The organism is Vibrio phycocola, from assembly GCF_053850235.1.
In genome coordinates, this window is record NZ_JBSQDJ010000008.1 from 115,343 (window position 1) to 230,685 (window position 115,343).

At 41.2% G+C, this 115,343-nt stretch carries 110 protein-coding genes, 4 tRNA genes and 1 other annotated feature (2 of these 115 running past the window's edge); of the genes, 84 read left to right on the plus strand and 30 right to left on the minus strand.

From position 1 onward, the window contains the following. On the minus strand, positions 1 to 852 hold the 5' portion of the coding sequence (locus tag ACWU4D_RS13000; RefSeq protein WP_456051867.1) for a DEAD/DEAH box helicase. It extends 549 nt beyond the left edge of the window; only the first 852 of its 1,401 coding nucleotides appear in the window; its start codon is at positions 850 to 852; the stop codon falls past the left edge of the window. 226 nt (positions 853 to 1,078) lie between these two features. On the opposite strand from ACWU4D_RS13000, the gene ACWU4D_RS13005 reads away from it, so the two are divergent. The 19 genes from ACWU4D_RS13005 to ACWU4D_RS13095 all read left to right on the plus strand — a co-directional run bounded on the left by ACWU4D_RS13005 (position 1,079) and on the right by ACWU4D_RS13095 (position 19,179). Then, positions 1,079 to 1,900, plus strand: a complete 822-nt coding sequence (locus ACWU4D_RS13005) for a Cof-type HAD-IIB family hydrolase (RefSeq protein WP_456051868.1) — start codon at positions 1,079 to 1,081, stop codon at positions 1,898 to 1,900. Between the two features lie 230 nt (positions 1,901 to 2,130). After that, entirely contained in the window at positions 2,131 to 3,288 is a 1,158-nt protein-coding gene (locus ACWU4D_RS13010) for an HDOD domain-containing protein (protein WP_456051869.1), read from the plus strand. Between the two features lie 37 nt (positions 3,289 to 3,325). After that, on the plus strand, positions 3,326 to 4,627 hold the full coding sequence (locus ACWU4D_RS13015; RefSeq protein ID WP_456051870.1) for a sensor histidine kinase: 1,302 nt from the start codon (positions 3,326 to 3,328) through the stop codon (positions 4,625 to 4,627). 266 nt (positions 4,628 to 4,893) lie between these two features. Continuing rightward, entirely contained in the window at positions 4,894 to 5,556 is a 663-nt protein-coding gene (locus ACWU4D_RS13020) for a response regulator transcription factor (protein WP_456051871.1), read from the plus strand. Positions 5,557 to 5,569: 13 nt separating this feature from the next. Then, a complete protein-coding gene (locus ACWU4D_RS13025) occupies positions 5,570 to 6,841 on the plus strand; it encodes a histidine kinase dimerization/phospho-acceptor domain-containing protein (RefSeq protein ID WP_456051872.1) in 1,272 nt (423 codons plus the stop codon). Between the two features lie 300 nt (positions 6,842 to 7,141). Continuing rightward, positions 7,142 to 7,351: a Flp family type IVb pilin gene (locus ACWU4D_RS13030; protein ID WP_456051873.1), complete on the plus strand. Its 210-nt coding sequence runs from the start codon at positions 7,142 to 7,144 to the stop codon at positions 7,349 to 7,351. A gap of 589 nt (positions 7,352 to 7,940) precedes the next feature. Further along, on the plus strand, positions 7,941 to 8,153 hold the full coding sequence (locus ACWU4D_RS13035; protein ID WP_456051874.1) for a Flp family type IVb pilin: 213 nt from the start codon (positions 7,941 to 7,943) through the stop codon (positions 8,151 to 8,153). 250 nt (positions 8,154 to 8,403) lie between these two features. After that, positions 8,404 to 9,219 (plus strand): Flp pilus assembly protein CpaB, encoded by an 816-nt coding sequence (gene cpaB, locus ACWU4D_RS13040; protein ID WP_456051875.1) that lies wholly within the window; start codon positions 8,404 to 8,406, stop codon positions 9,217 to 9,219. Between the two features lie 12 nt (positions 9,220 to 9,231). Then, positions 9,232 to 10,557, plus strand: a complete 1,326-nt coding sequence (locus ACWU4D_RS13045; protein WP_456051876.1) for a type II and III secretion system protein family protein — start codon at positions 9,232 to 9,234, stop codon at positions 10,555 to 10,557. Next, on the plus strand, positions 10,554 to 11,066 hold the full coding sequence (locus ACWU4D_RS13050; protein ID WP_456051877.1) for a hypothetical protein: 513 nt from the start codon (positions 10,554 to 10,556) through the stop codon (positions 11,064 to 11,066). Before ACWU4D_RS13045 ends, ACWU4D_RS13050 begins: the two co-directional genes overlap by 4 nt. Positions 11,067 to 11,072: 6 nt before the next feature. Further along, positions 11,073 to 12,314 (plus strand): AAA family ATPase, encoded by a 1,242-nt coding sequence (locus ACWU4D_RS13055; protein ID WP_456051878.1) that lies wholly within the window; start codon positions 11,073 to 11,075, stop codon positions 12,312 to 12,314. Beyond that, positions 12,314 to 13,594, plus strand: a complete 1,281-nt coding sequence (locus ACWU4D_RS13060; protein ID WP_456051879.1) for a CpaF family protein — start codon at positions 12,314 to 12,316, stop codon at positions 13,592 to 13,594. The genes ACWU4D_RS13055 and ACWU4D_RS13060 overlap by 1 nt, the downstream gene beginning before the upstream one ends. Next, positions 13,594 to 14,514 (plus strand): type II secretion system F family protein, encoded by a 921-nt coding sequence (locus tag ACWU4D_RS13065; protein ID WP_456051880.1) that lies wholly within the window; start codon positions 13,594 to 13,596, stop codon positions 14,512 to 14,514. The genes ACWU4D_RS13060 and ACWU4D_RS13065 overlap by 1 nt, the downstream gene beginning before the upstream one ends. Before the next feature lie 2 nt (positions 14,515 to 14,516). Continuing rightward, positions 14,517 to 15,425: a type II secretion system F family protein gene (locus tag ACWU4D_RS13070; RefSeq protein ID WP_456051881.1), complete on the plus strand. Its 909-nt coding sequence runs from the start codon at positions 14,517 to 14,519 to the stop codon at positions 15,423 to 15,425. Continuing rightward, the gene (locus tag ACWU4D_RS13075) at positions 15,418 to 16,191 is read left to right on the plus strand and encodes a tetratricopeptide repeat protein (protein ID WP_456051882.1); all 774 of its coding nucleotides are present in this window, start codon (positions 15,418 to 15,420) and stop codon (positions 16,189 to 16,191) included. Before ACWU4D_RS13070 ends, ACWU4D_RS13075 begins: the two co-directional genes overlap by 8 nt. Before the next feature lie 14 nt (positions 16,192 to 16,205). Further along, on the plus strand, positions 16,206 to 16,709 hold the full coding sequence (locus tag ACWU4D_RS13080; protein ID WP_456051883.1) for a pilus assembly protein: 504 nt from the start codon (positions 16,206 to 16,208) through the stop codon (positions 16,707 to 16,709). Then, positions 16,690 to 17,238 (plus strand): tight adherence pilus pseudopilin TadF, encoded by a 549-nt coding sequence (gene tadF / locus ACWU4D_RS13085; RefSeq protein WP_456051884.1) that lies wholly within the window; start codon positions 16,690 to 16,692, stop codon positions 17,236 to 17,238. The genes ACWU4D_RS13080 and tadF overlap by 20 nt, the downstream gene beginning before the upstream one ends. Continuing rightward, entirely contained in the window at positions 17,239 to 18,552 is a 1,314-nt protein-coding gene (locus ACWU4D_RS13090) for a hypothetical protein (protein WP_456051885.1), read from the plus strand. It begins immediately after the preceding gene. Positions 18,553 to 18,576: 24 nt separating this feature from the next. Beyond that, positions 18,577 to 19,179: an OmpA family protein gene (locus ACWU4D_RS13095; protein ID WP_456051886.1), complete on the plus strand. Its 603-nt coding sequence runs from the start codon at positions 18,577 to 18,579 to the stop codon at positions 19,177 to 19,179. A 111-nt stretch (positions 19,180 to 19,290) separates the two neighbouring features. Here ACWU4D_RS13095 and pta read toward each other — a convergent pair whose 3' ends face one another. Both pta and ACWU4D_RS13105 read right to left on the minus strand, forming a co-directional pair. Next, positions 19,291 to 21,441 (minus strand): phosphate acetyltransferase, encoded by a 2,151-nt coding sequence (gene pta / locus ACWU4D_RS13100; protein WP_456051887.1) that lies wholly within the window; start codon positions 21,439 to 21,441, stop codon positions 19,291 to 19,293. Between the two features lie 118 nt (positions 21,442 to 21,559). Then, entirely contained in the window at positions 21,560 to 22,759 is a 1,200-nt protein-coding gene (locus ACWU4D_RS13105) for an acetate kinase (protein ID WP_456051888.1), read from the minus strand. A gap of 344 nt (positions 22,760 to 23,103) precedes the next feature. Here ACWU4D_RS13105 and yfbV point away from each other — a divergent pair, with 344 nt between their 5' ends. From yfbV to ACWU4D_RS13125, 4 genes are all read left to right on the plus strand, one after another. Beyond that, positions 23,104 to 23,556, plus strand: a complete 453-nt coding sequence (gene yfbV / locus ACWU4D_RS13110) for a terminus macrodomain insulation protein YfbV (RefSeq protein WP_456051889.1) — start codon at positions 23,104 to 23,106, stop codon at positions 23,554 to 23,556. Between the two features lie 258 nt (positions 23,557 to 23,814). Further along, positions 23,815 to 24,783: an ABC transporter substrate-binding protein gene (locus tag ACWU4D_RS13115; protein WP_456051890.1), complete on the plus strand. Its 969-nt coding sequence runs from the start codon at positions 23,815 to 23,817 to the stop codon at positions 24,781 to 24,783. Positions 24,784 to 24,840: 57 nt separating this feature from the next. Continuing rightward, positions 24,841 to 25,740 carry an ABC transporter permease gene (locus ACWU4D_RS13120; protein WP_456051891.1) on the plus strand — a complete coding sequence of 300 codons (900 nt, stop codon included), beginning with the start codon at positions 24,841 to 24,843 and terminating at the stop codon, positions 25,738 to 25,740. After that, on the plus strand, positions 25,737 to 26,531 hold the full coding sequence (locus ACWU4D_RS13125) for an ABC transporter ATP-binding protein (protein ID WP_456051892.1): 795 nt from the start codon (positions 25,737 to 25,739) through the stop codon (positions 26,529 to 26,531). The genes ACWU4D_RS13120 and ACWU4D_RS13125 overlap by 4 nt, the downstream gene beginning before the upstream one ends. 234 nt (positions 26,532 to 26,765) lie before the next feature. On the opposite strand, the gene dusC is transcribed toward ACWU4D_RS13125, so the two are convergent. After that, positions 26,766 to 27,722, minus strand: coding sequence for a tRNA dihydrouridine(16) synthase DusC (dusC, locus tag ACWU4D_RS13130; protein ID WP_456051975.1), 957 nt, complete (start codon positions 27,720 to 27,722; stop codon positions 26,766 to 26,768). 159 nt (positions 27,723 to 27,881) lie between these two features. Here dusC and ACWU4D_RS13135 point away from each other — a divergent pair, with 159 nt between their 5' ends. The 10 genes from ACWU4D_RS13135 to ACWU4D_RS13180 all read left to right on the plus strand — a co-directional run bounded on the left by ACWU4D_RS13135 (position 27,882) and on the right by ACWU4D_RS13180 (position 38,221). Then, positions 27,882 to 28,490 carry an SEC-C metal-binding domain-containing protein gene (locus ACWU4D_RS13135; protein WP_456051893.1) on the plus strand — a complete coding sequence of 203 codons (609 nt, stop codon included), beginning with the start codon at positions 27,882 to 27,884 and terminating at the stop codon, positions 28,488 to 28,490. Between the two features lie 96 nt (positions 28,491 to 28,586). Continuing rightward, on the plus strand, positions 28,587 to 29,183 hold the full coding sequence (lolA, locus tag ACWU4D_RS13140) for an outer membrane lipoprotein chaperone LolA (RefSeq protein WP_456051894.1): 597 nt from the start codon (positions 28,587 to 28,589) through the stop codon (positions 29,181 to 29,183). Between the two features lie 23 nt (positions 29,184 to 29,206). Next, on the plus strand, positions 29,207 to 30,556 hold the full coding sequence (locus tag ACWU4D_RS13145) for a replication-associated recombination protein A (RefSeq protein ID WP_456051895.1): 1,350 nt from the start codon (positions 29,207 to 29,209) through the stop codon (positions 30,554 to 30,556). 103 nt (positions 30,557 to 30,659) lie between these two features. After that, a complete protein-coding gene (gene serS / locus ACWU4D_RS13150) occupies positions 30,660 to 31,967 on the plus strand; it encodes a serine--tRNA ligase (protein WP_456051896.1) in 1,308 nt (435 codons plus the stop codon). A 126-nt stretch (positions 31,968 to 32,093) separates the two neighbouring features. Continuing rightward, positions 32,094 to 32,975 (plus strand): uroporphyrinogen-III C-methyltransferase, encoded by an 882-nt coding sequence (cobA, locus tag ACWU4D_RS13155; protein ID WP_456051897.1) that lies wholly within the window; start codon positions 32,094 to 32,096, stop codon positions 32,973 to 32,975. A 14-nt stretch (positions 32,976 to 32,989) separates the two neighbouring features. Further along, positions 32,990 to 33,940 (plus strand): glycosyl transferase family protein, encoded by a 951-nt coding sequence (locus ACWU4D_RS13160; RefSeq protein WP_456051898.1) that lies wholly within the window; start codon positions 32,990 to 32,992, stop codon positions 33,938 to 33,940. 94 nt (positions 33,941 to 34,034) lie between these two features. After that, positions 34,035 to 34,616, plus strand: coding sequence for an ANTAR domain-containing response regulator (locus ACWU4D_RS13165; RefSeq protein ID WP_456051899.1), 582 nt, complete (start codon positions 34,035 to 34,037; stop codon positions 34,614 to 34,616). Positions 34,617 to 34,953: 337 nt separating this feature from the next. Further along, positions 34,954 to 36,309, plus strand: a complete 1,356-nt coding sequence (locus tag ACWU4D_RS13170) for a CmpA/NrtA family ABC transporter substrate-binding protein (RefSeq protein ID WP_456051900.1) — start codon at positions 34,954 to 34,956, stop codon at positions 36,307 to 36,309. Positions 36,310 to 36,397: 88 nt separating this feature from the next. Further along, complete coding sequence (locus ACWU4D_RS13175; RefSeq protein ID WP_456051901.1) at positions 36,398 to 37,366, plus strand: ABC transporter permease; 969 nt, start codon at positions 36,398 to 36,400, stop codon at positions 37,364 to 37,366. Positions 37,367 to 37,381: 15 nt separating this feature from the next. Beyond that, positions 37,382 to 38,221, plus strand: a complete 840-nt coding sequence (locus ACWU4D_RS13180) for an ABC transporter ATP-binding protein (RefSeq protein WP_456051902.1) — start codon at positions 37,382 to 37,384, stop codon at positions 38,219 to 38,221. A 126-nt stretch (positions 38,222 to 38,347) separates the two neighbouring features. Here the strand turns inward: ACWU4D_RS13180 and bioA are convergent, their stop codons facing one another. Next, positions 38,348 to 39,628 (minus strand): adenosylmethionine--8-amino-7-oxononanoate transaminase, encoded by a 1,281-nt coding sequence (bioA, locus tag ACWU4D_RS13185; RefSeq protein WP_456051976.1) that lies wholly within the window; start codon positions 39,626 to 39,628, stop codon positions 38,348 to 38,350. A gap of 115 nt (positions 39,629 to 39,743) precedes the next feature. Here bioA and bioB point away from each other — a divergent pair, with 115 nt between their 5' ends. Genes bioB through bioD form a run of 4 tightly spaced genes read left to right on the plus strand, consistent with a single transcriptional unit; the run spans position 39,744 to position 43,420 of the window. Beyond that, positions 39,744 to 40,796, plus strand: a complete 1,053-nt coding sequence (gene bioB / locus ACWU4D_RS13190) for a biotin synthase BioB (protein ID WP_456051903.1) — start codon at positions 39,744 to 39,746, stop codon at positions 40,794 to 40,796. Next, a complete protein-coding gene (gene bioF, locus ACWU4D_RS13195; protein ID WP_456051904.1) occupies positions 40,783 to 41,940 on the plus strand; it encodes an 8-amino-7-oxononanoate synthase in 1,158 nt (385 codons plus the stop codon). Before bioB ends, bioF begins: the two co-directional genes overlap by 14 nt. Next, a complete protein-coding gene (gene bioC / locus ACWU4D_RS13200; protein ID WP_456051977.1) occupies positions 41,937 to 42,740 on the plus strand; it encodes a malonyl-ACP O-methyltransferase BioC in 804 nt (267 codons plus the stop codon). Before bioF ends, bioC begins: the two co-directional genes overlap by 4 nt. Further along, positions 42,737 to 43,420 carry a dethiobiotin synthase gene (gene bioD / locus ACWU4D_RS13205; RefSeq protein ID WP_456051905.1) on the plus strand — a complete coding sequence of 228 codons (684 nt, stop codon included), beginning with the start codon at positions 42,737 to 42,739 and terminating at the stop codon, positions 43,418 to 43,420. The genes bioC and bioD overlap by 4 nt, the downstream gene beginning before the upstream one ends. 107 nt (positions 43,421 to 43,527) lie before the next feature. Here bioD and ACWU4D_RS13210 read toward each other — a convergent pair whose 3' ends face one another. After that, entirely contained in the window at positions 43,528 to 43,659 is a 132-nt protein-coding gene (locus ACWU4D_RS13210) for a hypothetical protein (RefSeq protein ID WP_456051981.1), read from the minus strand. A gap of 243 nt (positions 43,660 to 43,902) precedes the next feature. Here ACWU4D_RS13210 and htpX point away from each other — a divergent pair, with 243 nt between their 5' ends. The 9 genes from htpX (at position 43,903) to ACWU4D_RS13255 (ending at position 50,988) form a co-directional block, all read left to right on the plus strand. Next, a complete protein-coding gene (htpX, locus tag ACWU4D_RS13215) occupies positions 43,903 to 44,766 on the plus strand; it encodes a protease HtpX (RefSeq protein WP_456051906.1) in 864 nt (287 codons plus the stop codon). 190 nt (positions 44,767 to 44,956) lie between these two features. Further along, positions 44,957 to 45,397, plus strand: a complete 441-nt coding sequence (locus ACWU4D_RS13220) for a nuclear transport factor 2 family protein (RefSeq protein WP_456051907.1) — start codon at positions 44,957 to 44,959, stop codon at positions 45,395 to 45,397. After that, the gene (locus tag ACWU4D_RS13225) at positions 45,394 to 46,140 is read left to right on the plus strand and encodes an SDR family NAD(P)-dependent oxidoreductase (protein ID WP_456051908.1); all 747 of its coding nucleotides are present in this window, start codon (positions 45,394 to 45,396) and stop codon (positions 46,138 to 46,140) included. The genes ACWU4D_RS13220 and ACWU4D_RS13225 overlap by 4 nt, the downstream gene beginning before the upstream one ends. A 1-nt stretch (position 46,141) precedes the next feature. Beyond that, the gene (locus tag ACWU4D_RS13230) at positions 46,142 to 47,419 is read left to right on the plus strand and encodes an NAD(P)/FAD-dependent oxidoreductase (RefSeq protein WP_456051909.1); all 1,278 of its coding nucleotides are present in this window, start codon (positions 46,142 to 46,144) and stop codon (positions 47,417 to 47,419) included. Beyond that, positions 47,420 to 48,184 (plus strand): DUF1365 domain-containing protein, encoded by a 765-nt coding sequence (locus ACWU4D_RS13235; protein ID WP_456051910.1) that lies wholly within the window; start codon positions 47,420 to 47,422, stop codon positions 48,182 to 48,184. A gap of 15 nt (positions 48,185 to 48,199) precedes the next feature. Continuing rightward, positions 48,200 to 49,435 (plus strand): class I SAM-dependent methyltransferase, encoded by a 1,236-nt coding sequence (locus tag ACWU4D_RS13240; RefSeq protein WP_456051911.1) that lies wholly within the window; start codon positions 48,200 to 48,202, stop codon positions 49,433 to 49,435. A gap of 8 nt (positions 49,436 to 49,443) precedes the next feature. Continuing rightward, entirely contained in the window at positions 49,444 to 49,959 is a 516-nt protein-coding gene (locus ACWU4D_RS13245) for a DUF2878 domain-containing protein (RefSeq protein WP_456051912.1), read from the plus strand. After that, positions 49,916 to 50,467, plus strand: coding sequence for a chalcone isomerase family protein (locus tag ACWU4D_RS13250; RefSeq protein ID WP_456051913.1), 552 nt, complete (start codon positions 49,916 to 49,918; stop codon positions 50,465 to 50,467). Before ACWU4D_RS13245 ends, ACWU4D_RS13250 begins: the two co-directional genes overlap by 44 nt. Beyond that, positions 50,464 to 50,988, plus strand: coding sequence for a DUF3833 domain-containing protein (locus ACWU4D_RS13255; RefSeq protein WP_456051914.1), 525 nt, complete (start codon positions 50,464 to 50,466; stop codon positions 50,986 to 50,988). Before ACWU4D_RS13250 ends, ACWU4D_RS13255 begins: the two co-directional genes overlap by 4 nt. A gap of 58 nt (positions 50,989 to 51,046) precedes the next feature. Here ACWU4D_RS13255 and purB read toward each other — a convergent pair whose 3' ends face one another. The 4 genes from purB to ACWU4D_RS13275 all read right to left on the minus strand — a co-directional run bounded on the left by purB (position 51,047) and on the right by ACWU4D_RS13275 (position 55,206). Next, positions 51,047 to 52,417: an adenylosuccinate lyase gene (gene purB / locus ACWU4D_RS13260; protein ID WP_456051915.1), complete on the minus strand. Its 1,371-nt coding sequence runs from the start codon at positions 52,415 to 52,417 to the stop codon at positions 51,047 to 51,049. A gap of 67 nt (positions 52,418 to 52,484) precedes the next feature. Then, complete coding sequence (hflD, locus tag ACWU4D_RS13265; protein WP_456051916.1) at positions 52,485 to 53,102, minus strand: high frequency lysogenization protein HflD; 618 nt, start codon at positions 53,100 to 53,102, stop codon at positions 52,485 to 52,487. Between the two features lie 11 nt (positions 53,103 to 53,113). Then, complete coding sequence (gene mnmA / locus ACWU4D_RS13270) at positions 53,114 to 54,241, minus strand: tRNA 2-thiouridine(34) synthase MnmA (RefSeq protein WP_456051917.1); 1,128 nt, start codon at positions 54,239 to 54,241, stop codon at positions 53,114 to 53,116. Between the two features lie 557 nt (positions 54,242 to 54,798). Further along, positions 54,799 to 55,206 carry an H-NS family histone-like protein gene (locus tag ACWU4D_RS13275; RefSeq protein WP_456051918.1) on the minus strand — a complete coding sequence of 136 codons (408 nt, stop codon included), beginning with the start codon at positions 55,204 to 55,206 and terminating at the stop codon, positions 54,799 to 54,801. 558 nt (positions 55,207 to 55,764) lie between these two features. Beyond that, positions 55,765 to 55,897, plus strand: a sequence feature (His leader region). Between the two features lie 64 nt (positions 55,898 to 55,961). Between ACWU4D_RS13275 and hisG the strand changes: the two genes are divergently transcribed. The 8 genes from hisG to hisIE all read left to right on the plus strand — a co-directional run bounded on the left by hisG (position 55,962) and on the right by hisIE (position 63,091). Then, positions 55,962 to 56,855, plus strand: a complete 894-nt coding sequence (gene hisG, locus ACWU4D_RS13280; protein ID WP_456051978.1) for an ATP phosphoribosyltransferase — start codon at positions 55,962 to 55,964, stop codon at positions 56,853 to 56,855. Positions 56,856 to 56,860: 5 nt separating this feature from the next. Next, the gene (gene hisD, locus ACWU4D_RS13285; RefSeq protein ID WP_456051919.1) at positions 56,861 to 58,156 is read left to right on the plus strand and encodes a histidinol dehydrogenase; all 1,296 of its coding nucleotides are present in this window, start codon (positions 56,861 to 56,863) and stop codon (positions 58,154 to 58,156) included. A gap of 2 nt (positions 58,157 to 58,158) precedes the next feature. Next, a complete protein-coding gene (hisC, locus tag ACWU4D_RS13290) occupies positions 58,159 to 59,199 on the plus strand; it encodes a histidinol-phosphate transaminase (protein WP_456051920.1) in 1,041 nt (346 codons plus the stop codon). 64 nt (positions 59,200 to 59,263) lie between these two features. After that, positions 59,264 to 60,337: a bifunctional histidinol-phosphatase/imidazoleglycerol-phosphate dehydratase HisB gene (gene hisB, locus ACWU4D_RS13295; RefSeq protein WP_456051921.1), complete on the plus strand. Its 1,074-nt coding sequence runs from the start codon at positions 59,264 to 59,266 to the stop codon at positions 60,335 to 60,337. Beyond that, on the plus strand, positions 60,337 to 60,951 hold the full coding sequence (gene hisH / locus ACWU4D_RS13300; protein WP_456051922.1) for an imidazole glycerol phosphate synthase subunit HisH: 615 nt from the start codon (positions 60,337 to 60,339) through the stop codon (positions 60,949 to 60,951). The genes hisB and hisH overlap by 1 nt, the downstream gene beginning before the upstream one ends. A gap of 15 nt (positions 60,952 to 60,966) precedes the next feature. After that, positions 60,967 to 61,704, plus strand: a complete 738-nt coding sequence (gene hisA, locus ACWU4D_RS13305) for a 1-(5-phosphoribosyl)-5-[(5-phosphoribosylamino)methylideneamino]imidazole-4-carboxamide isomerase (RefSeq protein ID WP_456051923.1) — start codon at positions 60,967 to 60,969, stop codon at positions 61,702 to 61,704. Continuing rightward, complete coding sequence (gene hisF / locus ACWU4D_RS13310) at positions 61,686 to 62,459, plus strand: imidazole glycerol phosphate synthase subunit HisF (RefSeq protein ID WP_456051924.1); 774 nt, start codon at positions 61,686 to 61,688, stop codon at positions 62,457 to 62,459. Before hisA ends, hisF begins: the two co-directional genes overlap by 19 nt. Next, a complete protein-coding gene (gene hisIE, locus ACWU4D_RS13315) occupies positions 62,456 to 63,091 on the plus strand; it encodes a bifunctional phosphoribosyl-AMP cyclohydrolase/phosphoribosyl-ATP diphosphatase HisIE (RefSeq protein ID WP_456051925.1) in 636 nt (211 codons plus the stop codon). Before hisF ends, hisIE begins: the two co-directional genes overlap by 4 nt. Here the strand turns inward: hisIE and ACWU4D_RS13320 are convergent. Beyond that, a complete protein-coding gene (locus tag ACWU4D_RS13320; RefSeq protein WP_456051926.1) occupies positions 63,088 to 63,819 on the minus strand; it encodes a pseudouridine synthase in 732 nt (243 codons plus the stop codon). The two genes, hisIE and ACWU4D_RS13320, sit on opposite strands and share 4 nt — an antisense overlap. Before the next feature lie 332 nt (positions 63,820 to 64,151). On the opposite strand from ACWU4D_RS13320, the gene ACWU4D_RS13325 reads away from it, so the two are divergent. Beyond that, complete coding sequence (locus ACWU4D_RS13325) at positions 64,152 to 66,374, plus strand: NADP-dependent isocitrate dehydrogenase (RefSeq protein ID WP_456051927.1); 2,223 nt, start codon at positions 64,152 to 64,154, stop codon at positions 66,372 to 66,374. A gap of 82 nt (positions 66,375 to 66,456) precedes the next feature. Here the strand turns inward: ACWU4D_RS13325 and cspD are convergent, their stop codons facing one another. After that, positions 66,457 to 66,678, minus strand: coding sequence for a cold shock domain-containing protein CspD (cspD, locus tag ACWU4D_RS13330; RefSeq protein WP_456051928.1), 222 nt, complete (start codon positions 66,676 to 66,678; stop codon positions 66,457 to 66,459). A gap of 471 nt (positions 66,679 to 67,149) precedes the next feature. Between cspD and clpS the strand changes: the two genes are divergently transcribed. Next, the gene (gene clpS / locus ACWU4D_RS13335) at positions 67,150 to 67,470 is read left to right on the plus strand and encodes an ATP-dependent Clp protease adapter ClpS (RefSeq protein WP_456051929.1); all 321 of its coding nucleotides are present in this window, start codon (positions 67,150 to 67,152) and stop codon (positions 67,468 to 67,470) included. Between the two features lie 42 nt (positions 67,471 to 67,512). Further along, the gene (gene clpA, locus ACWU4D_RS13340) at positions 67,513 to 69,780 is read left to right on the plus strand and encodes an ATP-dependent Clp protease ATP-binding subunit ClpA (RefSeq protein ID WP_456051930.1); all 2,268 of its coding nucleotides are present in this window, start codon (positions 67,513 to 67,515) and stop codon (positions 69,778 to 69,780) included. A gap of 107 nt (positions 69,781 to 69,887) precedes the next feature. Here the strand turns inward: clpA and infA are convergent, their stop codons facing one another. The 3 genes from infA to aat form a co-directional block, all read right to left on the minus strand. Beyond that, complete coding sequence (gene infA / locus ACWU4D_RS13345) at positions 69,888 to 70,106, minus strand: translation initiation factor IF-1 (protein ID WP_001040192.1); 219 nt, start codon at positions 70,104 to 70,106, stop codon at positions 69,888 to 69,890. 82 nt (positions 70,107 to 70,188) lie between these two features. Next, positions 70,189 to 70,875, minus strand: coding sequence for an arginyltransferase (locus tag ACWU4D_RS13350; protein WP_456051931.1), 687 nt, complete (start codon positions 70,873 to 70,875; stop codon positions 70,189 to 70,191). Between the two features lie 12 nt (positions 70,876 to 70,887). Continuing rightward, positions 70,888 to 71,595, minus strand: a complete 708-nt coding sequence (gene aat / locus ACWU4D_RS13355) for a leucyl/phenylalanyl-tRNA--protein transferase (RefSeq protein WP_456051932.1) — start codon at positions 71,593 to 71,595, stop codon at positions 70,888 to 70,890. A gap of 25 nt (positions 71,596 to 71,620) precedes the next feature. Between aat and ACWU4D_RS13360 the strand changes: the two genes are divergently transcribed. Together ACWU4D_RS13360 and aroA are read left to right on the plus strand one after the other, a co-directional pair. Next, positions 71,621 to 72,091 carry a glycine zipper 2TM domain-containing protein gene (locus ACWU4D_RS13360; protein WP_456051933.1) on the plus strand — a complete coding sequence of 157 codons (471 nt, stop codon included), beginning with the start codon at positions 71,621 to 71,623 and terminating at the stop codon, positions 72,089 to 72,091. 134 nt (positions 72,092 to 72,225) lie between these two features. Then, positions 72,226 to 73,512 (plus strand): 3-phosphoshikimate 1-carboxyvinyltransferase, encoded by a 1,287-nt coding sequence (gene aroA, locus ACWU4D_RS13365; protein WP_456051934.1) that lies wholly within the window; start codon positions 72,226 to 72,228, stop codon positions 73,510 to 73,512. Positions 73,513 to 73,569: 57 nt separating this feature from the next. Here the strand turns inward: aroA and ACWU4D_RS13370 are convergent, their stop codons facing one another. Next, complete coding sequence (locus tag ACWU4D_RS13370; RefSeq protein ID WP_456051935.1) at positions 73,570 to 73,818, minus strand: DUF2498 family protein; 249 nt, start codon at positions 73,816 to 73,818, stop codon at positions 73,570 to 73,572. 332 nt (positions 73,819 to 74,150) lie between these two features. Between ACWU4D_RS13370 and topA the strand changes: the two genes are divergently transcribed. From topA to ACWU4D_RS13390, 4 genes are all read left to right on the plus strand, one after another. Beyond that, positions 74,151 to 76,769, plus strand: a complete 2,619-nt coding sequence (topA, locus tag ACWU4D_RS13375) for a type I DNA topoisomerase (protein ID WP_456051936.1) — start codon at positions 74,151 to 74,153, stop codon at positions 76,767 to 76,769. 311 nt (positions 76,770 to 77,080) lie between these two features. Further along, entirely contained in the window at positions 77,081 to 78,298 is a 1,218-nt protein-coding gene (glgC, locus tag ACWU4D_RS13380) for a glucose-1-phosphate adenylyltransferase (RefSeq protein ID WP_456051937.1), read from the plus strand. After that, entirely contained in the window at positions 78,288 to 79,757 is a 1,470-nt protein-coding gene (glgA, locus tag ACWU4D_RS13385; protein ID WP_456051938.1) for a glycogen synthase GlgA, read from the plus strand. The genes glgC and glgA overlap by 11 nt, the downstream gene beginning before the upstream one ends. A gap of 70 nt (positions 79,758 to 79,827) precedes the next feature. Continuing rightward, complete coding sequence (locus ACWU4D_RS13390) at positions 79,828 to 80,637, plus strand: alpha/beta fold hydrolase (RefSeq protein WP_456051939.1); 810 nt, start codon at positions 79,828 to 79,830, stop codon at positions 80,635 to 80,637. 8 nt (positions 80,638 to 80,645) lie between these two features. On the opposite strand, the gene ACWU4D_RS13395 is transcribed toward ACWU4D_RS13390, so the two are convergent. The 3 genes from ACWU4D_RS13395 to elyC all read right to left on the minus strand — a co-directional run bounded on the left by ACWU4D_RS13395 (position 80,646) and on the right by elyC (position 83,343). After that, positions 80,646 to 81,236, minus strand: a complete 591-nt coding sequence (locus ACWU4D_RS13395; RefSeq protein WP_456051940.1) for a TfoX/Sxy family DNA transformation protein — start codon at positions 81,234 to 81,236, stop codon at positions 80,646 to 80,648. A gap of 180 nt (positions 81,237 to 81,416) precedes the next feature. Continuing rightward, positions 81,417 to 82,421 carry an HTH-type transcriptional repressor PurR gene (gene purR / locus ACWU4D_RS13400; protein WP_456051941.1) on the minus strand — a complete coding sequence of 335 codons (1,005 nt, stop codon included), beginning with the start codon at positions 82,419 to 82,421 and terminating at the stop codon, positions 81,417 to 81,419. Positions 82,422 to 82,536: 115 nt separating this feature from the next. Further along, positions 82,537 to 83,343 (minus strand): envelope biogenesis factor ElyC, encoded by an 807-nt coding sequence (gene elyC, locus ACWU4D_RS13405; protein ID WP_456051942.1) that lies wholly within the window; start codon positions 83,341 to 83,343, stop codon positions 82,537 to 82,539. A 115-nt stretch (positions 83,344 to 83,458) separates the two neighbouring features. On the opposite strand from elyC, the gene cmoM reads away from it, so the two are divergent. The 4 genes from cmoM to mukB are packed head-to-tail and all read left to right on the plus strand — an operon-like array spanning position 83,459 to position 90,760. Continuing rightward, positions 83,459 to 84,238 (plus strand): tRNA uridine 5-oxyacetic acid(34) methyltransferase CmoM, encoded by a 780-nt coding sequence (gene cmoM, locus ACWU4D_RS13410; RefSeq protein ID WP_456051943.1) that lies wholly within the window; start codon positions 83,459 to 83,461, stop codon positions 84,236 to 84,238. Between the two features lie 15 nt (positions 84,239 to 84,253). Beyond that, complete coding sequence (gene mukF, locus ACWU4D_RS13415) at positions 84,254 to 85,591, plus strand: chromosome partition protein MukF (RefSeq protein ID WP_456051944.1); 1,338 nt, start codon at positions 84,254 to 84,256, stop codon at positions 85,589 to 85,591. After that, the gene (gene mukE, locus ACWU4D_RS13420) at positions 85,572 to 86,312 is read left to right on the plus strand and encodes a chromosome partition protein MukE (protein ID WP_456051945.1); all 741 of its coding nucleotides are present in this window, start codon (positions 85,572 to 85,574) and stop codon (positions 86,310 to 86,312) included. The genes mukF and mukE overlap by 20 nt, the downstream gene beginning before the upstream one ends. Further along, complete coding sequence (gene mukB / locus ACWU4D_RS13425; protein ID WP_456051946.1) at positions 86,309 to 90,760, plus strand: chromosome partition protein MukB; 4,452 nt, start codon at positions 86,309 to 86,311, stop codon at positions 90,758 to 90,760. Before mukE ends, mukB begins: the two co-directional genes overlap by 4 nt. Positions 90,761 to 90,859: 99 nt before the next feature. Here the strand turns inward: mukB and cmoB are convergent, their stop codons facing one another. The 3 genes from cmoB to ACWU4D_RS13440 form a co-directional block, all read right to left on the minus strand. Continuing rightward, complete coding sequence (gene cmoB / locus ACWU4D_RS13430) at positions 90,860 to 91,834, minus strand: tRNA 5-methoxyuridine(34)/uridine 5-oxyacetic acid(34) synthase CmoB (RefSeq protein WP_456051947.1); 975 nt, start codon at positions 91,832 to 91,834, stop codon at positions 90,860 to 90,862. Between the two features lie 29 nt (positions 91,835 to 91,863). After that, entirely contained in the window at positions 91,864 to 92,592 is a 729-nt protein-coding gene (gene cmoA, locus ACWU4D_RS13435; protein ID WP_456051948.1) for a carboxy-S-adenosyl-L-methionine synthase CmoA, read from the minus strand. 127 nt (positions 92,593 to 92,719) lie between these two features. Continuing rightward, a complete protein-coding gene (locus tag ACWU4D_RS13440) occupies positions 92,720 to 93,634 on the minus strand; it encodes a DUF72 domain-containing protein (protein WP_456051949.1) in 915 nt (304 codons plus the stop codon). A 307-nt stretch (positions 93,635 to 93,941) separates the two neighbouring features. Here ACWU4D_RS13440 and aspS point away from each other — a divergent pair, with 307 nt between their 5' ends. Both aspS and ACWU4D_RS13450 read left to right on the plus strand, forming a co-directional pair. Then, positions 93,942 to 95,714: an aspartate--tRNA ligase gene (gene aspS / locus ACWU4D_RS13445; protein WP_456051950.1), complete on the plus strand. Its 1,773-nt coding sequence runs from the start codon at positions 93,942 to 93,944 to the stop codon at positions 95,712 to 95,714. Between the two features lie 86 nt (positions 95,715 to 95,800). After that, positions 95,801 to 96,379: a thymidine kinase gene (locus ACWU4D_RS13450; protein WP_456051951.1), complete on the plus strand. Its 579-nt coding sequence runs from the start codon at positions 95,801 to 95,803 to the stop codon at positions 96,377 to 96,379. On the opposite strand, the gene ACWU4D_RS13455 is transcribed toward ACWU4D_RS13450, so the two are convergent. Both ACWU4D_RS13455 and ACWU4D_RS13460 read right to left on the minus strand, forming a co-directional pair. Then, on the minus strand, positions 96,380 to 97,207 hold the full coding sequence (locus ACWU4D_RS13455) for an NAD(P)H-binding protein (protein ID WP_456051952.1): 828 nt from the start codon (positions 97,205 to 97,207) through the stop codon (positions 96,380 to 96,382). It lies immediately after the preceding gene. Positions 97,208 to 97,231: 24 nt separating this feature from the next. Next, positions 97,232 to 97,483 carry a TIGR02647 family protein gene (locus ACWU4D_RS13460; protein ID WP_456051953.1) on the minus strand — a complete coding sequence of 84 codons (252 nt, stop codon included), beginning with the start codon at positions 97,481 to 97,483 and terminating at the stop codon, positions 97,232 to 97,234. A gap of 260 nt (positions 97,484 to 97,743) precedes the next feature. Here ACWU4D_RS13460 and ACWU4D_RS13465 point away from each other — a divergent pair. From ACWU4D_RS13465 to ACWU4D_RS13480, 4 genes are all read left to right on the plus strand, one after another. Then, a tRNA-Cys gene (locus ACWU4D_RS13465) sits at positions 97,744 to 97,817 on the plus strand. A 2-nt stretch (positions 97,818 to 97,819) separates the two neighbouring features. After that, positions 97,820 to 97,895: transfer RNA gene (locus ACWU4D_RS13470), tRNA-Gly, on the plus strand. A gap of 124 nt (positions 97,896 to 98,019) precedes the next feature. Next, positions 98,020 to 98,106: transfer RNA gene (locus ACWU4D_RS13475), tRNA-Leu, on the plus strand. Positions 98,107 to 98,110: 4 nt separating this feature from the next. Next, a tRNA-Gly gene (locus tag ACWU4D_RS13480) sits at positions 98,111 to 98,186 on the plus strand. A gap of 319 nt (positions 98,187 to 98,505) precedes the next feature. Here the strand turns inward: ACWU4D_RS13480 and ACWU4D_RS13485 are convergent. Next, positions 98,506 to 99,642, minus strand: coding sequence for an amidohydrolase (locus tag ACWU4D_RS13485; protein WP_456051954.1), 1,137 nt, complete (start codon positions 99,640 to 99,642; stop codon positions 98,506 to 98,508). A gap of 294 nt (positions 99,643 to 99,936) precedes the next feature. Between ACWU4D_RS13485 and pheS the strand changes: the two genes are divergently transcribed. The 4 genes from pheS to ACWU4D_RS13505 all read left to right on the plus strand — a co-directional run bounded on the left by pheS (position 99,937) and on the right by ACWU4D_RS13505 (position 104,791). Next, positions 99,937 to 100,920, plus strand: coding sequence for a phenylalanine--tRNA ligase subunit alpha (pheS, locus tag ACWU4D_RS13490; RefSeq protein WP_456051955.1), 984 nt, complete (start codon positions 99,937 to 99,939; stop codon positions 100,918 to 100,920). A gap of 17 nt (positions 100,921 to 100,937) precedes the next feature. Next, positions 100,938 to 103,325 carry a phenylalanine--tRNA ligase subunit beta gene (gene pheT / locus ACWU4D_RS13495; RefSeq protein ID WP_456051956.1) on the plus strand — a complete coding sequence of 796 codons (2,388 nt, stop codon included), beginning with the start codon at positions 100,938 to 100,940 and terminating at the stop codon, positions 103,323 to 103,325. A 432-nt stretch (positions 103,326 to 103,757) separates the two neighbouring features. After that, positions 103,758 to 104,054 (plus strand): integration host factor subunit alpha, encoded by a 297-nt coding sequence (gene ihfA, locus ACWU4D_RS13500; RefSeq protein WP_456051957.1) that lies wholly within the window; start codon positions 103,758 to 103,760, stop codon positions 104,052 to 104,054. A gap of 110 nt (positions 104,055 to 104,164) precedes the next feature. Beyond that, the gene (locus ACWU4D_RS13505; RefSeq protein ID WP_456051979.1) at positions 104,165 to 104,791 is read left to right on the plus strand and encodes a thiopurine S-methyltransferase; all 627 of its coding nucleotides are present in this window, start codon (positions 104,165 to 104,167) and stop codon (positions 104,789 to 104,791) included. Between the two features lie 107 nt (positions 104,792 to 104,898). Here the strand turns inward: ACWU4D_RS13505 and purT are convergent, their stop codons facing one another. From purT to sbcB, 4 genes are all read right to left on the minus strand, one after another. Continuing rightward, a complete protein-coding gene (gene purT, locus ACWU4D_RS13510; RefSeq protein ID WP_456051958.1) occupies positions 104,899 to 106,077 on the minus strand; it encodes a formate-dependent phosphoribosylglycinamide formyltransferase in 1,179 nt (392 codons plus the stop codon). Between the two features lie 161 nt (positions 106,078 to 106,238). Further along, complete coding sequence (locus ACWU4D_RS13515) at positions 106,239 to 106,925, minus strand: LrgB family protein (protein WP_456051959.1); 687 nt, start codon at positions 106,923 to 106,925, stop codon at positions 106,239 to 106,241. Next, entirely contained in the window at positions 106,925 to 107,290 is a 366-nt protein-coding gene (locus ACWU4D_RS13520; protein ID WP_456051960.1) for a CidA/LrgA family protein, read from the minus strand. Before ACWU4D_RS13520 ends, ACWU4D_RS13515 begins: the two co-directional genes overlap by 1 nt. A gap of 22 nt (positions 107,291 to 107,312) precedes the next feature. Beyond that, positions 107,313 to 108,737: an exodeoxyribonuclease I gene (sbcB, locus tag ACWU4D_RS13525; RefSeq protein ID WP_456051961.1), complete on the minus strand. Its 1,425-nt coding sequence runs from the start codon at positions 108,735 to 108,737 to the stop codon at positions 107,313 to 107,315. A 244-nt stretch (positions 108,738 to 108,981) separates the two neighbouring features. Here sbcB and cobT point away from each other — a divergent pair, with 244 nt between their 5' ends. The 7 genes from cobT to btuD all read left to right on the plus strand — a co-directional run bounded on the left by cobT (position 108,982) and on the right by btuD (position 114,938). Further along, positions 108,982 to 110,010, plus strand: a complete 1,029-nt coding sequence (cobT, locus tag ACWU4D_RS13530) for a nicotinate-nucleotide--dimethylbenzimidazole phosphoribosyltransferase (protein ID WP_456051962.1) — start codon at positions 108,982 to 108,984, stop codon at positions 110,008 to 110,010. After that, positions 110,011 to 110,796: an adenosylcobinamide-GDP ribazoletransferase gene (locus ACWU4D_RS13535; protein ID WP_456051963.1), complete on the plus strand. Its 786-nt coding sequence runs from the start codon at positions 110,011 to 110,013 to the stop codon at positions 110,794 to 110,796. A gap of 9 nt (positions 110,797 to 110,805) precedes the next feature. Beyond that, a complete protein-coding gene (gene cobU / locus ACWU4D_RS13540; RefSeq protein WP_456051964.1) occupies positions 110,806 to 111,351 on the plus strand; it encodes a bifunctional adenosylcobinamide kinase/adenosylcobinamide-phosphate guanylyltransferase in 546 nt (181 codons plus the stop codon). After that, entirely contained in the window at positions 111,348 to 111,962 is a 615-nt protein-coding gene (locus ACWU4D_RS13545) for a histidine phosphatase family protein (RefSeq protein ID WP_456051965.1), read from the plus strand. Before cobU ends, ACWU4D_RS13545 begins: the two co-directional genes overlap by 4 nt. 112 nt (positions 111,963 to 112,074) lie before the next feature. Next, the gene (locus tag ACWU4D_RS13550; RefSeq protein ID WP_456051966.1) at positions 112,075 to 113,106 is read left to right on the plus strand and encodes a succinylglutamate desuccinylase; all 1,032 of its coding nucleotides are present in this window, start codon (positions 112,075 to 112,077) and stop codon (positions 113,104 to 113,106) included. A 94-nt stretch (positions 113,107 to 113,200) separates the two neighbouring features. Next, the gene (gene btuC, locus ACWU4D_RS13555) at positions 113,201 to 114,196 is read left to right on the plus strand and encodes a vitamin B12 ABC transporter permease BtuC (protein WP_456051967.1); all 996 of its coding nucleotides are present in this window, start codon (positions 113,201 to 113,203) and stop codon (positions 114,194 to 114,196) included. Next, complete coding sequence (btuD, locus tag ACWU4D_RS13560; RefSeq protein WP_456051968.1) at positions 114,183 to 114,938, plus strand: vitamin B12 ABC transporter ATP-binding protein BtuD; 756 nt, start codon at positions 114,183 to 114,185, stop codon at positions 114,936 to 114,938. The genes btuC and btuD overlap by 14 nt, the downstream gene beginning before the upstream one ends. Before the next feature lie 256 nt (positions 114,939 to 115,194). Here the strand turns inward: btuD and ACWU4D_RS13565 are convergent, their stop codons facing one another. Continuing rightward, on the minus strand, positions 115,195 to 115,343 hold the end of the coding sequence (locus ACWU4D_RS13565) for a nucleoside triphosphate pyrophosphohydrolase family protein (RefSeq protein WP_456051969.1). The gene runs 424 nt beyond the window's last position; 149 of the gene's 573 nt are visible here — the last part of the coding sequence; its start codon lies off the right edge, out of view; its stop codon occupies positions 115,195 to 115,197.

Below are 115,343 nucleotides of genomic sequence, written 5' to 3' on the forward strand. Positions count from 1 at the left end.
ACGTGTCCGAGCACCTTGACTCTTGTTCCCATGGATAGCAGCTGCGCTAATTTTTTCATCGTTCAAGAATGCCGCTAATCGGTTCGCACCATGTTTTGTTCTGGTAAAGACCAAGACTTGATGCCAATTTCCATCTTTTATGAGCTTTGCCAGCATTGGTGCTTTCTTTTTAGCGTCAGCGGGATAGATAGACTGTTCAACAGTTGGAGCAGTTGAATTTGCTGGGCTGACTGACACTTCGATTGGACTATTCACTAATCCCTTCGCAAGTTCGCGAATTTCGGGAGAGAAAGTGGCGGAGAACAGTAAATTTTGACGTTTTTTCGGTAACAGTTGAAGAATTTTACGAATATCACGGATAAAACCCATATCAAGCATTCTATCTGCTTCGTCTAAAACTAGAATTTCTAGTTGGTCAAACCGAACCGCATTTTGATTATGTAGGTCCATCAGACGACCGGGAGTCGCAACGAGGATATCGGCACCTTGACGTAGACGTAGCATTTGAGGGTTAATTTTTACTCCGCCAAATACAACGGCACTCGTGAGAGGTAAGTGACGACTGTAGGTCACCACACTCTCATGTACTTGAGCGGCAAGTTCACGAGTGGGTGTTAAAATTAATGCTCTAACTTGATTCCCTCGAACTTTCTTTCCTCGTGAGAGGCGTTGCAAAATCGGTAACGTAAATCCAGCGGTTTTACCGGTACCAGTCTGAGCCGCAGCCATGACATCTTTTCCATCGATCACGGCTGGGATAGCCTGTTCTTGGATTGGTGATGGAGTGTCATATCCTTTTTCTTGGATAGCTCTTAAGATTGGTTCAGAAAGACCCAGCTTGGTAAAACCCATAGTTGATTCTCGACTATTAATGAGGAGTAGCGCGTTTCTAGATGCGCGAAAAGTGCGTCATTCTGAGACTTTTGTCACGTAGTAGCAACAGTTAATTCAATTAACTTATATTTATGTCTTATCTAACTGCTGTAACAGAAAGCTATTTTAATTAACGGCTCTTATGAGATTTGAACGTAATTGAAGCCATGCTATTCTGAATTACCAATTTTGATCAGGAATCACGATGTATAAATTACTTGCATTAGACTTAGATGGGACTGTACTCGATAGTCAGCGGGGGATTCATCCAGATGTTAAGGCTTCTATTCTGGAGCTCAAACATCACTATCACGTAATGATTGTTACTGGACGTCACCATACTGCAGCAAGACCCTATCATGCTGAATTGGAATTAACGGCGCCGATTATATGTTGCAATGGTACATATGTGTATGATTTTCAGGAAAACAAAGTGCTTCAGCATACCGCTTTGAATAGAGAGGTGGCACTTAAGTTTCTTGAACTTGCTCATGAATCGAAAATGAAAGTTTTAATGTATGTAACAGACGCGATGCTCTATTCAAGATCAATCCCGGTGGAATTTATTAGCAGTATTCTTGAGTGGTCGAGTCAATATGATGATGATTTAAAACCGAATATATTGGAGGTTGAATCATTTACAGAACATGCGATGAGTGCTGAGTTTATCTGGAAATTTGTCGTAGAAGGAGAGCCATCTGTTATTGAAGCATTTAATTCGCTTTCCTGGATTAAAGAGAATTTTAATGGCGAGCAATCGTGGAGCAATCGATTTGATTTTGCGGCGATTGGAAATAGCAAAGGTAAGCGACTAGCGGAATATGCCGAAAGCTTGGGTATAAAATCGTCAGAAGTAGTAGCAGTAGGTGATAACCACAATGACATCTCGATGCTTGAATATGCTGGACTAGGTGTTGCGATGGGCAATGCAGAAGCAGAAGTTAAACGGTGCGCAAATCAGGTTTGTATAGGAGATAGTAATGGACCAGGTTTGAGTCACTTTATCCAAAACACATTTCTAGGTTAAATATTAATAAATTAGAGAGCGAGCTTTATCGCTAACTGCCTCACAATCGTTTAAATAGAGTGATGAAGTGGATGCTATTGAGACGGATAGTGGCAACTCAGTTTATTGAATGTGTATATTTTTTGCGATAATTGGATTAACTCCTCTCATCCTTACTCTTATCATGAACTACAATATATCTAATGTATTGAGAAATAAGAATTAACATCTGTAAGAATTAGGGATTAGTAATGGAAGAAATCAGCTTAAATATTATCTGTGTCGATGATGATGAACTGATGCTCAAGACCATCGGAAGTACGATCAATGATTTACGGCCACATTGGAAGGTGCTGTATTGTAATGACCCATTGGCGTGGCGTGATGAGTGGAGTTATTCAGATATTGAAGCACCCGCTGTCTTTATCTCTGATTTGCAGATGGCTCGAAAACGTGGTGACCAATTATTAGATGAAATAAAGAATATTTTTCCTGATGCTATTCGTGTGTTGTTAACAAGTGATAATGATGAATCGTTTTCGGGGCGAGCTCATAATTATGCGCATTTTGTGTTACCAAAACCGTTGGTTGAATCGGACTTTGAGCGTTTATTTCTCTGCGCCGAGCAATTGGACAAAATGCCGTTTAATGACGAATGTCGTCGGAATCTAGGAGCGTTTACAGACTTACCTGTGCTACCAGATAGTGTGATGAGATTGCAGAGAGTGTTAGGGTCACCCTCGTGTGACAACCATAAAGTTGCCGATGTAATCAGTCACGAGCCAGCATTAGTCGCACGTGTGTTCCAAACAGCAAACTCCCCCTATCTTGGTTTTCGAGTTTCGACGGAGTCATTGCCTGACGCAGTGGGTCGATTAGGGATGACATTGGTCGAAAGTTTAGCAATTGAACAGCTTCTCTCTATTTCTAATAAAAGGTTAAGCACAAATCGGCATATAGCCGTGACTGAGAATGCCCTAAAAATTGGCGAAGTATCTCGAGTATTGGCAAGAAAACTACACTTAAGTTTGAATGATCAGGATAAAGTGTTTATTGCTAGTTTATTGACGTCAATAGGTGCGTTAGTATTGCTCGAAGAAGGTGCCAACGAATCCGAATTAGACCATTATATCGGCTTACAAGAAGGTATGTCTGATAGCCACATTATCGCGGCATATGTGTTGATAATGTGGGGTTATGAAATTGATATTAGTGAGGCCATTCTCCATCAGCGCAAGGTAAACTTTGAGTCTGAAGATATTGGCGTTCTTCGCTCAAGTATTGTAGGTTTAGCGACTCAAATTGTATCGTTCAATACGAAACAGGAACTACTTGATTTAGCAGAGACGTTACCGAATACTGTAGCGGAAATTGTTGTCGAGCTTTCCACATTTCGTTTTGATAAATAGTATGGATTTTTACCAGTAGGGTTTAGTAGGAGTAATAATGAGTAATAGTCGACTAATATTATCTGATTTGTTTGATCATCTCTCCTTTGCCATATGTATCGTGCGAGCGGACTATATTATCGAAAAAGCAAACACGTATTTCCAAGCCCATGCGGTTCATACATTTGACTCAACAGAAGAACAGAACATTCTAGAGCTATTTCCCGCTGCCTCAAATTATCTAAAACCATTGATAGATAGTGTTTTTAAAAATCAATCGTCACATTTTGCTTCGTGGGAAAAGCTTCCTGATACCTTGCCATTTAAAAGAGATCGTACTGTATATGGTGAAGCAGACAAGATGCAGCAAGATTGGGAGTTTGTTCCAATCTATGAAAATGGAAATGTAACGCATGTAGGGTTATGTATTTACGATTCTACTGTGCAGGCCAGTCAAGAAAAGCAGCTCCATCTAATCTTAGAGCAACTTAATGCTGAACGTAAGCAACGGCAGAAATTGGAACAAAAACTGAGTGAAGTTCAAGGTCAACTGATTTACTCGGAAAAAATGGCATCGATTGGCCAAATCTCAACAGGAATAGCTCATGAAATTAATCACCCAATTGAGTCTATGACTGCGAATATGCATACCTTCAAAGATCACACTCAAAACATAGAAAGCGCCGTTTCTGATATTGAAAAATTGATAATGACGAATGCTGATCAAAGTTTGATAGAGCAATTTAAAACGTTGAAAGTAGCAAACAGACTTGACGCGATTTTTAATGATACAGATACGTTAATCAATGAATCACTTTTGGGATCCGATCGAGTTTTAGCAATTATCGAAAATTTAAAAGAGTTTTCTCAAGAAGATGCTTCAGAGTGGAGCTATGCAAGTCTAGTGGCATGTATTGAGTCGACATTAAAAATTATTAATAACGATATCAAATATGGAGTGTCAATAGAACGCGACTATGAAAATGAGGTGCCTGATATCTACTGTCAACCAATGCAAATTAATCAGGTATTGCTTAACCTTATTGTAAATGCTAGTCAAGCTATTGATAGTGAAGGAATTATAAAAATATCTCTTAGTAAAATAGATGCAAGCTCGGTAGAAATTCGAGTTAAAGATAATGGTACTGGTATTAAAACAGAGCTGCAACAACGTGTATTTGAGCCATCTTTTACCACCAAGGGAGGTGATTCAGGTACTGGGTTAGGTTTATCTGTATCGCATGATATTATCGAGCGCCATCACGGGAAAATACGGCTACAAAGTAAAGTAGGCGTTGGTACCGAGTTTATTGTTACTTTACCAATAATAAAGCAACCTACTGATGACGTTGGCGAGTAGCGACAATATTTGACTCACTATTAAAAAACTCAGATTCTTGAAATAGATGTGTCAACGAGTAAGTCAAACGCTTAAGGCTTGTCCTCTCTTGGACAGGCTTTTTTATTGATAGTAGCTTTTTAGTGCCCTATCGCATGAATACATGCAATGTAGCTGAAATCTCGAGGAATATTTGGTTTAACCTAATCTTAACCAGAGACAATTTATCATTGATCTCATTGTGGTAGCTATTACCAACCTTAGAACAGTGAATAAAGGCCAATTTAATGCTTAAAGTATTAGTTGTTGAAGATGATATCGATTTAGCAACGGCAATCATCGATTATATGGATTTAGAAGATATAAATGCTGATTATGCGGCTGATGGTGCTGTTGGGTATAATTTAATTACAACTCAGACTTACGATGTTGTCGTGCTTGATCTGAACTTACCTAAAATTGAAGGATTAGCCGTTTGTGAGCGGATCCGAAATTTAGGTATAGAAACACCCGTGCTGATTTTAACGGCAAAAGATACATTGGACGATAAGCTCATTGGCTTCTCAAAGGGCGCTGATGATTATTTGGTTAAACCATTTGAAATGGAAGAATTAATTGCACGAGTAAATGTTCTTTCGAAGCGCCGTAGTGGTCAAATGACTAAATTGACAATTAAAGATCTTGAATTTGATTTATCATCTAGAGAAGTAAAAAGAGAAGGACAGTTAGTTAAACTGTCGCCTATTGCCAGTAAAATTCTCGAAATGTTAATGCGAGAATCCCCAAATAGTGTATCAAGAGAGAAGATCATTCGTAATGTATGGGGAGAAGAACAGCCTGATAGCAACACGTTAAAGGTTCATATTTTTAATCTAAGAAAGCAAATCGATACTCCAGGTCGTGAGCACTTGATTCACACGATACCAAGTTTTGGTTTTGCGATTAAATAAAAACTGAGAGAGCATGCTAACCAACCGCAGCCTAAAAATTTACATTTTATTTGCCGTTATTTCCATGGGGGTCATAACGGTTCTAAGCTTCTCAACGTTGGCTGCCAACAATTTTGTACAAGGCTTAGACGCTTCTGTTCGAACGACCATGGAAAAAATTGGCAAAAATATTGATGAGTCAGGGGAACACCCAAGACAGATACTGGACTTTAGTATTGCAAATAGTTGGGAAGAATTGCCGGCGTTAGTACAACGTAAACTGTTACCTTTGGATAAACACCAAATGTTTGTGAAACAAGCTGAACGAGATCACTGGTGGGATAGACCTACAAATGTAACCTTTGTGCTGCGCTATGATCTTAAGAATAAGCAAACTATATACATTTCCAAGGTATTTTACGCTCCTGAAACATCAAAGACGTTAGAGAGGGCCGGTGATTCTCATATAACTAAGAATGTTTTATATGCCGTGATGGGCATCATCCTGTTTACGTCAATTATTCTTCTTTTATTACATAAGATCTCGAAACCGATGAAACGCCTGAGTTCATGGGCAGCAAGTCTAACACCAGAAGTGTTGCAGCAGCCGGTGCCTGATTTTTATTACTGCGAATTGAACAATTTGGCGAATATTGTGAAGTCTAGTTTACAGTCAGTTCAGACTACGTTAGATCGTGAAAAGCAATTTCTTAGCCATGCGAGTCATGAATTACGAACACCTATCGCCGTGGTGAGAAGCAATACTGAATTGATGCAGAAGCTCATCGAGAAACAAAACAGTGTCGATAAACAGCAGGCAGTGTTGGATCGTATTCTACGCGCTGGTCATTCTATGACTGAGTTGTGCGAAACGTTACTTTGGCTCAATCGCGGAGAGTACCGCAATCTGCCGACCACAAATGTAGAACTTTCCTTACAGTTAGAGCAATTGACGAACAATTTACATTACCTGATTAGAGATAAAGACGTCGAGGTACATACGCACTTTGAATCAGGTGAGTTTCCTATGAAATCGACACTAGTCACTATCGTGTTAGGTAATTTGATTCGCAATGCCTATCAACATACTCAATGCGGTACGGTTGACATAGAGCAGCATGGGCAGAAAGTAACCATCACCAATCGCGAGGCGGAGACTCAAGAGGACTACAATACCCTTGGATTTGGACTAGGCCTAGAATTAACTGAACGCATTATTCGCCATTATCGATGGACATATGATGTAGTATCACTACCAAATGGTCGGAGTGTTACAATTGAATTTTCCGAAAAAACAATGCTTTAATATGGTTTTTTGAAAATTGTATGCTTGTATTTGAATATTGCGGGTTTATGAATTTCGCATCATCGATTTAAAACAATGTGCTCACTTATTGTTCACTTCTCTAGTTGCAATTTATTCATTTCTAATTAGTTGCTAGAACTATTAATTACGACTATGTTTATAAAACTAGCTTAGTCTTTTGTGTAATAGTGGCACGTATATACCCTGCATTTTCAAGTTAAAATAGGATGCCTATGGATTAAATCTGTCGTAGGTGCATTTTTATGCGGAGTTTATGCTGCTTGTAAGGGAAAAAATACCATGGTAATTTCATCGTTTGTGAAAATAGCTTGTGCATTTAACCATCATAAGCAACGTGGCGTGACTGCGATTGAGTATGCGGTAATCGGCGTAGGTATTTCACTAATCGTGGTTACAGTATTTAGTACTGATGGGCAATTACAAAGTGCCTTTAGTGGTGCTATCACTGAAATTTCTTCAAATATTACGTCGGCGGGAGATAATGGCTGATTATTCTTTCACCATTACATATATCATCAATAGTGTCGGTTAACTTGATGATGTTAATTAATTGTTATTTGTTTTCTAAGGTTAATCTAATATAACTAATTAAGTAATTTCGCAGGAGGGTTTATTACAGAAAAAGTAAATTACAAATTAGGCTCTAAGTCTTCGTTATATGCTACACTTGTATTTTACCTTACTCTGACATTTGTTGTTTATATGCATTAACCGCTTATTAACGATGGATAGAAAGAGAGTATGGTATAAAGTTGAGAAGATTGAATTAGCTTTCGAGTATGTGTTGTATCTTTTTCATATCAAATTTAATAAGTAATATCATGTGGTTATTAAAAAGTATGGATTAGAAACAAATAACATTTACATGTAAGAAACTAATAAAAATCATATCATAATTGAAGCTGAATTAGTCTCGAAATTGAGATGCAGTATTAATTTAGTTACATATGATATTGATTTGTTTCTTATTAGTTGAGTTGGTTTATATTGAATGATATTTTGTATTTGACAGTCGCCTAACAGGCCGATTGAATCCATCATGCAAGAATTTTATTGTAATACTTAAAGGAAAAATGACATGTTAACTAAATTATTTGTAAAAGCGTCTTTAGCTCTAGAAGCAAAAAAACAACGTGGTGTTACAGCAATTGAATACGCAATCATTGGTGTTGCTGTTTCTGCGATCGTATTAGCAGTATTTAATAGTAATAATGGTTTGAAAGGTGCTTTAAGCGGTGCAATTTCTACTGTTTCTGGCAACATCGATTCAGCTAATACTACTGGTTCTTAATCTGCAGGTTTAGTGACAAGTAAATAGGACAAGTAAATAGGAGAGTATGGTGATTGATTCTCTCCTATTACTTTTTTATCTCCATTATATAGCTGAGTAGACGCATACTCATAATTATTGGTGAATGTAGTTTCGTTAGTATGATTGTCTAGCCGTCGATTCTTGGAGGTTTGATGATTTTTTTAGAAAAATTTTATTTTTTTCTTCTTTTCGATACATTCAGAGTTTGAACGTTATTCTAGGAAGCGACATGAGTTCAAAAATAATCATTTTAATCGCGGTAGTTGCCATTGGCTTAGGTCTTTGGGGCTTGAAGTTAGGTTTTGAACCCAAACAAGCACCTCAAGTCGTTCAACTTGTAAAAGAAGAAAAAGTTAAAATTTATATTGCGGGTAAAGACCTTGATAAGGGTGAACAAATCCAACGAGATAGCGTTAGTATTGAATATTTAGCCAAGAGTCAGGCAAATAAAAAAGGGATAGATAAAGATTCTGTCTTACCGTTTGACTCAATTTTACTTGCAAGAAAACCCATTCAAGAAGGGGATATTATCTACCCTGAATTCACCATCGACCCAACTGATAAAGAATATGTAGACTTTGTCACAAAACCCGGTTCGGTGCCATTTCCTCTCGAAGTCGAGCCAACTTCAGTTATTGGAGGTGTTATCCATGCAAATTCCGTTATTGATATTTTGGCTATGAGTTCGAAAAACCAGAATTTATCGGGAGATGCTGAGATATCAAATCGAGGCTTTACAGGGGTGACATTAACTCCAATTCTTATGGGGATTAAAGTCATTAAGGTTAACACGGTGGTTGAGCAGCCGAAAACGACCAAAAATAACAAATCTAAAGTAGCAGGCACCACACGAACTACCTTAATTTTGGAGCTTTTACCTAAGCAAGTTGCCACAATGACCGTAGCTAAAAAAATTGCTAAACTGGAAGTTCATAAATCTGTTGGTAATTTAGAGAGAAACGAGTTATCTGCGGACGCAGGGGATGTACTGGAAGATTATAAATCGATAAAAGAATTCCGTGCTAATGAAGCAAAACTAAATTAAGGAATAATAAAGATGAAGTTTAGATCATCATCAGTTGCGAAATGTTTGTTGGCTCTAGTTACTTTAGTTGTATCGATATCTGTCCGCGCTCAAGTTGTGCTAAATTTGGCAGAAGGTCAAGCGCAGGCGATATCAGTTAATAGCAATATTGGTTCGGTATTTATTGCAGATCCTAATGTTGCGGATTACCAGGTTATTGACCGGGAAAAAATTGTCGTTTTTGGTAAAACGGTTGGTTCCACCACAGTGATGGTGTTTGATGAAGAGGGGCAAACCCTTGTACAGAAGACGCTTGTGGTGAATACAAGCCTTGTTCATATCCAGCAGCAGATTCAATTACGTTATCCAAATGCCGATGTTGTTATTTATAACTTAGGTGCGCAAGCGGTACTAAGTGGTGTCGTTCCAACTGAAAAAGAAAAGCAAGAAATAGAAGAGATTGTTGGTGAATTACTCCACAAAGAGTCAACCGATACCGCAATTCAATGGGATCTAGGTGACAACAAATATACAATGGATTTTATGACTAAGCGTGACTTTAAGGGCTTGGTTAATAATATTGAAGTGGTAACAACCAAACAGGTTAATGTCAAATTAACTGTGGCTGAAGTCTCTCATTCATTTCTTGAAGAGTTTGGCTTGGAAATAGGGTCTACCTCCGCTGGTATTTTTACTGACTATCTAACCAGTTTTAGTGCTAGTGATATTGTTTCTGTCATTTCTGCCGTTTCTGATGATTCTGTTGGTGAAGTCTTAGCTCAACCAAACCTTTCTGTTATCTCTGGTGAAACTGCTAGTTTTCTAGTGGGTGGCGAATTGCCAGTTATTACCGTAGTTGATGGATCAACATCTATTAGCTATAAGGAATACGGTATTCGTTTAGAATTGATGGCCAAGGTTGTTAACGATCAACAAATTAAGTTGTCGCTAATGCCTGAAGTTAGCTCATTGGATGAAACTTACTCGAGCGACACTTATGATATTCCTGCATTAAAAAGTCGTAAGGCTCGAACAACCGTTGAGCTAGGCGATGGGCAAAGCTTTGTTCTTGGTGGACTACTTTCATCTGAAGAAACCGAATCTCTTAGTAAAATCCCATTTGCTGGGGATATTCCTGTGTTAGGCGCACTGTTTCGTCATACCGAGAGTGAACGTTACAAAACAGAGCTCATTATCATCGCGACAGTTAACTTAGTTGGTGCGGTAGAAACCAATAAAATCCAGTTGCCTACAATGGAACGCTCATCGACTCTTGAACGCTTTTTCGGATGGACAACTAAAAACTCTGAGCAATACCCGGCTCGTAATGTATTAAGACAGGGAGGATTCATAGAATGATTAAATTACCTCTAATTATGGGCTTAGCTATCGCTCTTACGGGATGTTCGTATCATAACGCCGTTGATAGACAGGGTACCTATGTTGACTTATACCCTGTTGAATATGCGATGGGGTTTGACTTAAAAAATGTATCTCAGAAGAGCGCAGCGGCGCAACTAGATGCGTTTATTGATGAATACTGGGCTTTTGTTATAACTCAACCTGTTGAGCTATTGGCGAGTACGCCGAGAGGGCTGGTTTTAGCTAAGAAAACAAAGACAGCTTTGTTAAAGAAAGGGATTGAACCTGCAAGTATTTCACTGTTACATGAACCAAGTGTCTCCCAATACGATTTTAAAATGTCAATTATTAAACACAGTGTTGATACTCCGCAGTGTGAATACAGTACTTTGAGAGCTTATGATCATGGTTCAACAGGCTGTTTCGTTGAAAGCGCCCGCTGGTCCTCAATGGTTCGTCCTGAGCGTATGCTGCCTAAAAATTTTGGTAATACTGTAAGTGAGTAATTATTTATGTTTGATTTAGTTGATTTACTGAAAAACAGTCAGCCGGAAAATGATCCTAAAGAAAAAATTACATCAGTACTTTTTTATCAGACAGAAAAGTGTCGTGAATTGGTTTTAGAGGCATATCGGTTTGAAGGTATCACTGATCCTGAAGTGTTAACGAATGATGATCTGAGTATTTCAGATCATGTTAGACAACAAAGTATCGAAGTGGTTATCGTTGAGTTAAACAAAAGTCAAAACGTAACTCGTGATGCAGAGCGGATCAGTCATTTATTGCCAAGTCATGCATCCGTTATCGTCATTGGGTGTGAAGATGCGATTTCGACGATTCGAAATCTAAAGGAAATGGGCTTCTACTATTTATTCTGGCCTATTTCTAAACAGGAACTTATTGATTTTGTCAAAAGTGTCAACGTAAACCGAGCATCTAATCGTGGGCCAGGTCAAAAGCGTCGAGCGAAAAAAATCTCCATTATCGGCGCTAAAGGTGGTGTTGGTACGACATTGTTGGTATCAGAAGTAGCACATCAACTTGTTAGTGATAAGAAATCTAATTGTGTTGTTATCGATCATAATTATCATTCTGGTGATATCGATATTATGATGGGTATTCCCAAATTCGATAAGCGTATGGTGCAAAGAGGAGCGTTGCTGACATCTTTGGACTTAACTACGATCAATTCTTTAATTGCAAAGCAAAGTGACATGCTTAGCGTACTTTCTTTGACTTCAGATGATCTTACCGTTAATGAATTAAACGAATACACAGATTCGATTGTCGATCTACTTTCTCCTGAAGTTAATTTTTTCGTCGAGGATTTATCGGCATCTGCCATAAGCCCGTTAGCTGATAATCGCAATTGGATGGAAAGTGATTGTGTGATTTTGGTCGTTACCCCAACAATATCAGCAGTTCGAGATGCGGCGAGAATTAAGAAAGCGCTTGATACGAAAACCGATGATACGAAACCACGTTTGATCGTTGTGGTTAATCACGTTGTGCCCGAAAAGTCGTCGACGGTTAAGTTGACTGAAATTGAAAAATTTTTAAATTACAAACCTCAAGTTGTTCTACCTTATGTGCCCAATGCAGCTAAAGATTTGGTTGAAGGAAAACGGTTAGCAAAATCAAGTTCCGGTATGAAGTCGCCTCTCAAGCGGTTAGTCTCATTAATTCTTGGTGAATCCTTAGCCTATAAAAGTAAATCAGGCATTGCATCGTTGTTTTCGAGGAATGATAGTTAATGGTTAGTACCAAAGAGATATACATTCAGCTACGAAAACAAATTTTCGAAGCTCTCGATCCTGCTGCTGTTAACGATTTAACTCGAGAACAGTTGTTACGACAGTTATCTAGTGCTGTCGATTTGTTGATAGACCAGGAGCAGTTGGTAGTATCAAGTATCGCTCGTAGAGACTTTGTTACTCACTTAGTTGACGAGTTAGTAGGTTTAGGTCCACTCCAGAGCTTAATGGATGATGAGTCAATTACCGACGTGATGATCAATGGCGCTCAAAATGTGTTCATCGAACGGAATGGTTTGGTAGAAAAATCGTCAGTTACATTTATTGATGAAAAACAACTTTTGGAAATAGCGAAACGAATTGCAAGCCGGGTTGGGCGTCGTGTTGATGAGTCATCACCTACTTGTGATGCACGTCTTCAAGATGGAAGTCGTGTCAATATTGTAATCCCACCAATTGCCATCGATGGCACCGCAATTTCTATTCGTAAGTTTAAAAAGCAAAGTATTGATTTAAAAGCTTTATGTGGCTACGGAGCTATGAGTGAAGAAATGGCTCAAGTTCTTATGGTTGCTGCACGTTGTCGCCTGAATATTCTGATTTCCGGTGGTACTGGTTCTGGTAAAACGACGATGCTTAATGCTTTGTCTCAATATATTTCAGAAGGTGAGCGGGTTTTAACCATAGAAGATGCGGCGGAATTGAGGTTGCAGCAACCACACGTTGTTCGATTGGAAACGCGTACCGCCGGCATTGAAAACACCGGTATGATAAATCAACGGGATTTGGTTATAAACTCACTGCGTATGCGTCCAGATCGGATAATAGTCGGTGAGTGTCGTGGCCCAGAAGCTTTTGAAATGCTCCAAGCCATGAATACTGGTCATGATGGGTCGATGTCAACATTGCATGCCAATACGCCTAGAGATGCCTTGGCTCGTGTCGAAGCTATGGTTATGATGGCAACTAATAACCTTCCTCTAGAGGCGATACGAAGAACAATAGTGAGTGCAGTAGATATTATTATTCAGATTAGTCGCCTCCATGATGGTAGTCGTAAAGTTATGAATATTACTGAAGTTGTGGGTTTGGAAGGACAAAGTGTTGTAATGGAAGAACTCTTCCGCTTTCAGGCAAACCATCAGCAATCTTCTGACGGAAAAGTCAACGGGGACTTTATAACACCAGGTCTAATGCAAAGATCTGTATTGATGGAAAAAGCCAGATTTTTCGGGTTAGAACAACAGTTGGCTCAAGCCTTTAGATTAGGAGAAGGTTAATGGTTGTTCCGATATTGCTTATTTGTTTTGGTGTGTTGGTATTGGTTGTTACGTTACATAAAAATAGCCAAAAGCATGACTATTTAGCGGATTTCAACAAGTCTACTGTCCGAACAACAGTAGTGAGTGATCAACAAGCTATCGATCTGAAATCATTATTAGAGCAAAATTGGAAAGATTCTTTAAGAACTCGTTGGGAAAATATAAAAAAGCAGTTAGGTAAGCACCCTTATATAAAAGCGATCTTAGCTAATATCGTTATTCAAGTTCTCGTATATCTTATAAATATGCAATTCCTTCGTGCCAATGTTATTGGCATGGCAGTAGCAGGGGTAATCGTCGGCAATATTATGTTGGTGATCTGGTTGCAACGACGTGAAGAAACGATGTTTGAAAGGGCATTCCCCGATGCTCTAAATATGATGACGAGTGCCATTTCAGCAGGTGAGAGTATTATGCATGCCATTGTTTATGTAGGTAATACATTGGATGGTGACGTTGGTGCAGAATTTAAAGTTATGGGCCAACGAATGCAGATTGGTGAGTCAGTCGATGATGTATTCCGTAAGTCTTGTTCGCGTTTTCCGTACCCTTCATTTTACTTTTTTGTTATATGTTTGCGCGCCAATATCCAGCGTGGTGGTCAATTGAAGGATATCATGATGCGCTTGAATCGTATGATGTTTAATGCCCGCTCTGTAGAAAAGAAAAAATTCTCAATGACTGCAGAAGCCAGGATGTCAGTAAAAATTGTCGCTGCAATCCCTTTTATCTTTCTTTTTATGCTGCAATATCTAAGCCCCGAAAATTATGAGTTCGTTATGTTTCATGAAGCGGGTCGGCCTATTCTCTATTATGTCGTGATCAGTGAGGCAATAGGTATATTTATTGTCTGGATGTTGATGAGAGGAGTACGCTAGATATGTCTGAATTTGTCGTTTTCATTCAGCAAAAGCCCGTTTTGGTAGTAAGCCTTGTTGTACTAATCCTTGGGTTGGCCTTATTAGCGATATCTTTACGCAAACATAAAAATGAAGTGCGTCTTCATAAATTTAACTTGCATGAAGAGTTGGGTACCTCTCGAGAAACTAAAGGTTCTGTTTTATCTAGGTTATCCGAATTATCCTCTCAGGCTTTTACTAATGATCCAAAGGAAATCAGTCAGAAATTTTTAGCCGCTGGTATTTATGACCCACGATGGGCAAAGATGTTTGTCCCCATAAAATTGACAGTGCTATTCTCAGGCCTGCTTATTATTTTGGCTATAGATATTTCAGCCGAAAAAGAAATGATGACAATAGTCATACACTGTTCCGTCTGGCTAATCATGGCATTAATTCTCCCTGATGCATTTCTTAATTTTAAAGCTCGCGAATTAACGTACTCAATTACCAGTCGCTTACCTTATCTTTTAGATTTAATTGCGGTATGTGTACAGACTGGTATGACAATAGAAGCGTCAGTTCGGTATCTTTCACACGAAATGGAAGGCTTCGATAAGGATCTTGCCTATTTGCTTAAACGGGTGAATGAACGTAGTAATTTAGTCGGGATTGGTGTTGCTCTTGAGGAAATGTATATAAGAGTACCGTCGAATGAGATGCGTAGTTTTGTAATGACCTTAAACCAAAGCTTGCATTATGGTTCTTCAATTTATGCTGTGCTGAGCACGTTGTCAGCCGACATTCGAGAAGTTCAATTGTTAACGGTAGAAGAGAAAATCGGTAAATTAGCTGCCAAAATGTCAGTTCCTCTAATTCTATTTATTATGATACCAATTGTTATATTGGTTGCGGCTCCTGGTGTTATGAGGATGATGATGGATGCTTGATACAAGAGCAATACTATCTATTTTAACGATCATCTTATTGGTTGGCTGTACGTCGACGAGTGATGTTGAGCGACCTAGATATACTAATGAGCAGTTATTAGAAAGTAGTGGGAACGACCAAGAGTTGATCAAGCTCTACAAACAGGAATTGTTGGTTGAAGACAGCGTTACTACTCGGCTTAAGCTTGTTCATTCATATATTCAAACTCGAGATTTTGAATCTGCAATTTTTTATGTGCAACCTCTAATTGAAGGTGAGGAAACAAGTGCCGATGCTTATTTCCTTTATGGGAAAGCAAAGTTTGGTTTAAATGCCATGACAGAAGCCCAGCGCTCTTTACAAAAAGCCATTAAGTTAGACCCGAATCATGGGGAAACGTTAAATTTACTCGGTGTTATAGCTGCATATGGTGGAGATTACTTTCATGCTCGTAGCTATTTTGTTAAAGCTCGTCAGCGGATGATCGACGATGTGACGATAAAAAATAATCTCGCAATGATCGACCTTATCGAAGGACAATACGAGTCTGCAGTGGAGAAGTTAACCCCTTTGCTTGGGCAAGATAACGTATCACAAAAAGTGAAGTCCAATTTGGCGTTTGCTTATGCAAAACTTAGTCTATACCCGCAATTTTCTCAGTTACTCGAAGATGCCAAGTTAACCGAAGTTGAAAAAAGGCAAGTGTTTCATGAGCTAGCAGAAATAGAATTGATAGCATTTGAAGGACCACCGGATTTCTTAGCTGGTGAGATAAATCGTTTATAGGAACATTGATAATTATGTTGAGACATAAGAAGCAAAGCGGTGTCAGTACGATAGAGTTTGCTATTGGTTTTATTTTCTTTTGGTATATGTGTGCTGCTTGGTTGGAGATGAGTTTTCTTTCTTATATTTCCTCAGTAGGTGATCTAGCCATTTCTCGGGCGTCCCAAGTCGCTAAAAAGAATGAAGGTGATTCTTCTGACTTTTTGTCATTGTTTAATGGAGTCTTGCAACAGGAGGGTAGCTTATGGGGTTATGTTGCTGATAGTAATAATTTTAGAGTATCCATTAGATATCTTGAAACCTTTGATGCACTAGCAACATATGATGGAATTTGCGAACCGATAAGCGGAGCAACGACAGTTGAATGTGGAACACCTGAAGGCGCTGCTATTGCGCTATATCGTTTTGATTATTCATATTCACCTATTTTTAGCACCTTTTTGGCTGATGAAAATCTTTTTAGCCGAGAGATGATTGTAATACAGGAGTATCAGCGTAGTGAATTTGAAATTTACTAAGCGCCAGCATCAAACAGGTAATTTTTCTGTCGAATTTGCAATAGTTGGAGTATTTTTTTCTCTATTATTGGTTTTCAGTGCTGATGTTATAATTAAGTTATCTATCAAAGGTAAACTAGATCGCATGGCATATTCGGCCGCGAGTGTCATAAAAGAAAGAACTGAGCTGTTTGCTGGTATTTTAGATGTAGATGAAAGTAACACCCAACAAGGAGAGCGTACTTACGATTACGTTCAAGCTTCTTTGGGAAGAACTATAGGTAATTTTGACCCGAATGCGTTTGGGTTTTCTTTAGATGTTTATACTTTTGACGGTTCTAACGTTACAAGTACCAATGCATACACGGCTTCAGCTCTTACTTGCACTGTCAATCAACCGTCAGATGATCTGTTTATTACTACAGGTTGGGGAACGACATTGACTTTATACCAAGTTACACTGTGTTATGAAACGGATAACTGGTTTGGTGACTTAATAGATGTAGAATTTAATCGTGTTAATACGTACGCAGCAGTTATGGGCAGATAAATGAAAACTTACAACTCACAATCAGGTCATGCAGCATTACTATTCGCAATGTTTATTCCGCTATTTTTCGGTGTGTTTGCTCTTGGCTCTGATGGGGCTCGTGCTTTGCAAAGTAAAGCACGTTTAAATGAAGCTTTAGAAGTTGCTAGTTTAGCTGTAGCTGCACAAGACTCTGACAATAATGGAACACGAGTAGCAACAGCTAAAGCGTACATTAAGTACTTTTTCCCGAATTCGCACGAGATCAGTGATTCAGATATAAATATCACCAAGATAACGTGCGATGAGGACAGTAGCAGTTCCGAGTGTCCTAACTTTGATGCGACTACAGACACCCGTTATTTCAAATATACGGTTACTGGAAGCATTACAGAAGATACTTGGTTTCCGGGCAATGATGCGATTATCGGCTTTGGTGATGACTATGATGTGACTAGTGCTTCAGTTGCGAAAAAATATCAGTCTCAAACCGTTGATATTGTATACGTTGCCGATTTCTCAGGTTCGATGAGTGAGTCCTTAAAGTCGGCTGTTGGAGACGATGTTGGATTAGCAAAATATGAAATACTCGTCAATATTATTGAACTTGTAAACGAGGAAGTTAAAGAATTTAACGATACCATTGCTGGCAGTGTAAATACTCAAAGTACTGTTGGATTAGTAGCATACAATAAAGTTACTCACGGCGTTGATGTAGATGGTGATGAATGCGGTGTGGATAGCTGGTTATATACAAACCCTAGCGGCAATATTAACTCCTTAGGGTCTTTAGATGAGAATGCGACGGCTGCTTATTCAAATGTATTTGATGGCGGGTCTGAATGTGATGGTGATAATGGACCATACATAAAGGGGACATTTGAGAATATCGAATTGACAGAAAGTTTTGGTGAATCTGGTAGTGATTTTGAAACTACAATTCAAAATTTTAGTCCAAAAGGTGGAACTGCGTCGACTCAAGGTCTTATTGCTGCTGCGAAAGTCGCCTATCTTGGAACAAATACACGCAAGCTTCTTATTATACTCTCTGATGGAGTCGATAATCCTGCTCCACCGAATGAGGACATTGTCTACGCGGGTTTATGCGATACCATAACATCCACATTAGATGCCCAAACATCTTCAGAAGGGGATTCGGTTATTTCTCGTATAGCATTAATCGGTTTTGATTACGACACAGATACCAATCAGGCGTTGAGTGATTGTGTTGGTGGTGATGATAGCGGGAATATATTTGAAGCGAGTAGCGGAGAGGAATTAAAGTCTGCGATACTGTCACTTATCTCAGAAGAAATTGGTCATTTGGCTCAATAATCAGGTAAATAAAAGAAGGCTAATATGAAAAACAAAATAATTACTCTTATCGCGGTATGTTCTGCAATTAGCCTTAGTGCACAAGCAGATACAACGGTACTCCAACACTATTGCGGTAAAAGTGGGGTTAAATTTGTTGAGTCAGTAGAAGTTGATTCTGCCAATCGAGTTTATGTCGGTTTTGGTGGAATGACTCAAGACGTGGGTAGAAATCCAGTCGTTGAATCTGACGCGGTAATCAAAAGCGTAAACAAAGATATTACTGTAGCGCAAGGGTGTAAAGATTTTCTCGTGCGTCGATACAAAGAAGAGCCTTCTGGGCGTGTGACTTTTGAGTTTGATAAAGATGAACTCACTCCTGCAGCTAAATTCGTACTCGAAGGTGTTGGAGATGAATTGTTAACCTATAATATTGTCGGTAATACTGATTCTATTGGTACTGACAATTATAATTTAGAGCTTGGCGGTGCACGTGCACATGAAGTTGCTCAATATTTGGAAAAAAATGGCTTACCTTATGGGTCGGTACGAGTGATCTCCTTGGGAGAAATGGACCCAATAGCATTAAACACAACAGCTGAAGGTCGTGCATTAAACCGTCGCGTTGATATCACTTTATCCAAATAATACGCTCATCGACATTTTGTAATTAATTGGATCTTATAAATGAAAGAGGCCTAAACACTCATGTTTAGGCCTCTTTTTTGCGCTTTTTACAAGCTAGATATGATTAAGGTGTTAGCTATTGTCGTCAGCTTGACCTGCTTGGATAGCAGTAAGAGCGATAGTGTACACGATATCATCAACTAGAGCGCCACGAGATAAGTCATTAACCGGCTTACGCATACCTTGAAGCATTGGGCCAATCGAAACCAAATCAGCGGAACGTTGAACCGCTTTGTACGTAGTGTTACCAGTATTTAAGTCTGGGAATACAAATACAGTTGCCTTACCCGCTACTGGTGAGTCTGGTGCTTTAGATTTAGCAACGTTCTCCATGATTGCTGCATCATACTGTAGTGGACCATCGATAACGAGATCTGGGCGTTTTTCCTGAGCAATACGTGTTGCTTCACGTACTTTGTCTACATCAACCCCTTTACCAGATTCACCTGTTGAATAGGAAATCATGGCAACACGCGGATCGATACCAAATGCTGCTGCTGAATCTGCTGATTGAATTGCAATTTCTGCAAGCTGTTCAGCATTAGGATCAGGGTTAATTGCACAGTCTCCGTATACCAATACTTGATCAGGCAATAGCATGAAGAAGATTGAAGAAACGATTGATGCGTTTGGTGCAGTTTTTATGATTTGGAATGGAGGAACGATGGTGTTTGCAGTGGTATGAACCGCTCCAGATACTAAGCCATCAACTTCATTCGCTTCCAACATCATTGTGCCTAGGAAAACGGAGTCTTCCAGTTTTGCTTTGGCTACAACTTCAGTCATGCCTTTTGCGCCACGTAGCTCTACGAGTCTTGCAATGTAATTTTCGCGAACTTTGTCTGAATCGATAATTTCTACACCGGCGCCTAACTCAACACCTTGTTGAACAGCAACACGTCTAATCTCATCGGGATTACCAAGGAGTACACACGTTGCAATACCACGTTCAGCACAAATTGCGGCTGCTTTAACAGTACGAGGCTCATCTCCTTCAGGAAGGACAATGCGTTTTGCTGCACGGCGAGCAAACTCAGTGAGCTGATAGCGGAATGCAGGAGGGCTTAAACGGCGAATGCCTTGAGTTCCCTCAGAAAGAGAGTTGATCCAAGGACCATCAATATGGCTCGCAACGTGGTCATTAATAAATTCAATGCGCTCTTTATCATCTGAAGGAACTTCTAAGCTAAAGCTCTGCAAGTTTAAAGAAGTCTGCCATGTGTTTCCAGACGCTTTGAATATAGGTAGGCCAGATTTTAATGCTGGAAGACATAAATCGTAGATTGATTTAGGAATGTCATAGCCACCAGTTAGTAAGATGGCACCAATATCAACACCGTTCATTGCAGCAAGAGAAGCTGCAACGATAACGTCGGGGCGGTCTGCTGAAGTAACGAGTAAGGAACCTGGACGGAAATGTTCCATCATATTAGGTAACGAGCGAGCACAGAACGTGATGCTTTTAATGCGTCGAGTTTTCAGTTCGCCTTCATTGATGATTTCCGCGTTGAGATGTTTCGCCATATCAATAGCACGAGTAGCAATTAGATCAATGCTCCAAGGCACACAGCCTAATACACGAATTGGACTCGAATTAAAGATCTGTAACACTTCGATGTTACTTTGCTTAGCTACTTCTGCCTCATCAAAAATCTCTGATAGATCTGGGCGAGTACGTCCGGCTTCGTCTACTGGAGCATTTAGCTTGTTGATGATCACGCCAGAGATACTTTTATTTTTAGTACCGCCAAAGTTAGAACATGCAACTTCGATGCGCTCTTTAAGCTGCGATGGATTATCCAAACCTGGGGTTGCAACAAACACGATTTCTGCACCAAGTGTGCTCGCTATTTCAGCATTTACTTGGTTTGCAAATGGGTGTTTACGCGTTGGAACTAAACCTTCAATTAGGGTAACTTCAGATTCAGAATTAATCGAACTATAACGTTCAACAATAGTTTCCAACAACTCATCCATTTTTTCTGAGCCGATTAATGTCTCTGCTTTAGACATATGAACAGGTTCAGCAATCTTGATATTAATATTGGTACTAAGAATTGTAGATGTTAAATCTGGTTGGTCGCCGCCACTACGTGGTTGAGCGATTGGTTTGTAAAAGGAGACAGAAACTCCTTTACGTTCCATAGCGTGGATGACGCCTAAGCTTACACTCGTTAAGCCTACGCCAGCGCTAGTAGGAACAAGCATTATTGTACGAGACATGGCAAGATTACCTATAGCAAAAAAGACCTAATATAATTAGGGGGTAAATAAATTGGCTCTGTAAATTATGAGCCCCAAAGCAAACTGGCTAACTTATGAAGTTAGCCAGTTAATCGAATTAAAGACCAGCGAGTCGCGCGGTATCTTCTGCAATTACCAATTCTTCATTGGTTGAAATTACGATTGAAGGAATACGGCTATCAGCTGTGGTGATAACACCTTCGCCACCAAAGCGTGCTTTCAAGTTCGCATCGGTATCGACTTCAATACCAAAAATGGCTAAACGGTTAAGAACCATTTCACGAATTGGTGCTGAGTTTTCACCGATTCCGCCAGTAAACACAATAGCATCTAGGCGACCATCCATGCTTGCAGTGTAACCTGCGATGTATTTAGCCAAACGATGACAGAAGACATCTAAAGCACGCTTCGCTTCTGGTTTCTCTTCATGGTTATCTTCCACGAAGCGGCAGTCAGAGGTCACTTCAGTCAAACCTAGTAAACCAGACTCTTTGGTCAACATAGTATTGATATCTTCAATTGAGTAACCAAGAGCATCATGAAGGTGGAATATAATCGCAGGATCGATATCACCACAACGTGTACCCATGACCAATCCTTCTAAAGGAGTTAAACCCATAGATGTGTCTACAGATTTACCATCTTTAATTGCACAGATAGAAGCACCGTTACCCAGATGACAGTTAATAATATTCAGTTTATCTGCAGGAACATTTAAACGTTCAGCTGCTTCACGAGCGATGAACAAATGAGATGTACCATGCATGCCGTAGCGACGAATTCCATGTTCTTTATATAGCTTATAAGGAAGCGCGTATAAGTATGACTCTTCTGGCATTGTTTGGTGGAACGCCGTATCAAACACAGCGATATTTTTTAAAGCTGGAAATGCTTTTTGAGCCGCTTTAATACCGATGATGTGCGCAGGGTTATGAAGAGGCGCAAAGGTCGAAGAGTCTTCGATACCTTGTAATACAGAATCATCAATTAATGCTGATTGAGTGAATTGTTCACCACCGTGAACAACTCGGTGACCGATGGCCGCGAGGTTTTCAGCAAGCTCTGGCTTCGACGCAAGAATAGTATCGACCATAAACGATAATGCTTCAATGTGCGCAGCGCCATTGCCTAACTGAGCCTCATGCTTGCCACCATCTAATTTCCACTTGATACGAGCTTCGGGAAGAGAAAGGCATTCTGCAAGGCCGGTTAAGTGTTCATTTCCATTATTTGCATCGACAACAGCGAATTTAAGAGACGAGCTGCCGCAGTTTAAAACTAGAACTAGTTTTGACATGTGTAACTACCTGTACTTTCGGTTTAATTTGTTAAAAGTTGTGCGGGTAATATATAGGATAAAACGAATGATAAATCCCACTCCCGATCAATAAAAATATCATTTAATGTAAACAGTTCACAATGAGTCACAAACTTTTACACGTTTTGCTAAATCTCGGTTGCTTTAACTGAATTTAGGGGTAACAATGAAATTCTGGTCGCGCACGAATGTGCTGTGTGCGAGGTGGGCTTAATATAACAAAATTTTTTGAAAAAATATTATCCAACATTAAGTTTTTGCAAAATAAGTTGATTTATTCAACTTATTTTTAATAAAAAGTTTAATTGAAGAAGTGAGAGCCTATGCGTGATGATATTGGATTGGTCCATAACCTTCGAGATGGACAAAAATATATGGACAGTTGGCCTATGAGAAAAGAGCTTTCTTTGCTTTTCCCAGACCAACGCGTGATTAAGGCAACGAGATTTGCGATAAAAGTTATGCCGGCCGTTGCGGCTATAAGTGTATTAACTCAAATCACCTTCAATAATGTCGATTACCTTCCCCAAGCTATCGTTATAGCCGTTTTCGCATTGAGCTTGCCCGTTCAAGGGATATGGTGGTTGGGAAATCGTTCAAACACTTTACTTCCTCCAAATCTAGTCCATTGGTATCGTGAATTAAACGAAAAAATCTTAGAATCGGGAGGCGCTATTGAACCGGTTAAATCTCGCCCTCGATATAAAGAGCTAGCATATGTATTAAATCGAGCATTTCGCCAGTTGGATAAGTCAGCATTAGAGCGTTGGTTTTAGAAAAGTCGCTCAATAAACAGCCTGCACGATTAAAGCCTCTTTTTCCTTAAAAGAGGCTTTTTTGTGCATGTTAGGCCCCAAAATGGAACATGTTGCCCTTGGGTTGTGCGGGGTTGTAATTTTAAGACCTCGGTCGTAAAACTTGCTTCCCTTTACGCTGTGTAACTGGTAAATATGTTGTGGACTGCAATAAATGAACGCAGATTAGATAACAAAATTGACGAAAAGTAGCATAAAGCTTCGCAATAAGGAGTTCTGATGAACGCAGGAAAAATATTAGTTACCGTAGCTCTTGCAGGTGCGGCATTACTCTCTTCTACGAGTATTATGGCAAAAACAGCGAAAGTGGCAGTTTCTCAAATTGTCGAACACCCAGCATTGGATGCAACACGTCAAGGATTGCTTGATGGATTGAAAGCCAAGGGTTATGAAGAAGGAAAAAATTTAGAATTCGATTTTAAAACGGCTCAAGGAAATCCTGCAATTGCAGTTCAGATTGCTCGTCAATTTGTAGGTGAGGAACCTGACGTACTAGTTGGTATCGCAACTCCGACGGCTCAAGCGCTAGTCTCATCTACTAAAAACATCCCAATCGTATTTACTGCTGTTACCGATCCGATAGGTGCTAAACTGGTCGATTCATTAGAGAAACCAGGCAAAAATGTAACTGGCTTATCTGATTTATCACCCGTACTTCAACATGTGCAAATGATAAAAGAGATGCTTCCTTCAGTTAAAACCATTGGTGTGGTTTATAACCCTGGAGAGGCTAATTCCGTCAGTTTAATGGACTTACTTAAAACCAGTGCTGAAGCGGAAGGTGTTACATTAGTAGAAGCAACGGCACTTAAGAGTGCAGACATCCAATCAGCAACTCAAGCAATTGCATCGAAGTCTGATGTTATTTATGCACTCATTGATAACACGGTTGCAAGTGCAATTGAAGGGATGATTGTTGCGGCTAATCAAGCAAAAACACCAGTTTTCGCTGCGACAACTACTTACGTTGAAAGTGGTGCAGTGGCGAGTTTAGGCTTTGATTATTATCAGATCGGTGTACAAACTGCCGATTATGTTGCGGCCGTTTTAGAAGGTACAGATCCGGGATCTATCGATGTGAAAGTAGCGACAGGTTCAGATGTTGTTATCAACAAAGCTGCAGCTGAAAAACTCGGTCTTGTTATTCCAGCATCAATTGTCGATCGCGCAACTAAAATTATTGAATAATAAAGATTGTTTGGTGGGGTTTGTTCCCCGCCTCTTTTAAGCAGAAAGGGAGTATTTATGTCTGCTTTTGCTTTTTTTGGAGCATTAGAAATTGGACTCGTTTATGGCTTAGTCGCGTTAGGCGTCTATTTAACATTTCGAGTCCTTGATTTTCCAGATCTTAGTGTTGATGGCAGCTTTCCAATGGGGGCCGCCGTCGCAGCAACGGCTATCGTTTCGGGCATTGACCCGTGGGTAGCTACTTTTTTAGCAATCATCGCTGGAGCCATCACCGGATGGGTAACGGCATTCCTCACGGTTAAATGTGGTATTTTGAATTTATTGGCTTCGATCCTTACGATGATTGCCGCATTCTCAATCAACATTCGTATTATGGGGCGTCCAAATGTTGCATTGATTGGATCCGATACTATATTAACTCCGTTCGAAGCAATGGGTGATCCATTGTATATCCGACCGCTCGTCGTAGGTATCTTGGTTATCTTGTCGGGTATTTTTGTTGTACGTATGTTGAACAGTGATTTTGGACTTGGTTTGCGCGCAACAGGGGTTAACGCTCGTATGGTTTCTGCTCAGGGAGCCAGTACGGCATTCTATACCTATGTTGGTTTAGCGATATCGAATGGTTTTGTTGGTTTTTCAGGGGCACTATTTGCTCAAACCAATAGTTTTGCAGATGTGACTTCTGGTGTTGGTACGATTGTTGTTGGTTTAGCATCTGTGATTCTTGGCCAGACACTATTGCCAGGAAGAAAAATTTGGGTAGCGGTTGTTGCTGTAATTTTAGGTTCAGTGCTGTATCGTTTGGCGGTTGCTTTCGCGTTAAGTACTGGAATGTTCGGCTTACAAGCTTCGGACTTAAACCTTGTTACCGCGGTATTGGTTGCACTCGCATTAGTCATGCCTAAAATGCAAAAAAGAATGAAGACTAAAAAAGCCATTGGAGGTAAAGCATGATCCGCTTGGAAAACATTCAGGTCACGTTTAGTCCGGGAACTATTCTTGAAAATAGAGCATTACGCGGTGTCGATTTGACCGTACCCGAGCATCAGTTTTTGACTGTAATTGGTTCAAATGGAGCAGGTAAATCAACATTGTTGGGTGCAGTAACCGGTGAGACTCCTATGGTAGGTGGTTCGGTAAATATCGATGAATTTGATGTTACGCGTCAAAGTGTTGATAAACGAGCCAGTCTTTGTTCTCGAGTATTCCAAGATCCTCTTGCGGGTACTTGTGGCGCGTTAACAATTGAAGAGAACATGGCACTTGCGTATATGCGTGGTAAACGACGTGGATGGACACATTCACTATCCAACAAACGCCGTAAGTTGTTCCAAGACCGTATTAGTATCTTGGGCTTAGGTTTGGAAGATCGTTTGAGTGACAGCATCGGCTTATTGTCTGGTGGTCAACGTCAGGCCGTCAGTTTGGTGATGGCAACACTATCAGACAGCAAATTGCTGCTGTTAGATGAACATACCGCAGCGCTTGATCCTAGAATGGCCGCATTTGTTATCGATTTAACCAAGCGTATTGTGAAGGAATATAACTTAACCGTAATGATGGTGACGCACTCGATGAAGGATGCGTTGGCGTGTGGTGATCGCACGGTGATGCTTCACCAAGGTAAAATTGTCCTCGATGTAGAAGGTGAACAACGGGCCAATATGGGTGTTCCTGATCTTTTGGAAATGTTTTCAAAAGTACGTGGTGAAGAGCTTGCTGATGACAGTTTATTACTTAGCTAATAGCGAGCTTAGTTAATAGCGGGTTTAGCTAATCAAGAGCTTAGCTTATTACTTATAAACAGCACTCAACATATATTCTGATAAAAGCACTGGATTCCAGTGCTTTTTTATTTGGTGAAGCTTGGTAAGGAATATTGAGAAAATGAAAGACGGACTATATTTTTATTGCCAGCAAATATAAGCGCTGCAGTTACCAGTTACCAGTTACCAGTTACCAGTTACCAGTTACAGGGGTTAGTAGGTACGAGCGTACTCTTCTTGTGCCCGATGAATGTGGCTTAAAATAGGGTCAACTTGATTAAAGGTTCGAATGTTGTAGAACAGTTCTGCTGCCTCTGGATAAGCATGACGTAAGTAGGTAAACCACTGTTTAACGCGTTGTGGGTAGTATTTGCTTTTATCGCCTATTACTTCACATTCAGAGTAGTTGATAAGCAGTTGCAACACTTCATCCCAAGCCATTGCGGCATCGTTTCGTTTTACGACGTTCCCGAGATTCGGTATTGTCAGCGCGCCTCGACACACCATTAATGAATCTACGTTGGTTGTGTTTCGGCAATCAATACCATCTTGATAATTCCAAATCTCTCCATTGGCAATAATAGGAATCGACGTTCGTTGACGGATTTGCTCGATATAACCCCATTTTATTTCTTCTGCCTTATAGCCACCGACTTTTGTACGAGCATGAATGGTTAACTCATCAGCACCCGCTTGTTGGATCGCATCTGAAATAGCAAAACAGTCTTCTGGGTTCTCAATACCAAGGCGAATTTTAGCCGTGACTGGAACATTAGAATCTACGGCAGTTCGGCACTGTTTGACTATTTGATAAATTGTTTCAGGAAATTCAAGTAGCGCTGCGCCGCCTTTGTGTTTATTTACGGTTTTGGCAGGGCAACCGAAATTAATGTCAATTCCAGCGGCACCGTATTCAACAGCTTGATGTGCATTTTCAGCCATCCACTGAGGATCTTGACCTAATAATTGAACATGAACACGTGTACCTGAACGGGTATGAGATTGCGTACGAAGCTCTGGACACAGTCTATGAAATACTTTGCTTGGTAATAATTGACTGGTAACGCGGACAAACTCAGTAACACAGAGATCATAATCGTTTATCTCTGTGAGGATTTCACGCATTACATGGTCTAATACACCTTGCATTGGGCCAAGAACTACTCGCATTGCCGCTTCACTCTCATATTTAGGAGGCGAGATTGTAGTCATCGCTAAGTCACTTGTCACTATGTTCTGATAAATTTTGTGTTGAGGAAAGGCCTGTAACTTGGTGACGAGTTCGCTATAATCGCGTGATATTTATGTCTAATGGTAGTCCCTTTCTTTATGAATTATTCTTTGCTCGTCACTGATTCTACAGTCTTCAAACATTCATCCCAGTTTTTAGAAGGGGCCATTTTGGCCTCCAATATGGCGATAAAGCCGATGCCAATTGAGCAATGGCTTATTGAATTACTTGAAGAAAGCTCGGAATTGGTCTCAACTGTCGAGGCACAGTTTCACCAACAATATGCACTGTTAATGGCAAATAATTATCAGACATCATCATTGATTGGCGATGACAGTGGTGAACAACTTAGCCAGTTTGCTCAAGGTTTTCTCCGTGTTTGGCAACATATTGAAGCACAATGGTTGGATGTTACGCTCACTGATGGCTCAGAAAGAATGTTGCAAGCACTGCTCACCACCATGATGTTGGCCATGGATGAAGAGAGTACCAAACAAAGTATGATAGAAGCGGGTATTGCAAGTCCTCCGCAACTAAGTGAAATGGTCGAAAATCTTGACCTAATGATTAGTGACGTAGCTAATGCCGCCAACGATTTTCAAGTTGGTGACAAATCAATGAAGGTAAATCCTTATAAAACGGTAGGCCGCAACGACCCATGTCCTTGTAATAGTGGCAAGAAATATAAGCAATGTTGTTTAAAGTAGAACTTTACACAGAATCTGTTTTCCAACATAACGATGACAACTAAACGGTCAAGAGCTCATATAACAAGGCCTTAGTATTTGGCTTAGGAGAAAACAATGAAAAAGTGGTTAGCTTTATTAATGGTGAGCTGCTCAGCACTTGCAAGCCCTAAACAGGAATTGTCGCAACGCTTGACCTTAAACGAAGGATTCAGTGCTCAGTTTGAACAAGTGGTAAAAGATGCGGATGGAGCTGTCATCAGTGAAGGGTCTGGAAAGGTTGATATTAGCCGCCCAAGTTTGTTCCGTTGGGAAACATTTCTACCAGATGATAATGTGATTGTTTCGGATGGTGAAACCGTATGGTATTACAGCCCTTTTGTTGAGCAGGTTTCTGTTTATACGCAGGAACAAGCGGCGGGTCAGACACCATTTGTGTTGCTAACCCGGAATGAAGAGCAAGATTGGAACCAATATGATGTTACCCAAAGCGGTGATGTGTTTACGTTAAAACCGGTAGCCGCAGACAGCACGCAAGGGAGTTTTATTATTGCGATCGATGACAGTGGTAAGGTTATGGGTTTCGATATTCTTGAACAGGATGGTCAAAACACCACCTTTTCGTTTAATAACGTAAAAATAATGGTGCCAGATAGATCTTTGTTTACATTTAAAGTGCCGCAAGGCGTTGAAATCGATGACCAACGTAACTAATTTTATGCGATTAACGGTGACTCGTGAGTAATTTAAGCCTCGACTTTTCAGACGATCAAGATTTTAGACCTCTAGCGGCAAGAATGAGGCCTGCAACAATAGTTCAGTATATCGGTCAAGCTCATATTCTTGCCGAAGGAAAGCCTTTACGTCGTGCCTTAGAGCAAGGTCAACTCCACTCTATGATTCTTTGGGGACCTCCGGGTACCGGAAAAACGACATTAGCAGAGTTAGCTGCCTCGTATGCGAATGCCAAAGTTGAGCGTATTTCAGCGGTAACGTCTGGAGTGAAAGATATTCGAGCTTCAATCGAAAAGGCGAGGAGTAATAAGCTTGCTGGATTTCGAACAATTTTATTTGTCGATGAAGTGCACCGTTTTAACAAATCTCAACAAGACGCTTTTCTTCCACATATCGAAGATGGCACCGTTACGTTTATTGGAGCCACTACAGAAAATCCATCGTTTGAATTAAATAATGCTTTGTTATCTAGAGCACGAGTCTACAAGTTAACATCCTTATGCAATGAGGATATTCAAGCAACCTTGGAGCAGGCGATTACCGATCCAGATCGTGGTTTGGGAAACGTTAAAGCAGAGTTTCATTCTGATGTGATTGCGAGATTATCTGAGCTGGTGAATGGCGATGCACGGATGGCGTTGAATTATCTCGAACTGCTCTATGATATGGCCTCAGAAAATGAGTCTGGTGAAAAGCAAATAGATCTTCCCTTATTGGCAGAAGTCTCTGGTGAACGTTTGGCTCGCTTCGATAATAAAGGTGATGTTTGGTACGATTTAATTTCTGCTGTTCATAAATCGATCCGAGGTTCAAGCCCCGATGGCGCGCTGTATTGGATAGCAAGAATGATTACCGCTGGGTGTGATCCTTTGTATATTGCTCGGCGTCTGTTGGCGATTGCTTCGGAAGACATTGGTAATGCTGATCCCAAAGCGATGCAAGTTGCGTTATCTGCATGGGATTGTTTTCAACGTTTGGGCCCAGCAGAAGGAAATCGAGCTATTGCTCAAGCTGCAGTATATTTGGCTTGTGCTCCCAAAAGTAACGCCGTTTACGATGCTTGGAAGCAGGCGTTGCGCGACGCGAAAAATGAGCCTGACTATGAAGTTCCTCATCATTTACGTAATGCACCAACCAGTTTAATGAAAGATATGGGATACGGTGAAGAGTATCGCTATGCCCACAATGAACCTGGAGCGTATGCCGCCGGCGAGAAATATCTTCCACCTGAAATGGACGGAACTCATTACTATCAACCAACGAATCGTGGCTTAGAGATTAAAATAGGCGAAAAGTTAGACTATTTAGCTAATTTAGATGCAAAAAGCCCGCAAAAGCGCTATGAAAAATAGTGGCTTTTCGCTATCGTTTACCTTTCCATATTTATCCCGCTCTCGGACCTAATTTTAATGGTTCGAAAAGCGTATTTTTTAATCAAGAGACACAGGATTAGCAATGCTGGATTCTAAATTACTTCGTACTGAACTGGACGAAACTGCTGCAAAACTCGCACGTCGTGGCTTCGCTCTCGACGTAGAGACCATTCGTCAATTAGAAGACAAACGTAAATCGATTCAAATCGAAGTTGAAAATTTACAATCCACACGCAACTCCATCTCGAAGCAGATCGGCCAATTGATGTCGAAAGGCGATAAAGCGGGCGCGGAAGAAGTTAAAAGTCAGATTGGTTCACTTGGAAGTGATTTGGAAAGTAAGAAAGCGGCGTTAGTCGAACTGCAAGGTCAGATTGACGAACTTACGTTGTCTGTTCCAAATATCCCATCTGACGATGTGCCCGATGGTAAAAGCGAAGATGACAACGTTGAAATCTCTCGTTGGGGCGAGCCTAAATCATATGACTTTGAAGTAAAAGATCATGTCGATCTTGGTGAGCTCGCAGGTGGTTTAGATTTCGCCAGTGCCACGAAAATTACTGGCGCACGTTTTATCGTAATGAAAGGTAAATTTGCTCGTTTACATCGTGCAATTGCACAATTTATGTTGGATCTACACACCGACCAACATGGTTATCTAGAGCTGTATGTCCCTTACTTAGTGAATTCCGATAGTCTATTTGGCACGGGGCAGTTGCCTAAATTTGGTAAAGACTTATTCCATACCGAACCGCTAGTTGAAAAAGTTAACGATGAAGAGCCTCGTCGCTTGTCATTGATTCCTACGGCAGAAGTTCCGGTGACAAATCTCGTTCGTAATGAAATTGTCGATGAAGCTGATTTACCATTAAAAATGACCGCACATACGCCGTGTTTCCGCTCTGAAGCTGGATCTTACGGCCGTGATACTCGTGGTCTGATTCGGATGCATCAATTCGATAAAGTGGAATTGGTCCAGATTACCAAACCTGAAGATTCTATGGCGGCGCTTGAAGAGTTAACAGGGCACGCTGAGAAAGTGCTGCAATTGCTTGAACTTCCATATCGAAAAGTGGTGTTATGTACTGGTGATATGGGCTTCGGTGCGTGTAAAACTTACGACTTGGAAGTTTGGGTTCCTGCACAAGAGACCTACCGTGAGATTTCATCATGTTCAAATATGTGGGATTTCCAGGCGCGTCGAATGCAAGCGAGATTCCGCCGTAAAGGTGAGAAGAAACCTGAGCTGTTACATACATTGAACGGTTCTGGTCTTGCGGTCGGTCGTACGATGGTGGCGATACTAGAAAACTATCAACAAGCGGATGGCCGTATAGAAATTCCTCAAGTACTTCAAAAGTATATGGGTGGCGCGACTCATATTGGCTAACATTTAACCTTGGTTATTTAAAAAAGCCTGGAGAAATCTAGGCTTTTTTTGTGCATAATGTCACAAATAGGCTGGCAGCAACCTTTTTTATGTTGGCGGTAATGAGTATGGAATATAGGTTAGGTGATGAGTAAATCAAACAACACGACTGATGCTTTAGCTAACGGCAGCGATAGTTTTACGCCACACGATAAGTTTTACGACAACGCTCCAGTTGTCGATCAATCTCGATTAGGTAAAGCAGATAAAAATGGGTATGTTTATTTAGTTGGCGCTGGCCCAAGTGATCCTGACTTACTCACGGTGAAAGCTCTGCGTGTCATTCAGAACGCAGATGTTGTGGTTTATGACCGTCTTGTTGGGCGCGAGATTCTAGAGTTAGCGAACCCTAATGCAGATATGATCTATGTCGGTAAACGCTGCGGTCAGGCGAGCATGAAACAGGAAGCAATCAGTCAATTGATAGTCGACTTCGCTCTACAAGGAAAAACCGTTGCTCGTTTAAAAGGAGGCGACCCTTTTATTTTTGGTCGTGGTGGCGAAGAAGCACTATTACTTGTCGACAACCAAATTCAGTACGAAGTCGTTCCAGGAATCACGGCGGCAGTCGGGTGCGCGTCGAGTGCATTAATCCCATTGACACATAGAGAGATCTCTCGTAGCGTAACATTGATTACGGGCACGGTTGTAACCGGAGCATTACCAGCATGGGCTGGTCTAGTTGAGAACGGTCAAACTCTGGTTTTTTATATGGGACTGGAGAACTCATCGGTAATTCAAGGTGGCTTAATAGGCGCTGGGTTATCCAGTGATACGCCTGTCGCCATTGTCGGTAAAGGCTGCAGTCGAGATCAAGAAGTCTATACCTTTACAATCGCAGAGCTAACGTCCAAAGCGACAGAGTTAGCAGGGCTGAGTCCAGCTTTGATTATTATGGGTGATGTTGTAAAACTAAGAGAACAATTAATGATAACAGCCAGTGGTGTGAATATATCGACACTGAGCTAGTTAAATCGAGGAAAGTGATGAGTTCAATTTTAGAGTGTATTCGTACGGTAGGTCGTGGGGAGCGGGGGAAAAAGCCACTCAACTTTGATCAAGCTTATAAAGTCATGGATGAATATCTTGACGGCAAGATTGGTGATGACCAAATGGCGATGTTGATGATGCTCATTCGAGTTCAAAATGAAACTAAAGAAGAGATTGCAGGTTTCGTTAAAGCCTTCCAAAGCCGTGTCCCTAACCTTGGTGCCGAAATAGACTGGCCATGTTACGCAGGTAAGCGCGAGGCAGCAGGCCAGCCTTGGCATTTACTTGCTGCAAAAATACTCGCAGACAATGGGCACAAAGTCTTATTACATGGCTTCTCTGAACCTGATTCTGGTCGTTTACATGCCGAACACTATTTAGACGTCGTAGGTGTTAAACGAGCGAAATCAATCGAAGAAGCTCGTAATTTACTCAATGAACATAACGTTGCGTATTTAGCCTTAGAAACCTTCGCGCCTCAAGCGAGATCTATGATAGCTTGGAAGGCAAGGTATGGTTTACGTACACCTATCAATACCGTGGTAAGAGCCCTTAATCCGGGCGGCGCGGAAATTGGTGTTCGTGGTAGCTTTCACCCTGGATTCCAACAATTGCATGCCGATGTTGAACAAGAAATAGGGCTGACTTCACATGCTGTTATTTCTTATAAGGGCGTAAGTGGCGAATCGGAATATAACCCTAAAGTGAGCCAAACAGTTTGGTTAAGTCACAAAGAAGGGGTCGATTCTCATTATTGGCCAGAGCTATATGACTCAGAGTTAGCTTTGCCGACTTTTTGTCCTTTTGCGACTGCATCAGAAGATCAGGTATTAATGGCGAATACTGTCGTATCTAGTATTGCAGCAGTATTATTCGCCCGTAATCAAAATCGCCAAGAGTCAATTGAACTGGCAACGTCGTGGTGGCGCACCTATTGCAGCTAACTTATTGAAAATTATTTAATAATAGTTTTTCAACGTGATTGGCACGTTCCTTGAATTATTTCTTGTTGTCGAATAGCTTAAACAAGGAATGATTATGACACATTTTAGTTCAAACGATGTGGTTGTCTTGTGCTCTGATGATCAAGCTGAACTGCCAATGCTCTCTTCAAAATTAACGGCAGAGTTCGCAAAAGTTAAATGTGTACCTCTGCCTTTATTAGAGTTAACGCTAGATCAAAATCCAACTTCATTATTAGTCATCTCATATCATAAGCCTACGGCTGAACTCAGCTGCTTTCTCGACTACTGCTCTATAAATCAAGTTCCCGTTGTTGTACTGCTTAAAGATGTTAATTCAAATTATATCAAAAACTTAAATGGGTTTGAGCGAGTGGTACTACTACCATTTTCAGCCGTTGACTCACTCATTCCGATGCTCATTCATGCTAAGCGAGTCAGCGATAATGCGGCAGACACGACCAGAGAAATTGCTCAACTTAAACGTAAGCTTGAAGATAGAAAATGGGTTGAGAAAGCAAAGGGTCTATTAATGAAAGTTCATTCAATTGATGAACCTGAAGCCTACCAAGCACTTCGCTCCTCTGCGATGAAGAGTAGTCAACCTATGGGGCTTATCGCTAAAAATGTGGTAAATACCTTTGAACTCACCAATTAGAGTTGCTACCACTTAAGGGTTAGCTTGGTTTTTTTTCTATGGTGCAGCATGCACACTCAAAATAAGCAATAGAATATCAACGAAGTTAGTTCCTCCTTAACTATTTGAATTATATAGATATATAAACTTGGCACGGTACTTGGATTAAATAAAACACAGTTAAAAAATTAATTGCATTGAAAGCGGTCCTATGGGATAGCACGAGAAATTATCAACGGCGGTAATTTTCAGATGAAATAATGATGTGATTAAGACAATTAGAATTTTTAGAAAGCAATGGCGCTTCTGTAGGTTTCTACAGTGGCGCTTTTTTATTTAAAGTAAAGGGAGTTTACAAATGCAGTCGAAAAAACAGTGGTTAAAAAGTGTTGCACTTGCAGTAGCCGTTATCTCTTCTCCGGCATGGGCAGAGCTCGGAGAAGCAGAGAAAGAAGATCTGAAATTTGGGTTTATCAAACTGACTGATATGGCACCTTTAGCGGTTGCTTATGAAAAAGGATTCTTCGAGGACGAAGGACTGTATGTTGAGATTGAAGCACAGGCTAACTGGAAAGTACTGCTAGACCGAGTGATTGACGGGCAATTGGATGGTGCACATATGCTAGCCGGCCAACCGTTAGGCGCAACAATTGGTATAGGTACCCAAGCAGACATTATTACGGCCTTTAGTATGGATTTGAATGGTAACGGTATTACAGTTTCCAATGATGTGTGGGAAGAAATGAAGCCGCATATTCCAAAACAAGCTGATGGGAAACCCGTTCACCCAATTAAGGCAGATGCGCTTAAGCCAGTTGTAGAGCGCTATCAATCTGAAGGAAAACCTTTCAACATGGGCATGGTATTCCCAGTATCGACTCACAACTATGAGCTACGTTATTGGTTAGCGGCTGGTGGTATTAAACCAGGTTTTTATGACCCAGCAAATGGCGATAACAGTGGCCAAAATGATGCGGATGTTCTTCTTAGTGTAACACCACCACCTCAAATGCCAGCCACAATGGAAGCCGGAACCATCAAAGGCTACTGTGTGGGTGAACCGTGGAACCAACAAGCGGTATTTAAAGGCATCGGCGTTCCAGTGGTTACAGACTACGAAATTTGGAAAAACAACCCTGAAAAAGTATTCGGTGTATCACAAGGATGGGCTGATAAGTACCCGAACACTCATATTCGTGTCGTGAAAGCAATGATTCGAGCGGCGCATTGGTTGGATGACAATAATAATGCGAACCGTCCAGAAGCGGTAGAAATTCTTGCTAAGAGTGCTTATGTCGGAGCGGATGCAGAAGTTATCGCTAACTCAATGACAGGTACTTTTGAATACGAAAAAGGCGACAAACGTGATGTGCCAGATTTCAACGTATTCTTCCGTCACAACGCCACTTATCCATATTTCAGTGACGCGATTTGGTACTTAACGCAAATGCGCCGTTGGGGACAAATTGCGGAAGCGAAGGATGATAGCTGGTACATGGATATAGCGAAAAAAGTATATCGCCCAGATATCTACATGCAGGCAGTAGATTCGTTGATTGAAGATGGTGCGTTAAGTGCCGATGATTTCCCTGGAATTAAAGATGTGGATGGATTCCGCGGACCTCAACAACACTTTATCGACAATATCGTTTATGACGGTCGTGAACCAAACGCGTATTTAGCGAAGTTTGATATCGGTCTAAAGGGTAAATAATCGTTCAGTATGGCGTAAGCTCGGTGTGATGTTCACACCGAGCCTAAATACCAGGTTATCGCTTGTTTGATAACCGAGGAGAAAAATTATGACGAGTAATGTAATTTCGCTAATTCCAAGCCGCGCTCAAGTGGCAAATCGTTCAAAAATTATTTTGATGCCGTTGATTGGTATCCTTGTATTTTTAATGTTCTGGCATATTGGTGCGCAAAGTGTTCAAACATCACTGGGGGCTTTGCCAGGACCGGTTCAAACTTATGAACAATTTACAAATTTGGTAGATGAACATCTGGAAGAGCGTGAGAAAGCGGTGGCGTTTGTTGAGCGGCAAGAAAAACGCAATGCGGCGAAACTCGCGAAAAACCCAGACGCAAAAGTAAAAATTCGTGCTTATACCGGTAAACCTACCTTTTTTGATCAGATAGGAACGAGCTTGTTTACTGTTGCCGCTGGATTTGTTTTAGCATCAATCATTGCGATTCCATTAGGGATACTCTTAGGCCTTAATTCAGTTTTATATCAGGCATTTAACCCAATAATTCAAATATTAAAACCAGTATCGCCATTAGCCTGGCTGCCGATTGTAACCATGGTTGTTAGTGCGACGTATATTAGTGATGACCCATTATTTGCTAAATCATTTGTAACATCACTGTTTACCGTTGCGCTTTGTAGCCTCTGGCCAACTTTGATCAATACAGCCGTTGGCGTAACAAGTGTTGATGAAGATTTGGTTAATGTAAGTAAAGTGTTACGCCTTTCTTGGTGGAAACATATTACAACGATAGTACTACCGTCGGCCGTTCCGATGATCTTTACCGGACTACGTCTTTCATTAGGTATTGCATGGATGGTTCTGATTGCCGCAGAAATGCTGGCGCAAAACCCAGGCTTAGGAAAATTTGTCTGGGATGAATTCCAAAACGGAAGCTCTGCATCACTAGGTCGAATTATGGTAGCGGTCATTACTATCGGTTTCATAGGTCTATTACTTGACCGAGGCATGCTCTACTTACAAAAGTGGTTGTCTTGGAACAAAAAACAAGAATTACGCTAATTAGGAGCAATTATCATGTCTAAATGTATGGTTGAACTAACTCAATTGGGTATGCGCTTTCCAACGCCGCAAGGAGACTTTGTGGCACTAAAGAACGTTAATTTTCAAATTCAGCAAGGCGAGTTTGTCTCTTTGATTGGTCACTCCGGTTGTGGTAAATCTACAGTGCTTAATCTAGTGGCCGGCCTACTGAATCCAACAGACGGTGGCGTGATCGTTGATGGGAAGGAAGTCGATGGTCCAGGCCCTGAACGTGCGGTTGTATTTCAGAACCACTCTTTATTGCCATGGTTAACGGTGTATCAAAATGTCGAGCTTGCGGTTAAGCAAATTGCCAAGGGAAAATCTAAACAATGGGTTCGTGAGCAAACGGATCACTATTTAGATTTAATCAATATGGTTCATGCAAAAGATAAACGTCCTGATGAAATTTCTGGTGGTATGAAACAGCGGGTTGGTATTGCTAGAGCGTTAGCACTCCAGCCAAAAGTATTATTAATGGATGAACCTTTTGGCGCGCTGGATGCGTTAACCCGAGCGCATTTGCAAGATTCACTGATGAAAATTCAAGCCGATTTAAATAATACAGTCATCATGATTACACACGATGTTGATGAAGCCGTATTACTTTCAGATAAGATTGTCATGATGACCAATGGCCCAGCAGCGACGATTGGTGAAGTGTTGGACATTAATCTTCCACGTCCGCGTAACCGTGTTGAATTAGCCGATGATGTTGAGTACCAGAGGTGTCGTCAATCAGTATTACGTTTCCTATATGAAAAGCATTCTAATCCAGCAAGTACGAGTGAAAAGAAAGCGGAGAACGAATCTAAAGTTACACAGATCGCATAAATTTTAACAACAATGTCATGCCTAATATTAGGCTCCTGTTTGACCACGCTTATGCGTGGTCTTTTTTTGTCGTTATGGTTTGTCGTAGTCTGAATGCTAAAGGAAAAACACAACTCAGATAGAGGGTTAATCGAGAAACAGCTCATCATACTGCAATGCGTGTTCAACAACATTAATCAGGTGATGAAGATCTTCCCGAGAAGTAATATAAGGCGGCATCATATAAATAAGTTTACCGAACGGCCGAATCCATACCCCATTTTCGACAAAAAATGCCTGAATTGCTACCATATCAACAGGATTGTGCGTCTCAATCACGCCAATTGCTCCAAGCCAACGCACCGCTTTCACTCGTGTCTGAGAGCTTAATTGAGGCAAACGTTCTGCAAAGATAGATTCAATAGCACTGACTTGTTTTTTCCAATTCCCTTGCGCAATCAGTTTTAAACTGGCACTCGCAACAGCGCAGGCTAATGGGTTTCCCATAAATGTTGGACCATGCATAAAGCATTGTGCTTCGCCGCTGCAGACTGTATCGGCCACCGATTTGGTAGTTAATGTTGCTGCCAGCGTCATATAGCCACTGGTTAAGGCTTTACCGACACACAAAATATCGGGTTTAATGTCGGCATGTTCACACGCGAACAATTTTCCAGTTCGACCAAACCCAGTCGCAATTTCATCAACAATTAATAGTAAACCATATTGGTCACATAGTTGGCGTACAGCTCTTAGGTAATTGGGATGATAGATTCTCATTCCGCCAGCCCCTTGTACGATAGGCTCTAAAATGATGGCTGCAATCTCTTGGTGATGACTTTCGAGCGCCGCTTCCAATGGCTTGATTTCGTTGTCGTTCCATTGCTCATGGAAGCCAACTGTCGGTGATTCGACAAAAATATGCTTAGGTAAAAAACCTTTATAAATCTTGTGCATAGAGTTTTCAGGATCGGTTACAGACATAGCTGCAAAGGTGTCACCATGATAGCCGTGGCGTAACGTCAAAAATGTCGATCGGTTTTCCGTACGAGCATGCCAATATTGCAGAACCATTTTCAAGGCAACTTCAACCGAAACCGATCCTGAGTCGGCCAGAAAGACGTGATGTAGATTGCTTGGTGCGAGTTCAAGTAGCTGTTTACACATCTCAATAGCTGGTTGGTGTGTTAATCCTCCAAACATCACATGAGACATTTTATCGATTTGGTCATGAGCGGCTTGGTTTAAAACTGGGTGAGAATATCCATGAATCGCTGCCCACCATGATGACATTCCATCAATCAACTCTTCGCCTGTTTCAAGGAGCAAACGATTAGATTTAGCATGACTTACTGGGTAGCAGGGTAGTGGTTCAATAGTTGATGTATAAGGATGCCACATATGGTCTCGGTCAAATTGCAAATCTATGTTGGTCATTAATTCACCAGTTGTAAACTTATCGTGTCAGGTTTGGTTGACAGTTTACTGCCTTCGAGTAGACTAACCAAGTATAAATGTGAGCAATTATAAAAAAGGAATCATTGTGGAAACTCGCCATAACTGGACCATAAGTGACGTTAACGCACTACTTGAAAAGCCATTTATGGATTTGTTGTTTGAAGCACAGCAGGTCCATCGTCAATACCAGCAACACAATTACGTTCAAGTTAGTACTTTGCTCTCAATTAAAACTGGCGCGTGTCCAGAAGACTGTAAATACTGCCCGCAAAGTGCGCACTATCGTACGGATGTTGATAAAGAACGCTTAATGGAAGTAGAGCGAGTGTTAGATGCTGCTCAAAAGGCAAAAACTTCAGGTTCAACTCGCTTTTGCATGGGAGCTGCATGGAAGAACCCTAAAGAGCGCGATATGCCACTGTTAAAAGAAATGATTTCTGGTGTTAAAGATCTCGGACTTGAAACCTGTATGACTCTAGGCATGCTAACACCGAATCAAGCTAAAGATCTCTCTGACGCAGGTTTGGATTATTACAACCATAACTTAGATACTTCTCCAGAGTTTTACGGAAATATAATTACTACTCGCACCTATCAAGATCGTTTAGACACACTTTCGCATGTGCGGGATGCTGGGATGAAAATTTGCTCTGGTGGCATTATTGGAATGGGCGAAAGCACCAATGACCGAGCTGGATTATTGTGTGAATTGGCGAACTTACCGGTTCCTCCTGAGAGTGTTCCTATCAATATGCTAGTAAAAGTTAAAGGTACACCGCTTGAAGAAGTAGATGATGTTGAGTCTTTTGATTTTATCCGCCTAATCGCGGCAGCACGCATAATGATGCCTCAATCAGCTGTACGTTTGTCGGCTGGTCGTGAGCAAATGAATGAGCAGATGCAAACACTTTGCTTCATGGCTGGTGCCAATTCCATCTTCTACGGCTGTAAACTACTCACGACCCCAAACCCTGCTGAAGATAGCGATATGATGTTATTTGAAAAATTGGGTATTAATAGTCAGCAAGTCGTGCAGAAACCTGATGAAATCCAAGAAAATGAACTACTAGATAAAGTTGTTGAACGTGTCGCCGCTCGTCCTACTAAAGACGACAAATTTTACGATGCCAGCATTTAGTTCTAGGATTGACCAAGCCTTGAGTTCACGACAAAATCAAGGCTTAACCCGTAATCTTGTCCCTATTTTAGCTGGTAACCAAGTTGAGATAGAACACAACGGTAAACGTTTTCTCAATTTCTCGAATAACGATTACCTAGGGCTGGCGAATGATCCAGAACTGATTGGGCATTGGCAAAAGGGGTTATCTTTATATGGCGCGGGCAGTGCCGCTTCACCTCTAGTCACCGGTTTTTGTTCCGCCCACAAAAATCTTGAAACCCAACTGTGCGAATGGTTGGGGTTTGAGCGCGCGATTTTGTTTAACTCCGGTTACAGTGCCAATCAGGCCGTTTTATTTACCTTACTTGAACAAGGCGATCATTTACTGCAAGACAAACTGAATCATGCTTCGTTAATGGAGGCAGGTATGTTATCTCCTGCATCGATGAGGCGTTTTAAGCATAACAGCGTTGAGCACTTAACAAGTTTAGTTAATCCAGATATTGAAACGCTAATCGTCACTGAAGGTGTCTTCAGTATGGACGGTGACCGATCCCCTTTAGGTGATATCGCTCAGTTGGTGAATACGAAATCGAATTGTGCATTGATGGTTGATGATGCTCACGGTGTTGGAATTTTAGGTAACGAAGGACAGGGAAGTTGTTATCAAGCAGGTGTTACACCCGATATTTTAGTGGTTACCTTTGGCAAAGCGTTTGGTATGTCTGGGGCTGCGATCTTGTGTAGTGAATCGATGGGTGATTTTCTAACTCAGTTTGCCCGTCATCACGTCTATTCAACCGCAATGCCTCCTTCTCAGGCTTATGCCCTTTCCCATGCTATTTATATGATACAGACGCAACATTGGCGCAGGGAAAAGCTTGCCGAATTGGAAATCGAGTATCAACACAGAGTTGGGCATTTTTCTCAATTTGTTGAAACATCAACTCCAATTAAACCGCTGATTATTGGTGATACTCAAAAGGTAATGAACGCAGCCTTAGCGATGAAACAAAATGGTATTTGGGTAACTGCGATTCGCCCGCCGACGGTGCCGATAAATAGCGGCAGGTTGAGAATTACTTTAACCGCGAATCATTCTAAGGAGCAGGTAACAACCTTATGTCGAACATTGAGCCATGTGTTGGAGACACGACTATGATGGACCTTAATCATACCTACATCGATAGCGCAGTGTGTAAGAAGTCGATTGCCGCAGCCTTTGGCCGTGCTGCGTCAAGTTATGATAATCATGCAAAATTTCAGCGTAATGTTGGTTATCAATTGCTTGATCTAATGCCTCAATCATTATGTGGTAAACGAGTCCTCGATCTTGGATGTGGAACCGGCTATTTTTCACAACGCTTATTAGAACGTGGTGCAGAAGTTGTCTGTGGCGATATTTCTGTTGAAATGCTTGAACAAGCACGCCTTCGCTGCGGGACGAATAACGTAACTTACTCATTGTGTGATGCTGAAGCGATGAACTTTGCTGATGACAGTTTTGATTATGTGTTTAGCAGCCTCGCTCTTCAATGGTGTGATGATCTGTCGGCACCACTTGCAGAAATCAAGCGCATTATTAAACCTGAAGGAGTTGGATATTTTACGACATTACTTGACGGTTCATTAATTGAACTCTCACAAGCGTGGAGCAAAGTTGATTCATATCAACACGTCAATCGGTTTATCTCACGCAATAGGGTAAAACTTGCGTTAGCGCAATCTGAGGTTTCGTCTCATCATCTATCCTTGCAAACTATTACGCAGCGGTATTCTAGTGCGTTGGCGTTGATGAAGGACCTTAAAGGTATTGGGGCAACTCATATTCAAGCGCGTCCAAAAGGGCTTTTTACTCGAGAAACTCTCGACAAAGTCGAATTAGAATATCGTGCAATTAGTGGTAATGAAGACTTTCTTCCTGCCACCTATCAAGTCTGTTTTGGGATGTTACAACCATGATTAATACGTTTTTTATTGCTGGTACGGATACTGATGTTGGTAAGACAGTTGCATCTAAAGCGATTTTACAAGCTTTAGCAGATAATGATCTTTCAACTATAGGTTATAAGCCTGTCGCAGCCGGCAGCGAGAAAACGGAATTTGGATTCCGAAACTCAGATGCTATTCATTTGATTCGAACTGCGACATGTGAGCGCCCATATAATGAAATCAACCCCTATGCTTTAGAATTGGCCGCGTCTCCTCATATCGCGGCCAAGCATGAAAATGTAGAAATTGACTTTGAATTGCTAAGTACAAAATTGCATAAGCATCAAGAAAAAGCCGATGTAGTATTAGTCGAAGGCGCTGGAGGCTGGCGTGTCCCAGTTTCTGACGATGACTTCTTATCCAGTTGGGTTAAAAAAGAGAAACTTCCTGTTGTTTTGGTCGTTGGGATCCAATTAGGATGCTTGAGTCATGCTCGCTTGACAGCAGAAGCCATTCGTAATGACGGCCTTGAAATAGTTGGTTGGGTCGCCAATAGAATTAATCCAGGTACTGAGCATTATGCTGAATTGATAACCATGTTAGGGACGACAATTAATGCCCCAAAGATTGGAGAAATTCCTTATGTACCGAGTGCCAAACGTTCAGATTTAGGTCGCTATATCGATCTGACGCCTGTATTAAATGGCTAAAGCAAATATCCAGTCAAATTAAATGCATGAAGAACAAAAAACGCAGCCAATTGAGGCTGCGTTTTTTATTAAATTTTTTTAATCTAAAGTATTATTCATCAAAACTATTATTCATCAAAACAAAGAATAGAAGGAGTTGGCTGTTCTAATCCTAACTGCTCTTTGGCTTGCTCCTCGGTAAGTCCGAGGTGGAAACACAGAAGATCGATAGCCATTTGATAGTCCTTTGCTTCTACCATTTTGAATTCCTTTTATTAGACGTAGTTATACATGTCATGCTGTTAGATATTTTAACAATGATAACAAGATTATAACGTCGTTCAATACTACCATAGTCTAACAAGAAAGCGCTTTGCTGGTGCTAGACATCAAATGTTGCAATTTAGCGCTTAACCTTAATTTTGAAATAGACGATTATATTCGTTAGTAGTAAGTAACGTTTCAGATTTGAGTAAGTCAATTTTCTTTATGGAGTCGTGTTAATGAAGCGAATAGTATTATTTTTGATTACCAATTTAGCGGTAATTTTGGTGCTTAGCGTTGTATTGAACATTGTATATGCATTTACTGGAATTCAACCAGGTAGTTTGTCTGGCTTATTAATTTTGGCGGCAGTATTTGGGTTTGGCGGTTCGTTTATATCTCTGTTGATGTCGAAATCAATTGCACTTCGCTCTGTCGGTGGGGTGGTTATTGAGAGTCCACGTAACGAAACAGAACATTGGTTATTGGAAACGGTTCGTAATCAAAGCAAGCAAGTGGGTGTAGGAATGCCTACGGTAGCAATCTACGATTCCGGTGATATAAATGCATTTGCTACAGGTGCAAAACGCGATGCGTCATTGGTCGCGGTGTCTACTGGACTGCTTCATAATATGACACGCGATGAAGCGGAAGCGGTACTGGCTCACGAGATGAGTCATATTGCGAATGGTGATATGGTAACGATGACCTTGCTGCAAGGGGTAGTGAATACCTTTGTTATCTTCCTTGCTCGTGTTGTTGCTGGAATTGTTTCATCGAGAGATTCAGATGAAGGTCAGCAATCAGGAGGAATGGCGTATTTCATGGTTTCTATGGCTCTGGAATTGGTGTTTGGATTTTTGGCGAGTTTCATCACTATGTGGTACAGCCGTCGTCGAGAATTTTATGCGGATGCAGGCGCGGCACAAATGGTGGGTAAACATAAAATGATTGCCGCACTTGAGCGTCTCAAGGTTGGACATGAATCTCAATTGGAAGGTTCTATGATGGCATTCGGTATCAATGGAAAGCGTTCGATGACCGAGTTACTGATGAGTCATCCACCGCTTGATAAGCGTATACAAGCACTTATAAATAGTTAAGCGAATAATTTTCATTCTAAAGCCACCGACCTTCGGTGGCTTTTTTGATCATCATCATTCTGCCTTCCATATGAAATTAGTAACAAATAATAATGGTACGCAAGTTAAGTGTTGTTACTTTGTTAAAACTCTACTATCTTATGTTGTACAGATAAATTTATTGTACAATTAATTTTATTGGAGTCGCTGGATGAAAGTGGATAGCTATAGTCAAGAACTGGCTCTTTTTGTTAGCACCTATTCTAATTTGAATACTCAGTCCTTAGAGCGATTAGGAGAGGTCTATCATGAGAATATACGATTTGAAGATCCAGCACATCAAATTGAGGGCCTAGACAACCTTATCGCATATTTTCAATCGATGCTTTTAAACACCCACTATTGCCACTTTGACATACATTCTGCGGACCAAATTGAGAATCGCTGTTACCTAATTTGGAACATGAACTTTTCTCACCCCAAATTGAATAATGGTAAAGAGATTTCAGTTCCAGGTATGAGTTACATCGAATTTGACCAAGAAAAAGTAAGTTATCACCGTGACCACTTTGATCTTGGTTGCATGGTGTACCAACACATTCCAGTGTTTCGACAAGCTGTAAATATGGTGAAGAGGAGGTTAGCGCAATGACCTTGGCCACAAAAACAGTTGTGATAACCGGAGCTTCATCAGGTATTGGAGCCCAATTAGCACGAGATTATGAAGCAGAAGGATGGAATGTCATCGCGTGCGGCAGAAGCTTAGAAAAATTGAAAGTGGTATTAGGTGCATCTTCATCTTTTACCTTTTTAGAATTCGATGTCAGTGATAAGCAGGAAGTTCAGCGACAACTTCAAGGGATTGACCAGACACCTTGCCTATGGATATTTAATGCGGGCAGTTGTGAATATATTGATAATGGCGTGCTTGATGTTGATTTAGTAAAGCGCGTATTTGATGTGAATTTTCAAGGTGTTGTTAACAGTCTTGCTGCATGCCAATCACGATTAAGGCCTAACGATCATGTCGCCATCGTTAGTTCTATTGCCGGTGTTGTCGCCTTACCAAGAGCGGAAGCTTACGGTGCCTCAAAAGCAGCGATCAATTATTTTTTAGAGTCGTTAGCATTAGATTGGCAAAACAAAGGCGTAACATTATCGACAATTTATCCAGGCTTTGTAGAAACGCCATTAACAGATAAAAATGACTTTCCCATGCCGATGAAAGTCACAGTGCAACGCGCATCGTCTTCTATTAGGAAAGGATTACAACAGAGAAAATCGAAAATTTATTTTCCTATGCGTTTTACTTGGATTATTCGAATTATTTCGATATTACCGTACTCGTTGCGCAATCGAGTACTCGGTTCAATAGTGACAACGGAAAAGGTGTGATATGAAAATTGCAATTATTGGAAGTGGAATATCAGGCTTAACAAGTGCGTACTATTTGCATGAGAAACATGACATTACAGTCTACGAAGCAAATGATTATATTGGTGGGCATACTGCAACGGTCGATGTAGAGGTGGATAGTACTCAATACGCGATTGATACCGGATTTATTGTCTATAACGATCGCACATACCCAAATTTCATCAAGTTGATGAGCCAAATTGGTGTCAAAGGAAATGAAACAGAAATGAGTTTCAGTGTTCGTAATGACCAAACTGGTCTCGAATACAATGGGCATACTGTAACCACATTATTCGCCCAGAAGAAGAATTTATTCAAACCGTCATTTTATTCACTGATATTCGAAATACTTCGTTTTAATCGTTTGGCAAAAGCGCATGCGACTCAATCGGTTTCTGAAAGTTATACTCTAGGACATTTTTTGGACGACAATGCGTTTTCTTCTGCGTTTAATCAAAACTATATTCTCCCAATGGGGGCGGCGATATGGTCGTCAACCATGGCGGATATGCGAGCGTTTCCATTAGGCTTTTTTCTACGGTTTTTTCTAAATCATGGTTTGCTTGATGTCGTTAATCGGCCACAGTGGTATGTGATTGAAGGTGGGTCGCGAAGCTATATTGAACCATTAATCGCCGGATTCAAAGATAGGATACGATTGAACTCTCCTGTCACGCGAGTTACTCGAGATCAGAGTGGAGTAATGATTGAAAGTAAACATAATTTAGAGCAATACGACCAAGTAATATTTGCGTGCCACAGTGATCAAGCTCTATCAATGCTAGATGATCCTAGCGAGCATGAGTCCTCAATATTGTCAGCAATTGAATATCAATCAAATGATGTAATTTTGCATACTGATGAACGTTTACTACCGAAGAGTAAAGCAGCATGGGCAGCATGGAACTACTGCATTGAACGTGGGAATGATGTTGATTTAGCCTCACCTTGTCTCACTTACGATATGAATATACTCCAGAATATCAAAAGTGATAAAACATTTTGTGTGAGCTTAAATAGCGTGGAGAAAATTAATCCAGAAAAAGTGTTACGCCGATTTAACTATCACCACCCTCTGTTTTCGATACCCGCAATTGAAGCGCAATCTAAACGCTCTTTGATTAGTGGGATTAATAACACTTGGTACTGTGGAGCATATTGGCGCAATGGTTTCCATGAAGATGGAGTATGGAGCGCACTCGAAGTAGTGAAAAATATAAATTTGAGTTCTTCGAATGTTGATGACGGAGTGAGCTGAATGCGCAAAGAGGTGGAATTAAATAGCCAACTCATGATTGGCACCATACGTCATCGTAGATTTAGGCCTCTAACACATACGTTAAGCTCGAGCTTATTCATGCCGTATATAGACTTAGATGAAATTGAACATTTGAGCAAAACGATTTGGGGGTTTGGAGAAAGGTGGTGGCATTGGGCGCGCTTTAAGCGGTCTGATTACGTCGGTGGTGGAGACATAAAACAGTCAATTATGGATAAGGTAACATCACTTGGGGGAGAACACTTGTCGAACCCGAAAGTGATGGCTCTTATCCATCTACGTTATTTGGGGGTGTACTTTAGTCCAGTCAATTTCTATTACATTTTTGATGGAAATGGCGAATGGCGATATTTACTTGCCGAAGTAAGTAACACACCTTGGAACCAGACGCACTATTACCTGGTGCCTGTTTATGATGGAGCGATTGATGACTACGAGCATAATAAAGCGTTTCATGTTTCTCCATTCAATCCTATTAATCAACGTTATTTATGGCGTGTGAAACCTGTGATACGTAAACTGTTTGTTCACCTCGAATGCCATAAAGATGAAAAAGTGTTTGATGCGACGTTGGTGATGAAAATGTCGTCTCTTTCCAGCAAAAGCCTCGTTTTGTCATTACTTAAAACACCGATTATGGCAATTAAAGTCATTAGCAGTATTTATTGGCATGCCCTTGTTTTGTGGTGGAAGGGAGCGCCAATTTACGATCATACAACCAAAACTGACAGTCAAAGTAATTAGCCAAGGAGAATGACGATGAATGATACCCAATTGATCACTTCAGAATACCGTATTAGCCGTACTCAAAGTAGTGCACGTTCACTTGTGTTAAAACTGCTACATAATTTAACTATGGGTCAGTTAACGTTAGTCGAGCGTTTTCCAACGGGCGAGAGCTTTCACTTTGGCAATGAGAATAAAGCAGGGATTAGGGCTGGAATTGAAATTCTAGACCCAGAGTTTTATCTACGAGTACTTAGATCTGGAAGTATCGGTGCCGGCGAATCATATATTCAAGGAGAGTGGACAAGTTCGAACTTAACCTTGTTATTACAGTTGATGGCTGTAAATGTTGATACTGTTGATCGTTTAGAAAAGAAGAGCAATCTGCTTTCAAAACTCGGTTATAAGTTTGCACACTGGATGAATAAAAACTCGCTCGCAGGTTCGAAAAAAAATATCGAAGCACATTATGATTTAGGCAATGATCTTTACACATTGTTTCTCGATGAGAAGATGCTGTACTCAAGCGCGTTGTATCTTGGTGTTGATGATAGTCTTGAGATAGCACAACTTAATAAAATGGAGCGATTGTGCACCCAATTAAATCTTGTTAAGTCCGATCAAGTACTCGAAATTGGTACGGGTTGGGGAGCAATGGCCATTTATATGGCAACCCAATATGGGTGTCATGTAACCACGACAACCATCTCTGAAGAACAACATTCGTATGTTGAAAACAAGATTGTAGAACTGGGATTAGAAGACAGGATCACTTTGTTAAAACAAGACTACCGAATACTCGAAGGACAATTCGACAAAATTGTTTCCATAGAAATGATTGAAGCTGTCGGTAAAGACTATTTAGATTCGTATATCGAGAAGTGCCATCAATTACTTAAGTCTGGAGGTCGATTCGCGATCCAAGCTATCACAATTGCTGACCAGCGATATGACTACTACAGCAATAACGTCGACTTTATTCAAAAGTATATTTTCCCTGGAGGGTTTTTACCTTCAATTACACGTTTACTCAATTCGACTACGTCAAAGAGTCAGTTTGTGTTACGTGACTTGTCTGATATTGGGATGGATTATGCGCGAACACTTGAAGAGTGGCGCGAGAGATTTATGGACAATGCCTCTCAACTTAATACTAAAAAATACGATGAAAAGTTTTATCGCTTGTGGATTTTTTATCTTTGCTACTGCGAAGCTGGATTCCGAGCAAAAACAACCAGTACGGTTCAAGTTACGTTTGAAAAGCAGTAAGTGACATTATGCGTGTATTCATAATATCTGTGGTTTTTCAAATCCTATGGTTTGTGGCGGTTATAGGGCGCGAGCGTTATGAATGGGCGCTGTTGCTGGTCGTTACAGCATTATGGTTGGTGTTACTTTGGCAAGGTAGGAAGGAGATCAAGTTACTCTTCTTTTTCGCAGCATTAGGTATTGGGATAGACATGGTCACTCACTCAATAGACATATTGGTTTTTGATAATAGTGCATTCCCCATTTGGCTTGTTAGTTTATGGCTTTTGTTCGCTTGGTATATGGTTTTCCTTCTGCCGATGTTAAAGAAGGTGCCACGCGCCACGGTCCCGATATTGTTTATGGTAGGAGGGGTTTTTAGTTATGCGGCTGCAATGAAATTTTCCGCTTTCACCACCTCATATTCTTTGCCGATAACTTTTTCTGTATTTGCTATTCAATGGGCAACGCTTGGTTTGATCGCAATGAGGATCATTTATTATGTTGAAACTATCGATTCTAGTTCTAGTGGGGATGCTGCATAGTCCTATTGTAAATTCCACCACTCAGGAGATTACTAACATATGGCAAAAGTGGCCTAGTATTGGACAAGCAGACTTTAATGTATTTTTTTTCGATGTATATCAGTCTGTTCTCAAGTCAAAGAGTGGTGAATTTAATCCATTTGAAACGTTGGCAAAACAACGATTAGCATTAGTGATTCGCTATGAACGAGCCATTTCTAATCTCGAGTTTACTAATGCCACAACTAAACAATGGAAAAAATTGAAATACGAGAAAGAGTTTATTACACAATGGGAGCGCAAACTTCCTCAACTATTTCCCTCAGTCGTTGAAGGCGATGAATTAGTCTTTGTCACCTTGAGTAACGATAAATCGGTTATGTTATTTAAGCCTCATAACCAAGATGGTTGGCAAACCCTACATTGGTTTGAAGATCGAGAATTCACTGAACGTTTTCTTTCAATATGGCTGGCTGAAAATAGTCAATATCCCAAGTTACGCAAACAACTGATAGGAAAGCAACCATGAAGCGACGCTTACATTTATTTCTTTTTATCGCGAGCTTTATGCTTGTTAGCTGCAGTACGGAAATTGAAAAGTATAATAACACCACGCCCAAGTTTGATTTATTTAGTTATTTTACGGGTGATACCAGAGCTTGGGGAATGGTTCAGGATTTTACAGGGATGCAAACTCGCCGCTTTGTTGTTGAAATTACAGGCACAGTAGATGGTGACACCTTAGTGTTGGATGAACTGTTTGATTATGATGATGGGGAACGAGATACTCGCCGTTGGGAGATTACAAAGCAAAGTGATGGTTCTTATATTGGAACAGCGGGTGATATTATTGGTGAAGCAATTGGTGTTGAAAAAGGGAACGCTTTGCATTGGAAATACGATTTAGAATTATTGGTTGATGGTGATCCTATTGTCGTGCATTTTGATGATTGGCTATATCGGCAAGATGAATCTCACGTATTCAATGTTACTCAGATTAAAAAATATGGCGTGAATGTCGGCAAGGTAACTCTGTTCTTTCAAAAATAATCGCCAACAAAAAAGCTTCCAAAAGGAAGCTTTTTAGATTTAATAATGACAGTAAATCCTACAACTTATCAGTTAAGTCGATAGCTTGACCAATATAACTTGCCGGTGTCATTTCTTTTAAGCGAACTTTCTCTTCCGCTGGGATTTCAAGCCCATCGATGAAGGCCCTCATAGCATCTCCATCGATGCGTTTACCGCGAGTCAGCTCTTTAAGCTTTTCATAAGGCTTTTCGATTGCGTAACGACGCATAACGGTCTGAACTGGTTCAGCGAGTACTTCCCAGTTCTTATCCAATTCAGCCAGTAAAGCTTCGCGGTTAACTTCGAGTTTGCTTATTCCTTTCAACGTTGAGGTGTAAGCAATGATGGAGTATCCAACACCAACACCTAGGTTTCGTAAAACCGTTGAATCGGTTAGGTCACGCTGCCAGCGTGAAATTGGCAGTTTTTGAGCAAGGTGGTTAAACATTGCGTTTGCAAGCCCAAGGTTGCCTTCTGAGTTTTCGAAATCGATTGGGTTTACTTTATGTGGCATCGTTGAAGATCCAATCTCGCCAGCAATCGTTTTTTGCTTGAAGTGACCTAGTGCGATGTAACCCCATACGTCACGATCGAAATCGATAAGGATCGTGTTAAAACGAGCGATTGCATCAAATAACTCCGCGATGTAATCGTGCGGTTCAATTTGAGTGGTATATGGGTTCCATGTCACACCTAGTGATTCGGTGATGAACTCTTCACTAAACTGATGCCAATCTAACTCAGGATAAGCAGAAAGGTGAGCGTTATAGTTGCCAACTGCACCATTAATCTTGGCTAAAATCTCAACGTTTGCAATTTGTTTATATTGACGCTCCATACGGTACGCCACATTCGCCATTTCTTTACCCATGGTCGAAGGAGACGCTGGTTGACCGTGAGTACGAGACAGCAATGGAATATCACGATACTCTTTCGAAAGCTCAACAATCGCATCAATGATATTACGGATTTCAGGTAAAATGACCGTGTCACGTGCTTCTTTAAGCATTAATGCATGAGAGGTGTTGTTGATATCTTCAGAAGTACATGCGAAATGGATGAATTCATTCACCGCATCAAGTTCAGGAAGTGCTGAAACTTTCTCTTTTAGATAGTACTCAACGGCTTTAACGTCATGATTGGTTGTGCGCTCGATTTCTTTAATACGAGCGGCATCTTCTTCAGCAAAATTTTCTGCAAGTTGGTTAAGAAAGTCATTTGCTTCTGCGCTAAATGCAGGTACTTCTGGAATCCCTGCAGTAGAAGATAACTTTTGTAACCAACGTATTTCAACGATTGTGCGATATTTTAGGAGACCAAACTCACTAAAAATACTACGTAATGAAATGGTTTTACTTCCGTAGCGGCCATCTACCGGTGAAACAGCAGTTAGTGCTGAAAGTTCCATGTGCTTCTCCTAAATCTATATCAAGTTAGAAATAATAATGTATCTCACATAAAAAGAGGGCTTACTTTTAAATGCGAGCGAGTAAAATTTTTGCTTGTTCAACCATTTTATTGCGACCAAAAATCAAGTGGCGTCTTTTACCACCGACCTGTCGCCATAATACTGCGCAACGTACACCGGATAGCAACAGTGCTCGAACTTTCTGCTGGTTCCCGGGCATTTGTAAAATTGAGGGTGTACCTGTGACTTGAATTCGCGGACCAATCGGACTGATTACATCGAGGTATACACTGGCAATATTCGAAAGCATTTGGTCATCAAATAGATCAAAATGTTCACTTTGTCTCACTAAGGTATCAATGCGATCACCTAATTGAGACATGGAATCACGACGAGCGTTTAGCTTTCGCTCTAGCGCCATCAGACTGATCATATAACGAGTGATTTCACTGCCTGGTGAAGAACTATTAACACCGCTTATGAGTGTCTCCAGCCCAACTTTTAGGTTGTCCTCATTGCCAAAGACATCAATGGTGCTACTAGGATTAAGGTTTAAAATGGCATTAATCGAAGTCCTAAAACCATTGTCGTCACAATGACCATCCTTTGCTACATTTTGAACTAATGAGGCTGCTTGACACATACCAGCAAAAGCTATCGTACGGTCGTAATTTGAATGCGCCACGTCATCTCCTATTATTGGGATAATTTAATTCGTTGTTCGATAATACCGCCGCCAAGGCAAACATCATCGGCATAGAATACTGCGGATTGACCCGGAGTAACAGCGACTTGTGGGTCGTCGAATAGGACTTTGATGTTTTCGTCATCTATTGGAATAATCGTACAAGAAATATCATTTTGTCGGTAACGAGTTTTTACGCTGCATTTTATAGGTTGCGTGATAGCTTCTTGGTTAACCCAATGTAATTGCGATGCAAATAAACCAACAGATTTAAGTAATGGGTGATTGGCACCTTGCACGGCGATAAGTACATTTCGCTCTAAATCCTTCTCAGCAACAAACCAAGGTTCTTCGTTCCCGCCGCCACCTTTTTGGCCACCAATATGTAAACCTTTGCGTTGACCTAACGTGTGGTACATTAAACCTTGATGCTTGCCAACAACTTTTCCTTCTGGAGTTTCAATATTACCAGGCTGAGCGGGAAGGTAACGTTTTAGAAAATCTGTAAACTTACGCTCTCCAATAAAACAAATACCTGTAGAGTCTTTTTTCTTCGCCGTAACTAAACCTTGTTCTTCTGCAATTCTTCTTACTTCAGGTTTTTCTAATTCGCCGACCGGAAATAAGCTACGTGAAATTTGTTTGTGATTCAGTGTATAGAGGAAATAACTTTGGTCTTTGTTTGCATCGAGACCACGTAACATTTCAGGCTTGCTATCATCAAGAGGAAAAGAGCGACGTACATAATGACCCATTGCAATATAATCCGCTTCTAATACTTCATCCGCAAAATCTAAAAACGCTTTAAATTTAATTTCTTTATTACAAAGGATGTCAGGGTTTGGTGTACGCCCAGCTTTATATTCGGCTAGAAAATATTCAAATACATTGTCCCAATATTCGGCAGCAAAATTAATAGTATGCAGTTCGATACTTAATTTATCGCAAACGGCTTGTGCGTCTGCGAGATCTTCAGCAGCAGTACAGTATTCTTCATTATCATCTTCTTCCCAGTTTTTCATGAACAGGCCTTCGACTTGATAGCCTTGTTGTAAAAGGAGATAGGCTGATACTGAAGAGTCGACTCCGCCAGACATGCCGATGATTACTTTTTTTGAGCTGTTTGGATTATTAGACATTAATTACTACCACTCTTTTAACTGGGAGCAGATTTTAGCAGAAAGTGACACGGGGAAACAGATCTACAACTGCTTAGAGCCATCAAATATTTTCTAAATGAAGTTGATTTAGCTTCTAGGGTGATAAGTTTGGTGTTTTATGTTTTTTGCATGCTTTTATTACAATAACACATACTAACTTGTTGACGGGACCTTAAGCAGTGTTTGGAGTATCGTTGAATTAAGTTGGAATAGATTTCATATTGATGGAATTAGTTACAATAAGGCTCTTTAAGGTCTGCTGAATAGTGTTCTGACATTCAGTAATATAAGTGTTGCTTCAAAAATGTCACCCACCTATAAGTGCAATTTATCTAACGACCATTGCAACAAATCAGGTCAGAAAGTAGAACACTTAATCAATAAGTTTAATAATGTTATGAACGATTGGTAATCAAATAGTACTTTAGCTTTACCTTTTTATACAAATAAAAAAAGGCTCATCATAATGAGCCTATAAATAGATAAAGTAATGCATTGAGTCAAAGTGACTAAAAGTCAGTTACTATTAAATGAAATTAAATAGCAAAGTCAGTTAGAGATTGACCCGCATCAAGTGCTTTTTGAATTGTAGAAGGTGTACGACCTTGGCCTGTCCATGTTTTTTCTTCACCGTTTGCGTCGGTGTATTTGTATTTTGCAGGACGAGGAGCGCGTTTACTGCTTGTCTTTGGTTTTGATTCTCCAGAAAGAGCAGTAATCAAAGCTTGAACATCGATACCGTTCTGGGCAATCTGATCAGCTATTTCAGCCAGTTTAGCTTCTTGAGCTTGGCGCTCTGCTGCTTCGGCTTCATCTTGTTCACGACGTTCATTAACAACAAGAGTTAATTTTTCCAATGCTTCTTCTAGTTGTGACATTGTTAGCTCTCGTGAAAATGCACGAAGGCTACGAATGTTTAATAATGTTTTGGTGAGTTCACTCATTGCAAAATCCTATCAATTAAATTTTATCTACGAGTTAATAATAAACGGAGATATAAATAGATACAATATTAAAAAAAGAATTACTTATATTTTTTACAAATAGTAAAAAAGTAGAGGTAATAAAAAAAATACGAAACGTACACAATTGTCAATTAAAAACAGTCAATTGGTTCTTTAGTCTCATCTTATCTTATTTAGTTTCATATTATGTGAAAAAATCGTCATGTTTGTATTTTATTCGATAGGGATGTTTATGAGGGAACTAAATGGCTTTAACTTATATTAATATCTATTTAATGCTGTTTCATATTTCAAAGCAGCAGTTATTATCTTTGAGACTGTTCCATTACAGTCTTAAATTTCAAGACGTACGTGAAAAAATTGAAAACTCACGCCAAGAAGCACATTTTTTCTCTTATCTAGTGTTGAAAAAATAAGTGCTAAAAATATTGAGTAAAAGTGCGTTTTAGGCTTGAAAATCGTCTAAAGCCAAGGTAGTGTGTACACAAATGTTAAAGATAAGAAAATAATCATGCGCGTAGAAGTAATGTACATTATTCATCACCATCATCATCCCTTATAGTCTTTCGGGAGATGTGCGCGTATCCGGGAGACAATAGCTTCCGGAGGTGAAATCAGAGAATTCAAGATTATAACCCTCGGGATGACTAACGTTCCGGGGGTTTTTTGTATTAGTTTGGTCTAAAGAGACACGAGAATATTATCAAATTTATTTAAGGAATTATGAAATGCCAATGACACAACGTTTGAGAATTGCGATACAGAAAAAAGGTCGCTTGAGTAAAGAGTGTATGGCTCTACTTAAAAAATGTGGCGTGAAATTTAACGTGATGGGTGAACGTCTAGTTGTACACTCTCAAAATATGCCTATCGATTTACTTTTGGTTCGTGACGATGATATTCCAGGATTAATTATGGATGGCGTTGTTGATCTTGGGTTTGTTGGTGAGAACGTATTGGAAGAAGAGCGTTTAGACCGTTTTGCATTAAACGAACCTAGCGAATTTGTTACGCTGCGCCGAATGGACTTCGGTGGATGTCGTTTGTCTATTGCAATTGATAAAGACGACGAGTACAACGGCCCACAAGACTTGGCTAACAAGCGTATTGCCACTACTTATCCTCAACTATTAAAGGCGTATATGGATGAGCAAGGTATTCCGTTTAGCACATGTATGTTAACTGGGTCAGTAGAAGTGGCTCCTCGAGCTGGATTAGCAGACGCGATTGCTGATTTAGTGTCAACGGGTGCAACTCTTGAAGCGAATGGTTTAAAAGAAGCGGAAGTTATTTTTGAATCAAAAGCTGTGCTAATTCAACGTAAAGGTGAATTTCTAGAAGAAAAAGAAGCACTTATCGCTAAGCTATTGACTCGTATGAATGGTGTTCAGCAAGCGAAAGAATCTAAGTACATTATGTTGCATGCTCCAGTCGATAAGTTAGATGCGATTAAGCAAATTCTACCTGGCGCGGAAGATCCAACAGTATTGCCTCTTTCTCAAGATAAGTCTCGCGTTGCCGTGCACCTAGTGAGTTCGGAGAACTTATTCTGGGAAACGATGGAGCAATTGAAAGCGTTGGGTGCAAGTTCGATTCTTGTACTTCCTATTGAGAAAATGATGGAGTAAGCATTATGAGAACGGTAGTGTGGGAATCATTAAGTATTGAGCAGCAAGAGTCGATTCTAGAACGTCCAGCGGTAACTGACGGTGCCAATATCTCTGCTACGGTAGCTGAGGTCATTGCAAAGGTTCGTGCTGAAGGTGATGATGCATTGCGTGAACTAACCGAACGTTTTGATAAAGTTGCTTTGGACTCTATTCGTGTTTCTGGACAGGAAATAGAAACGGCATCTTTACGTATCGATGTAGAGATGAAAAACGCCCTAGATCAAGCTTACGAAAACATCGTTAAGTTTCATAAAGCTCAAATACATCAACCGGTTCAAGTTGAAACCATGCCAGGTGTAGTTTGTGAGCAGATTACTCGTCCTATTAATCACGTGGGTTTATATATTCCCGGTGGCAGTGCACCCCTACCTTCAACAGTTTTGATGTTAGGTGTTCCGTCGCAAATTGCGGGTTGTAAAAAAGTAGTGCTGTGTTCTCCACCGCCGATTGCTGATGAGATTTTGTATGTTGCAAAGCTATGCGAAATCGATGAAGTATACAGTGTTGGTGGCGCTCAAGCTATCGCCGCTATGGCGTACGGTACCGATAGCGTAACCAAAGTAGATAAAGTGTTTGGTCCGGGAAATGCGTTTGTAACAGAAGCAAAACGTCAAGTGAATAATGATTTTCGAGGTGCAGCGATGGATATGCCAGCTGGGCCTTCTGAAGTACTGGTTATTGCGGATGAAACTGCAGATGCTGATTTCATTGCATCGGATTTGCTTAGCCAAGCAGAGCATGGACCAGATTCTCAAGTCGTGTTAGTGACGCCTTCTCCTGTTATCGCAGACCAAGTTGCGGATGCTGTTCAGGTCCAATTAAAGGCCCTTTCACGTGGCGATATTACATTAAAGGCGCTTTCTTCGAGCTTAATTATTATTGCGGATTCGATTGAACAGTCAGTTGAAATCTCAAATACCTATGGTCCTGAGCATTTAGTTGTTCAAACCAAAGATCCACGTGGATTGCTGCCAGATTTAGATAATGCAGGTTCAATTTTCCTTGGTGATTGGTCGCCTGAGTCTGCTGGTGATTATGCTTCTGGGACAAACCATGTATTACCGACCTACGGCTATACACGAACTTATTCAAGCCTTGGCTTAGCCGATTTTAGCAAGCGAATGACTGTACAAGAGCTTTCTGCTGAAGGTTTGGTTGCGATTGCTCCTACAGTTGTAAAAATTGCAGAGGCTGAAGGTTTAGATGCCCATAAGCGTGCCGTTACGCTTCGGGTTGAAAAGTTACAGAAGGCTAAGTAACCATGGAAAAACTCGCTCGTAAAAATGTTCAAGCATTAACACCGTATCTTTCAGCTCGCCGTATCGGTGGAACCGGAGATGTCTGGCTGAATGCGAATGAATCGCCGTTTAGCAATGAGTTCAATTGTGAATCGAATGAATTGAATCGATATCCAGAGTGTCAGCCTAAATCAGTGATTAACGCTTATGCCGATTACGCTGGGGTAGCCTCAAATCAAGTCATTACCACGCGTGGTGCCGATGAAGGTATTGAACTGCTGGTACGAGCGTTTTGCGAACCTGGTGAAGACGCGATTTTGTTTTGTCCACCCACTTACGGAATGTATTCAATCAGTGCTGAAACGATTGGTGTTGAATGTAAAAAGGTTCCTCTTTTAGCTGATTGGCAGCTCGATCTTCCAGCCATTCAAAGTAATCTAGATAGTGTAAAAGTCATCTTTGTTTGCTCACCAAATAACCCTACAGGTAACTTGGTGAAGCGTGAGGATATTATTACGTTGCTCGAGATGACTAAAGAGCGTGCAATTGTTGTAATGGATGAGGCCTATATCGACTTTTGCCCAGAAGCTTCGACCGTTGACCTTTTATCGGAGTATCCACACTTAGCTATATTGCGTACGCTTTCAAAAGCCTTTGCACTTGCTGGATTACGTTGTGGTTTCACTTTGGGTAACCCCGAGCTCATTAACGTACTGTTGAAAGTTATTGCGCCATATCCGGTTTCACGACCTGTCGCAGATATTGCGGCTCAAGCTTTATCGAAAGAAGGGTTAGAGTTGGCGAAAGCACAAGTTGCGATACTTAATCAAAACAGAGACTATTTAAAATCTGAGCTTCAAGCAATTGATGGATTGACCTTGTTTGAGGGGTGGGGGAATTATTTGCTGATAAAGTTCCCGAATGGCGATCAATTGTTTAAGAGTGCTTGGGATCAAGGTATCATTCTACGAAATTCTCCTATTGATGATTGCGTCCGCATTAGTGTGGGTAGCCGTGAAGAGTGTGAAAAAACCGTAGCATTTATCCGAAATTATTATCAATAGTTAGCCGCAAAGGAAGGGTTAATCTGTAGCCCTTCCTCTACGTTAGATTGAAAAGGACACTCCTGTGAGTAAGCAGCAAAAAATACTATTTATCGATCGCGATGGTACTTTGATCGTTGAGCCTCCTGTCGACTTTCAAGTTGACCGTTTGGATAAATTGAAATTCGAACCTTTGGTGATTCCAAGTTTATTAGCGCTACAACAAGCTGGCTACCGTCTAGTGATGGTTACAAATCAAGATGGACTTGGTACAAGCAGTTACCCGCAAGAAGAGTTTGATGCGCCTCATAATATGATGATGGAGTTTTTCGAATCTCAAGGGGTCGTATTTGACGACGTATTAATTTGTCCTCACTTTGAGTCTGATAATTGTACATGTCGTAAGCCAAAGCTGGGTATGGTTAAAGACTACCTTCAAAATGGATTGGTCGATTTCCAATCTTCAGTTGTTATTGGGGATCGTATTACCGATATACAATTGGCTGAAAATATGGCCATTCAGGGGATCCAGTACCACCCTGAGACGATGGGCTGGCCGCTGATTGTTAAAATGTTGACAACCAAACCACGTACGGCCGAAGTTATTCGTAAGACTAAAGAGACGGATATTCAGGTTAATGTCAACTTAGATGAGACTGGCGGAACCAGTATTGAAACGGGACTTGGCTTCTTTGACCATATGCTAGACCAGATCGCGACTCATGGCGGATTCCAATTGAAGTTGAAAGTCGATGGCGATCTTCATATCGATGACCATCATACGATTGAAGATACTGCTCTTGCATTAGGCCAAGCATTAAAAGAAGCATTAGGCGATAAACGCGGTATTGGGCGTTTCGGTTTCTCCTTGCCTATGGATGAGTGTTTAGCCCAATGCGCTCTTGATATTTCAGGTCGTCCATACTTTAAGTTTGACGCCGAATTTAGTCGTGAACTTGTTGGCGAACTTTCGACTGAAATGGTTTATCACTTCTTCCGCTCCTTGTCTGATTCGATGGCGTGCACCTTACACCTTTCATCGGCTGGAAAAAATGATCATCATATTATTGAAAGCCTGTTTAAAGCGTTTGGCCGTACCTTACGTCAGGCTATCAAAGTAGAAGGAAATGATTTGCCGAGCAGTAAGGGAGTTCTCTAATGTCAAAACCGAATGTTGTTATTATCGATACTGGTTGTGCCAATGTTTCATCGGTTAAATTTGCAATTGAGCGCCTCGGTTATCCTGTTGTGATTTCAAAAGAACCTGACGTAGTTTTAGGTGCTGATAAGTTGTTTTTGCCTGGTGTAGGAACAGCAAGTGAAGCGATGAAAAACCTCGAAGAACGCAACTTGATTGAACTGGTTAAGAAAGTAGAGAAGCCAGTACTAGGCATATGCTTGGGCATGCAGTTGCTAGGTAAGTTATCTGAAGAAAAAGGTCAAAAAGCCGATCAAATCGTCCCATGCTTATCACTGTGTGAAGGCGAAGTTCGCTTGATGGATACAGGGGATTTACCACTACCTCACATGGGTTGGAACACCATAGATGTGGTTGGCGATCATCCGTTATTCAACGATATCGATAGCGACCAGTATTTTTATTTTGTTCATAGTTTTGCTATGTCGGTGGGAGAGTACACTATTGCCTCGTGTACTTATGGCTCACCATTCAGTGCCGCGATCCAAAGTGGTAACTACTATGGCGTTCAATTCCACCCCGAGCGTTCGAGCAAAGCGGGTTCTAAACTGATTCAAAACTTCTTAGAGCTATAAGAAAAGGACATTGAAGTGATAATTCCTGCACTAGATTTAATCGAAGGCCAAGTTGTTCGCCTATATCAAGGTGACTATGGCCAAGTTACAGAATATAAAGTCAATCCAGCTGAGCAGTTTAACCTCTATCATAAAGCCGGAGCGAATTGGTTGCACCTGGTCGATTTGACTGGAGCAAAAGATACCTCTGCTCGTCAATTGGATTTGATTGCACAATTGCTCGCCAGTACTCCAGCTAATGTTCAAATTGGCGGTGGTGTACGCAGTGAAGATGATGTTTCAGGCTTAATTAATGCGGGCGCACAACGTGTTGTTGTGGGATCCACTGCCGTTAAACAGCCTGAATTGGTCAAATCTTGGATGACAAAATACGGGCCAGAAAAAATTGTTTTAGCGTTAGATATTAATATCGATGAGGCTGGAACTCGTAAAGTCGCAATCTCTGGTTGGCAAGAAGACTCTGGTGTGACGATTGAAGCGTTAATTGAAGACTATTTAACCGTTGGCTTGAAGCATGTTCTGTGTACAGATATTTCAAGAGATGGGACACTTGCAGGTTCGAATGTTGAGCTATACATCGATTTGTGCAAAGCCTACCCGCAGGTCCAATTTCAATCTTCTGGTGGTATCGGGAGCCTTGCCGATATTGAAGCGTTAAAAGGATCTGGTGTAGCGGGTGTGATTGTTGGGCGAGCACTTCTAGACGGTAAGTTTACAGCAGAGGAGGCATTCTCATGTTGGCAAAGCGAATAATCCCCTGTCTTGATGTACGTGATGGACAGGTCGTAAAAGGCGTACAGTTTCGCAATCATGAAATCATTGGCGACATTGTTCCTCTAGCGCAACGCTACGCGGAAGAGGGCGCGGATGAGTTGGTCTTCTATGATATTACAGCGTCTAGCGATGGCCGTGTGGTTGATAAAAGCTGGGTGAGTCGCGTAGCTGAAGTCATCGATATTCCATTTTGCGTAGCTGGTGGTATTAAGTCTGCTGAAGATGCTGCGAGAATATTGGAATTTGGTGCTGATAAAGTATCAATTAACTCACCAGCACTTGCTAATCCTGAGTTAATTACTGATTTAGCGGATCGATTCGGTGTTCAGTGTATCGTTGTCGGAATTGATTCTTTCTTTGACAAAGAAACCGGTAAATACAGTGTGTATCAATTTACCGGTGACGAGCAAAGAACAAAAGCGACGCGTTGGGAAACTCGTGATTGGGTCCAAGAAGTACAAAAACGTGGTGCCGGTGAAATCGTTTTAAATATGATGAACCAAGATGGTGTGCGTAATGGCTACGATTTAGAACAGCTAAATATGGTTAGAGAAGTCTGTCATGTACCTTTGATCGCTTCTGGTGGTGCAGGGGAAATGGAACACTTTGCTCAAGCTTATCAACAAGCATCTGTAGACGGCGCATTAGCCGCATCGGTTTTTCATAAACAGGTCATTAATATTGGTGACTTGAAGAAATATCTAAAAGAACAAGGGATCGAAATAAGATTATGAGCAATCCAGTAAACACCTTAGAAACTATCAGTACTCGTATTGATTGGGATAAAGTCGATGGATTGATTCCCGCCATTATCCAGGATTATACCTCTAGCCAAGTACTCATGATGGGGTATATGGACGAGGCTGCACTGGCGAAAACGTTTGAAACAGGACACGTAACGTTTTTTTCTCGTACCAAACAGCGCCTTTGGACCAAAGGTGAAACGTCGGGTAATGTGCTGCAATTGAAAAATGCAGCATTAGACTGCGACAGAGATACGTTGTTGATCAAGGTTAACCCTGTTGGCCCAACTTGCCACACTGGAACCACAACATGTTGGGATGGTGATAAGCAAGAAGAGACTCAGATGGTATGGCTTCATCAACTCGAAGAGCTATTAGCTGCACGCAAAGATGCCGATCCAGATTCGTCGTACACCGCGAGTCTATACAATCGTGGTACTAAGCGTATCTCACAAAAAGTCGGAGAGGAAGGTGTTGAGGTAGCACTTGCTGCTACATCAGGCGATAAGCCTGAACTCGTATGCGAATCTGCCGATTTGATTTATCACCTTTTGGTGTTGCTGCAAGATCAAGATATGTCGTTGAGTGTTGTCATCGATAAATTAAAAGAACGTCACAATTAAGATTTACTAGCCCCTTTATTGGGGCTAATGTCGCGCCACTCTCCTGGTTGTAAATCGTCGAGTTGATAACCTCCAATTGAATGACGAATTAGACGTAGTGTAGGAAAACCGATATGAGCGGTCATTCTTCGTACTTGTCTATTCCTGCCTTCGATAATCGTAATAGAAAGCCATGTTGTTGGAATATTAGCTCGAAAACGAACAGGTGGTTCACGACGCCAGACATTTGGGGTTTCCATTTTTTCGATTTGAGCGGGTAATGTCAGGCCATCTTTAAGTTCAACACCAGCTCGTAATTTGTCCAAGTCACCCTCTGTCGGAGCACCATCAACCTGTACCCAGTATGTCTTGGGTAACTTAGAATTAGGTTGCGTAAGGCGTGCTTGTAACTGTCCATCATTGGTTAATAACAATAGACCTTCACTGTCTCGATCAAGGCGGCCAGCAGCATACACTTCTTTGACGGTTATATAATCAGCTAATGTTTTTCTACCTTGACCATCGGTAAATTGACTGAGCGTGTCAAAAGGTTTATTAAAGATAATAACTCTTTGTTTATCAGCAGGTAATCTGGGCTTTTTATTCGTATTTTTATGACGTGATGAATGGGACGAATTACTCGCCCAGTTTGTATTATTCGTCTTCTTTGATTGGTTTCTACGAGTTTTATGTGTCGAGGTAGATCTTTTCTTTTGCTGTGCTTCTTGCTTCGTGCCAGAGACCGACATGTTAACTACCTTGCAAATTTGTAAATGAGGTGTTGAGAATTGTTTTTTAACATACGACTTTAGGCTATCATTTGCGCGCGCTAATTCGTTATGCCGTTCTATGATAAACTATTGTCTTTGAATCGTTGAGCTATAATTATTATTCTATCTTAGGATAGAACAATGGGTAGAAGTCATTTGAGAAAATAGTTAGCGATTGAATTTCTAACAGTTAACTAAGATTGAGTTTCGTGACTACATTGTCGCGGCACAGATACTCAACGAAAACACGTTAGTGTCAAAATATTTATATAGCCGATATTATCGGTTGTCAGCACAGATAGGGAAATTTCATGCTTAACAAAAAGCCTACAATTATTTACACCATTACAGATGAGGCTCCGGCTCTCGCAACGTATTCTTTATTGCCTATTATTCAATCTTTCACTGCATCATCTGGTATTGCAGTAGACACTCGAGATATTTCATTGGCAGGTCGTATCATTGCCAATTTTTCTGATTATTTAACTGATGATCAAAAAATAGGTGATGCACTAACCGAACTTGGCGAGCTTGCTAACACACCTGAAGCGAACATTATTAAATTGCCGAATATATCGGCATCAATTCCACAATTGATTGATGCGATTACAGAGCTACAAAGCAAAGGCTATGCACTCCCTAATTATCCAGAAGATCCGTCTAACGACGAAGAAGCGCTTATAAAAGCAACGTACGATAAGATTAAAGGCAGTGCCGTGAACCCAGTTCTCCGAGAAGGGAACTCAGACCGTCGCGCTCCATTATCTGTAAAAAACTATGCTAAGAAAAACCCACACTCAATGGGAGCTTGGTCTAAAGACTCAGCATCGCATGTTGCAAGTATGGACGGTAATGATTTCTTTGGAAGTGAAAAGTCAACAACTATAGACGGTGCGACTGAGGTTTCTATCGAATTTACCAATAAAAATGGTGCGGTAAAAACGCTTAAGAAGCCATTCCCTCTATTAGATAAAGAAGTGATTGATACTTCTGTAATGAATAAAAAGGCATTGGTGAGCTATTTAGAAGCCGAAATTGACGATGCTAAGGCTAAAGATGTCTTATTGTCACTGCACTTGAAAGCTACCATGATGAAGGTTTCAGACCCTGTAATATTTGGTTACGTGGTTAAAGTATTCTACAAAGAAGTTTTTGAAAAATACGCTGATTTATTTGAAGAATTAGGTGTAGATGCAAATAACGGTCTAGGTGATGTATACAGCAAAATTGCATCATTACCTGATGACAAGCGTGAAGAAATTGAAGCGGCAATTTTGGCTACCTATTCGCAGCGTCCAGAATTGGCAATGGTTGATTCAGATCGTGGTATCACTAACTTACATGTACCTAGTGACGTTATCGTCGATGCATCGATGCCTGCGATGATTCGTTCATCCGGTCAGATGTGGGGACCTGACGGCAAGCTTAAAGATACTAAAGCGCTTATTCCTGACCGTTGTTATGCGGGAGTATACCAAAGTACGATAGATTTTTGCCGTGAGAATGGTGCGTTTGATCCAACAACAATGGGTACGGTACCTAACGTCGGGTTGATGGCACAAAAAGCAGAAGAATATGGCTCACACGATAAGACGTTTATCCTTGATGAAGATGGAACGATTCAAGTTGTAAACAGCAAGGGCGAAGTACTACTCGAGCAAGCGGTAGAAAGCGGCGATATTTTCCGTATGAGTCAGGTTAAAGATGCTCCGATCCAAGATTGGGTAAAACTGGCTGTTTCTAGAGCTCGATTGAGTGAGACTCCTGCCATCTTCTGGCTTGATAAAGCGCGTGCCCACGATGCTGAGCTAATCAAAAAAGTAGAGACCTACCTTGGTGAGCACGATACTACAGGTTTGGATATTCAAATCCTTGATCCAGTAGCTGCAACAGAAGCGACACTTGTACGTGTGAAAGCAGGACAAGATACTATCTCGGTTACCGGAAACGTATTACGTGACTATCTTACTGACTTGTTCCCAATTTTAGAACTTGGTACTTCAGCGAAAATGTTATCAATTGTTCCACTCATGAATGGGGGTGGTTTGTTTGAAACTGGCGCTGGTGGTTCTGCACCTAAGCACGTTCAGCAAGTTATTCAAGAGAATCACCTACGTTGGGATTCACTTGGTGAGTTTTTGGCTCTTGCGGCATCACTTGAACATTTAAGTATCGTTGAAGCGAATCCAAAAGCGAAAGTATTAGCTGATGCATTGGATGCGGCAACAGGTCGTTTCTTGGATGAGAACAAATCGCCATCTCGTCGTGTGAACGAATTGGATAACCGTGGTAGTCATTACTATCTCGCCGCTTATTGGGCAGATGCGCTTGCCAATCAAACGGCTGATGCAGACCTCGCGGCAGAGTTTGCACCTAAAGCGAAAGCACTCGCCAGTAGTGAAGATGCGATTGTGGGAGAGTTGAATGGCGCTCAAGGTGTGGAGACCAATTTGGGTGGCTACTACCTTGTCGAAGAAGAAGTTGTATCTAAGATTATGCGTCCAAGCCAAACTTTAAATGAAATTATCGGCTAGGCTTGTACAATATACGTAACGAAAAAAACCGCCTGACTGGCGGTTTTTATTTTGTTGTAACTGTTCGCGGTGGAAAGAAAACTTATTTTGCGAAATCGCCACCTACGGGAACGACACAACTGGCGTGGTAGCCTTTAGGGCCTTGCTCTACTTCATAGGACACCTGCTGACCGGCTTTTAGCGTACGGTAACCATCCATTTTTATTGTAGAATAATGTGCGAAAATATCGCTTTCTTCACCCTCAGGACAAATAAACCCAAATCCTTTTGCATTATTAAACCATTTCACTGTACCTGTAGCCATGCTATACATCCCTCATGCATTTTTTACCAATGATTGGATTATTCAAAATGACTGAGCCTAAAATTAGCCTCGTCATTTGTGACGTTTTGAGCGTCATGTGCATGAACACAAACTAAACACTCTGCAACCAATTTAAACAATCGATAAGTTCAGTCAATAGTGTAACAGTGTAAATATCGAACACTTTGCAACAATTTACCATTTTGTTAACATTTCTATAACTATACGACTAGTGATAGTATGAAGTAGAGAGTTTATTAACAAATTCAATTGCCTGAAATTCGATCAATAGGAAAAATCGATTGCTAAAATAGCTATCTTTTATTTGCGGCGATACAATACGTAGATTAGTCTCTATATATGAGATGTTTTTCTGAAGCTTCAAGTATCGCTTAATCGTTTTAATTTAAGTGGCTTGAAATTCTAGATATCAGCTAATACCACATTGGAAAACTCTCACAAGCGGTCGTTATGAGTAAAAATTTTGAATGGGTCACTCCAGGCTCGGATTTACTGGAGAAAGAAAGGACAGCGATTCAACCACCGGGTAAGTACCACGTCATATTAATGAATGATGATTACACGCCAATGGATTTTGTCATCGAGATACTTGAGAAGTTCTTTTCGTTAACCGAAGAACGAGCGACACAAGTGATGTTGCGGGTACATTATGAAGGAAAAGCAATATGTGGTACCTATACTGCAGAAGTTGCAGAAACAAAAGTAGCGCAAGTTACAGCGTACTCTAGAGAACATGAACACCCATTACTATGTACGATGGAGCAAGCCTAATACTTACTGAGAATGACAGAGTTGTTCTATGAGGAGGTTTCAATGCTTAACAAAGAATTAGAGTCAAGTTTAAATGGTGCATTTGCTCGCGCTAGGGAAAAGCGTCATGAATATATGACAGTTGAACACCTCTTGCTAGCATTGCTTGAAAATAATTCAGCTCAAGAAGCTTTGATGGCTAGCCAAGCCGATATCATAGCTATTCAGCGTGAGTTGGATATTTTTATCGACCAAACAACACCACTTATCCCAGAAAATGATGAAACTCGCGAAACTCAGCCAACGCTCAGTTTTCAGCGAGTATTACAACGAGCTGTTTTCCATGTCCAATCTTCTGGACGAAATGAAGTCTCAGGCGCGAATGTATTAGTCGCAATCTTTAGTGAACAAGAATCTCAAGCTGCTTTCATTCTTAAGAAAAATGATATTAGTCGTTTAGATATCGTGAACTTTATTTCTCATGGAATAACCAAAGCTTCTGACAGTAGTGAAGATCCTTCATCAGACTCCTTTGGTGCTGAAAGTGGTGAAGAAACGCAAAGTGAAGAGCGCCTAGATAGTTTTGCAACTAACTTAAACCATGTTGCAGCTCAAGGCCACATCGACCCATTAATCGGTCGAGACTTTGAATTAGAACGTACAATTCAAGTGTTATGTCGCCGCCGCAAAAATAATCCTTTATTAGTGGGTGAGGCTGGTGTCGGCAAGACCGCAATTGCAGAAGGGTTAGCATGGAGGATAGTCGAAGGCACTGTTCCAGATGTCATACTTAACAGTACTATCTATTCGCTCGATATTGGCTCTTTATTGGCAGGTACGAAATATCGAGGGGATTTTGAAAAGCGATTTAAGTCTCTGCTGCGACAGCTAGAAAAAGAAAAAGATGCCATTTTATTTATCGATGAAATCCACACCATAATTGGAGCAGGTGCGGCTTCTGGTGGTCAAGTCGATGCGGCTAACTTACTTAAACCTTTATTAAGCAGCGGCAAGCTTCGCTGTATTGGTTCTACGACATATCAAGAATACAACAACGTATTTGATAAGGAGCGTGCTTTATCGCGTCGTTTCCAAAAAATTGATGTGGTAGAGCCTTCTCTTGACGATACAACAAAAATCCTGATGGGACTTAAGCCAAAATACGAAGCACACCATGAGGTTCGATATACTAACAAAGCCTTGAGAGCGGCTGTTGAACTGTCTGCTAAATACATTAACGAGCGTCATTTACCAGATAAAGCAATTGATGTCATCGATGAGGCGGGAGCAAGAGCGCGATTAGTTCCTGCAAGTCGACGTAAGAAAACGGTTGGCGTTGGTGACATCGAGTCGATGGTAGCGAAGATGGCCAGGATCCCGGAGAAGTCGGTTAATAATTCTGATAAAGATTTACTGCAACACCTTGGTCGCAAGATGAAAATGATGGTGTTCGGTCAAGACCCTGCGATAGAGGCGTTGTCGGAAGCAATAAAGCTATCTCGAGCTGGCTTGAGTGCCGATAATAAACCAGTGGGGTCTTTCTTATTTGCAGGACCGACAGGAGTTGGTAAAACGGAAGTAACACTTCAATTATCTCGTTTACTCGGTGTGGAATTACTTCGATTTGATATGTCTGAATACGGTGAACGTCATTCAGTTAGTCGTTTAATTGGAGCACCTCCTGGTTATGTTGGTTATGATCAAGGTGGTTTATTAACTGATGCTGTTATTAAGCATCCTCACTCTGTTGTGTTATTGGATGAAATTGAAAAAGCGCATCCAGACATTTTCAATTTATTACTTCAAGTGATGGATAATGGAACGTTGACTGACAACAATGGGCGCAAAGCGGATTTTCGTAATGTGATTCTTGTTATGACAACGAATGCGGGTGTGAATGAAACTGTTAAGAAATCCATTGGACTAATTCAGCAAGATAATAGCTCAGATGCTATGGTTGAAATTAAGAAAGTATTTAGTCCTGAATTCCGAAATCGTTTGGATAATATTATCTGGTTTAATAGCCTAGATGAACAAGTTATCCATCAAGTTGTTGATAAGTTTATTGTCGAATTACAAGCACAGCTCGACACTCGAGGAGTTTCGCTTGAAGTATCTGAGGAAGCGCGCCGTTGGTTAGCGGTACGAGGGTACGATAAAGCGATGGGCGCTCGTCCAATGGGGCGTGTCATACAAGAGAAGTTGAAAAAACCACTAGCAAATGAATTATTGTTTGGTTCATTAGTCGGTGGCGGCACAGTCAAAGTGACGCTTGTTGACGACACTCTTAAGTTTAAGTATGTCGGCAATAAGGAAGAAGCGGTTCATTAATTAGTGAGCGAGATACGACTGAAATTAAAAACGGAGCTAAATAGCTCCGTTTTTTTATATTTCTGTTATCAACTCATTATTAAAAAAGTGATAAGAGTCATTTACGATTAACGCGCGCGGAAGACGATGCGGCCCTTAGATAAGTCATAAGGGGTCATCTCTACAGTCACTTTGTCACCCGTAAGAATACGAATATAGTTTTTGCGCATTTTGCCTGAGATGTGAGCGGTCACTACATGACCATTTTCAAGTTCAACACGGAACATAGTGTTTGGTAGAGTGTCAAGGACAGTGCCTTGCATCTCGATTACGTCTTCTTTAGCCATTTAATCCTCTTTTGAAATTTGGCGTGTATAAATGGGCGAAATTGGCCTTTATATACGGTGTATATGTTAAGTTGGCGGTATTCTACCCTTGCCAACGTTGATTTACTAGCTTTTGATGTGGTTGAAATCGCACTTTATAATTCATAGCTGGGCATGAATCGATTTGATAGCCCAAGTAGAGATGAGATTTACCGTTATTTTTACAGTATTCAATTTGTAACATAACTGCGAGCGTCCCTATAGACAGTGCGATAGTTGGGTCAAAAAATGTATAGAATGCACTTGCGCTGAATTGAGTGATATCGGTAATCGCAATTGCAATCAACTTGTTACCTTCGTAGATGTGTAAATATTGGGTTGTTAACCATTCATTTTTTGAAAATGTTTCAAATTCTACTTTATTGGGTGGAAACATCGTTCCATTCTGATGGCGGTTGTTAATATACTTTTCATAAATTGAGTACCAATTATCATCCATCTTACTTTTCATTTCCCATCTTAAGTGACGGCTTTTATTCCACAGACGCTTTTGGCTTTTACTTGGTGCAAAATCTAAACAAGGTATTCGTATGGATTGGCATTGAGTACATTGGGGGCAATGTGGTCGATAGATGGAAGCACCGCTGCGACGAAACCCATTTGCAAGCAACATTTCATAGTTATGTTCATTATGTAATTCAGGTTCAACTATGATCGCAACTTGCTCTAATTGTTCTTCTAAATAACTGCAAGGTGACTCTTGGGTCAGTCCGATGCGAATATTTGGCATACGATTCCTATTTTACACGCTAAGCCATTGCGGAAGGTAACACTTGCTATCAACGCTTTCGTGTTTCAGAGAGGTTAACTGTTGATGGAAAATATCACGCTTTAATTCTTTTGCACCGAGAGATAAGAGGTGAGGGTTCATTATCTGACAATCAATCAATTCACCACCACATGCTAAGAAATGCTCGCAAAACTTCCACAGTGCAATTTTAGATGTATTCGTTTCTAAGCTAAACATCGACTCACCACAAAATATCTTTCCAATACTGATACCGTAAAAACCACCAACAAGTTGATTCTCCTTGTTCCACACTTCAACTGAATGGCATACTCCTTCATGTGCTAAGGATTTATAAGCGAGGCGCATTTCTGGATGTATCCAAGTTTCTTCTGGGCCTCGCGTTGAAGCACAGTAATCGATGACACTTGCAGTGTCGTGATTAATACTAATACGGTAGCCAACTTTTTTTTGGTATTTTTTAAGACTTTTTGATGGATTATAGGTCTTAGGTATAAATACTGCTCTTGGAGTGGGGCTCCACCATAAGATAGGGTCACCAGAGCTGTACCAAGGAAAAATCCCACTCTGATACGCAAGTTTTATCCGTTGTGGTGAAAGATCTCCACCAAAAGCGAGTAACCCATTTGGCTCAGTAAGCGCAGTATAGACAGATGGAAAAGTATAGTCATCATCAGACAATTGAGCGATATAAATAGTCATAGTTTAATCAGTTAAGGAATTTAATATGCGTAGATTGTTAATCATCTTATTGCTACTGCCACTATATGCTAACGCTGGCTACGAGCGCAACGTGGCGCGACCCGTCGATAAAGTAGAATTCGCCGTTGTCGATAGTCTTAGATATATCACGCAAACCGAAGTTATCAAAGCGCGAGAGCACGGGTTAGAAACATTTATTGGCGCAGTAACAGGGGCGGTCATTGGTAGTCACTTTGGGCGCGGTCATGGGAAACAATTTGCGATTATTGCGGGCTCGATAGCCGGCGCAAATATCGCCCGGAATGGCGCGCGTGCAAACGCCGATTCGCATGTCATCTATCAAGACTCGGAAATTGTTGATCTCTTACTTCGAATGAGTGATGGCTCACTGATTGATGTAGTGCAAGATGTTGACCCAAGTATGTTATTTAACATTGGTGATGAAGTGAGAATTTTATATTTTGGCAATGAGGTAAGAGTCGATAAAGTATTTTAGAACGAGAAATCGAGAGAAAAGGCCGTATTGGACTAGCGATCTTTGCTCTTTTTGGGTAGTCTCATCGCACGAAAAATTATTCATCTGCTCTTTGTTTTCATGTTCAAAGAGGGACATAGGAAAATTTAGTTTAAATGGAAAGCCTAACGTTACAACCTATTCAAAAGATAAACGGCGTCGTTAATTTACCTGGCTCTAAAAGTGTTTCGAATCGTGCATTGCTTTTGGCTGCACTTGCAAAAGGTACGACAAAACTCACTAATTTACTTGATAGTGACGACATTCGTCATATGTTAAATGCATTAAACCTCTTAGGGGTTTCCTATCAACTTTCTGAATGTAAAACGGAATGTACAGTTGAAGGGCTAGGCCATGCATTTTCAGTGGAAACGTTGACAGAACTGTTTTTGGGAAATGCGGGTACTGCTATGCGACCTTTGGCCGCAGCATTGTGTTTAGGTAAAGGTGAGTACATATTAACCGGTGAGCCAAGGATGAAAGAGCGTCCTATTGGTCATTTGGTTGATGCTCTTCGTCAAGCTGGTGCGGATGTAGAATATTTAGAGAATGCCGATTATCCGCCGCTAAAAATTACAGGATCTGGATTAAAAGGCGGGCGTGTTTCAATTGATGGGTCTATATCGTCACAGTTTTTGACCGCTTTTCTAATGTCAGCTCCTCTTGCTCAAGATGAAGTGACGATTGATATTGTTGGAGATCTCGTTTCTAAACCGTATATTGATATTACACTCCATATCATGCATCAATTTGGTGTTTCAGTGCAGAATAACGACTACAAGCAGTTTGTTATTCAGCCTGGGCAACAATATGTCTCTCCTGGTGATCTTCTTGTTGAAGGTGATGCCTCTTCGGCTTCCTATTTCTTAGCTGCTGCTGCCATTGGTGGTGGAGAAGTTAAAGTCACGGGAATTGGTAAAAAGAGCATTCAAGGTGATGTACAGTTCGCTGATGCGTTAGCAAAAATGGGCGCAGAAATTGATTGGGGCGATGATTTTGTTGTCGCTCGCAAAGGTGAGTTAAAAGCGGTTGATATGGATTTTAATCATATCCCAGATGCTGCTATGACGATCGCTACAGCAGCTTTATTCGCCGAAGGCACAACGGCTATTCGTAATGTATACAATTGGCGTGTAAAAGAAACTGATAGACTTGCTGCAATGGCTACCGAACTGCGTAAAGTTGGGGCGGAAGTTGAAGAAGGGCATGACTATATTATTATAACGCCACCAGCTGTATTTAATCATGCTGCAATTGACACGTATGATGATCACCGCATGGCGATGTGTTTTTCTCTCGTGGCTTTAAGCGATACACCAGTCACGATTAATGACCCTAAGTGTACATCAAAGACGTTCCCAGATTACTTTGAGCGTCTTAAAGGACTGAGTGATATTGCTTAGTTAACGACAATAATATGATAAGAAGCCTCGTTATTGAGGCTTTTCTAATTTTACGTACTACTCTTTTAGACTGAACTCTTTTGAGAGTCGGTGAGCAAGAAACTTAAACATGTTGAAGACGTCAGTGGTTTTTTCTGTGGGCAGTCCATTGTCATCTAAAAAATAATTGCCTTTGAATACTAAAACACCCTCTTTTTCTTCAACACTATCTGCTCGCATGCCTTCAACATAGGCATCATGCTCTTGGATAAGTTGATTGGCTATGAGTAATAGTTCAAATTTGGTAATTGTTTTTTTTTCGCTCATTGAAGAAAGCCTTCATTTGTTGTGATGATAAATAGTGAAATATCAAGGGTTGCAATAAATAACAGTGCATCCTAGTGTTTTATATTGAAAGATAATTTTGTGATTTATCCCATAAATCGTATGTTTTTATTCGCGACTGTGGTTAAGTCACCTTAGTATGTGCCAATTTTAGACTTGGCTAAAGTCCATTTCGGACAATAGTCGAGCAATTGACAACGCAATCTCAAAAAACTGGTTGATCTTCTGCGTCTATCACTCGATAGTAAAAAGAAGTTATCTTGTTATATTATGCGATAAAGTTCGTATTATGATTAAGGACATTTGAATCAATTATGGGTAAATCACTGGTTATAGTGGAGTCTCCTGCCAAAGCTAAAACGATAAATAAATATCTTGGCAAGGACTATATCGTGAAGTCTAGTGTCGGTCATGTCCGTGATCTTCCTACTGCTGGTCAGTCAAAAGCGAAAACTCCTGCAGCAAAACCTAAAGGTAAAGCTGTGAAACTTAGCCCCGAAGCTAAGTTGGAAAAGGAACGCAAATCTCTTATCAATAAAATGGGAATTGATCCCTATCATGATTGGGAAGCCAACTATCAGATTTTGCCAGGTAAAGAAAAAGTTGTTGCAGAGTTGCAAAAACTGGCAAAGGACGCTGATTGCGTTTATCTCGCAACGGATTTGGACCGCGAAGGGGAAGCTATCGCATGGCACCTGCGGGAAATCATTGGTGGTGACGATTCACGATATAAGCGAGTTGTGTTTAATGAGATAACAAAAAATGCAATTCAGCAAGCATTTGAAAAACCGGGTGAATTGAATATAGATGGCGTCAATGCTCAGCAAGCTCGTCGCTTTATGGATCGCATTGTTGGATTTATGGTATCGCCATTATTATGGAAGAAAGTGGCGCGAGGCTTATCAGCCGGTCGAGTTCAATCCGTTGCGGCGAAACTTGTCGTAGAAAAAGAACGCGAAATTAAAGCGTTTATTCCTGAAGAATTTTGGGATGTTCATGCTGATACTACGACACCTGATGATACTGCGTTGCGTCTTATGGTTTCTCAACGTCAAGGTGTGGCATTTAAACCAGTTAACCAGTCTCAAGCAGATGAAGCAGTCACGTTACTAGAGAAAGCGAGCTTTGAAGTTTGCAAGCGTGAAGATAAGCCTACATCCAGTAAACCATCTGCGCCATTCATTACTTCGACTTTGCAGCAGGCTGCGAGTACTCGTCTTGGTTACGGCGTAAAGAAAACAATGATGCTTGCTCAGCGACTCTATGAGGCTGGCTATATTACTTATATGCGTACCGATTCAACCAATTTGAGCCAAGAAGCCGTTGCATCTGTACGCGAATATATTGGTTCTAAATTTGGTGACCAGTATCTGCCTGAAGCTCCAAATCTTTACGGAAGTAAACAAGGTGCTCAAGAGGCGCACGAAGCTATTCGCCCATCGAGTGTAGATGTTCTTGCCGATGATTTGCAAAAAATGGACCCTGATGCGCATAAAGTCTATGCGTTAATTTGGAATCAATTTGTTGCTTGTCAGATGACACCTGCTCGATATACCTCGTCGACTGTTAGTGTTAAAGCAAGTGAGTTTACGTTAAAAGCAAAAGGTCGAATTCTTAAGTTTGATGGTTGGACTCGAGTACAGCGTCCTTTAGGTAAAAATGAAGACCAAATTTTACCAGATGTCGCACTTGGCGATATATTGACGTTAAAAGCATTAGATCCTAAACAGCACTTTACCAAGCCACCAGCTCGTTACACAGAAGCGGCATTAGTTAAAGAGTTAGAGAAGCGTGGTATTGGTCGTCCTTCTACATATGCATCGATCATTTCTACTATTCAAGATCGCGGTTATGTAAAAGTGGACCAACGTCGTTTTTACGCTGAAAAAATGGGTGAAATTGTTACTGACCGACTTGATGCAAGCTTTGTTGATTTAATGAACTACGATTTCACCGCTCGCATGGAACAAAAACTTGACCAAGTTGCTGAAGGTGACGTGAACTGGAAAACAACACTTGATGCTTTCTTTGGTGATTTTACTGTTGAATTGGAAAAGGCTGAGTTGGACGAAGATGCGGGCGGCATGAAGCCAAACCACATTGTTGAAACGAATATCCAATGTCCAACGTGTGAGCGTCTTATGGGTATAAGAACGGCATCGACTGGCGTATTCCTAGGTTGTTCAGGTTATGCATTGCCGCCAAAAGAACGTTGTAAGACAACGGTTAACCTTGGCAGTGAAGAAGGCATTGTTAATGTCTTGGAAGAAGATGTTGAAACCGCTGAATTAAGAGAGAAGAAGCGTTGCCCAATCTGTGAAACGGCTATGGATGCTTACTTAATTGACGAAACACGTAAATTACATGTTTGTGGTAATAACCCAAATTGTGATGGTTATGTTGTTGAAAAAGGTGAGTTTAAGCTTAAAGGTTACGATGGCCCTGTTGTTGAGTGTGATAAATGTGGCTCAGATATGGTGTTGAAAAATGGTCGCTTTGGTAAATATATGGGCTGTACCAGTGAGTCGTGTAAGAATACTCGTAAGATTTTAAGAAATGGCGATGTTGCACCTCCGAAGGAAGATCCTGTTCACTTTCCTGAACTGCCGTGCCAAAACTCAGATGCTTACTTTGTATTGAGAGATGGTGCTTCTGGTTTGTTTATGGCAGCAAGTAACTTTCCGAAGTCGAGAGAAACTCGTGCGCCTTTGGTTAGTGAATTCCAACAATACGAAGATCGAATCTCGGAAAAATTCCGTTACCTAGCAACAGCACCTGCGAAAGATCCTGATAATAACCCAGCGGTTATTCGCTTTAGTCGTAAGTCGAAGGAACATTACGTACGATCTGAGGTTGATGGTAAGCCTACTGGTTGGTCTGCATTATTTGTCGATGGCAAGTGGGACGTTACTGATAAACGTAAAACGAAGTAGAGACAAGTTATCCATTCTACGTAAAGGCAGCACTCGCTGCCTTTTTTATTGCGTCATGCTTGGAATTACATTTGTATGTTAATTACACAATTTCATTATCACTTCTATTGTTAGTTAGTTTGTCTTTTGTGACATGCCACAAATTCCTCGTGTTTTGAATTTGAGCTGATTCCTAACTTCACACCGTTCTCGTTGTAATCTAATTATAATTCGTTAACTATAAACAACGGGTTGCATTTGATGTTGATAGAACAAAAATGTCATAAGAGCGAAGTGACATTATTTCGACTATAAGTAGATGGAGTTAAATTATGGCTGGCGTATTATGTATGATTTTGGCGGGAGGAGAAGGTTCGAGATTACGGCCTTTAACGGAAAGTAGAACTAAACCAGCAGTGCCGTTTGGCGGTAGTTATCGATTAATTGACTTTGCATTAAATAACTTTGTAAATGCTGATTTAATGCGTATCTATATTTTAACTCAATTTAAATCTCAATCACTCAATGTACATTTGAGAAAAGGGTGGAATGTTTCGGGTATTACCGACCGCTTTATTGATGTTATTCCAGCGCAAATGCGCGATGGAAAACGTTGGTACGAAGGGACCGCTGACGCAATATATCAAAATATTCGATTTGTAGAATCCGCCTCTCCAGAGCACGTTTGCATTTTTGGCTCTGATCACGTTTATAAAATGGATGTACGTCAGATGTTAGACTTCCATAAGCGTGTCGATGCGAAGTTAACGGTTTCGGCGATAAGAATGCCCTTGTCAGAAGCGACTTCATTTGGTGTTATTGAAGTGGATAATGAAGGACGAATGATTGGGTTTGAAGAAAAGCCCGAGCAACCTAAATCCATTCCTGGTGAGCCTGAGTGGGCGCTTGTTTCTATGGGTAACTATATATTTGAAGCCGATACTCTTTCTAAAGAATTACGTGTTGATGCGGAACTTGAAAGCTCAAGTCACGATTTCGGTAAAGATATCATTCCAAAGCTTTACCCTGACGGGGGAGTGTTTGTTTATGATTATTCCACCAATAAGATAAAGGGAGAACCTGAATCGACCTATTGGCGCGATGTCGGTACGATTGAATCATATTGGGCTGCCCACATGGATTTACTAGAACAAGATCCTCAATTTTCTCTGTACAACCGAAATTGGCCACTACATACATTTTACCCACCACTGCCACCTGCCACATTTATTGATGCACAAGAAAGAAAAGTTAAAATTACTGATAGTCTAGTCGCGGGCGGTAGCTACTTGCAGGGTGCAAAAGTTTATAAATCTGTGCTTGGTTTCCGCACTAATGTGGGGGCGGGTTCATATATTAGTGAATCAATTATTCTTGGTGATGTAAAGATTGGCGCCTCGTGTACGATTAAACGAGCTATTATTGATAAAGATGTAGAGATTGCACCTGGGACTGTTATCGGCGAAGATATAGAGCTAGATCGCCAACGTTTCCATGTATCTGATTCAGGTATAGTGGTTATTGCCAAAGGAACTAAAATTGGATTTTAATAAAGATAAGATAGATGTCTGGTTTGCTGTTTCCGAAGCTCAAGGTATTGTAAAAAGTGGAGGTTTGGCCGATGTCGCCAAAGCTCTGCCGAAAGCGCTTCAGGATATCGGCCATACGGTTAGAATAGTGTTGCCAGGCTACCGACTGGCACCAGGACGTCTCGACTGCGAGATCATACTTAAGAGTAGTTTAAGTCATTGGCCTCATACTGAGTATCAAGTCCGGCGCTCAGAGCTTGATGGCGTTGAAGTTTACTATATTGATTGTGACCACTACTTTGACCGTCCAGAGTTGTACGCTGAGCATAATAATGCGTACTCGGATAATGGTGAACGTTTTGGGTTCTTTAGTGCTGCTTGTTTAGATGTACTTCCGAAATTAAACATTAAACCTGATGTTGTACATGCGAATGATTGGCACACTGGCTTAGTTCCATTTCTACTTAAGACTCGTTATAACGCTGACCCTTATTACCAAGATATTAAGAGTGTATTAACGGTCCATAATGCTATTTTTAAGGGTATTTATTCCTATGACGAACTTGGGGTAATCCCTGAGCTCCATACTTCAGGTATGCATCATTTGGAGTATGGAAATGGCCACGTCAGTATGCTCCGTGCCGGTATTACTTATGCGGACAAAGTGAATGCTGTTAGTCCCAATTATGCGGCAGAGTTGCTCACACCACTCGGTGCTCATGGGTTAGTCGATGACTTTGTTCACCGTACTAAGGACTTATATGGGATCGTGAATGGTTGTGATTATTCTGAGTGGAATCCAAAAACAGATGAATTCTTACCTTTAAATTACGATTGTGAAACTGAGTCGTTGCAACAAGGTAAGGCGGAATCTAAGAGTACTTTACAAGAGGAGTTGCGTCTCCCTGTTCGTGATGTGCCATTATTCGGCATGGTTTGTCGATTGACTCATCAAAAAGGCTTTCATTATTTACTTCCCATTCTAGAGCAATTTTTACGTAATGATGTTCAATTTATTATTGTTGGTACGGGGGAACCAGATGTCGCAAATACATTACATCAATTGGTTTCTAAGTATCCGCAAAAATTTATGTTTGTTGATGCTTATAGCAATCGATTTGCTCATCTCGTTGAAGCTGCATCTGATTTCTTTGTTATGCCATCAGAATTTGAGGCGTGCGGATTGAACCAAATCTACAGTATGGCTTATGGAACACTACCCATTGTTCGAGAAGTTGGTGGTCTGAAAGATACCGTTATCGACTATGATAAAGATTCGGATAATGCGACCGGTTTTGGTTTTATCGATCCTTCCCCTGAAGCACTTTTAATTAGCATGCAGAGAGCGCTATTGGTTTATCTTCAGCAACCTAGCACCTTTTTGGAGATGCAGCAGAGAGCGATGCGTAAAGATTTCAGTTGGCATGAATCTGCACATGAATATATAAAGATGTACCATAAAGCGTTACAAAATCTATAATAGATAAAAAGCGCTTCGGCGCTTTTTTTGTGTTAATGTTTAATTAAATATATTGCGAAAAGTTGAGTAAATGTCGAACGATATTCTTTTTCATAAGGTTTATCCTCACTCCACATCTGAAGAATGGGTTGTGTTCATTCATGGTGCGGGTGGGAGTTCGTCGATCTGGTTTAAGCAGATCAAAGAATATAAAAAGCACTTTAATTTACTACTGATAGATCTCCGTGGCCATGGCCGCTCTAATCAACTATTCAAAGACTGGCTTCATGATAAGTATACTTTTAAATCTGTAAGTAAAGATGTCATTAAAGTACTCGATCATTTGGATATTGAACGTGCGCACTTTGTAGGTATGTCTTTGGGAACCATTATAGTACGTACAATTGCAGAACTGGCTGAAAGCCGCGTAAATACTATGATATTAGGTGGTGCTATTACTCGATTTGATACGCGCTCACAAATATTAGTCTCTATAGGCCATGCGAGTAAACATATCATTCCGTACATGTGGTTGTATCGTTTATTTGGCTACATAATTATGCCTCAAGTCGCTCAAAAAGAGTCACGTAACTTATTTGCACGAGAAGCAACAAAGTTGTGTCAAAAAGAATTTAAACGTTGGTTTACCTTAACAGCGGAAGTGAATCCTTTAATGCGCTATTTTCGTGAGAGAGAAGCCGCTATTCCTACGCTATATGTGATGGGTGAGTTAGATTATATGTTTATTCAACCCGTGAGAGAGATGGTTGCTGGGCACTCGTTAAGTGAATTACGCTTGATACCTAATTGCGGCCATGTGTGCAATGTTGAATCACCAGAGCTCTTCAACACGCACTCAATAGGGTTTATAAAAAAGCACCAACAAAAGTATGGTGCGTAGTTTCAAGTCTATAGTTTGTTTAGCAGTTCATCGCGACGCGATTGAGGGATAACTGACCAATGTTTGCCTTCTATCGCCCCTTCTAGTGACCACAGTAGCTCTAAAGATATAGAAGAGCTAGCATGCGACTCTTTGATAGCTTTATAAGCATTTAATGCGCCTTCGGTGATGAGGTCTTCTACAGAATTAATGCCAGCCTTTTTTAACATCCTTTCTGTGGTCAGACGTAAATTGGGTAGGTCTTTTATCCGTTGTGGCTTTTTTGTTAATTGAGTCTGCTTTTCGCTGATGGCAAAGTCAAAAGCATTTTTGCCGAGTGTAAATACGTCTTCAGGGTTATTCCAACAATTATCGTCGAGGGCGTAATATTTAGTGACGACTGGGAAACCGCGTTTTGCATAAGAGTATGGCTTATACCCTCGAGATTTAAAATCGTCTAGTGTTAACTTATCTGCTCTAATATGGAGTCTGTTCTGTACAACAAGAGCAAACATAACGCCGTTAGCAAATATTCCAAAACCACCAAACATGGAGCGAGAAGTGATTGAGCCGAGAGTCTCAAAAAGGTGCATCGAATCTTTCAGTATTGGTTTATCCATATCGCAATCTTCTATATTCCTAGCTTCTGAGTATTGTGTTGAGCTTTTACAAGGCTTTTTGATTATAGTTTGACCAAGTAATAATGTGATTTTAGTTCATAGAATGGGATAGAGCAATATTGAATATAAGAATAAATATCAAGAGATGAGAAAATTATTTATTTCTTATCTTTAATACACTTAGTCAAGTTTCTTTACTGAAAAGCGTTCAACAATTTCTGGATGCATTTCGAAAACGCGTCGTTCATGTTGCTTGTTTTTTATACGCTGGAGTAAGATTTCAAACGCATTTTTTCCGACGCGACGTTTTGGCTGATGAATTGTGGTTAACGGTGGAGAAAAGTATTCAGAAATTTCAATATTGTCATAACCAATTACTGAAATGTCTTCGGGTATTCGAATTCCTTTTTGCTGTAATCGGCTCATTAGACCTAATGCCATTGTATCGTTAAAACAAAAAACCGCGGTGGGTTTGGTATCCATTGCAATAATGCTGTCGGCGGCTAAAACAGCGGTGTCACATTCAAAGTTGCCTTCTAGAATCCAGTCTTCATTAATCGCAAGATTGGCTTCGTTCATTGCGCGGCGAAAGCCTATAATACGCTCTTTACAGGCGGCTTTATTTAAGTGTCCACTAAGACATGCGATGTCTCTATGACCATGTTTAATCAAATAACGGGTTGCTAAGTATCCACCTTCTTCCGAATTATCAATAATTTTATCTGATTGTGAGCTCTCTGGTCCCCAGTCCATGATTACTTTAGGTACCTCACTGTAGCTGTCGAGCATCACTAAGAGCTCTTCCGTGAGGTCAGAACACATGACTAAGAACCCATCGACACGTTTTTCAGCCAACATACGAATGTAGTCGCGTTGCTTTTCGTATATCCCACCTGTGTTACATAGGATTAATGTATAGCCTTGACGGTAGCAGTAACTTTCGACTCCATCGATAACTTCAGAAAAAAATGGGTTGGTCGATTGAGTGACTAGCATCCCAATTGTTTGAGTTGAGTTACATTTGAGGCTTCGAGCAACGGCACTTGGTGAGTATTTCAACTCTTTAACTGCCGTATTCACTTTCTCTTGTGTCGCTTCAGCAACAAAACGCGTTTTATTGATTACGTGAGAAACGGTTGTGGTTGATACGCCAGCTAATCGAGCTACATCTTTAATTGTTGACATTATTATTCCTGAGATAATTTAACTCTAAGACCAAGAATTAATTACATTAAATATAACGAATCTAGGCCTATATTAATTGAATCAATTAGATGAATAAAATGTTATTTATGTTGAGCTATGAAAATGAGCTTACAGATTGTTCGGTTTGAGGTTGTTTTTCACTTTCTATCCATTGGTTTACATAATGCCAAAGAAGGCCTAACGTTTCATACCAATAACGTTCTGTTTGTTCCAAGTAGCGTGCTCTAGGTAGGTATTTTTCCCACGCTTGTTTTATGTCTCGCTGGGCTAAAAAATTTGTTGGGGCCGGAATTGGGAAAACTCGAGCACTGTGAAACTCGACAATAGCGCGACGCATATGACTTGCAGAAGTAACAACAACTAGCTTCTTTTCTTCAATAAAGCGAGCGGCTTGGAATGCTTCTTCATGTGTATTTTTTGCAGCTTCTAGCAACACAATATCTGACTTAACCACACCCAATGCGAGCGCAACTTTGGCGAGCATTCTTGCGTGGCTGACTTCCGTTTCTGCATTGTATCCAGATAAGATTAGTTTTGAGCCTGGATACATGCGCATGATACGAATTCCTTCGGTTAACCTCATTAATCCCGCTCGACTTAATTCTGAGGTTGGTGGTAGATCATCGTCTACAACGTGACCACTGCCTAACACCATCACATAATCAATATGCCCTTCTATAGGTAAGAAAGCGGAGTATTGGCGTTCAAGAGGAAGAAGTAAACGACTAGAAACGGGTTGGAATGCGGCGAGAAAAATTATCGTAAATGAGAAGAGGACGAACCAACAACCTGTGCGCCTTTTGGTTGTGAACATAATCAACATTAGCCCAATAAAGCCAATGATCAGCATTGCGGGCAGAGGCATTAACAAGGAAGCAATTATCTTTTTTAATTCAAACATAAAAGTCAGTTGTCCGAAAAAACAGCAAATAGGATGAAAATAACAGATTCCTCTTTATAATCACCGTCCCTATGCGAGAATAGCCGCACGTATTCCAATCATACCTTAAGCTACCGTGACAGAAGATCGTAATTTCGACGATATTGCACACAAATTTGCGAAAAACATATATGGCTCTGACAAAGGAGACATACGACAGCAGATTGTTTGGGAAGATATTGAACGAATTTTATCAATATTTCCAGATAAATTAATGCCGCTGCATATTTTAGACGCAGGTGGTGGTTTGGCACAACTTTCACAAAAGTTGGCAAAAAACAATCATTTAGTGACATTATGTGATCTCTCTTGTGAAATGCTCGAATTAGCAAAAGTGGAGATTGAAAAAAACCAATTGCTTCCTCAGTATCGCTTTGTGCATTCTCCTATTCAGAGACTAAGCCGACATTTAGATACTCCGGTTGATCTGATTTTGTTTCATGCCGTAATGGAATGGTTAGCAGATCCACAAACGGTATTAAGAGAACTATTGCAGCATTTAAAACCTGGTGGCGTCGTGTCGATTATGTTTTATAACCACCATGGCCTGGTTTACAAGAATGTTGTTTGTGGCAATATTCCTCACGTGTTGAATGGAATGCCATTTAAGAAACGTTTTAAATTACAACCACAAAAAGGACTCATTCCAAGTGATGTTTACCGCTGGATTGAAGACAGCGATTGTCAGGTTGTGGGAAAAAGTGGAATTCGGTGTTTCAGTGATTACATTGGAAACCAACAACATATGGGTGAGTACACGTCAGAAGATGTACTCAATCTAGAACGTCGTTTATGTCGTGAAGAGCCTTATCTTTCAATGGGGCGTTACATTCATGTCTGGGCGCGAAAAAATTAAGGGTTACGATAAAAGATGAGTGATTTGAATCACGATTCCGATACACAGACGTTAAGTGAATTGGTCGGGTGGATCAAACAGCATGACTTTATGCTGGATCTATCGACGGAACGACTCGCCTTTCTAATTTCTATTGCGGTATTGAGCAATGAGCGGTTTGATGAAGAGTTAGGTGAGGCTGAATTGCACGATGTATTTGCTATCGCAACCGATTCATTCAGTGAAACGGGTGAAGCATCGAGTTTCCGTGCAAATAATGCGATTAATGATCTTGTCAATCAACGTCTGCTACGTCGATTTACGAGCTCTATTAATGATGGCGCAAGTATTTATCGTCTTTCTCATTTGGCATTAGGTATCACCGAATATTATGTTCGTCATCGGGAATTTTCGAAGTTGAAGCTTTCAATTCAACTCTCTATGGTTGCGAGCGAGATGGCTCGTGCAAAAGAAGCAGCCGAAGACGGTGGTGATACAAGCCATTGGTATAAATCCGTTTTTGCGATTTTAAAGTATTCCGTCGGTGAGATATTTGATCAAATCGATCTCAACCAACGTGCAATGGATGACCAACAACAAGATGTGAAAGACCAAATTGCAGATCTATTGAATAAAGATTGGCGTGAAGCGATTAACAACTGTGAACAGCTACTTACGGAAACCTCGACGACGTTGCGTGAATTACAAGATACGTTGCAAGCGGTAGGAGATGAGCTACAAGCCCAGATACTCGATATCCAAGAGTTAACTTACGGTGAATCTGATCTTCAATTTATTGATGAAGTGTTATATCAATTGCAACAGAAGTTAGATCGCATCACCAGTTGGGGACAGCAAGCGATTGATTTATGGATTGGTTATGATCGTCATGTACATAAGTTTATTCGTACCGCAATTGATATGGACCAAAATCGAGCGTTCAGTCAGCGATTGCGCGACTCAGTTCAGACATATTTTGACACTCCTTGGTATTTAACTTATGCCGATGCTGAACGGTTAACCGATTTACGAGACGAAGCTTTAGTACTTAGAGAAGCAGAAGTCACAGGACTTGTGCCGATGGAAGTAGAGTATGAAGAGTTCCAAGAAGTTAACCAAGAAATTGCCAAGCATGTAGGTGTCTTACTAGGGGCTCATAAAGACGAAGGTCGACCAATCGATCTTGGCAGTGTTTTGAAAAATTATTTAGCGACGCACCCATACGCTTCACATTTTGATTTAGCTCGTATAGTCATTGATCAAGCAGTGCGACTTGGTTATTCAGAGCAAGATTACCGCGCAATACAGCCTGATTGGCAAGCCATTAACGATTACGGTGCAAAGGTACAAGCAAATGTTATCGACAGATACTAACGAATATATGCCGGAACAACTGGCGAAAGCAATTTCTAATCCACTATTTCCAGCATTAGACAGTTTGCTTCGAGCCGGACGTCACATTGGAAATGAAGACTTAGACAATCACGCATTTCTTTCCGATTTTGAACATGATTTGGCAGCATTTTACCAACGCTATAATGTCGAGTTGGTGAAAGCGGCGGAAGGTTTCTTCTATCTTCGCCCTCGTTCAACGACTTTGATTTCACGAAGTGTTCTCTCCGAGCTCGATATGCTTGTCGGTAAGGTGTTGTGTTATTTATATCTGAGCCCGGAACGTCTAGCTCATGAAGGCATTTTTACCCAACAAGAATTGTTTGAAGAGTTACTCGCGCTCTCCGATGAGAAAAAGTTATTACGGTTGATCTCTCTCCGTGCGGCTGGCAGTGATCTCGATAGAGAGAAATTGTTTGATAAAGTGAAAACATCATTACGCCGACTTAAACGCCTAGGAATGATAACCACACTCGGTGAAAGTGAGAAATTTATTATCAGCGAAGCAGTATTCCGGTTTGGGGCTGATGTTCGTGTTGGTGATTTACGTGAAGCACAAATGCGCCTTATTCGCGATGGAGAAGCGATTGTGCCGAACCCTGACAATGACGAAAAAACCAATGATACAACACTGAATAGTTCCAAAGACCAAGAGTTTGAATTAGATAGTGAAGAAGGCGAACAAGAAGAGGAACAACTATGATTGAACGTGGTAAATATCAGTCGCTAACCATGATCAACTGGAATGGTTTTTTTGCTCGTACTTTTGATATAGATAATTTGGTGACAACGTTATCCGGTGGTAATGGAGCGGGTAAATCGACAACAATGGCGGCATTCATTACCGCGCTTATTCCTGATCAAAGTTTACTTCACTTTCGTAATACAACCGAAGCCGGTAGCTCTCAAGCATCTCGTGATAAAGGCTTATACGGTAAATTACAAGCTGGAGTTTGCTACTCTGTTTTGGATGTGGTCAACTCACGCAAACAGAGAGTGTTATTTGCGGTTAAGCTTCAACAAGTAGCGGGACGTGATAAGAAAGTCGATATCAAACCATTTATTATACAAGGGCTACCGAGTGCGATTAAACCGACAGACGTTCTAATCGAAACCATCTCGGACCAACAAGCACGTGTTAGACCTTTAAACGAAGTGAAAGACACGGCGCTTGCAATGGAAGGCGTGCAATTCAAAGCACTGAACTCCATTGTCGATTATCACAGCTTAATGTTCGAGTTTGGCGTATTACCAAAAAAAATGCGTAATAGTTCCGATCGTGGCAAGTTCTATCGTCTTATTGAAGCGTCGTTATATGGTGGTATTTCAAGTGCCATAACGCGTTCACTACGTGACTATTTGCTGCCTCAAAATGGCGGTGTCAAAAAAGCATTCCAAGATATGGAAGCTGCATTACGTGAAAACCGTATGACACTTGAAGCGATAAAAACGACTCAGTCTGATCGAGATTTGTTTAAGCACTTAATTAGTGAATCGACAAATTATGTCGCAGCGGATTACATGCGCCACGCCAACGACCGACGCAAGCAAGTCGACCAAGTTCTGGCAATACGGAACGATCTATTTTTGGCTCAGAAATCGCTTATAGATCAAAATCAATTACTTGTACAAGCCAATGAAGAATTAACCAGCCTAGTCGATCTCGAGTCTGGGCTTGAGCAAGATTATCAGTCAGCGTCAGACTTTCTACAGCAGGTTCAAAACGCGCTACGTCAGCGAGAAAAAATCGAACGTTATCGTGATGATCTAGAAGAGCTGAGTGAACGCTTAGAAGAGCAATTAATGATTGCTGATGAAGCTCGAGACCGCTTAGAAATAGGTGAAGAGCAGCAGATGGTGATTGACGACGAAGTTGACAGTTTAAAAAGCCAGTTGGCAGACTATCAACAAGCTTTGGATACACAGCAAACTCGTGCTCTACAATACCAGCAAGCAACACAAGCCTTGGCACAAGCTCAGCAACTGTTAGAGAAGCCAAACTTAACCTTGGAGCAGGTACGAGAAGAGATAGCACAACTTTCGTTATTACAAGAATCGACCACACAAGAAGTGCTGGCAGCGAAACACAAAATTGATATATCAGCCGCTGAAAGCCAACGTTTTGAATTGGCTTATCAATTGATTGTAGACGTTGTCGGGGCTATTTCTCGAGAAGATGCTCGCCAAGCAGCAGCAGTACAAATTGAGCAATGGCAAGTGGCGAAACGAGCGATTGAAGGTAAGGCACAGTTATCCTCTCTTCATCGTGATCTCGAACGACAAGTACGACAAATCGATGATGTTAAAGTCGTGACACGACAGTATCATAACGTATTCTCACAGCAACTCGACGGTGAACTTGCGCTTGAGCAAGAACGCGAACGTCATGAAGAAGTGTTAGAGAGCGTTGACTTTGAACTCGACAAGATTCGTGACGAAGCAGAACAAGAGCGCTTAAAAGAACACAATGCCCGCTCTCAAGTAAGCGACTTGGAAGCGATTGCACCTAAGTGGCTTGCGGCGAATGATGCCTTAACTCAACTTAGTGAACAAAGTGGTTATGCGCTCGAAGATAGCCAAGCTGTGATGTCGGCAATGCAAGAAGTGTTAGAAAAAGAGCAGCATCACTCAAAGAATAAGATTCATTTCTCTGAACGTCGCGACCAGCTCGAGAAAGATATTGCTCAACTGGGTGCGCCTGGTGGTGGCGGTGACAGTCGATTAAAAACCATCGCCGACACATTAGGTGGTGTGTTGTTGTCAGAAATTTATGATGACATCAGCTTAGATGATGCACCTTATTTTAGTGCGATGTATGGTCCTGCTCGTCACGCGATTGTCTTGACCGACCTTGATGGAATCGAGCAGAAACTCGCAGAGCTTGATGAGTGTCCAGACGATTTGTATCTGATTGAAGGCGATGCTGACGCATTTGATGACAGTAGCTTTAGTGTTACTGAACTGGAAGGTGCCGTCTGTGTTTCATTAAACCAGCAGCAACTGCGTTATTCTCGTTATCCTGAATTACCTTTATTCGGACGAGCTGCTCGTGAGCAAAGGTTAGAGACCTTACGAGAGGAACGCGACCAAGCGGCTGAAGAGTATGCCAAGTCTGCGTTTGATGCGCAAAAATTGCAGCGCGTATATCAGTTGTTCAATCAATTTGTCGCACAACATATCGATGTGGCATTTAAACCTAATCCAGATGCTGCGTTGGATAATATTCGCCAAGAATTGGCTCAAGTTACGCGTCGTCTTGCTCAACTGAATGAACAGCAGAATGAAATCAAACAACGTTCAATGCGCGCGAAAGAGGCATTAGCACTGATTGATAAAGTTCAGTCGACGATTCATTTACTTGATGATGATTCAATTCTTGACCGCTTTGATGAAGTGAGTGAAAAGCTTGAGCATTTACGTGAGTTCCAACAATTTATCGATCAGCACGGGTCGGCACTCGAAAAACTAATGCCAATTGTCGGTGTACTGGAATCTGATCCAGAGCGCTTTGTTGAATTAGAAGAGAACTATCACCAAGCCGACACCAAACTAAAACTGATCAAGTCGCAATTGTTTGCTTTATCTGATGTGCAAGAACGACGTCACTATTTTAGCTATTCAGACTCGTTAGACATGGTGTCCAAAAGCGGTGAATTGAGCGAGCAATTGAAAGCGAAATTGACTCATGCTGAAGCTCAAAGAATCCAAGCTCGGGAAGAGTCAAAACAAGCACAACTCAGTTGGAATGAGTCGAATCAGGTACTGGTATCACTGAAAAGCTCTCACCAGGCGAAACTTGAAACGGTTCAAGAGTTTGAGTTCGAAATGCGCGAAGCCGGTATTCAAGCGGATGATAATGCGTTGGAGCGAGCCGAGACACGTAAGTCGGAACTTTATGAACGTCTACAGGTTTCTCGCTCTAGAAAAAGTGAGTTGGAAAAAACCACGACATCAACAGAATTAGAAATGACCAGTACTGCTAAGCGTGTTAAACGGATGCGCAAAGAGTACATCGATATTCGCTCTGCGGTAGTAAAAGGCAAGTCTGGCTGGTGTAAGGTGTTACGTTTAGCTAAAGAAAATGATGTCGAAAGACGTTTGCATCGAAGAGAACTCGCCTATCTTTCTACCGATGATTTGCGCTCAATGTCCGATAAAGCATTGGGAGCATTACGTCTAGCGGTGGCGAATAATGAAGAGCTCCGAGATGCGTTACGCCTGTCTGAAGATAACAATCATCCCGAACGTAAGGTGATGTTTTATATCGCGGTGTACCATCACCTACGTCAAAGAATTCGCCAGGATATTATTAAAACCGATGATCCTGTCGAAGCCATTGAAGAGATGGAAGTGGAACTAGCGCGTCTTACCGATGAACTCACCCATCGCGAAGCTCGTTTGGCGATAAGCTCAGATTCGGTCGCGAGTATCATACGTAAGACGATTCAGCGTGAGCAAAATCGGATACGTATGCTCAACCAAGGGTTGCAAAATGTTTACTTTGGTCAAGTTAAAGGCGTGCGTTTGAACGTGAAAGTACGTGAGAGTCATGAGACCTTGCTGACAGGCTTAACCGATCAACAGAATAACCATAAAGATCTGTTTGAAACTAATCGCTTTACCTTTTCCGAAGCGATGGCAAAACTGTTTCAACGCGTCAATCCGCACATTGATATGGGGCAACGTTCTCCGCAGGTATTGGGTGAAGAGTTACTTGATTATCGAAATTATCTAGAGCTTAACGTTGAAGTAAATCGTGGGACGGATGGTTGGTTACAGGCTGAATCAGGTGCACTATCGACCGGTGAAGCCATTGGTACCGGCCAATCAATATTGCTAATGGTGGTGCAGAGTTGGGAAGAGGAATCACGACGTCTGCGCAGCAAAGACTTGTTGCCATGTCGTTTATTGTTCTTGGACGAAGCGGCACGATTGGATACTAAGTCTATCGCGACGTTATTTGAATTGTGTGATCGATTAGATATGCAATTGTTAATCGCAGCGCCAGAAAATATTAGTCCAGAAAAAGGTACGACGTATAAGTTGGTGCGTAAAGTCTTTAATGGCAATGAACATGTTCATGTGGTTGGTTTGCGTGGGTTTGGTCAGGGTAAGCCGGCGACGACTGAACCACACGCTGAATTAGCTTAGAAAAGTTTGTGTAGACTTGCGGTGATGAAAGGGAGCGAATTTGCTCCCTTTTTCTTGCCTGACATTACGCTAATCGATCATTTATTCGTATATGCGAATTTAAGCGGGCTTCTTGGCAATAAGAATCGCACGGCGTGGCGCAGGGTATCCCTCAATGGTTTTTGTTGGATCATTCGGGTCGAGATAATCCGGCAGTGAATTGTGCGTCATCCACTCAGTTGAACGTTGTTCATCAACTGATGTAATTGATTCATCAGCAATCACCACATCAACAAAACCACTCTGTTCCAACCAAACCTTAAGTGCTTTCGCCGATGGAAAAAAGAACACATTTCTCATTTGAGCATATCGGTCAACAGGGACTAATACGGCGTTTTCATCGCCATCGATAACCAAGGTTTCTAGAATTAGTTCTCCGCCAGGAACCAGTTGGTTTCGAAGTTGCAATAAATGGTCGAGCGGTGAGCGGCGATGATAGAGCACGCCCATGCTAAACACAGTATCAAAGGCATTTAGATTGGGTAACTGTTCAATGCCGATTGGTAATAGGTGGGCACGTTGATCATTCCCAAGGAGCTTTCTGATGGCTTCAAATTGGACCAAAAACAGGTGGGAAGGATCAATGCCAACACACAAACGTGCGCCTTCTCCGAGCATCCGCCACATGTGATAACCATTTCCACAACCGACATCGAGTACTCGGCGGTTTTCAAGCGGCGTAATATGTGGCAATACACGGTCCCATTTCCAATCTGATCGCCATTCGGTATCGATGCGCACATCATGGAGTTGGTACGGTCCTTTTCGCCAAGGGTGAAGCACTTTTAGAACGCTCTCTAACTTTGCAGTTTCACCTGACGATAGCGATTCGTTGTTCCATATTTTTACTGAGCTATCTAACTCGATGTGATCGGGTACGGTGTCAGGCAGTTTCTTTACCGCTCTTAGCCAACGGTCGATATCACCATGACCAGCTTCCTGCCACTGGGTTAATTGTTGTGGTAGAACATTGAGCCATGGTTGTAATAATGCATCAGTGGCAAGCAGTCGATAGAAATTGGCAAAGTTAAACATAAACGATTACTGTCCTAAGAATTAGAGAGTTATTTAATGGCGAACATTGAGCCAAAGTTAAAACATTGAAACCAGACTTCGTAGCTAGAAAATCCGATATCGGCAAAACGTTGTTTGTGATCTTCAATTGAATCAGGAAGCATGACATTTTCAATTGCGCTACGTTTTTGGCTGATTTCTAGCTCACTGTAACCATTGGCGCGTTTAAAGTCATGGTGGAGGTCGATAAGGAGATTATTGGTTTGAGAATCGGAAAATACATATTTCTCTGATAAAATCAGAATCCCTCCAGGGTTGAGACCTTGATATATTTTCTTCAACAGATGCAAACGGTCTTCGGGAGATAAAAATTGAAGAGTGAAGTTAAGCACGACAACAGAGGCGTTGTTGATCTCAACATCAAGAATATCCGCTTCAATAATCTCTACGGGTGTATCCGAACGATATGCTTGGACGTGTAATTTACAGCGTTCAACCATGGCATGAGAGTTGTCGACTCCGATTATTTTACAACCGGGCTTATTGATATGTCGTCGCATAGAGAGTGTCGCTGCCCCCAAGGAACATCCCAAATCATAGAGTTGACTATCAGGAGTAACAAAGCGTTCGCTCAGCATTCCAATGGCAGAAATGATATTACTATAGCCAGGTACAGAACGCTGAATCATATCGGGAAACACTTCGGCAACACGCTCATCGAACGTGAAGTCACCCATCTTATTGATCGGAGCTGAATAAATTGTGTCTTTCGGAGTCATATGCACCTCCCAGCGAACGTGTAATGCGAAAAGCTATACAAATATCGTGGTTTATGGGTCGAACGGTTGATGTGGAAAAGCGCGATATTCTATGAGATTGGGCTTTAAAAGTCATTAACCTAAAGGACTAAAACATACTTATTTGCTGTGGTCCTTTAAAAGCAGGAAATTCTCCTAGTGGTGGTAGCGCAATGTGCTGGCCCAACTGTTTATAAAATTTACACGCGAGCTGTGGGGCAAAGTTATTATCAGAGCTATGAATCATAAAATAGGGTTGCTTACCTTCAGCAATCCATTGTGGCACTTTGTTGAGCCAAGGAGTTAAAAACTCCAAGTTGTCATCTGGGTGGGGTAACCCAATAAAACGCACCATAGGAAAATCGCTTGTGGCAATCGCATGAACAGGAACATGAGGTTTATTACTCTGGGCATCAAGTAACTCTTCAAGGACTTTTCCATTAAGAGACGTTTTGATTCTTTGTGCTTGTGGACTGAAAACAGGGCGGCTGTCCATGATAATACGACTAATGTCGCGTTCAATAAGAAATTGATTAAAGTGTCGCTCTTCTTCGCCTTTAGCAAAGAAGCAGGAGTGCCTAACTTCTACGCCTAAGGGAACAGAGTTGGGAAAAAAAGTAACAAACTTCTTCAATCGTTCAAGTTCCTGATATGAGAACGATGCAGGAAGTTGAATAGTCCATAATCCAATTTTATCGAACAGTGGCTCAAACAAGTTTAACATCGCCTTTAGTTCAGATTGACACCCCTTAAGTAATCGCTCGTGAGTTATGGTTCTAGGCAATTTGAATGTAAATCTGAACGTGTCAGGTGTGGCATCGCGCCAATTCAATACGGTGCGTGCACTCGGCAGGGCGTAAAAAGTGGTATTGCCTTCAACGGTATGAAAAACTTCAGCGTATTTTGACAACCGCTCAGCGTTAGATGTTCCTTTTCCATAGAATGATCTTAACCAAGGGTTGTGCGACCACATGGTGAGCCCTAAGCGTAATGGAATTGGATTATGTGTTGTCAAATGAGTCATTTTTAACGTTAGCCATTTATTCGAAAATTATTTAGTTACTGAGCTTTGAAGAAAGGGGCAATTTAGGGCTATAATCAGCCTCAATTTGACAATTTTCCATTCGTTTTAATTTGTTAGTGGTGAAATCGATTAGATAATAATCAACTTTGCCATTTTTATCATGGAATGAAGATTGTAGCCATATTTTGCGAGCGTCGCCCGCTTTTGGTAACGCTGTTGTCGGCGTATAAACAGAACGTAGCCTGTTAGCTCATTTATTGAGGATAGCAGTTTAAAATCAGTCAAATATTGTATTGGGATAGTAACTATGCGTAGCCATTATTGTGGTCATTTGAACAAGTCTCTTGTAGGCGAAACGGTCGAACTCTGTGGATGGGTTAACCGTCGTCGTGATTTAGGCGGTCTTATTTTTATTGATATGCGTGATCGTGAAGGGATTGTTCAGGTTGTTGTTGATCCAGACATGGTTGATATCTTTCCAATAGCGAACCAGCTTCGTAATGAATTTTGTATTCGACTTGGTGGTGAAGTGCGTGCACGTCCTGATAGCCAAGTTAATAAAGATATGACGACGGGCGAAGTCGAAATTCTGGCGACATCTTTGGAAATCATCAACCGTTCTGATGCGCTTCCTCTCGACTTCAATCAGCAAAACTCAGAAGAGCAACGTCTGAAATACCGTTATTTGGATCTGCGCCGCTTGGAAATGAGCGATCGTATTAAATTGCGCGCTAAAGCATCGAGTTTTGTTCGTCGTTTCCTTGATGACAATTCATTTTTAGACATCGAAACCCCCGTCTTGACGAAAGCGACGCCAGAAGGCGCACGTGACTACCTAGTACCGAGTCGAGTCCACAAAGGCAGTTTTTATGCGTTGCCACAGTCACCTCAGCTGTTTAAACAATTGTTGATGATGTCTGGATTCGACCGCTACTATCAGATTGTTAAATGTTTCCGAGACGAAGATTTACGAGCCGACCGCCAGCCTGAATTTACCCAAATAGATATCGAAACCTCATTCATGACTTCTGACGAGGTTCGCGCTGTAACCGAGAAAATGATCCGTGAAATGTGGTTAGAGCTATTAAACGTTGACTTGGGTGAATTCCCAGTGATGCCATTTAGTGAAGCAATTCGCCGTTTTGGTAGCGACAAGCCAGATCTACGTAACCCATTAGAGTTGGTTGACGTGGCTGACCTAGTTAAAGACGTTGAATTTAAAGTATTTGCGGGCCCTGCAAATGACGAGAAGGGACGTGTCGCGGTAATTCGTGTTCCTGGTGGCGCATCATTGACGCGTAAGCTTATTGATGGTTATGGCGAATTTGTATCGATTTATGGTGCAAAAGGTCTTGCGTGGATGAAGGTTAATGATAAGGCTGCTGGTCTTGAAGGCATTCAGTCACCGATTGCAAAATTCCTAACTGAAGACATTATCAATGCGATTGTAGAACGTAGTGGTGCTGAATCTGGCGATATTATTTTATTTGGCGCAGACAAAGCGAACGTCGTTGCTGAAGCAATGGGTGCACTGCGAGTTAAGCTGGGTAATGATCTAGAGTTAACAGATCTAACTAAGTGGACACCACTTTGGGTCGTTGACTTCCCTATGTTTGAAGAAGACGGTGAAGGGAACTTGCATGCAATGCATCACCCATTCACTTCTCCTCTTGGTGTTACAGCAGAAGAGTTGAAAGCAAATCCTGCCTCAGCAAACTCTAACGCGTACGACATGGTTATCAATGGCTACGAAGTTGGTGGTGGATCGGTTCGTATCCATAATGCAGATATGCAAGCAGCGGTTTTTGATACTTTAGGTATTAGTGAAGAAGAGCAGCGTCAGAAATTTGGTTTCTTATTGGACGCACTTAAATACGGTACTCCACCGCACGCGGGTTTGGCTTTCGGCCTTGATCGCTTAGTTATGCTGTTGTGTGGAACGGATAATATTCGTGATGTTATCGCCTTCCCGAAAACAACCGCAGCGGCTTGTCTGTTAACGGATGCGCCTAGTGAAGCAAACGAAGCTGCGTTGCAGGAGTTAGCTCTTACTGTTACAGCGGCAAAAGGTAAAGAATAGTCTTTACGCTAAATTATAAAGGGTGACCATCTGGCCACCCTTTTTTATTTCAGTTTCATATTAACAACATATGATGGGTATTTATTTTGGCTCAACTTTATTTTTACTATTCGGCAATGAATGCTGGTAAATCGACGACTTTGCTTCAATCTGCATTTAATTATCAAGAGCGGGGGATGAACCCGATGATTTTTACTGCTGCGATCGACGACCGATACAGTGTCGGGAAGGTGAGTTCTCGAATCGGTTTAGAGCAAGATGCTGCACTTTTTGATCAAGCAACAGATATGTTCGAAAAGGTTAAAATAGAGCACGAAGAAAAAGGTGTTCACTGTGTGATGATCGATGAAGCACAGTTTCTGACTAAGGCGCAGGTGTGGGCGTTAAGCGATGTTGTTGATAAATTGAAAGTGCCAGTATTATGTTACGGATTAAGGACGGACTTTCAGGGTGAGATGTTCCCCGGGAGCGCGGCTTTACTTGCCTGCGCAGACAAGTTAATAGAACTTAAAACCATCTGCCATTGCGGAAAAAAAGCAATTATGGTGGTGCGATTGAATCAAAACGGCGAGCCTATACGAGAAGGTTCACAAGTGGCAATTGGTGGTAACGATCGTTATGTTTCAATGTGTCGTGCGCATTTTAAACAAGCACTAGGTCGTTAATTAACAAAATGGTATGGCGTCAATAGGCGATAAGTAATTAAACTTAAAGCCATACCTAAGTAATTTATCGACGCAAATACGTTTGTCTTCAATATCGACGATAGGTGGGAAACTGAGTTCAATTCCCATCTGCTTAGACGCTGCTTTATAGAACTCTGCTTTGCTCGGCTTTTGTGGTGACACAGCGTTTATCACCTCATTATTGATTTGCTCAATCGAGAATTCGATTATGTTGATTGCGTCACTGAGGTGTAGCATATTCGCGGGAGCTTTCTGACTTACCTTTTTTAGGTGCCTAACAAATCGAGAAGGATGTCGATTTGGACCAAATAGCCCACCACAACGAATGATTACGGTATTTAGATTTGACTGTTCGACGAGTTCTTCAGCCTCGAGTAACATTCGGCTTTTGAGACTGAATTCTAAATTTGTTTGCGCCAGAGACAATGTTGCATCCGTTTCAACCATTTCATTCGCAAGGTCAGGGTAAACCCCTGTGGTGCTAATCATTATGAGTTTATCGATACTTGCTTGCTTACAAGCATCAACAACGGTGTGCCAGTTTTGTGAATATTGTTCCCCGAGGCCTTTACGAAGACCGGGAGGGAAGCACCCAATAACAATATTGGAGCGTTGTTGGTTAAGTTGCGATAAAAGGTCACATGTAGTTAGGGAAACATCAGTAACAAAACCGTGAATATCAGTTTGATCAAAGCAGGTTAGGCCTAGTGCATTTGTTTTACTGGCATAGACTGTGTGGTTTATAGCAAGTTGCTTTGCCAAAGGTAGACCAAGCCATCCAGCTCCAATTACGGTGATTACTGACATTTATGCACCTAACGTTATCATTACTTAATGTGAAAATGATGGAACAGCATGAAGAACACGAAGAACAGTTTCGGCATTTTGAGCAATTTCAATACCTTCATCAGTTAAATATCCACCGTCTGGTAGGGTGCATAACCCTTTCGCATATAAACGCTCTACGGCACCCAGTGTTTCTTTGTTTGCATCATTGTGCACTTTGATCCCTGTCGCTCGACTGCTCAGATCAAACTGAAGTAATAGATTTAGTTCTTCCATATGGTGGCTAGTGTATTTCATCGGTAATTCCTCTAGAAAGTTGCCCGCACAGTGCGATTTAAATAACGAGTTAAACCTAATCTATCAGACACTCGTGAATGAAAGTTTGAAATACCAACGATTTTATCACTTATTTCAGCAATTTGTTTTTGATTGCGCGTAAATTAGCCAAACGAATACAAAAGGGCAAAATAATTGTTGACTGAAAATCTCCAATCCGTAGAATGCATCCCCGTACTAAGGAGCTCACGTTCTTTACGTATTTTCCTTTAGTAGTAAAGGGCGTGTTGGCAGAGTGGCCATGCAGCGGATTGCAAATCCGTGGACCTCGGTTCGACTCCGGGACGCGCCTCCATTGCGACACTAGCTCAGTTGGTAGAGCGCAACCTTGCCAAGGTTGAGGTCACGAGTTCGAACCTCGTGTGTCGCTCCAAGTTTCAAAGCGATGCTTTTGATATGTTTCAGAGCTTCGTTATATAATTTAATGATACATTTATTGTATCAAAGATGGTGTCTGACAACTCAGTCGACGGTACATCAATACAGCGTTATTGTGTGCCCTGGTGGTGGAATTGGTAGACACAAGGGATTTAAAATCCCTCGGCGTTCGCGCTGTGCCGGTTCAAGTCCGGCCCGGGGCACCATCTTGCGACACTAGCTCAGTTGGTAGAGCGCAACCTTGCCAAGGTTGAGGTCACGAGTTCGAACCTCGTGTGTCGCTCCAATTAGAAACCCTAGCCTGATGGCTGGGGTTTTTGACATTTAAGCAGAGCGCAATCTTACCAAGGTTGAGGTCACGCTTTTGGTTCAAGAGAAAGCGAACCTCGTGTGTCGCTCCAAATTAAGAACCCTGATCAGTTTTGGTCAGGGTTTTTACGTTTAAGCAGATCGCAACCTTGCCAAGATTGAGGTCACGCTTTTAGTTCAAGAGAAAGCGAACCTCGTGTGTCGCTCCAAATTAAGAACCCTGATCAGTTTTGGTCAGGTTTTTTACGTTTAAGCAGATCGCAATCTTGCCAAGGCTGAGGTCACGCTTTTAGTTATTACTTTTCAAATTGATTTATATTTTCGATTAAGTCTAGAAATAGATCTTTCCCGATAGGGAGCAGTTTGTCTGGAAAGTCGTAATCGGGATGATGAAGCTGTGGGGTTGATTCGCCACTTCCAAGAACAAACAACGCTCCGTGCCTTGCTACTTCCGTAAATTGTCCAAAATCTTCTGACCACCGCATCGGCTGATTTAATACGTCATATTGAATATTTAGCTTTTCACAGGCGTTACTAATAAGCTTGGTCGCTAATTCATCATTTGTTGTGGCGTCGAATTCATCTTGGAATTTTATGTCGTACGATAATTGATATTTGGAACAGAGTTTCTCAACCGCCTGAGCTAACCTAGCTTGTAACTGATTCATCGTAAAGTTGGTTTCACTTCGCAATGTGAGCATTACAACGCCTTGTCCAGGGCTGGTACCAAAAGCGATTTCGCCTAATTTTGAATATATCACTGTACACCAACAAGTATCTTCAATTTGATTTGGAAGATCGCTTGCAAGCTGAATCAATTCACACATTGCGATAGCAGGGCTATTTCCGTGCTCAGGATAGGCTGCGTGGGAAGTATGACCGGTTAATTCGATGATCGTCCCCTTTGATGCGCAGTTGAATGTGCCCGATTTAATACCAACTTGGCCAAGTTCCAACCCTGGATAGTTATGAAGTGCAAATGCGTAATCTGGAACATAAGGCTGAAATTCATCATCTTGAATCATTGCCTTAGCGCCTTCTCCGGTTTCCTCTGCAGATTGAAAAGCAAGAATGACTTGTCCGCTTTCGGGAGGAGTATTGTGTAACTGTTTTGCCAAAGAAAGAATGATTGTCATGTGTCCGTCGTGACCACACTTATGTGCACATCCAGTATGATGAGAACGATATTCTAATGTATGATTTTCTTCGATAGGGAGAGCGTCTAACTCTGCACGAAATAATGTCGTTGGACCTGGTTTTTTGCCTTGGTATATGGCTAATACACCATAGCCGCCAACGTGAGTGATGATTTTACTGGGTTGATATTGCTTTAATGTATCAATAACAGCTTGGGCAGTGGCACTTTCGTGGTTAGATAATTCGGCAATCTGGTGCAGTTGATGACGTTTAATTTGCCACTCGGAGTGAGACATCCTTTCTCCTTGAAATATGTCGAAGGCTATCGAGGTTGACTGAAGTATTTATGATGATTTTTAATCACTTTACAGTACATCTCGAGGCTCAAAAAGTGTTATTATTTCGCATTAAATAATAGCTTAAGTAAAGTGTGGTGATTTTTAACGTTATATCTTTTTTAAAGCGTATTTCAGTTTGGAATCAATGTCAGCTTTAGTTACTATGTACCGCTATTTTATATTAACCAACAGATTTTTTCGGAATCGCCCAATTCCGATGTCGAAACTACCTACAGGGTAGGCGAGGAAACGATGCAACATCTACAAGAGATTATTGCGAATGCGAGTTCTGCAATTAATGCAGCTGATTCATTAGTTGTATTAGACGAAGTTCGAGTTCAGTACTTAGGTAAGAAAGGTGAGCTGACAGCTCAGTTACAAAACCTCGGAAAATTACCCCCGGAAGAGCGTCGAGAAGCTGGTCAAGAGATCAATAAAGCGAAAAGTTCCGTTCAGAAAGCAATAGCTGCGCGTAAAGAAGCGTTACAAGCGGCAGAATTGGAACAGAAACTGGCAGCCGAAACCATTGATGTTAGTTTGCCTGGACGTCGAATTGAGAACGGCGGTTTACATCCGGTGACTAGAACTATCGAACGAATTGAGAGCTTTTTCGGCGAACTCGGTTTCACTGTTCAGTCTGGACCAGAAATAGAAGATGATTTTCATAACTTTGATGCATTGAATATTGCTGATGATCATCCGGCTCGTACTGATCATGATACCTTCTTTTTTAATCCTAAGTTGATGTTACGTACTCATACCTCTGGCGTTCAAATTCGAACATTAGAAGAGAGTCAGCCACCGATTCGTTTTATTGCACCTGGTCGTGTTTATCGTAATGACTATGATCAAACTCATACGCCAATGTTCCATCAAGTGGAAGGCATGCTTGTTGATGAGAATGTTAATTTTGCGCAGCTCAAAGGTATTCTGAATGACTTCTTGTGTAATTTCTTTGAAGAAGATTTAGAAGTTCGTTTCCGTCCTTCTTATTTCCCATTCACGGAACCTTCGGCAGAAGTGGACGTAAAAGGTAAGAATGGCAAATGGTTAGAAGTGTTAGGCTGCGGTATGGTCCATCCAAATGTACTTCGTAGTGTTGGCATCGACCCAGAGAAATACTCTGGTTTTGCTTTCGGTATGGGTGTTGAGCGCCTTACTATGTTGCGCTATGGCGTAAACGACTTGCGCGCATTCTTCGAAAATGATCTTCGTTTCCTTAAACAGTTTAAGTAATTCAGGGGCAGTACAAAATGAAATTCAGTGAATCATGGCTTCGTGAGTGGGTCAACCCTGCGGTTACTACTGACGAACTAACTCATCAAATTACAATGGCTGGTCTTGAGGTCGATGATGTTATTCCTGCAGCGGGTAACTTTACTGGTGTTAAAGTTGGTCAGGTAGTTGAATGTGAACAGCACCCAGACGCAGATAAACTACGCGTAACAAAAGTCGATGTTGGTGAAGACGAGTTGCTTGATATCGTATGTGGAGCATCAAACTGTCGACAAGGTATTAAAGTGGCCGTTGCCACAGTCGGTGCCGTTTTACCTGGTGATTTTAAGATAAAGAAAGCAAAACTACGTGGTCAACCATCTCATGGTATGCTTTGCTCATTTAGTGAATTAGGTATTGATGTCGAATCAGATGGAATACTTGAACTAACATCTAATGCGCCAATTGGGACTGATATCCGAAGTTTCCTAGAATTAAACGATGTAACGATTGATGTAGATCTAACGTCAAATCGTGCAGACTGCTTTAGCTTGCGTGGTATGGCTCGCGAAGTAGGTGTTCTCAATCGCATGGATGTGGCTGAACCTTCATCTGATGCAGTTTCTAGTCAGAATGATAGCACCGTATCTATCCGTGTTGATGCGTCTCACGCATGCCCACGTTACTTAGGGCGAGTGATTAAAAACATCAACGTCGAAGCGGAAACGCCACTTTGGATGCAAGAGAAATTGCGTCGATGTGGTATTCGTTCAATCGATCCAGTTGTTGATGTAACAAACTATATTTTACTCGAGCAAGGCCAGCCTATGCATGCATTCGATCTTGCAAAAATAGACGGTGGCATTGTGGTTCGTATGGCTGAGCAAGATGAAAAGCTTACTTTGCTTGACGGTAATGAAGCCAAACTTAACTCAAATACCCTTATCGTTGCAGATCACAACAAAGCGCTTGCTATTGCAGGAATTTTCGGTGGTGAGGGATCAGGGGTTAACTCTGAGACAAAAGATATTTTGCTCGAGTGTGCATTCTTTTCTCCTGATGATATTCGAGGAAGAGCGCGTAGTTATGGTCTACATACCGACTCATCGATGCGTTATGAACGTGGAGTAGATTATGCTTTACAAGCGAGTGCTATGGAGCGTGCGACTCAGTTATTGGTAGAGATTTGTGGTGGAGATGTTGCTCCAGTCGTCACGGTTGAATCGGAATCCGATCTGCCAACGCCTAATCGAGTAACGCTACGTCGAACTAAGCTCGATCGTCTACTTGGACATGTTATCCCAGATACTGACGTTGTTGAGATTCTGCAGCGCTTAGGTATGTCGGTTGACACGATCGACGGTGGTTGGGCTGCTACGGCTCCGACTTGGCGTTTTGATATCGAAATCGAGCAGGATTTGATTGAGGAAGTAGGGCGTATTTATGGATACGATAATATTCCAAATCAAGCACCGCTAGCGGCACTATCAATGAACGATCATAAGGAAGCGAATATTGCGCTTTCTCGTGTACGCAATCTTTTGGTTGACCGTGGTTATCATGAAGCGATCACCTATAGTTTTGTTGAGCCTGAGCAGCAAAAACTGATCGTGCCAGATATCGAACCATTGGTATTGCCAAATCCTATTTCAGCTGACATGTCTGCAATGCGTCTAAGTCTAATTCAGGGCTTATTAAATACGGTTGTGCGTAACCAAAAGCGTCAACAGTCGCGAGTTCGCCTGTTCGAATATGGCTTACGCTTTGTTCCGGACGAGACGGCTGAAAATGGCATGGCGCAGACTCCAATGCTTGCTGGTGTTATCGCTGGTCCTCGTTCTGATGAACATTGGAACTTAGAAGCAGCAACGGTTGATTTCTTCGACTTGAAGGGCGATTTGGAAGCAGTACTTGAGCTAACAGCAAATGAAAAAGCGTTCAGCTTTAGTGCAACTAACCATCCAGCTCTGCACCCTGGGCAGGCTGCAACGATTTTATTTAATGGCAATGCGGTCGGTGTTATTGGTACCGTTCACCCTCAACTTGAACGTGAGTTTGGCCTCAATGGTCGAACTGTTGTATTTGAACTAGAATGGTCTGCGATACAAACTAAGGTGATTCCAGAAGTTGCGACAGTTTCAAAATTCCCATCTAACCGTAGAGATATAGCGATTGTTGTTGATGAAAATGTCTCGGCAGGAGATGTCCTTGCAACTTGTCTATCATCTGGCGGTGAATTGGTGACAGATGCTTCTCTATTTGATGTCTACGTTGGTAAAGGTGTCGATGATGATAAGAAAAGTTTAGCGATTGCTCTTACACTCCAATCTGATGAGCGTACGTTGGAGGAGGCTGAAATTTCTTCAAGTGTATCGGCTGTCATAGCAGCAGTTGTTGAGAGTCATCAAGGCACGTTGAGAGAATAATCGCATTGTCAAATATGATAGTGTTAGCATAATGCATAAGACCGAGTATTTCTCGGTCTTATTTATTTATATTAATACAGAATGATGTCAACTTACTGAAAACTTGGAAATTATCAATTTTGAGACCTAAATTGGATAATTATCAAATTTATGTAAAACAATAAAATCTTCTGTCGTATATGTTCTTGATGGAGTTCACCACTAATTTTCCTTTATTATCAGCTTATTACTCTAAATCCTCGCTGCTTTTATGGAATAGTTGTACGCTAAATTCAATAAAGATAATACTTCTGTGGTTAAAAAAGTTGGCGTAAATCAGAAGCTTGGCATACACTTCATTTACATAGCCGATATGTTGTTGATTGGCTGAGTAAAGTTTGCTTTGGTGCCGCGTGGTAGCGGTAAAGTTAAGCCTAGCTTTGAGGGGATTTTATGGCGCTTACAAAAGCTGAATTAGCTGAAAACCTATTCGATAAACTTGGTTTCAGTAAACGAGATGCCAAGGAAACGGTTGAAGTGTTTTTTGAAGAAATTCGCAAATCACTTGAAAATGGTGAGCAGGTAAAATTGTCTGGTTTTGGTAACTTTGATTTACGTGATAAGAATGAGCGTCCAGGTCGAAACCCAAAAACAGGTGAGGATATACCTATTTCTGCTCGCCGGGTTGTTACATTTCGTCCAGGCCAAAAATTAAAAGCTCGTGTAGAAAATATCGAGATTGATAAATAGAAATAAAAGACCACATTTATGTGGTCTTTTATTTCTGTGTCTTTCTTGTCTAACCTTTCTAATTCCACAATGGTCATTATCATTGTGCGACGGATTATATTAATTCAATTATTATGGATCATGAATTTTGGCACACAAAATGGGCCACAAATAAAATTGGCTTTCATTTAGAAGACATTCACCCTTTGTTGAAACGTCATTGGGCTTCAACTAACGCTTCAAAAGAGAGCTCGGTGTTAGTTCCACTATGTGGGAAATCGGAAGACTTAGATTGGCTTGCGGAGCGGCATCAACACGTAGTTGGTGTTGAATTAAGTGATATTGCAGTAAAAAGTTATTTTGCTCAACGATTCTATACTCCGACCGTGACTCAACTTGATAGTTTTAACTGTCTATATCAGTTCGATGAATTATCAATTTATCAGGGTGATGTATTCAAAGCACCTTTGCCCTCTGTCGATATTGTTTATGATAGAGCTGCGCTGATCGCACTTCCGTTAGAAGTACGTGCGGAGTACGCTCAACGATTGCTGTCGTTAGTGAACCCTGGAGGCTCGATACTACTTATTAGTGTTGAGCATAATCTTGATAAGCCGTCGCCTCCATTTTCTGTCGAGGCTAACGAAATCCGAACTATATTCGTGAATTGTGACTGCCGTGAGCTAGAGTATGTCGCTTTACCTGATGACAAAGTCGATGGCGAGAGAGTGTGGCTAATTAGACCAAATAGTAAATAGAAAACGATCGTTTCAATATATCAATTGAAAAAAGTCACATTCACCATACTTATGGTAGATGTGACTTTTTTGATTTGTCAGCTCAATAGCGATCAATCACCAAAGAACTAATTGTAATGAATTTGAATTTTACTCGCACATTCAATTGCTAATTCTTTTGCTAGATCTGTACTTTCAGCAGTAGCCAAAGTCACACCTAAACGGCGACGACCATCTATGGTTGGCTTCCCGAATAAGCGAATTTGAGAGTTTGACACTTTCAACGCTTCATCTAGGTTGCTGAACGATAAATCTTCAGATGTTCCTTGTCCCAAGACCGCAACAGAAGCAGCCGGAGAGATAAGATTAATTTGATTAATCGGCAACCCAGTAAATGCACGTACATGAAGTGCAAATTCAGATATGCTTTGTGATGCTAAGGTTACTAAACCGGTATCGTGCGGGCGAGGTGATACCTCATTAAAGATAACAGTATCGCCTTTGATAAAGAGTTCAACACCAAATATGCCGTAGCCGCCAAGCGCTTCAACGACTTTGCCTGCCGCATCCTGTGCAGCGTTTAAGGCAGCTTCTGACATGACTTGAGGCTGCCATGACTCGCGGTAATCTCCATCTTCCTGACGGTGTCCAATCGGAGCACAAAAATGAATACCATCGACTGCTCTGACAGTCAAAAGGGTAATTTCATAATCGAAATCAATGAAGCCTTCAACGATGACGCGCCCAGCGCCAGTTCGTCCGCCTTCTTGCGCGTAATCCCATGCTTTTTCAATATCAGATTGTGATTTGATTATACTTTGTCCTTTGCCAGAAGAGCTCATCACTGGCTTTACGACACAAGGAATACCGACATCAGAAACGGCTTGTGCGAACTGAGCATAATCGTCGGCAAAGTAGTAATGGGAAGTGGTGAGTTTAAGTTCCTCAGCGGCTAATCGACGAATACCTTCACGGTTCATGGTAAGGCGAGTTGCGTTTGCTGTAGGCACAACATTCAAACCCAGCTGCTCGAGTTCTACGAGTTTACTGGTGGCGATTGCTTCGACTTCTGGCACGATAAAGTCAGGCTTTTCTTCATCGATAACATTCGCGAGAGCATCACCATCTAGCATATCAAATACATGACTTCTGTGAGCAACTTGCATTGCTGGAGCGTTAGGGTAGCGGTCACAGGCAATTACTTCTAAACCTAATCGTTGGCATTCTATAGCGACTTCTTTACCAAGCTCACCTGAGCCAAGTAAAAGAACTTTCGAGGCGCTGTTACTGGTAGCTGTGCCTAACATCTGGATTTCCTCATCATCGAAATATTTAGTCTATTTAACGGCGCAATCATACTGAATTTAATTCGAAAAGCAAACGTTTGCCTATGACAATGTTTGAGCCTTAAAACAACGATTTCGTGCAGGATGATTGTTGTCGTTTATCGATAATCAGAATGCAGTAATTAGTGGATGATTTGATAAAGCCAGTTTGCGTACGCGTAGAAAAAAGGTGCTAGGACTGAGGTGATTACGCCGCATAGTACTAGCGCCAATGAGCTAAACGCCGCATCGCGAGAGTCTTTTTCAGCGCAGGTTGCTGTGCCTAATGCATGAGAGACGTTACCCATGGTTAGGCCTCGGGCGATTGGGTGAGTGATGTTTAATAATTTGTATATAGGGTAGGCAAATATTGCACCAAAGAGTCCAACTACTAACACTAAAATCGCGGCTATAGCGGGTTCTCCTCCAAAATGTGCGGAGACTTCCATGGCGATCGGTGTGGTTACCGACTTCGTTAATATCGAGGCGACTAGCGGCATGTCTGCATTTAATATGACAGCAATGGTTGCTGAGGTGACCATGGACATTACACTGCCGAAACCACATGAAAACAAGATGATTCGCCAATTCGCTTTGATTTGAGGAAGTTGCTCATAAAGTGGGTAAGCCAATGCAACGACGGCGGGCTGAAGCAGATAGCTAACCCAAAGGTTGTCGTTGTAATAGTCCTCATAAGACACGTCTAACGCCACTAATATCGAGATGATAAGAGAAACCGAAATTAGAAGCGGATTTGCTAGTGGATGTTTGGCTTTTTTTGCTAACCAGCGAGCAAAGATAAATATTACCAAAGAGATCAATAGCCACATTATTGATCGCCTCGCTTTAATGAGCGATCGAGAACTAAAGCTAACACGATTAACACAATGAATGAACCACCTATAGCACTAGCAAATATAGGCAAAGCGTTATTTGCTAATGTATCAAAATGCTCCATTAACCCGACACTAATAGGTACAAATAAAAACATCATATAGCGAATAAATAATGTAGCACTCGGTTTAACTTGAGCAGAAGGAACGGCACCCGATGCGAGTAAAATAAAAAGTATCAACATACCGATAATACTACCCGGTAAAGCGATGTCGAGTAATTGTTGAATTCCAATGCCGGCATACAAGCACGTGAAGATAATCGCCATGGAAATTAGGTATTTAACAGGATTTCGAGACATTAAATTTTATTCTTTAATTGTGTTAGGAGACAAGGTTACTGACATAGTGATATACGGACTTTAACAGAGACAGTTTTTTTTCATCAGATTGATATTGTTCTGCAAGTTGTTCGAGGTTCATGAAATAACTATCGATATTCTGATCGAAATAATCGCGACAGTGACTTGCCCATTGTTGCTGTTCTAACTGTGTTAACGTGGAAGGGTAGTTTCTAGCACGGTAACGAACGAGTAACGGTTTGATTCGCTGATCGTTAAATTGAATATCAAGTTGCCCTAATAACTCAGGTTGTGTATCTAGAATAATATCCATTGCAGAACGGTCCGCTGGAGTAAAGAAGCCGTTATAAAGCTGTGTATCGACATTCTCAGACTTTGGATAGTCTTCTTGTTGTGAAAACAGTTCAGTAAGCTTACTACGTACATCTTGATTGGCTTTCAGAGTATTTAGGTTTTCTAAACACTTCGAACGGTCAATACCAAGTTGGTGCGCATTTTCAGCGGTGAGAGTTTTCGCGGGGGCAAGTATCGGGCATTTATTTAAGTGTACGAGCTTGACCGGAATAGGAAGCTCATCTGCCGCAAGATCTTGTCGTTTTGTGTATAGGCGTTGTCGTATTTCATCGGCATCTAGCGTTAATAAAGGAGTAGGGTCCATCGATAGATCGACAACAATGACGGCATTGTTATTGGTTGGGTGCCAAGCAAATGGAACAATCCAGCTAGTATAATTGCGTTCTCTACCGAACATTCCTGAGACATGCAGTAGTGGTGTTAAATTGACAATATCAATGAGTGGGGTGAGCGCTTTCTTATGGCGCATAGAAAGAAAATAGTCAAATAGCTTAGGCTGTGCTTGTTTGATTTTCTTAGCCATTTCGATAGTAGCAATGACATCGGCCATCGCGTCATGGGCATTTTCGTGTTCAATATCGTTGGCAATCGAGAGGTGCTCAAGTTTGAAGCTTGGGTAGCCTTCTTCATTATCAGGCCAAACAATCCCTTCAGGCCTAAGTGCATGACAGGCTCGCAACACATCGAGTAGATCCCAACGTGAATTGTTATTTTTCCAAGCCCATGAATAGGGATCGATAAAGTTGCGGTAACAGGTATAACGAGTCACTTCATCATCAAATCGAATATTGTTGTAGCCAAGATTGATCGTCTGTGGTTTTGCCATTTCTTGATGAATTAAACGAATAAACTCAGGCTCTGGTAGTCCTTCTTGAACGGCTTTTTGTGGTGTAATACCCGTGATCAATACAGCCTCTGGATTAGGCAAATAATCCATAGGGGGTTGGCAATAAATAACTAATGGTTCACCAATTATATTGAAATCCATATCGGTGCGCACACCAGCAAATTGGCTAGGACGATCTAGCGCTGGGCTGGTTCCCCAGGTCTCATAATCGAAGAAGAAAAAGCTTGATTGTTCTTGGGAAGGCATCGAAATGGCTCATAGAAAAATTGTACATGTTATATCATTACACCATTAGCTGATTTGCTAAGCAAACAATATTGATTCATAAGCTAATAGATATTATTCAGATATCAATAATTGAACTGGGTGTGATACGATTACACCTTGGTAATTATGTATGTTTTAAGCTAATGAATTTCCGAACAATTAAATAGTTAAGTTAGTCTTTTTTAAACATTATTCGTCAATCGCTTTATTCAGAGTACACGTCATGTTGGATCGCAAATTTCAGGCACAAATTCAAACTAAAATAGATCAAAAAACGAAGCCTCTCGGTGCATTGGGCCAGCTTGAAGTGGTTGCTGCTCAGCTCGCGACAATCCAAAGTCAAGGTAAAGAGGCATTGGTCGATACCATTGAAATCGTAAAACCTACCGCAGTTGTTTTTGCCGGCGACCATGGAATTGCGGAAGAAGGTGTTAGCATTGCACCAAGTGCCGTGACTCAGCAAATGGTGATTAACTTTTTGAATGGTGGCGCTGGTATTAATTGTTTTTGTCGTTCAAATAACGTGGAGTTGTACGTTGTCGATGCCGGAATACTCTTACCTGTCGAGTTAGAACACCAAAATTTCGTTCAGCAACGCTTAGGTGATAGAACCAATAATTTTGCAGTTGAGCCAGCTATGACTATTGATATTGCTAGACAGGGTATCGAATACGGAAAACAATTTGTAGGCTCATTAATTACGAATGGTTCAAATCTCGTTATGTTTGGTGAGATGGGAATCGGTAATACCAGTAGTGCTGCAGCAATAGTGTCTGTATTGAGTGGGCAAGATGTATCGAAATGCGTAGGCATGGGAACAGGAATCACACCTGAGCAATATACAAAAAAATGTCAATTGGTTGCGCAAGGCGTTTCTCGATGCAACTCTCAAGATCCAATCAAAATATTAGCCGAAGTCGGTGGATATGAAATTGCCCAACTGGTTGGTGGCTTCCTTGCAGCTTCGGAAAATGGTGTGCCGGTTATTGTTGATGGCTTTATTGTTACCGCCGCTGCTTATATTGCGATGCGGATTGATCCAGCATGTCGCGACTATATGATCTTTGCTCATCAGTCTGAGGAACAAGGTCATCAGATTGTATTAGATGAGATGAACGCCAAACCCTTGTTGCAGCTTGGGTTGCGTCTTGGTGAAGGAACCGGTGCCGTATTAGCAGTGCCATTATTACGTTGTGCTGCTGAATTCTACAATACTATGGCAAGCTTTGCTGAAGCGGGAGTTGAAGTTTAAATGCCCCAATTAAAATACCAATGGGAACTATTTTTATTGGCGCTGAGTTTTTTTTCTCGAATACCTGTTGCAATGAACTTACCTTATTCTCCTGAACGAATGAATCAAAGTGGCCGCTATTTTCCGCTAGTTGGCGCTGTGATTGCGTTGGTTTGTTATGTTTTCTTCTTAGGCCTAACAACCATCCTTCCGGTGAATATTTCACTGTTTTACATGATGGTGGTGAGCGTATTAGTAACAGGGGCATTCCATGAGGATGGTCTTGCCGATATGGCCGATGGTATTGGTGGAGGCATGACTGTTGATAAGCGTCTTACGATTATGAAAGATAGTCGAATTGGGACCTATGGTGCGGTAAGTTTAGTCCTTGTCTTGCTGGGTAAGTTCTTGCTTTTATCTTCCATTTTAGAGTCCAACACGATTTCATTTATTATCGTGTTGGGATGTGGGTACATTTCAAGCCGAGCCATAGCTGCAACACTTATTTATAATACCCCCTATGTAAGTGAATTAGATTTGAGCAAAAGCAAGCCCTTAGCTCAAAGCCAGTCTTTAGGGGAGTTAATAGCAATAGTGTTAACGGGGGTTATTCCACTTGCGTTTCTTCCGTTTAAAGTCATGTTACTTATTGCACTTTTACTTTTAGTCAGCCGCTTTTTGCTTAAACGTTGGTTAATATTACGGTTAGGGGGCTTCACCGGGGATTGCTTAGGGGCATTTCAACAAATTAGTGAATTATTAATCTACACATGTTTGATCGCTTGTTATCAAGTCCAGTGGTTATAAGGAAGTTGTATGCCAATCACGCTTATATTGGGAGGAGCAAGAAGTGGTAAATCGAGCTTCGCAGAAACCAAAGCAAAACTTGATGACAGTAAAAAAGGCAGCTCTTCATTACATTACGTCGCTACTGCGGTTGCATTTGACGACGAAATGAAAGCGCGTATTGCTCATCACCAACAGCGTAGAGGGAGTGAGTGGCAAGAGCATCTTGCTCCTGTGAACCTGTCACAACAACTAGAACAGTTTTCAACAAAAGACACGATTTTAGTCGATTGTTTAACCGTTTGGCTAAATAACGTTATTTACAATGACGGGCGGGATATCGAGGAATTGGAATTATTAGAGAAAGTTGAGCAACTAGTTGGTAAGTTGGAAAACAGTGATGCGAATGTCATTTTAGTATCAAATGAAGTTGGTTTTGGTGTCGTACCATTGGGGAAGGCAACGCGTCTGTTCGTTGATCATGCGGGATGGATGAATCAAAAAGTGGCGAGTGTGGCTGATAATGTCGTTTTGGTTGTTGCTGGCATTCCTATGTCATTAAAAGGCTCTTTATGAAGCAAATTAACGTGTATTTGCTAAGACATGGTAAAACGTTAGGAGAACCAGCTCTCAATGGACAAACAGATGTCTTAGTTGAAGAGTCGCTGCAACTTGAAATTTCGAGACGTATCGCAAGCAGCGATATTTCATTTTCCCAGGTTTACAGTTCACCTTTGCGTCGTTGTTATGACCTGGCGAAATTGGTTACTACAAACAATAAAGAAAGGGTTCTAAACGTTAATCCTAATTTAAGCGAGATGGATTTCGGTATCTATGATGGTGTCGAATTTAATTCGCTTGAAAAGCATCAATGGCAGCCATTAGAAGAGTTTTGGAAAAGCCCTGCGTCTGCCCATCTTCCAAATGGGGAAAAACTGGAGCAGTTTAATCAGCGCTGTATTGAAGCTTGGCACTCAATTATCGATGATCTTTCCGAAGAGACTTTGATTATTGCTCATGGTGGAACGATAAGAATGATTCTTGCTCATGTTCTTAATGTCGATTGGGCTAACCCACAATGGGTTACTAGTTTGGGTATTGATAATCAATCTATTAGCCATATTCAAGTGACGTTTGATGGGAGTAATCATCATTTTTTGGTTAAGAGTATTGGTGTCACATTGTGAAAATTTAGCCACAATTAAAACCAACTTAATGTTACGATTACAGAAACTATATTGTTAATTGCATCGATTACTTTAGCTCGGTAATTTTCAGGTGCGATTCGGGGAGCGCTAAATGGATCACTTTCTATTTAAACAATCATTTTTAACCGATAGTCTAGAAAGTCACTCTGAACCATCTGATGTTAATTTTGTTAGTCCCAATGGCACCGTATTCAAATTACTTCGAAATGGTGTTCTTGAGGTTATTCCGGCTGATTTTCATCCCGGTACGTCAAAGAGCATTGTGATCTCCTGTGGTATTCATGGTAATGAAACAGCGCCTATTGAACTCGTAAACAAGTTGGTCTCTGACATTGAGAGTGAACATATCACTCTCTCACATCGTTGCCTGTTTATCATTGCCAATATTGAAGCGATTAAACAAAACAAAAGATATATTGATGAGAACCTTAATCGTCTGTTTGATGAAACTCCCCGAGAAGATACGAAAGAACACCTGCTAGCTGAAAGTCTTAAATACCTTGTTCAAGAATATTGGAATGACACTCCAATAGAGTCGCGTTGGCATTTCGATCTTCATTGTGCGATACGAGATTCAAAACATACTACGTTTGCAATAAGTCCTAAGTCGCGATATGCGGTACGAGATAAAGCGCTGTTTGATGTACTAGAGCTTGGCAATATTGAAGCCGTTGTACTTTCGAACGCGCCTTCCAGTACATTTAGTTGGTATACAGCTTCAACACTTGCAGTGAAGTCAGTGACTGTGGAACTAGGGCGAATAGGACGCTTTGGTGAAAACGATTTGGCGAAGCTGGCTGCGTTTTCGTCAGCGCTTACTATGCTGTTAGCCAATGAAAAGATTAATGTCGAGCACACCAACACTCCGATTTATCGTGTCAGTCGAAGTATCATACGAATGCATGACGATTTTAAATTCTTATTTGATCAAGATGTCGCGAATTTTACATCGTTTATCCATGGTGAAGTCTTTGGTCATGATGGTGATAAGCCGCTGATGGCAAAGAATGATGGAGAGGCCGTTATTTTTCCGAATACCCATGTCGCCATAGGAGAAAGAGCTGCGTTAATGGTATGTCTTGTTAACGGACGCTTTGAACAAGGCCAGTTAGTTTACGATTAATTCACCATCAGTTGAAAATTTTCAATTTATAACTTAGGGACTAGCCGTTAAGGTGAGTCCCTTATTAATACTCTCTAAGAATATCTTTCTAATTATGAATCTCTCTCAAATAGCGGAACAAGAGCAGAAGTCATGGGCGTCAACGATCAAGCGAATGACTATAGCGATGTTGTTACTCAGCATCGGCTATACACTTGTCGGTGATCTTGTTATTAATCCATTTGATGGACTCGACCAGCTTGAACAACAACTTCTATTTCAATTGCGTATTCCTCGGCTCGTTGCGGCGCTTGTTATTGGCGCATCGTTGGCAATTAGTGGAGCAACATTGCAAATTTTATTGAGAAATGTCTTGGCTGAGCCGGGAGTGATTGGTGTATCCGGTGGCGCCAGCGTCGCGATGGTTGTATTAATTACTTTTTTTCCATTTGCAGCAAATACTTTTGGCTACACGGCTGGAGCGATTGCAGGTGCGATCAGTTTTACAGTTGTTTTAGTGGCAATGGCAAGAGTTCATCGACTGTCGACAACCCGACTACTTCTTGTGGGGGTGGTTTTAGGTATTATTTCAAGTTCCATTGTCACTCTAGCATTTTACTTTTCCGACGAACTTAGCTTAAGACAGTTAATGTACTGGTTGATGGGCAGCTTAAGTGGGGTGAGCTTTACACAATTTTATGTCTTACTAATTCCATTTCCCGTAATTTATTGGTTAATCAAACAGGCTAATCGATTGGACAAGATTATGCTTGGAGAAATTCATGCTCAGCAACTCGGTATTGATGTGTATAAATTGCGCTGGAAACTGATCGTGGCTGTATCACTATTGGTTGGTTGCTCGGTGGCAATAGCAGGGGTTATTGGATTTCTCGGTTTAGTCATCCCACACATAGTTCGCCTTGCTATTGGCACAGAGAATCGTTATTTGCTACCCACTTCAGCCGTCGCTGGTGCAATGTTTCTCGTCTTTTCAGATTTAATTGCACGAACTGTATTAACAAACGCGGAATTGCCGTTAGGTGTTGTCACTACGTTATTTGGGGCACCTGTATTTATTTGGATGTTAGTAAAAAGCCATGATTATCGTTAACAACTTGTCTGTTGATACTCGTTTAAATTCATCTTCGTTTTCGATTGAGAAAGGGGAGAAAATACACCTGATCGGCCCAAATGGAAGTGGGAAAAGCTCGTTATTGGCGGCGCTTGCTGGGGTGTTACCCGCGCGTGGCATAGTAGACATGGCTGGTGCTGATCTTCTTCAAATGTCGATATCACGTCAAGCAACATTGAGAGCATACTTAAGTCAAAACGACCAACCTAGCTTTCATGTAAAAGTGCATCAGTATTTAATGTTATCTCACCCGGAAGATATCAACTTTAAGCCAGAAGAGTTTGAGCAGATAGTGAGGTTTTTAGTTGAGCGTTTATCATTAAGTGAAAAGCTAAATGACTCAATCTTAAATTTATCCGGTGGTGAATGGCAAAGAGTCAGACTTGCGGGGATTTTTCTTCAAGTTTGGCCTTCGCTTAACCCTTCATCTCAGTTATTAATTTTAGATGAACCAGCGGCTGCACTTGATATTGGGCAGGAAAAGCTACTGTATCAATTAATCGATGAGGTAGCGAAATTAGGTATTGCGGTTGTGGTTGCGAATCATGACTTAAACCGAGCGATTCAATATGCGGATAAGGCGTTAGTTCTCCATAACGGGGAACAAATAGCTTTTGGCGAGGTAAATTCAGTGATCGAGCCCGATCTGATTGGAAAAATCTTTGATACATCAGTTAAGGCGGTAAAGGTAAATAACCGAACTCATTTAGTCTTTGACTAGTTTGGTGCAATTTGCACGATCGTCGATCGTTACTGATGTGTAAATTAGTCTTCATTTGTCATGGAATTCAATTATTTCTTTATATGTCAGTCGGTTAGAGGTGTTTTGTATTTTTGGCACGTAAATAGCATTAGTTAAAGAGATACATTCTCGTTCTTGTTAGGCTTTAATAAAGTCTCCTTAGCCACCCTGATGAAAATCAAGGTGGTTTTTTTTATCGTAATTTTAATATTTTAACCTTGGAATGATGATTATGTTAGACAAGGCTTGCCAGATCCGCTGGACGATAATATACAGATTTTAGTACTTTTCCTTTGCGTATCGTTTTTCCATTTCCATGGAAGTCTTGTGCACATTTTGCAATGATATACGGCGATTTTTCAATGGGCATGAGTTCCACGCCTT

Coding starts and splice junctions, on each gene's coding strand:
- ACWU4D_RS13390 (WP_456051939.1), top strand. CDS start 79,828: ATGTCGAACGATATTCTTTTTCATAAGGTTTATCCTCACTCCACATCT.
- ACWU4D_RS13025 (WP_456051872.1), top strand. CDS start 5,570: ATGCTAACCAACCGCAGCCTAAAAATTTACATTTTATTTGCCGTTATT.
- ACWU4D_RS13220 (WP_456051907.1), top strand. CDS start 44,957: ATGAAAGTGGATAGCTATAGTCAAGAACTGGCTCTTTTTGTTAGCACC.
- bioD (WP_456051905.1), top strand. CDS start 42,737: ATGATTAATACGTTTTTTATTGCTGGTACGGATACTGATGTTGGTAAG.
- ACWU4D_RS13275 (WP_456051918.1), bottom strand. CDS start 55,206: ATGAGTGAACTCACCAAAACATTATTAAACATTCGTAGCCTTCGTGCA.
- ACWU4D_RS13235 (WP_456051910.1), top strand. CDS start 47,420: ATGCGCAAAGAGGTGGAATTAAATAGCCAACTCATGATTGGCACCATA.
- mnmA (WP_456051917.1), bottom strand. CDS start 54,241: ATGTCTAATAATCCAAACAGCTCAAAAAAAGTAATCATCGGCATGTCT.
- yfbV (WP_456051889.1), top strand. CDS start 23,104: ATGCGTGATGATATTGGATTGGTCCATAACCTTCGAGATGGACAAAAA.
- ACWU4D_RS13075 (WP_456051882.1), top strand. CDS start 15,418: ATGCTTGATACAAGAGCAATACTATCTATTTTAACGATCATCTTATTG.
- ACWU4D_RS13090 (WP_456051885.1), top strand. CDS start 17,239: ATGAAAACTTACAACTCACAATCAGGTCATGCAGCATTACTATTCGCA.
- ACWU4D_RS13545 (WP_456051965.1), top strand. CDS start 111,348: ATGAAGCAAATTAACGTGTATTTGCTAAGACATGGTAAAACGTTAGGA.
- ACWU4D_RS13325 (WP_456051927.1), top strand. CDS start 64,152: ATGCTTAACAAAAAGCCTACAATTATTTACACCATTACAGATGAGGCT.
- ACWU4D_RS13240 (WP_456051911.1), top strand. CDS start 48,200: ATGAATGATACCCAATTGATCACTTCAGAATACCGTATTAGCCGTACT.
- ACWU4D_RS13055 (WP_456051878.1), top strand. CDS start 11,073: ATGTTTGATTTAGTTGATTTACTGAAAAACAGTCAGCCGGAAAATGAT.
- ACWU4D_RS13120 (WP_456051891.1), top strand. CDS start 24,841: ATGTCTGCTTTTGCTTTTTTTGGAGCATTAGAAATTGGACTCGTTTAT.
- ACWU4D_RS13395 (WP_456051940.1), bottom strand. CDS start 81,236: ATGGATAAACCAATACTGAAAGATTCGATGCACCTTTTTGAGACTCTC.
- ACWU4D_RS13320 (WP_456051926.1), bottom strand. CDS start 63,819: ATGTCGGTCTCTGGCACGAAGCAAGAAGCACAGCAAAAGAAAAGATCT.
- ACWU4D_RS13550 (WP_456051966.1), top strand. CDS start 112,075: ATGGATCACTTTCTATTTAAACAATCATTTTTAACCGATAGTCTAGAA.
- ACWU4D_RS13350 (WP_456051931.1), bottom strand. CDS start 70,875: ATGCCAAATATTCGCATCGGACTGACCCAAGAGTCACCTTGCAGTTAT.
- cmoB (WP_456051947.1), bottom strand. CDS start 91,834: ATGTTTAACTTTGCCAATTTCTATCGACTGCTTGCCACTGATGCATTA.
- ACWU4D_RS13460 (WP_456051953.1), bottom strand. CDS start 97,483: ATGAAATACACTAGCCACCATATGGAAGAACTAAATCTATTACTTCAG.
- htpX (WP_456051906.1), top strand. CDS start 43,903: ATGAAGCGAATAGTATTATTTTTGATTACCAATTTAGCGGTAATTTTG.
- btuC (WP_456051967.1), top strand. CDS start 113,201: ATGAATCTCTCTCAAATAGCGGAACAAGAGCAGAAGTCATGGGCGTCA.
- ACWU4D_RS13065 (WP_456051880.1), top strand. CDS start 13,594: ATGGTTGTTCCGATATTGCTTATTTGTTTTGGTGTGTTGGTATTGGTT.
- serS (WP_456051896.1), top strand. CDS start 30,660: ATGCTGGATTCTAAATTACTTCGTACTGAACTGGACGAAACTGCTGCA.
- ACWU4D_RS13230 (WP_456051909.1), top strand. CDS start 46,142: ATGAAAATTGCAATTATTGGAAGTGGAATATCAGGCTTAACAAGTGCG.
- mukB (WP_456051946.1), top strand. CDS start 86,309: ATGATTGAACGTGGTAAATATCAGTCGCTAACCATGATCAACTGGAAT.
- ACWU4D_RS13125 (WP_456051892.1), top strand. CDS start 25,737: ATGATCCGCTTGGAAAACATTCAGGTCACGTTTAGTCCGGGAACTATT.
- cpaB (WP_456051875.1), top strand. CDS start 8,404: ATGAGTTCAAAAATAATCATTTTAATCGCGGTAGTTGCCATTGGCTTA.
- ACWU4D_RS13080 (WP_456051883.1), top strand. CDS start 16,206: ATGTTGAGACATAAGAAGCAAAGCGGTGTCAGTACGATAGAGTTTGCT.
- ACWU4D_RS13050 (WP_456051877.1), top strand. CDS start 10,554: ATGATTAAATTACCTCTAATTATGGGCTTAGCTATCGCTCTTACGGGA.
- hisC (WP_456051920.1), top strand. CDS start 58,159: ATGGAAAAACTCGCTCGTAAAAATGTTCAAGCATTAACACCGTATCTT.
- ACWU4D_RS13360 (WP_456051933.1), top strand. CDS start 71,621: ATGCGTAGATTGTTAATCATCTTATTGCTACTGCCACTATATGCTAAC.
- ACWU4D_RS13440 (WP_456051949.1), bottom strand. CDS start 93,634: ATGACTCATTTGACAACACATAATCCAATTCCATTACGCTTAGGGCTC.
- ACWU4D_RS13020 (WP_456051871.1), top strand. CDS start 4,894: ATGCTTAAAGTATTAGTTGTTGAAGATGATATCGATTTAGCAACGGCA.
- ACWU4D_RS13005 (WP_456051868.1), top strand. CDS start 1,079: ATGTATAAATTACTTGCATTAGACTTAGATGGGACTGTACTCGATAGT.
- ACWU4D_RS13175 (WP_456051901.1), top strand. CDS start 36,398: ATGACGAGTAATGTAATTTCGCTAATTCCAAGCCGCGCTCAAGTGGCA.
- ACWU4D_RS13165 (WP_456051899.1), top strand. CDS start 34,035: ATGACACATTTTAGTTCAAACGATGTGGTTGTCTTGTGCTCTGATGAT.
- aat (WP_456051932.1), bottom strand. CDS start 71,595: ATGACTATTTATATCGCTCAATTGTCTGATGATGACTATACTTTTCCA.
- ihfA (WP_456051957.1), top strand. CDS start 103,758: ATGGCGCTTACAAAAGCTGAATTAGCTGAAAACCTATTCGATAAACTT.
- ACWU4D_RS13015 (WP_456051870.1), top strand. CDS start 3,326: ATGAGTAATAGTCGACTAATATTATCTGATTTGTTTGATCATCTCTCC.
- hisH (WP_456051922.1), top strand. CDS start 60,337: ATGTCAAAACCGAATGTTGTTATTATCGATACTGGTTGTGCCAATGTT.
- cmoA (WP_456051948.1), bottom strand. CDS start 92,592: ATGACTCCGAAAGACACAATTTATTCAGCTCCGATCAATAAGATGGGT.
- clpA (WP_456051930.1), top strand. CDS start 67,513: ATGCTTAACAAAGAATTAGAGTCAAGTTTAAATGGTGCATTTGCTCGC.
- sbcB (WP_456051961.1), bottom strand. CDS start 108,737: ATGCCTTCCCAAGAACAATCAAGCTTTTTCTTCTTCGATTATGAGACC.
- ACWU4D_RS13095 (WP_456051886.1), top strand. CDS start 18,577: ATGAAAAACAAAATAATTACTCTTATCGCGGTATGTTCTGCAATTAGC.
- cobA (WP_456051897.1), top strand. CDS start 32,094: ATGAGTAAATCAAACAACACGACTGATGCTTTAGCTAACGGCAGCGAT.
- ACWU4D_RS13485 (WP_456051954.1), bottom strand. CDS start 99,642: ATGTCTCACTCCGAGTGGCAAATTAAACGTCATCAACTGCACCAGATT.
- ACWU4D_RS13170 (WP_456051900.1), top strand. CDS start 34,954: ATGCAGTCGAAAAAACAGTGGTTAAAAAGTGTTGCACTTGCAGTAGCC.
- ACWU4D_RS13035 (WP_456051874.1), top strand. CDS start 7,941: ATGTTAACTAAATTATTTGTAAAAGCGTCTTTAGCTCTAGAAGCAAAA.
- purT (WP_456051958.1), bottom strand. CDS start 106,077: ATGTTAGGCACAGCTACCAGTAACAGCGCCTCGAAAGTTCTTTTACTT.
- ACWU4D_RS13245 (WP_456051912.1), top strand. CDS start 49,444: ATGCGTGTATTCATAATATCTGTGGTTTTTCAAATCCTATGGTTTGTG.
- ACWU4D_RS13030 (WP_456051873.1), top strand. CDS start 7,142: ATGGTAATTTCATCGTTTGTGAAAATAGCTTGTGCATTTAACCATCAT.
- ACWU4D_RS13180 (WP_456051902.1), top strand. CDS start 37,382: ATGTCTAAATGTATGGTTGAACTAACTCAATTGGGTATGCGCTTTCCA.
- aroA (WP_456051934.1), top strand. CDS start 72,226: ATGGAAAGCCTAACGTTACAACCTATTCAAAAGATAAACGGCGTCGTT.
- clpS (WP_456051929.1), top strand. CDS start 67,150: ATGAGTAAAAATTTTGAATGGGTCACTCCAGGCTCGGATTTACTGGAG.
- cspD (WP_456051928.1), bottom strand. CDS start 66,678: ATGGCTACAGGTACAGTGAAATGGTTTAATAATGCAAAAGGATTTGGG.
- purB (WP_456051915.1), bottom strand. CDS start 52,417: ATGGAACTTTCAGCACTAACTGCTGTTTCACCGGTAGATGGCCGCTAC.
- ACWU4D_RS13135 (WP_456051893.1), top strand. CDS start 27,882: ATGAATTATTCTTTGCTCGTCACTGATTCTACAGTCTTCAAACATTCA.
- ACWU4D_RS13105 (WP_456051888.1), bottom strand. CDS start 22,759: ATGTCAAAACTAGTTCTAGTTTTAAACTGCGGCAGCTCGTCTCTTAAA.
- bioF (WP_456051904.1), top strand. CDS start 40,783: ATGCCAGCATTTAGTTCTAGGATTGACCAAGCCTTGAGTTCACGACAA.
- cobT (WP_456051962.1), top strand. CDS start 108,982: ATGTTGGATCGCAAATTTCAGGCACAAATTCAAACTAAAATAGATCAA.
- mukF (WP_456051944.1), top strand. CDS start 84,254: ATGAGTGATTTGAATCACGATTCCGATACACAGACGTTAAGTGAATTG.
- pheT (WP_456051956.1), top strand. CDS start 100,938: ATGAAATTCAGTGAATCATGGCTTCGTGAGTGGGTCAACCCTGCGGTT.
- ACWU4D_RS13515 (WP_456051959.1), bottom strand. CDS start 106,925: ATGTGGCTATTGATCTCTTTGGTAATATTTATCTTTGCTCGCTGGTTA.
- ACWU4D_RS13210 (WP_456051981.1), bottom strand. CDS start 43,659: ATGGTAGAAGCAAAGGACTATCAAATGGCTATCGATCTTCTGTGTTTC.
- topA (WP_456051936.1), top strand. CDS start 74,151: ATGGGTAAATCACTGGTTATAGTGGAGTCTCCTGCCAAAGCTAAAACG.
- ACWU4D_RS13225 (WP_456051908.1), top strand. CDS start 45,394: ATGACCTTGGCCACAAAAACAGTTGTGATAACCGGAGCTTCATCAGGT.
- hisF (WP_456051924.1), top strand. CDS start 61,686: ATGTTGGCAAAGCGAATAATCCCCTGTCTTGATGTACGTGATGGACAG.
- ACWU4D_RS13060 (WP_456051879.1), top strand. CDS start 12,314: ATGGTTAGTACCAAAGAGATATACATTCAGCTACGAAAACAAATTTTC.
- aspS (WP_456051950.1), top strand. CDS start 93,942: ATGCGTAGCCATTATTGTGGTCATTTGAACAAGTCTCTTGTAGGCGAA.
- infA (WP_001040192.1), bottom strand. CDS start 70,106: ATGGCTAAAGAAGACGTAATCGAGATGCAAGGCACTGTCCTTGACACT.
- ACWU4D_RS13255 (WP_456051914.1), top strand. CDS start 50,464: ATGAAGCGACGCTTACATTTATTTCTTTTTATCGCGAGCTTTATGCTT.
- hisIE (WP_456051925.1), top strand. CDS start 62,456: ATGAGCAATCCAGTAAACACCTTAGAAACTATCAGTACTCGTATTGAT.
- ACWU4D_RS13370 (WP_456051935.1), bottom strand. CDS start 73,818: ATGAGCGAAAAAAAAACAATTACCAAATTTGAACTATTACTCATAGCC.
- ACWU4D_RS13010 (WP_456051869.1), top strand. CDS start 2,131: ATGGAAGAAATCAGCTTAAATATTATCTGTGTCGATGATGATGAACTG.
- hisD (WP_456051919.1), top strand. CDS start 56,861: ATGAGAACGGTAGTGTGGGAATCATTAAGTATTGAGCAGCAAGAGTCG.
- pta (WP_456051887.1), bottom strand. CDS start 21,441: ATGTCTCGTACAATAATGCTTGTTCCTACTAGCGCTGGCGTAGGCTTA.
- ACWU4D_RS13045 (WP_456051876.1), top strand. CDS start 9,232: ATGAAGTTTAGATCATCATCAGTTGCGAAATGTTTGTTGGCTCTAGTT.
- ACWU4D_RS13250 (WP_456051913.1), top strand. CDS start 49,916: ATGTTGAAACTATCGATTCTAGTTCTAGTGGGGATGCTGCATAGTCCT.
- cobU (WP_456051964.1), top strand. CDS start 110,806: ATGCCAATCACGCTTATATTGGGAGGAGCAAGAAGTGGTAAATCGAGC.
- lolA (WP_456051894.1), top strand. CDS start 28,587: ATGAAAAAGTGGTTAGCTTTATTAATGGTGAGCTGCTCAGCACTTGCA.
- mukE (WP_456051945.1), top strand. CDS start 85,572: ATGTTATCGACAGATACTAACGAATATATGCCGGAACAACTGGCGAAA.
- ACWU4D_RS13520 (WP_456051960.1), bottom strand. CDS start 107,290: ATGTCTCGAAATCCTGTTAAATACCTAATTTCCATGGCGATTATCTTC.
- dusC (WP_456051975.1), bottom strand. CDS start 27,722: ATGCGAGTAGTTCTTGGCCCAATGCAAGGTGTATTAGACCATGTAATG.
- elyC (WP_456051942.1), bottom strand. CDS start 83,343: ATGTTTGAATTAAAAAAGATAATTGCTTCCTTGTTAATGCCTCTGCCC.
- glgC (WP_456051937.1), top strand. CDS start 77,081: ATGGCTGGCGTATTATGTATGATTTTGGCGGGAGGAGAAGGTTCGAGA.
- pheS (WP_456051955.1), top strand. CDS start 99,937: ATGCAACATCTACAAGAGATTATTGCGAATGCGAGTTCTGCAATTAAT.
- hisG (WP_456051978.1), top strand. CDS start 55,962: ATGACACAACGTTTGAGAATTGCGATACAGAAAAAAGGTCGCTTGAGT.
- ACWU4D_RS13115 (WP_456051890.1), top strand. CDS start 23,815: ATGAACGCAGGAAAAATATTAGTTACCGTAGCTCTTGCAGGTGCGGCA.
- ACWU4D_RS13070 (WP_456051881.1), top strand. CDS start 14,517: ATGTCTGAATTTGTCGTTTTCATTCAGCAAAAGCCCGTTTTGGTAGTA.
- bioC (WP_456051977.1), top strand. CDS start 41,937: ATGATGGACCTTAATCATACCTACATCGATAGCGCAGTGTGTAAGAAG.
- purR (WP_456051941.1), bottom strand. CDS start 82,421: ATGTCAACAATTAAAGATGTAGCTCGATTAGCTGGCGTATCAACCACA.
- btuD (WP_456051968.1), top strand. CDS start 114,183: ATGATTATCGTTAACAACTTGTCTGTTGATACTCGTTTAAATTCATCT.
- ACWU4D_RS13455 (WP_456051952.1), bottom strand. CDS start 97,207: ATGTCAGTAATCACCGTAATTGGAGCTGGATGGCTTGGTCTACCTTTG.
- ACWU4D_RS13535 (WP_456051963.1), top strand. CDS start 110,011: ATGCCCCAATTAAAATACCAATGGGAACTATTTTTATTGGCGCTGAGT.